The organism is Kitasatospora sp. NPDC058162, from assembly GCF_042884005.1.
Classification (GTDB): domain Bacteria; phylum Actinomycetota; class Actinomycetes; order Streptomycetales; family Streptomycetaceae; genus Kitasatospora.
Map to the genome: position 1 here is coordinate 318,809 of NZ_JBHVUS010000007.1, position 94,446 is coordinate 413,254.

Genomic DNA, 94,446 nt, shown 5'->3' on the forward strand with positions numbered 1-94,446 from the left:
GCCGGGACCTCTACGGGCAGCTGCTGGCCGCGCTGCTCGCCGACGAAGCCCGCCACCGCACCACCCTCGCCGCCCTCCGCGCGGCCGGCCTGCCGACCGCCCCGCCGACCGCCCCGCGCTCCCGCTGGGGCCGGCGCTGACCCACCGGCCGTCCCACCGGCCGTACGAAAGCGGGGAGCCCCCGCCCGCCTCCACGAGGGAGGACGGCCGGGGGCTCCCCGAGGTACCGCGACACCGAAGTACCGCGACACCGAAGTACCGAGCTACCGGAGTACCGGACTCAGCAGCCGATCAGACGCGCCGCCAGGTAGCCCTTCACCTGGTCCAGCGACACGCGCTCCTGCGACATGGTGTCGCGGTCGCGAACGGTCACCGCGTTGTCCTCGAGGGTGTCGAAGTCGACCGTCACGCAGAACGGCGTGCCGATCTCGTCCTGGCGGCGGTAGCGCTTGCCGATCGCGCCCGCGTCGTCGAACTCGACGTTCCACGCGGTGCGCAGGTCGGCGGCCAGGCCGCGGGCCTTCGGCGAGAGGTCGGCGTTGCGCGACAGCGGCAGGACGGCGACCTTGACGGGGGCCAGCCGCGGGTCGAGCCGCATGCCGACGCGCTTCTCCATGACGCCCTTGGCGTTCGGCGCCTCGTCCTCGAAGTAGGCGTCGATCAGGAAGGCCAGCATGGCGCGGTTGAGGCCGGCCGCCGGCTCGATGACGTACGGGAAGTACCGCTCGCCGCTCTCCTGGTCGAAGTACCGGAGGTCCTTGCCGGAGGCCTCGCTGTGCACCCGGAGGTCGTAGTCGGTGCGGTTGGCCACGCCCTCCAGCTCGGAGAACTCGGAGCCGCCGAAGTTGAAGCGGTACTCGATGTCCACGGTGCGCTTGGCGTAGTGGGACAGCTTCTCCTTCGGGTGCTCGAAGAAGCGCATGTTCTCGGTGCGCATGCCGAGGTCGACGTACCAGTCCCAGCGCTGCTGGAGCCAGTACTCGTGCCACTGCTCGTCGTCGCCCGGCTTGACGAAGAACTCCATCTCCATCTGCTCGAACTCACGGGTGCGGAAGATGAAGTTGCCGGGGGTGATCTCGTTGCGGAAGCTCTTGCCGGTCTGGGCGATGCCGAACGGCGGCTTCTTGCGCGAAGTGACCTGGACGGAACTGAAGTTGGTGAAGATGCCCTGAGCGGTCTCGGGGCGCAGGAAGGCCAGGCCGCTGGCCTCCTCGGTGACGCCGAGGTGGGTCTTCAGCATGCCCGAGAAGTCCTTGGGCTCGGTGAACTGGCCCTTGGTGCCGCAGTCGGGGCAGTTGACGTCCTTGAGGCCGTTCGGCGGCGGGAAGCCGTGCTTGGCCTCGTACTTCTCCTCCAGGTGGTCGGCCCGGTGGCGCTTGTGGCAGGAGAGGCACTCGGTCAGCGGGTCGTTGAAGGTGGCGACGTGGCCGGAGGCCTCCCAGACCTCACGGGCCAGGATGACCGACGAGTCCAGTCCGACGACGTCCTCACGGGCCTGGACCATCGTGCGCCACCACTGGCGCTTGATGTTCTCCTTGAGTTCGACGCCCAGCGGCCCGTAGTCCCAGGCGGCACGCGTGCCGCCGTAGATCTCGCTGCAGGGGTAGACGAAGCCACGGCGCTTGCTCAGGCTGACGATCGTGTCGATCTTGTCGGCGGCCACAGTGCTCTCTTCAGTACGTACGGCACGGTCAGGGCACGGCTGGTTGCTCGTACCCGAATACCCAAGGTTACCGGCCAGACGGGTACGGGGTTCAAATCGATATGGTCCGGCTCCCCCCATCCACGGCCACCTGCCGTTCACCCGTCCGAGTGAGTTGACAATCATTTCCAGTTCAGATGAGAATGATTGTCATGATGATCGGACTGTTCAGCCGCCGGACCCGCACCACCGCCGCCCTGGCCACCACCGCCCTCGCCGCCTCCCTGGCCCTCACGGCCTGCGGCGGCAGCAGCAGCGCCAAGGGCACGGACGGCAAGCTGAACGTCGTCGCCTCCTTCTACCCGATGGAGTTCCTGGCCCAGCAGATCGGCAAGGACCACGTCTCGGTCACCGACCTCACCGCGCCCGGCGTCGAGCCGCACGACCTGGAGCTCACCGCCAAGCAGGTCGCCGGTGTCCAGAAGGCCGACGCGATCATCTACCTCAAGGGCCTCCAGCCCACCGTCGACCAGGCCGTCGACCAGTCGAACAGCAAGCACCGGATCGACGCCACCACCGCCAGCCCGCTGGTCGACCACCACCTCGACGAGGGCACCTCCGGGGGCGACGGCCACCAGCACGCGGGCCCGGCCGGCGACCCGCACATCTGGCTCGACCCGACCCGCTACGCCGCGATCGCCAAGAGCGTCGGCGCCGAGTTCGCCAAGGCCGACCCCGCGCACGCCGCCGACTACCAGAAGAACACCGACGACCTGGTCACCCGGCTCGGCGCCCTGGACCAGGAGTTCCAGGCCGGACTGAAGGACGCCAGGACCAAGACCTTCGTCACCAGCCACGCCGCCTTCGGCTACCTCGCCGACCACTACGGCCTCACCCAGGTCGCCATCAACGGCGTCGACCCGGAGTCCGAGCCCACCCCGGCCCGCCTCGCCGAGGTGCAGAAGGCCGCCAAGGACAACGGCGTCACCACGATCTTCTTCGAGACCCTGGTCAGCCCCAAGCTCGCCGACACCGTCGCCAAGGACCTCGGCCTCAGGACCGCCGTCCTGGACCCGCTGGAGGGTGTCAAGGACCCCTCCAAGGACGACTACCTGACCGTCATGAAGCAGAACCTGGACAACCTCCGGGCCGCCCTCGGCGCCCCCGCCGCGGCCACCCCGGTCCCCACCCCCGCGAGCTGACGGGACGCCCCACCATGACCCACCCGATACCCCCGGCCGTCCGCCTCCGTGACGCCGTCGCCTCGCGCGGCGGCCGGCCGGTGCTGCGCGGCGTCGACCTCACCGTCCGACCCGGCAAGGTCGTCGCCCTGCTCGGCGCCAACGGCTCCGGCAAGTCGACCACCGTCAAGGCCGTGATCGGCTCCGTGCCGCTGGAGCAGGGCACCCTGGAACTGTTCGGCACCCCGTACGGCTCCTTCCGCGCCTGGCACCGCATCGGGTACGTCCCGCAGCGCACCACCGCCGCCTCCGGCGTCCCCGCCACCGTGCGCGAGGTGGTCTCCACCGGACGGCTGGCGCAGCACCGGCTGCTGCCCTTCCGCCGCAAGGACCGCGCCGCGGTGGACGGCGCGCTGGCCGCCGTCGGCATGCTGGACCGGGCCGGCGACGGCGTCGCCGACCTGTCCGGCGGCCAGCAGCAGCGGGTGCTGATCGCCCGCGCCCTGGTCGGCACCCCCGACCTGCTGATCATGGACGAGCCGATGGCCGGGGTGGACGCCGCCAGCCAGCAGGTGCTCGCCGACACCCTGCGTGCCGAGGTCGACCGCGGCGCCTCCGTGCTCCTCGTCCTGCACGAACTCGGGCCGCTGGAGCCGCTGATCGACCGCGCCGTGGTGCTGCGGGACGGCTGCGTCGCGCACGACGGCCCGCCGGTGCCCAACACCGGCCTGCACGCGCTGCCCGGCCACGACCACGTCCACCCGCACGCCGACCTCACCCCGCCGAGGCTGCTCGCATGACCGAGATGCTCTCCTACGACTTCATGCAGCGCGCCCTGCTCGCCGCCGTGCTGGTCGGGATCACCGCCCCCGCCGTCGGGATCTACCTGGTGCAGCGCCGCCAGGCCCTGATGGGCGACGGCATGGGCCACGTCGCGATGACCGGCGTCGGCCTCGGCTTCATCTTCCAGACCAGCCCGGTCTGGATGGCCGTGCTGGTCTGCGTGCTCGGCGCCGTCACCATGGAGCTGGTCCGCTCGCGCGGCAACCAGCGCGGCGACATCGCCCTGGCGATGCTCTTCTACGGCGGCATGGCCTGCGGCAAGCTGCTCGTCTCGATGTCCGCCCAGGCCGGGGCCGGCTCGCTGGAGAGCTACCTGTGGGGCTCGATCCTCACCGTCGCCCCCGCCGACCTGGCCACCATCGGGGTGCTCGGCGCGGTGGTCATCGCGGTCACCGTCGGCCTGCGCCGCCAGCTGTTCGCGATCTGCCAGGACGAGGACTTCGCCCGGGTCACCGGCGTGCCGGTGCGCACCCTCAACCTGCTGCTCGCGGTGATGGCCGCGGTCACCGTCACGGTCGCCATGCGGGTGGTCGGGCTGCTGCTGGTCAGCGCCCTGATGGTGGTCCCGGTGGTCGCCGCCCAGCAGCTCACCCGCTCCTTCGCCGCCACCCAGGCCGCCTCGATCGCGCTCGGCGTGGTGGTCGCGCTGGCCGGCGTCACCGGCTCCTACCAGCTGAACGTGCCCTCCGGCCCGGCCATCGTGCTGCTCGCCATCGCGGTGTTCGCGGTGTTCAGCGCGATCGCCGCCCCGCTCGCCCGCCGCCGCCACCGGCGGCACTCCGACGCCGACCGGGGTCCCCAGGTCTGCGACGTCCAAATCCCCGGCCAAGCGCCGGGAAAGACTTCCTCCGACCTGACCACTCCGGAGCGGCGGGCGGGGCTGGCACAATGAGGTGCGTGACGCCCACGACCCCAGGAGGACCCACGGTGACCACCGCAGGCCCGTCGCCGCGCGCCCGATCGACCCGGCAGCGTGCCGCCGTCTCGTCGGCCCTGGACGAGATCGCGGACTTCCGCAGTGCCCAGGAGCTGCACGACTTGCTCAAGCACCGCGGGGACTCCGTCGGTCTGACCACGGTCTACCGCACCCTGCAGTCGCTCGCCGACGCCGGTGAGGTGGACGTGCTGCGCACCGCCGACGGCGAGGCCGTCTACCGCCGGTGCAGCAGCGGACACCACCACCACCTGGTCTGCCGGCACTGCGGCGCCACCGTCGAGGTCGAGGGCCCCGCGGTCGAACGCTGGGCCAACTCGGTCGCCGCCGAGCACGGGTTCAGCGACATCGCCCACACCCTGGAGATCTTCGGCACCTGCGCGGACTGCGCGAAGAAGGACTGAACGGCCGTCCGTACGGGGGCAGCCCGCACGGACGCGCGTCGAAGGGCCCGCGGGAACGGTTCGTTCCCGCGGGCCCTTCGGCATGCGTACCGGCGGTCGGCGTCAGCGCTGGGTGGGCAGCTCCAGCGGCGCGGCGACCTCGTTCGGGATCGCCCCGCCGAAGCGGCGGTCGCGCCTCGCGAACTGCTCGCAGGCGCGCCACAGGTCGCGGCGGTCGAAGTCCGGCCAGAGCACGTCCTGGAACACGAACTCGGCGTACGCGGACTGCCAGAGCAGGAAGTTGGAGGTGCGCTGCTCGCCGCTGGGGCGCAGGAACAGGTCCACGTCCGGCATGTCCGGGTGGTACATGTACTTGGCGATGGTCTTCTCGTTGACCTTCTTCGGGTCGAGCCGGCCGGCCGCCACGTCCAGCGCGATCGCCTGCGCCGCGTCGGCGAGTTCGGCCCGGCCGCCGTAGTTGACGCACATGTAGAGCGTCACGGCGTCGTTGCCCTTGGTCTGCTCCTCGGCGACCTGGAGCTCCTGGACGACGCTCTTCCACAGCTTGGGCATCCGGCCGGCCCAGCGGATCCGCACGCCCATCGCGTCCATCTCGTCGCGGCGGCGGGCGATGACGTCCCGGTTGAAGTTCATCAGGAACTTCACCTCGTCGGGCGAGCGCTTCCAGTTCTCGGTGGAGAACGCGTACAGCGAGATGTTCTTGACGCCGAGCTCGATCGCGCCCTTGAGGACGTCCAGCACGACGGACTCGCCGATCTTGTGGCCCTCGGTGCGGGGCAGCCCGCGCTCCTTGGCCCAGCGGCCGTTGCCGTCCATCACGATGGCGACGTGGTCGGGGACCAGCTCGCCGGGGATCTTCGGGGGCTTGGCGCCGCTGGGGTGCGGGGTCGGGGGTTCGTAGACCCGCTGCTTGCCGCCGCCGAAGAGCCGTCGCGCTGCCATGTGCTCACTTCTCCACGTATCTCATCGAGCGGATGCCCCGCTCCAGGTGCCACTGCAGATAGGCCGCGACCAGGCCGCTGCCCTCCCGCCAGTACCGCGGCTCGCAGGCGTCGGCCGTCCGCCAGTCCCCTGACAGCAGCGCCCCGAGCAGTACCAGTGTCTCAGGGGAGGGTACGGCACATCCGGGCACTCGGCAGTCCGCGCAGAGCACCCCCCCTGCGGGGAGCGAGAAGAAACGGTTCGGCCCGTCCAGGCCGCACTTGGCGCAGTCGGTGAAGCTCGCGCCGTACCCGTTCACCGCGAGCGAGCGCAGCAGGAAGGCGTCCAGCACCAGGTGCGATTCGTGCACCCCGGCCGCCAGCGTGCGCAGCCCGCCCACCAGCAGCAGGTACTGCTGGACGGCCGGCTCGCCCTCGTTCTCGGCGAAGCGCTCGGCCGTCTCCAGCATCGCGGTGCCGGCGGTGTAGCGGCCGTAGTCGGTGACGATCGAACCGCCGTACGGGGCGATGGTCTCCACCTGGGTGCAGAGCGGCAGCCCGCGCCCGATCAGCTCGCTCCCCCGGCTGAAGAACTGCACGTCCACGTGCGAGAACGGCTCCAGGCGGGCGCCGAACTTGGACTTGGTCTTGCGCACCCCGCGCGCCACCGCCCGGACCTTGCCGTGGTGGCGGGTCAGCAGGGTGATGATCCGATCGGCCTCGCCGAGCTTCTGCGCCCGCAACACGACGCCGTCGTCCCGGAAAAGACTCATGCCGTCCATTGTCCCCCAGGGCACGGACAGCCGAGGACGGCCGGGAAACGGCCGTGGCGGGCCGGGGACAGCCGTGTTGCCCGCACCGGGGGGCCGTGGGGGAGGACCACTGCGGTGCGGGTCACGGCGGGCCCGGAGGGGGGGCGGGCCCGTTTGTGGGGGATACGGAAGGCTCAGCGGGGCAGCAGCCCTACAGGTTCTCGTACGGTGCCCGGGTCGCCGCCTCCAGCAGCGCCGGCACCTGGCTCTGCGGCAGGTCCAGACAGCTCCCGACCACGGCCAGCGCCTCGCGCTCCTGCGGCAGGTAGCGCCCGTCGGCGAGGGCGATCGCGGCCCCCTGCAGCAGCAGCCGCTCCCGGCCCTGCTGGGCCAGGTGCGGGGCCAGCGGTTCGAGCACCGCGTGCAGTTCCACGGCCAGGCCGCCGGCCATCCCGCGGGCGTCGTGGAGTTCGCCGCCGAGCCCGGACAGCGCGGCGAGCGCGGCCAGCACCTGGGCCTCGCCGCAGTCCTCGAACCCGGCCTCGCGCACCACCGTGCAGGCCGCCTCGCGGGCCGCCCGGTGGGCGGTGCCGCCGGCCGCGAGCAGGGCCAGTGCGATGGTGTACTGGGCGTCCCGCAGCATCGCGCCGAGGCGCACGACGGTGGGCTGCTCCAGGGCTTCGACGCCGTAGCGCCCGTGGCAGCTGGTGCACTGCACGCTGCCGATCACCGGCCCGAGCGGGACGACGGGCGTCCCCAGCAGCCGCAGCCACCGCCGGCCGTGCTGCCGGCGGTAGTTGCGGTCCCCGCCGCAGCCCGGGCAGAAGAAATCACCGAGAACATCGGTCCGCCACCTCGGGCGAACACCCCACAACCTGGTCACGGCGCCACTCCCCAGACATGGCAGGCGGCCTGCACAACTATGGGCAGGTCACGCGACCGGACACCGAGGCCGTCCCACCGACCCGGCTTGCCGGTGGATCGATGTTGCCACGGTTACCGGCACGTGTCAGTACCTCGAACGGCTTCCGATCCGAAAAAATGTGGCGCAGGCCACAACGTGCGGCGCACGTGGCGAAGGGCCGCCCCGGAGGACGGCCCTTCGCGTACCACCCGCACGAATTAAGCGCGCTGCGAGCGGTTGACGGCACTGATCATCGCCTTCAGCGAGGCCAGCACGGTGTTGCCGTCGATGCCCACGCCCCACAGCACCTTGCCGTCCACCGCGCACTCCACGTACGCGGCCGCCTGGGCGTCGCCGCCCTCGCTCAGCGCGTGCTCCGCGTAGTCCAGCACCCGTACGTCCACGCCGATCCGGGCCAGCGCGTCCGCGAAGGCCGAGACCGGGCCGTTGCCGGTGCCGGACAGGGTCACCGGCTCGCCGTCCACCACGGCCTCGGCGGTCAGCGCGTCCCGGCCGTCCTCGGTGGTCAGGGTGCGCGAACCGGCCAGCGACAGCCGGCCCCACGGGTTGTCGGTGGTCGGCAGGTACTCGTCCTCGAAGACCCGCCAGATCTCCGCCGGGCTGACCTCGCCGCCCTCGGCGTCGGTCTTGGCCTGGATGATCCGGGAGAACTCGATCTGCATCCGGCGCGGCAGGTCCAGCTTGTGGTCGTTCTTCAGGACGTACGCCACCCCGCCCTTGCCGGACTGGCTGTTGACCCGGATGACCGCCTCGTAGGTGCGGCCGACGTCCTTCGGGTCGATCGGCAGGTACGGCACGCCCCAGGTGTGCTCCGTCACCGGCACCCCGGCCGCCTTCGCGTCCGCCTCCAGGACGTCGAAGCCCTTCTTGATGGCGTCCTGGTGCGAGCCGGAGAAGGAGGTGTACACCAGGTCCCCGGCGTACGGGTGGCGCGGGTGCACCTCCATCTGGTTGCAGTACTCGGCGGTGCGGCGCACCTCGTCGATGTCGGAGAAGTCGATCTGCGGGTCGATGCCCTGCGAGAACAGGTTCATCCCCAGCGTCACCAGGTCGACGTTGCCGGTCCGCTCGCCCTGCCCGAACAGGCAGCCCTCGATCCGGTCCGCGCCCGCCATGTAGGCCAGCTCGGCGGAGGCCACGGCGGTGCCGCGGTCGTTGTGGGGGTGCACCGACAGGCACACGTACTCCCGGCGGGACAGGTTCCGCGACATCCACTCGAACTGGTCGGCCTGGACGTTCGGGGTGGCCCGCTCGACGGTGGCCGGCAGGTTCAGGATGATCTCGCGGCCCTCACCCGGCTGCCAGACGTCCATCACCGCCTCGCAGACCTCCAGCGCGAAGTCCAGCTCGGTGTCCACGAAGATCTCCGGCGAGTACTGGTAGCCGAAGACCGTGTCGTCGCCCAGCAGCTTGTCCGCGTACTCCATCACCAGCCGGGTGCCGTCCACGGCGATCGCCTTGGTGGCCGCCTTGTCGTTGCGGAACACCACCCGGCGGAACAGCGGCGCGGTCGCGTTGTACAGGTGGACGGTCGCCCGCGGGGCGCCGACCAGCGCCTCGACGGTCTTCTCGATCAGCTCCTCGCGGGCCTGGGTCAGCACCGAGATGGTGACGTCCTCCGGGATCGCCCCCTCCTCGATCAGCGACCGCACGAAGGCGTGGTCGGTGGCGCCGGACGACGGGAAGCCGACCTCGATCTCCTTGTAGCCCATGGCCACCAGCAGGTCGAACATCTTCCGCTTGCGGGCCGGGGACATCGGGTCGATCAGCGCCTGGTTGCCGTCCCGCAGGTCGGTGGAGAGCCAGCGCGGCGCCTTGGTGATCACCTTCTCCGGCCAGGTGCGGTCCGGCAGGTCGACGGTGCCGAACGGCAGGTAGCGCCCGTACCGCATGCCCGAGGGCTGCTGGCGCACGGAGGCGGCGGTGATCGGGGTCGGCCGGTCGACGAAGGCGCGAGCGGCGGGGACGGACGCGGCGGAGGTCTGCTCGGTCATGGAGGTGACTCTCGGCTTCCTGTGGATGCGTGTGTGCGGGCGGTCGGGAGTGATCAACACCGACTGGCCGGCCTCTGCTGCGCCTCGCGATACGCCGTTGGATCGCCGAATCCGCGCACAGCTCGTTCCCCGCGGCGAGGGGAGCCGGCCCCAGTGGACTACAGGCCCTCGACGCGGCAGCTAAGAAGAAGCAGCCCGTTGCGCATGATGTGGCCCAGCGTAACCCAGGCCCGCGCGCCCCCGAAGTGATCCGGGCTTCCGTTCCACTCCTTGAGACGTGGACCCGTCGCACCCGAGGTGGTGACATCCGGTCATCGAGGCCTCACCCTGGGCCACATGACTGCAGCAGTACCGATCTGCGCGATCGTCCGGCGTCAGCCCGGGCTGAGCCGCAGTTGGGCGGCGCTCAGCCGCAGTTGAGCCGCGCTTACGTCACGGTCGGGAAAAAGCGCCGCAAAAGCCTTCCCTGCGTAGCACCATGGACACCATGCGCATCCAGGTGACCCGGACCGGCGGACTCGCCGGAATCCTCCGCCACGCGGAGCTCGACACCGTCGACCGCACGGACGGCCCGCACGTCCACGCGCTCGCCCGCGAGGCCGTCGCGGGTGGGCTGCGCGCGCCGTCCTACGGCGTGCCGGACGGCTTCCACTACGAGATCACCGTGGACGGGCGGACGGTGTACTGCGCCGACCCCAAGCTCACCGACTCGCAGCGGGAGCTGATCTCGCTGGTGCTGCGCGAAGGGGCGTAGCCCCCTCACGTAGCCCCTCACGGCGAGGGCCCGTCCGGACGCCGAAGCGTCCGGACGGGCCCCGGGGCCTGCCGCCCCCTGCCGAACTCCCCCGTCAGAAGCCGAGCTTGCGCAGCTGCTTGGGGTCGCGCTGCCAGTCCTTGGCCACCTTGACGTGCAGGTCCAGGTAGACCGGCGTGCCGAGCAGCGCCTCGATGTGCTTGCGGGCGGTGGTGCCGACGTGCTTGAGCCGCGCGCCCTTGGCGCCGATCACGATCGCCTTCTGGCTCTGCCGCTCGATGTAGACGTTGGCGTGGATGTCCAGCAGCGGGCGGTCCGCCGGGCGGCCCTCGCGCGGCAGCATCTCCTCGACCACGACGGCCAGCGAGTGCGGGAGTTCGTCCCGCACGCCCTCCAGGGCGGCCTCGCGGATCAGCTCGGCGACCATGATCTGCTCGGGCTCGTCGGTGAGGTCGCCCTCCGGGTAGAGCTGGTCACCCTCGGGCAGCAGCTTGGTGAGGAGGTCGGCGACCAGCTCGACCTGCTTGTCGCCGACCGCGGAGACCGGGATGATCTCGGCCCACTCGAAGCCCAGCTCGAGGCCGAGCTGGTGGATGGCGATCAGCTGCTCGGCCAGGCGCTTGGAGTCGACCAGGTCGGTCTTGGTGACGATGGCGACCTTGGGGGTCTTCTTGATCCCGGCGATCTCCTTGGCGATGAACTTGTCGCCGGGGCCGATCTTCTGGTCGGCGGGCAGGCAGAAGCCGATCACGTCGACCTCGGCCCAGGTGGTGCGGACCAGGTCGTTGAGGCGCTCGCCGAGCAGGGTGCGGGGCTTGTGCAGGCCGGGGGTGTCGACCAGCACGAGCTGGGCGTCCGGGCGGTGCACGATGCCGCGCACGGTGTGCCGGGTGGTCTGCGGGCGGTCGGAGGTGATCGCGACCTTCGTCCCCACCAGGGCGTTGGTCAGGGTCGACTTGCCCGCGTTGGGACGGCCGACGAAGCACGCGAACCCGGAGCGGTACGAGGAGGAAGGGGCATTCATGGGCTCCATTCTCCCTGATCACCGGAGCCCCGCCGTCCGGGGGCGGTCGCCCGGCCCGGTCAGCCCTTGCGGCCGCCCCGTCCGACCAGTGAGAACACCACCAGCAGCAGCAGGAAGGCGAGCGAACCCCAGAGCCAGTAGACCGTGCCGGTCTCCTGCCACTTGCCCATGCCCATCACGAACAGCACCAGCCCGGCGACGAACGCCAACGCCCCCATGCCCCAGCCCCTCACCGAGTCCACTCCCCAGGTGAGATTATCCGCTTAATGCATGGGGGCAAGGTCCGTCAGCCGGGCCCCGGCAGGCCGTCAGCGGCCGCTCAGCGGGCCTCGGCCGCCACCCGCAGCGTCCCGTCCGGCCCGGCCAGCAGCACCGGCGTCCCGGCCCCGCCCAGGTCCCGCACGGCCGCCAGGTCGGCCTCGGCCGGCTGCTCGGCCTCGCTCACCACGGCGGCCGCCTCCAGCGACTTCGCACCGCTGGCCACCGCCATCGCCACCGCCGTCTGCAGCGCGCTCAGCCGCAGCGACTCCAGCGCGACCGTCCCGGCCACGTAGGTGCGGCCGGTCTCGTCACGCACCGCGGCCCCCTCGGCCACGCCGTTGCGGGCGCGGGCCGAGCGGGCCAGCGTGATGATCTTCTTGTCTTCGGGGTCGAGTTCGACGATGTCACTCATGCCGCCGAGCATAGACAGAGCCGGTCACACCGCGGCGGGCGAGTCACCCGCCCCGAGCCGAAGGGGCGCGCCGGTGCCGAAAGGGTGGGCCCCTCCTGCCCGCTGGCGGGCAAGGAGGGCGAGCGACAAGCGAGGCACGAGCGCCGGAGCGACGACCGTCGGCACCGGGTCCGAGCGCCCCGGAGGCGAGCGGGCGAGGATTCAGTGGCCGACCGGGTGGGTGCGTCCCGGGTTCGGGTTGAGCACCTTGACGAAGGTCTTCGCCGCGCCGGTCGGCAGCGGCTCCTCGCGCGAGGCCCGCTCGCGCCAGAACGGGTTGTCGTGCGGCAGGTGGCTGCTCACCCGGCCGTACATCCCGAAGGTGGTCAGGACGACCCCGAAGACGAACGCGAACAGCACGTTCGACATCCGGAAGTTGAGGATGTTCGCGTCCGGCCGGCCGAGCACGGTCAGTCCGTAGAAGCCGGACAGGACGAACAGCACGCCGACCACCATGTTGAGGTTGGACGCGAAGTTCCCGCCGATCACCGCCCCGACCACCAGCACCGCACCCGCCACGATGGACAGGATGCTCAGCGCCCCGTTGGTCGACAGCCCGGCGATCCGGTCACCGTGGGTGGCCAGGAAGCCGGGGTGGTCGGACAGCCCCAGGATCCCGAACACGATCAGGAAGATCCCCCCGAGCCCCGCCCCGACCCGCCACACCAGGGCGAGTCGGCGGTCGACGGTCGGCAGTTCGTCGTGCAGCTTCATGGCGACCTCCAGAACCCGGCCACGGCCCCGCCGTGCCCGGCTGTTGTGCCCAGCCGTGGTGCCCGGCTGTCGTGCCTGGTGTGCTGTCGTGCCTAGCTGTAGGGATGGCTCCCCTGCAGGTGCGGCGTCTCGTGCATGTAGAGCGAGCCGCACTGCTGGCAGCAGCGGAGCCCGGTGCCCCACTCCTGCTCGGGCCGCGTCTCGGCGTCGTCGGGCATGGTCCGGCCGCAGAGCGCGGTCGACGGGTCCTCGTCCCGCACCACGTGCCAGGACTTGACTCCGCCGGCCGCCCCCTGCGGGCCGTACTCCGCGCGAAGTTTGTGCGTCATGCCCTCCATGGTCGCTCGGCGACCGCCCACCCGCTACTCGCCCGCGGCCGGCGCCGCCCCCTGCGACCCGCGCACCGGCGAGGCGACCATCGAGCCGATCCGGTTGCGCCGCCCGGCCGAGGACTCGGCGGTCAGCAGGATGCCGGTCAGGCCGTCCGGGGCCGGCTCGGGCAGCGGGATCTCGCAGGCCGAGCCGGGGATCGGCACCCGGCCCAGGTGCTTGGCCAGCAGGCCGCCGACGGTCTCGACGTCCTCGTCCTCCAGCTCGATGCCGAACAGCTCGCCCAGGTCCTCCACCAGCAGGCGGGCGGTGATCCGGTACGAACCGTCGCCGAGGTCCTCGATCGGCGCGATCTCCCGGTCGTACTCGTCGGTGATCTCGCCGACGATCTCCTCCAGGACGTCCTCGATGGTGACCAGGCCCGCCGTGCCGCCGTACTCGTCGATCACGATCGCGACGTGCGAGCGGCGCTGCTGCATCTCGCGCAGCAGGTCGTCGGCCGGCTTGGAGTCCGGGACGAACACGGCCGGGCGCATCACCGTACCGACCTCCTCGGACTCCGCCTCGTGGTTGATGTGGGTGCGGCGCACCAGGTCCTTGAGGTAGACGATGCCGACCACGTCGTCCTCGTTGTCGCCGACCACCGGGATCCGCGAGAAGCCCGAGCGCAGCGCCAGGGTGAGCGCCTGCCGGAGGGTCTTGTGCCGCTCGATCATCACCAGGTCGGTGCGCGGCACCATCACCTCGCGCACGATGGTGTCGCCCAACTCGAAGACCGAGTGCACCATCCGGCGCTCCTCGTCCTCGATCAGGTCGTCCTTCTCGGCGAGGTCCACCAGCGCCCGCAGCTCCGCCTCGGAGGCGAACGGCCCCTCCCGGTAGCCCTTGCCCGGGGTCAGCGCGTTGCCCAGCAGGATCAGCAGCCGCGGGATCGGGCCGAGCACCGCGGCCAGCGGCAGCAGCACGAAGGAGGCCGCGGTCGCTGTGGAGAGCGGGTGCTGGCGCCCGATCGTGCGCGGCGAGACGCCCACCGCCACGAAGGACACCAGCACCATCACGCCGAAGGCCAACAGCACGGCCTGCCAGGTCGGGTGGATGTTGCGCACGCACACCGCGGTGACCAGCACCGCGGCCGCCATCTCGCTGGCCACCCGGATCAGGGTGGCCAGGTTGAGGTAGCGGAACGGGTCGGAGGCGACGGCCAGCAGCCGCGCGGAGCCGCGCCGCCCGTTGCGCACGGCCTCCTCCGCCCGGAACCGGGAGACCCGGGAGACGCCCGCCTCGGCGCACGCGGCCAGCCAGCCGAGCACGACCAGGGCCACGGCACCGAGGATGAAGCTCGTACTCTCACCGCTCACAGGAGTTCGCGCCCCGCGCTCAGTGGGTGGTGGGGGCCGGGGAGATGCCGCCGAGGCCCCGGCCCGCCCGCCAGTCGTCCAGGATCCGCTTCTGGAGGGCGAACATCTCCTCCTCCTCCTCGGGCTCCTCGTGGTCGTAGCCGAGGACGTGCAGCACGCCGTGGACGGTGAGCAGTTGCAGCTCCTCGTCCATCGAGTGCTGGGAGGGGGCCGCCTTGCCCTGCTGCTCGGCGACCTCGGGGCAGAGCACGATGTCGCCGAGCAGGCCCTGCGGCAGCTCCTCGCCCTCCTTGCCGGGACGCAGCTCGTCCATCGGGAACGACATCACGTCGGTCGGTCCGGGCAGGTCCATCCACTGGATGTGCAGCTCCTCCATCGCCGCACCGTCCACCAGGATCACGGACAGTTCGGACTGCGGGTGGATCCGCATCTTGTCCAGGGCGAAGCGGGCGACGTCGAGGATGGCTTCCTCATCGGCGTCCCAACCGGACTCGTTGGCGATGTCGATCGACATGACGGGCTGTGTGCTCAGCTTTCGGTGCGATGGGACTGTCGGGGTGCGCGCGCCGCGGCGGTCTTGCCGGGGCGCCGCTGGGCGGGCTTGCGGGCGGCCGGGGAGTTCTCCTCGGCCTCCTGCAGCGCGTCCCAGCGCTCGTAGGCGTCCACGATCCGGCCGACCAGCTTGTGGCGGACCACGTCGGTGCTGGTGAGGACGGAGAAGTGGATGTCCGGGACGTCGGCCAGGATCTCCTGGACGACCTTCAGTCCGCTGCGGGTGCCGCCCGGGAGGTCGATCTGGCTGGTGTCGCCGGTGACCACCACCCGGGAGTTGAACCCGAGGCGGGTGAGGAACATCTTCATCTGCTCGGGCGAGGTGTTCTGGGCCTCGTCCAGAATGATGAAGGCGTCGTTGAGGGTGCGGCCGCGCATGTACGCGAGCGGCGCGACCTCGATGGTGCCGGCCGCCATCAGGCGCGGGATGGAGTCCGGGTCCATCATGTCGTGCAGCGCGTCGTACAGCGGGCGCAGGTACGGGTCGATCTTCTCGTAGAGGGTGCCGGGCAGGAAGCCCAGCCGCTCCCCCGCCTCGACCGCCGGGCGGGTCAGGATGATCCGGTTGACCTCCTTGGCCTGGAGGGCCTGGACGGCCTTGGCCATCGCCAGGTAGGTCTTGCCGGTGCCGGCCGGGCCCAGGCCGAAGACGATCGTGTGCTTGTCGATCGCGTCGACGTAGCGCTGCTGGTTCAGCGTCTTGGGGCGGATCGTGCGGCCGCGGTTGGACAGGATGTTCGCGGTGAACACCTGGGACGGCGCCGGGCTGTCCGGGCCCTCCTCGCGGAGCATGGCGATGGAGCGCTCCACGGAGTCCTCCGTCAGGGGCTGGCCGGTGCGCAGCACCAGCATCATCTCGTTGAAGAGCTTCTGCACGAGGGCGACCTCGGCGCGCTCCCCGGTGGCGGTCACCTCGTTGCCGCGGACGTGGATGTCGGCGGCGGGGAAGCCCTGCTCGATCACGCGCAGCAGCGAGTCCGCCGTGCCGAGCAGGGTGACCATCGGATGCTTCTCGGGGATGACGATCCGGGCGCTCACCCGGCCGTCGTCGGTCGGTTCGGGGCGCGACTGTCCGTCGGTACGGGTCTGCGATGTGTCACTCATGGGTCGGCGCTGGGGCCTGCCTCATCCCATCCGTGGTCTCGTGGGCCGCTCGGTCTCTCCGGGGCACCAGGGTACGCCGCGAGCGTGATCGCTGCGGCGGGCGGCGGGGCCGCACCCGACGATGCTGCGGCAGATCGCAGGACGGCGCGAGCCCTTTTCCCGGGGCCTCTTCCGCAGCCGTTTTCCGCAGCCCGTTTCCCGGTGCCCTCCGTTCCTCCGCGCGCTCCCCGGCGTTCACGGGTGGCGGCGGGCGGGGACGGGCACCCGGGCGAGGTCCTCGGCGAGCACCAGCTCCCCGTCGAAGTGCTTGCGGGCGTCGGCCAGGTGCTGGCCGAGGTCCGGGTAGCGCTGGGAGAAGTGGGTCAGCACCAGGGTGCGCGCCCCGGCCTCGGCGGCGACCTTCGCGGCCTGGCCGGCGGTGAGGTGGCCGTGGTCCTCGGCGAGGTGGGCGTCGGCGTCGGTGAAGGTCGCCTCCACCACCAACAGGTCGGTGCCCTCGGCGAGTTGGTACACGCCCTCGCAGAGCCGGGTGTCCATCACGAAGGCGAAGCGCTGGCCCCGCCGCGGCTCGCTGACCTCGTCCAGGGTGACGACCCGGCCGTCCACCTCGACCGCGCCCTCGTGCTGGAGCCGGCCCACGGCCGGGCCGCGCACCCCCGCCGCGGCGAGCCGCTCGGGCACCAGCCGGCGGCCGTCCGGCTCGGACAGCCGGTAGCCGAAGGACTCCACCGGGTGGTCCAGCCGGACGGCGTCCAGCGCGAAGCGGGCGCCGGGCGCGGGCAGCGGGCCGGGCTCGTCGATCGGCCGGGGCCGCAGCACGGCGGTCTCGTGGTAGGCGGTGGCGTGCCGCAGCCGCTCGAAGTAGACCTCGCCGGAGGCCGGGAAGTAGACGTCCACCGGGTGCGGGACCCGGTCAAGGTTGATCCGCTGGATCACCCCGGCGAGGCCCAGGCAGTGGTCGCCGTGGAAGTGGGTCACCGCGATCCGGGTGATCTGGGTGGCCGAGACCCCGGCGTGCAGCATCTGCCGCTGGGTGCCCTCGCCGGGGTCGAACAGCAGGCCCTCGCCGTCCCAGCGGAGCAGGTAGCCGTTGTGGTTGCGGTGCCGGGTGGGCACCTGGCTGGCGGTGCCGAGGACGACGAGTTCGCGCTGGGACACCTGGGATCAGACCATGCTCTCGTTCATGCGCGTCCCGCCGAGCACGTGCACGTGGGCGTGGAAGACGGTCTGCCCGGCGCCCGCACCGGTGTTGAAGATCAGCCGGTAGTCCTCGAGGCCCTCGTCCTTCGCCACCGCGCCCGCCTCGGCGAGCAGTTCACCGGCGATCTCCGGCGCGGCGGCGGCCAGGGCGGCCGCGTTCGGGTAGTGGACGTGCGGGATGACCAGGACGTGCACGGGGGCCTTGGGCGCGATGTCGCGGAAGGCCAGGACGCGCTCGGTCTTGCGCACCACGGTCGCCGGGATCTCGCCCGCCACGATCTTGCAGAACACACAGTCGGACTGCGGCTCGCCGGCCATCGGATTCTCCTCGGTTCGGTCGTCGATCACGGTTGCACGGGCCGTACGGGCGCAGCCTAGCCGAGCCGCCCGACCGCCTGCTGGTACTCCTGGAGGTGCTTCCAGCGCACCGAGCGCATGCCGACGACGTCCCCCTCGGACAGCTCGAAGTCATCGGAGATGATCACCACCGCGAGGAAGACGAAGCCCAGCAGCCAGCGCCGGGTGAGCCGCCAGGTGTTCGGGCGCATCACCCGCTTGCGGCGCACCACCCGCATCGCCAGGATCCCCTTGCCCACGCTGAAGCCGGTCAGCCGGGCGAACACCACCTGGTTGAGGAACGAGGCGAGCAGGCCGACGCCCAGGAACGCCAGCCAGAACGGCACCACCGGGCCACTGGCGTGGTGCTGGACGGCGTGACCGGCCGCGGCCGCGACGGGCTTGGTGCGGCCGGCGGCGACGTCGGAGGCGGCAGCCGCGGCGAAACCGAGGCCGAGGGAGAGGGCGAGGTCCAGCACAATCGCCAGGAAGCGCCGGAACCCGGACGCCTCCGGGGGGCACGGCGGCAGCGCGGGCTGCGCCGCCTGCGGGTACTGCCCCTGCCCCTGCGGCTGCGGCTGGGGCTGGGGCTGCGCGGCGGGCTGCCCGTGCGACGGGTACGGGTTCGGGCCGTACGGGCCGGGCTGGCCGTAGCCCTGCGGCGGCTGGGCGTAGGGCGGTTGCTGTTGCCCGTACGGCGGCTGCTGCTGGCCGTACGGGGGCTGTTGCTGTTGCCCGTACGGGGGCTGTTGCTGTTGCCCGTACGGGGGCTGTTGCTGTTGCCCGTACTGCTGCGGCGGCTGCTGGGCGTACGGCCCCTGGCCGTACGGCTGCGGCCCGGGGCCGTTCTGCGGGTACTGCGGCGGCGGATAGCCCTGCGCCATGGTGTGCTCCCCCGTGAGCTGTCGATCAGATCAAGATCGCGATCAAGAACAGCCCCGCATCCTACCCAGGCCCCGGGGCGGCACGGCTACGCCCAGGGCAGCGGCGGCCTGGTGCGGGCCGGGGTGGCGGCCAGGGTGTCGAGGGCGATCCGCACGCCCTCGGCCAGCTGCGGGTCCTCGCCGGCCGCCCAGTGGTGCGGGGCGAACGGCACCTCGACGTCCGGGTCGACGCCGTGGTTCTCCAGGCCCCAGCCGTAGTTCTCCAGCCACATCGCGTACTTGGGCTGGGTGACCAGGGTCCCGTCGACCAGCTGGTACCGGCTGTCGATGCCGATCACCCCGCCCCAGGTGCGGGTGCCGACCACCGGGCCGATGCCGAGCGCCTGGATGGCGGCGTTGACGATGTCGCCGTCCGAGCCGGACAGCTCGTTGGCGATCGCGACCACCGGCCCGCGCGGGGCGTCCATCGGGTAGGGCACCCCGTGGTCGGTGTCCCGGATCGCGTACCAGCCGATGATCCGCCGGGCCAGCTTCTCTATCACCAGCTGCGAGAGGTGCCCGCCGCGGTTCTCCCGGACGTCCACGATCAGGCCCTCCTTGGCCATCTCGGTGGACAGGTCGCGGTGCAGCTGCGCCCAGCCGGCCACCTGCATGTCGGGGATGTGCAGGTAGCCGAGCCGGCCGCCGGACAGCTCCCGCACCTCGGCCCGCCGGCCGGCCACCCAGTCGTGGTAGCGCAGCGCCTCCTCGTCGGCGAGCGGGACGACCACGGGGTGGCGCCGGTCGCTGCCGTCCTTGCCCGCCACGGTCAGCTCGACCGGCTGCCCGGCGGTGCCGGCCAGCAGCGGGGCCGGGCCGGTGACCGGGTCGACCGGGCGGCCGTTGACGGCGAGCACGGCGTCGCCCGGGCGGATCGCGGCGCCGGGCGCGGCCAGCGGCGAGCGGGCCCGGGGGTCGGAGGACTCGCCGGGCAGGATCCGGCCGATCCGCCACCGCTCGCCGTCCTTGACCAGGTCGGCGCCGAGCAGGCCCTGGCGCCGGGCGGGCTCGGTGTAGCGGCCGTACGGGATGACGTAGGCGTGCGAGGTGCCGAGCTCGCCGTGCACCTCCCAGAGCAGGTCGACCAGTTCGTCGTGCGAGCCGACCCGCTCGACCAGCGGCCGGTAGCGGTCCAGGATCCCGGCCCAGTCGAGGCCGCCGAGGTCGGGGCGCCAGAAGTTGTCGCGCATCAGGCGGCCGTTCTCGGCGTACATCTGCCGCCACTCGGCGGCCGGGTCGACGGTCACCCGCAGCCGGGCGAGGTCGACGGCGGTCTCGTCGTCCTCGCCGCCGGCCTTGTGGTCGGCCGGGACGATCCGCAGCTCGCCGCCGTCCAGCACGGTCACCCGGGTGCCGTCCCCGCTGACCGCGAACCCGTCGACGCCGTGCACCAGTTGCTCGGCGCGGCGCTTGCGGAGGTCGAAGCGCTCCAGCACCGGGCGGGGCCGCTCGTCGTCCAACGAGGCCGCCTCGTCGCCGAGTTCGCCGAGCAGCGGCACCCTGGTCCAGAGCACCCCGTCCTTGGCGGCGCGCAGCGCGTGGAACCGGCCGCCCTCGACCGGGAAGGGCAGGATCCGGTCGGCGATGCCGTCCAGGTCGACCCGGACGGCCGGCACGGCCCCGCCCGCGGCCTCCCCGCCCTCCGGCTTGCGGGACTCGGGCTCGTCCTCCGCCCCGCCCGGGGCCCGCCCGGCCCGCTGCGGACCGAACGGGGACGGCGTCTCGGCCGCGAGCGTGACCAGGTAGGGGCGGCAGCCGTTCGGGAAGGACAGCTCGAGGGCGTGGGCGTCGTAGACCGGGTCGAAGTCGCGCACCGACAGGAAGGCCAGGTAACGGCCGTCCGCGGTGAAGGCGGGCGAGGTGTCGAGGAAGCGCTCCGGGGTGACCTCGCCGACGGCACCGGTGGCCAGGTCGGCCAGCACGATCTGGCGCAGCGAGTACGGGCCCATCCGGTGCACCGGGCGGGACCAGGCCAGCCAGGCGGAGTCCGGGCTGAACGCCAGCCCGCTGACCTCGCCGTCGCTGCTGCGGTCCAGTTCGCGCACGGCGCCGTCGGCCAGCCCGACCACCAGCACCCGGCCGTCGTGCACGCCGAGCGCGGCCCGCTCGCCGTCCGGGGAGACCACCAGCGAGTTGACCCGGCCCAGCTGCCCGGCGGCCAGCCGGCGCCGCTCGGGGTCGTGCACGGCGGGGGCGTACTCCAGGGCGTCCTCGCCCTCGGCGTCGGTCACCCAGAGCACCCCCTGGGCGCCGTCCCGGCCCGGCACCACCCGGGCCAGCCGGGCGCGCACGCCCGGGGTCTCGTCCAGCACCCGGGCCGGGCCCTCGCGGTGGGTCAGCCAGTGCACGCCGCCGCGCACCACCACGGCGCCGGCCCGGCCGGTGCGGTCCGGGGCGACGGACTCCAGCCAGTGCGCGGCGTGCACCGGGCGGGGGCGGCGGCCGGCCCGCGAGCCGGCCGTCCGGACGTCCAGGCGGCGCGGCGCGGCGGTCTCCAGGTCGTCCAGCAGCCACAGGTCGCCGGCCCGGTGGAAGACCACCCGGGTGCCGTCGGTGGCGGCGCCGCGGGCGTAGAAGCCGTCCGGGTCGGTGCTGTGGCGGCGCAGGTCGGAGCCGTCCGGGCGGCTGGACCACAGCTCGCCGACGCCCTCGTGGTCGGACAGGAAGGCGATCCGGCCGCCCACCCAGAGCGGGGAGTCGAGGTTGCCGTCCAACTCCTCGTGGACGCGGGCGAACCGGTCCCGTCCGATCCACAACTTGCCCGCCCGGCCGCCCCGGTAGCGCTTCCACCAGGCCGGCTCGCGGTTGTTGACGGTCACCAGCAGCGCCCGGTCCCCGTCCGGCTCGAAGGCGAGCCCGCCGACCGGCCCGTACGGCAGCCGCGCCGGCTCGCCGCCGTCCAGCGGCACCGCGTGCGCCCAGCTGCGGCGCCCGCCGGCCTCGCCCACGCCGGTGGTGGCGATCGGGCGCCCGTCGGCGGTCCAACCCTGCACCCTGGTCTGGTCGTCGCCCCAGTACGTCAGCCGCCGGGACGGACCGCCGTCCACCGGCACCACGTGCACCTCCGGGGCGCCGTCCCGGGTGGAGGTGAAGGCGATGTGCCGCCCGTCCGGGGAGAACCGGGGGTGGCGCACCGGAAGGTGATCGGCCGTCAGCCGCCAGGCCCGGCCGCCGTCCAGCGGGGCGAGCCACAGGTCGTCCTCGGTGACGAAGGCGACCAGGTCACCGTGCAGGTGGGGGTGGCGCAGATAGGCGCCCGCGGAGGTGCTCAGGGAGTCCGTCACGCCGCCAGCGTAGGCAGCTGCGGGTACGATCCGCTCCGTTTTCCGCAGACTCCGGGCGGGCGCACGGGGTCCCGGAGGCGCTACGACCAGCGGCCGGTGCGCCCCAGCAGCAGTGCCCCCGCCGCCACCCCGGCGGTCGAGGTGCGCAGCACCGACGGGCCCAGCCGGTAAGGCTTCGCGCCCGCTTCGGCGAAGGCGGCCAGCTCCTCCGGGGAGACCCCGCCCTCCGGGCCGACCACCAGCACGATGTCCCCGCCGGCGGGGAGCGCGGCCTGCGCCAGCGGCTCGGCGCCCTCCTCGTGCAGCACGGCGGCGAGCGCGGCCCCCGCCAGCAGCGGTGCCAGCTGCCGGGTGGTCGCCAGCTCGCGCACCTCGGGGAAGCGCAGCCTGCGGGACTGCTTGCCCGCCTCCCGGGCGGTGGCCCGCCACTTGGCGAGCGCCTTGGCCCCGCGCTCGCCCTTCCACTGGGTGATGCACCGGGAGGCGGCCCAGGGGACCACCACGTCCACGCCGACCTCGGTCATGGTCTCCACGGCCAGCTCGCCGCGGTCGCCCTTGGGCAGCGCCTGGACGACCACGATCCGCGGCGCGGGCTCGGGCTCGCGCCGCACGGCGTCCACCGTGACCTCGATCGCCTCCTTGCCGAGCACCGCGGCGACCGTGCCGTCCACGCCGAGCCCCAGCCCGTCCGCCAGGGTGACCGCCTCGCCGGCCGCCAGCCGCTTCACCGCCGCCGCGTGCCGCCCCTCCGGCCCGTCGAGCCGCAGCACGGCCCCGGGCGCGGCGGTGGCGATCCGCTCGGTCTCGACGACGAAGACGGGCGCGGTCATGGCGGGGAACCTCCGGAGGAGTGGGACTCGGGGAAACGCGAAGGGGGTGCCGGGGAGGACCCGGCACCCCCTCCTTGACGGCTACCGGCCGTTGAAGGCGTCCTTCAGGCGCGAGAACAGGCCCTGCTGGCCCGGCGCGAACTGGCCGGACGGCCGCTCCTCGCCGCGCAGGACGGCGAGCCGGCGCAGCAGCTCCTCCTGCTCGGCGTCGAGCTTGGTCGGCGTCTGCACCTCGACGTGCACTATCAGGTCGCCCCGGCCGCCCCCGCGCAGGTGGGTGATGCCCCGGCCGTGCAGCGGGATCGACTGGCCGGACTGGGTGCCGGGCCGGATGTCGACCTCCTCCAGCCCGTCCAGGGTCTGCAACGGCACCTGGGTGCCGAGCGAGGCGGCCGTCATCGGGATGGTGACGGTGCAGTGCAGGTCGTCGCCGCGCCGCTGGAAGACGGTGTGGGTGGTCTCGGCGATCTCGACGTACAGGTCGCCGGCCGGGCCGCCGCCGGGGCCGACCTCGCCCTCGCCGGCCAGCTGGATCCGGGTGCCGTTGTCCACACCGGCCGGGATCTTGACGGTCAGGGTGCGGCGGGCCCGCACCCGGCCGTCGCCGGCGCACTCGGGGCACGGGGTCGGCACGACGGTGCCGAAGCCCTGGCACTGCGGGCACGGGCGGGAGGTCATGACCTGGCCCAGGAACGAGCGGGTGACCTGGGACACCTCGCCCTTGCCGCGACACATGTCGCAGGTCTGCGCGGAGGTGCCGGGGGCCGCGCCCTCGCCGCTGCAGGTGGTGCAGGTGACGGCGGTGTCGACCTGGAGTTCCTTGGTGGTGCCGAAGGCGGCCTCCTCCAGGGTGATCTCCAGCCGGATCATGGCGTCCTGGCCGCGGCGGGTGCGCGAGCGCGGGCCGCGCTGGCCGGCCGCGGCGCCGAAGAAGGCGTCCATGATGTCGGAGAAGCCGAAGCCCGCCGCGCCGGCGCCGAAGCCGCCCGCGCCACCGCCGCCGGGCGACAGCGGGTCCCCGCCGAGGTCGTAGACCTGGCGCTTCTGCGGGTCGGAGAGCACCTCGTAGGCGGCGTTGATCTCCTTGAACCGCTCCTGCGTCTTCGGGTCCGGGTTGACGTCCGGGTGCAGTTCGCGTGCCAGGCGCCGGAACGCCTTCTTGATCTCGTCCTGCCCCGCATCCCGTCGGACGCCGAGTACCGCGTAGTAGTCCGTGGCCACCAAATGCTCCGCTTGTTCCGCCTGTAGTAGTGCGACTGGACACCGCCGCCGGGTTTTTCCGACGGCGGTCTGCTTGCTACGACTCGGCCAGGATCTGACCCACGTACCGTGCCACCGCTCGCACCGCCCCCATTGTGCCCGGGTAGTCCATCCGGGTCGGACCGATCACACCCAGTTTGGCCACGCTCTCGTCGCCCGAACCGTAGCCGACCGAGACGACCGAGGTGGAATTCAGCCCTTCGTACGCGTTCTCCCGCCCGATCCGGACCGTCATCGCGGCGTCCGTGGTCTCACCCAGGAGGCGGAGCAGGACGACCTGCTCCTCCAGGGCCTCCAGCACCGGCTGGATGGTGAGCGGGAAGTCGTGCCCGAAGCGGGTCAGGTTGGCCGTGCCGGCCAGCATGATCCGCTCCTCGTTCTGCTCGGCGAGCGCCTCGAACAGCGTCGCCAGGACCGTACTGACGGTCGGCCGGTCGGCCTGCTCGAAGGCCCCCGGGAGTTCCTCCAGCAGCCCGGGGACGTCCGGGAGCCGCTGGCCGGCCGCCCGCGCGTTGATCCGCGAGCGCAGGTCCGCCAGGACCGTCTCGCCGACCGTGCCCGGGCAGTCGACCATCCGCTGCTCGACCCGGCCGGTGTTGGTGATCAGCACCAGCATCACCTTGGCCGGGGCCAGCGCCACCAGCTCGATGTGCCGGACGGTGGAGCGGGTCAGCGAGGGGTACTGCACCACGGCGACCTGGCGGGTCAGCTGGGCGAGCAGCCGCACCGTGCGGGTGACCACGTCGTCCAGGTCGACGGCGCCGTCCAGGAAGTGCCGGATCGCCCGGCGCTCCGGGGAGCTCATCGGCTTGATCTCGGCGAGCTTGTCGACGAACAGCCGGTAGCCCTTGTCGGTGGGGATCCGCCCGGCGCTGGTGTGCGGCTGGTGGATGTACCCCTCCTCCTCCAGCGCCGCCATGTCGTTGCGCACCGTCGCCGGGGACACCCCGAGGTTGTGCCGCTCCACCAGGGCCTTGGAGCCGACCGGCTCCTCGGTGCCCACGTAGTCCTGGACGATCGCGCGCAGCACGGCGAGCTTGCGGTCGTCCAGCTGGCGGACCTCTCCGGCCATGGGGCACGCACCTCCGTCTTCGCACGTTGTCCGTCTGTGATGCTGCGAGCCACTCCGGAAAGGGCCCCGACCCTGGCACTCTGCACACACGAGTGCCAAAACCGTACCTGCCAGTGTACGGCCCGGGTCCTACCGCAGGAACGGCCCGGCCGGGGTGATCCTGCCCGCAGTTCCGGACGGCCGCCACGACACTCCCCGTGCGCGGGTGGTGCCCCGGGGCCGTCCGGGTGGCAGCATCGAAAGCGACGGCGAACGGAGGAGCAAGCAATGTCGAGCTCGGGCCAGCACACCCGTTTCGCGCCCGACCGCGGCCTGACCGGCCGCATGATCGGGACGATGTTCGTGATCGGGCTGCTGTACGTCGGTTTCACGGGCCTGCTGATCGCGCTGCTGCGCGGGGCCTGGCCGCTGATCGTGCTGATCTCCGGCGGGCTGTTCGTGGCCCAGTTCTGGTTCAGCGACAAGATCACCGAGCGGGCCATGGGCGCCCACCAGGTGACCGAGGAGCAGTACCCCCAGCTGCACGGCACCATCGACCGGCTCTGCGCGCTGGCCGACATGCCCAAGCCCCGCGTGGCGGTCGCCGACAACGACATGCCCAACGCCTTCGCCACCGGCCGCAACCCGCAGAACGCCGTGGTGTGCGTCACCACCGGCCTGCTGCGCCGGCTCGAACCGGAGGAACTGGAGGGCGTCCTGGCGCACGAGCTGTCGCACGTCGCCCACCGGGACGTCGCGGTGATGACCATCGCCGGCTTCCTCGGCGTGCTCGCCGGGGCCATGACCCGGATCGCCATGTACGGCGGGTTCATGGGCGGCAACCGCAACAACAACGACCAGAACGCGGCCCTCGCGGCGCTGATCATCCCGCTGGTGTCGATCGTCGTCTACGCGATCAGCTTCCTGCTCACCCGGCTGCTGTCCCGCTACCGCGAGCTGGCCGCCGACCGGGCCGCCGCCCAGCTCACCGGCCGGCCCAGCGCCCTCGCCTCGGCGCTCACCAAGGTCACCGGGCAGATCGCGGCCATCCCCACCGAGGACCTGCGCAAGTCCCAGCCCTACAACGCCTTCTACTTCGCCCCCGCGCTGAGCGCCAAGGAGACCGCCTCCCAGCTGCTCTCCACCCACCCGAGCCTGGAGAAGCGGCTGGCCCAGCTGGCGAAGATCTCCGAGCAGCTCGGCCGCTGACCCCCCCTACCGACCTGCCGACCCGCCACTGACCCGCCCGAGAGGACCGCCGTGGGATTCCTGGACGCCCTGTTCGGCCGCACCAAGCCCGTCAAGCCCGACCTCGACCAGCTGTTCGGCGTGCCGTCCGCCGCGCTCACCCTGGAGGCCGCGGCCGGGTTCCTCCCCACCGGGCTCGGCTCGGTCTGCTTCGCGGCCGTCGAGGGCGCGGCCTTCGTCCAGGTCGAACAGCAGGTCCGGGCCCTGCTGGACGCCGACACCGAACGCGGCGGCGTCCCGGTGGAGGCCTCCAAGGACGGCTACGGCTACTCCTGGCTGCTCACCCGGCACACCCCCGAGGAACTCCCGGAACTGGTCAACGACCTGCACGCGGTCAACAGCGAGCTGGAGGCCAACGGCTTCGGCCCGCAGCTGCTCTGCTCCCTGGTCGGCTTCCGCAACGCGCAGGGCCAGTCGCTGGCCCTGGTCTACCTCTACAAGCGCGGCACCTTCTACCCCTTCGCCCCGATGCCCGGCGGCGGCGAACGGCGCAACAGCCCGCTGGAGCTCCAGGTCAACGCGACGCTGGGGAACGACCTACGGCTGGAGAAGGACCTCAGCCGCTGGTTCCCGGTCTGGGGGGCGCCGGGCCTCTGACGCCCCGTCCGTAAAATCGCCCCATGCGCAGCCACCAGTACGGACCCGACCTCACCCCGCCGTGGAAGAAGCAGCGGCCGGCACCCGAGGTGCCGGCCGAGCGGGACCTGGTAGTCGAGGAGGCCGCCACCGGCTACTGCGGGGCGGTGGTGCGGTGCGAGAAGACCGCGGAGGGGTTCACCGTCACCCTGGAGGACCGTTTCGGCAAGCAGCGGGTCTTCCCGCTGGTGCCGGGCGGCTTCCTGCTGGAGGGCAAGGCCGTCACCCTGGTGCGCCCGACCGCCCCCGCCGCGCCCCGCACCCCCGCCCGCACCGCCTCCGGCTCCCTCGCCGTCCCCGGCGCCCGCGCCCGGGTCGCCCGCGAGTCCCGCATCTACGTCGAGGGCCGGCACGACGCCGAGCTGGTCGAGCGGGTCTGGGGCGACGACCTGCGCATCGAGGGCGTCGTCGTCGAGTACCTCCAGGGCATCGACGACCTCCCCGCGATCGTCGCCGACTTCGCCCCCGGCCCCGGCCGCCGCCTCGGCGTCCTGGTCGACCACCTGCTCCCGGGGACGAAGGAACACCGCATCGCCGCCCAGGTCACCGGCTCATCGGTCCTGGTCGTCGGCCACCCCTACATCGACATCTGGCAGGCCGTGAAGCCCTCCTCCGTCGGCATCCCCGCCTGGCCCGCCGTCCCCCGGGGCGAGGACTGGAAGCAGGGCACCTGCCGCCGCCTCGGCTGGCCCGTGGACACCCCGGCGGCCTGGAAGCACATCCTCTCCAAGGTCGACAGCTACAAGGACCTGGAGCCCGAACTCCTCGCCAAGGTCGAGGAGTTGATCGACTTCACCGCCCTCCCGGAGTGAGGGCCCAAACGCGTATATCCTGTTTGCGTAACGTATATACGCCGCCCCGGGAGGTCCCCATGTCCCGCACCGTGATCGATCTCGACGACGAGGCGCTCGCCGACGCGGCCCGCTACCTCGGCACCAGCACCAAGAAGGACACCGTCAACGCCGCCCTCCGGGAGATAGCGGACCGGCGACGACGCGCGGCGGCCCTCGCCCGGATGCGCGAGATGGTGGCCACCGGCGAGATCGACTTCTCGGCCATCGGCTACCCCGACGACCCGAGCGGATCGGCGAGGCCCGCAGCGTGACCGAGGAATTCCTGATCGACACCAGCGCGCTGGTGCGGCTCATGCGCGGCCAGACCGGATCGGCCTGGGACGAAGCCGTGACCGCCGGCCTGGTCCTGCTCTGCGAGCCGGTCCGGCTGGAGTACCTGCGCGCCGTCGGCGGCCGGGCCGCCTACTTCGAGGCGGCCGGCCTCCTGCGGGAGCTCTTCCCGTACCAGCACCTGCGGGACAGCGCCTGGCAGGCGGCCGCCGAACTCCAGGAACGGCTGGCGCAGTCGAGCCGACACCAGTGCGCGAGCCCGGTCGACCTCCTGGTGGCCGTCACTGCCGCTCAGCACAAGCTGACCGTGCTGCACCAGGACGCCGACTTCGAGACCATCGCCGAACTCACCGGCCAGCCCGTCCGCCGGATCTGCTAGTCCACCAGGTCACGTACGACGGCGTCCGCCAGGAGGCGGCCCTGGAGGGTCAGGGTGGCGCGGCCCTGCTGGTACGGGGCCTCGGCGAGGAGGCCGTCGGCGAGGGCCTTGGCGGCGGCCTGGCGGCCCGCCTGGGCGAGGAGGTCGAGGGGGATGCCGTCGGCCAGGCGCAGTTCCAGCAGGATGCGCTCGACCCGGCGGTCCTCGTCCGACAGGACCTCGCGGCCCAGGGCCGGGGTGCGGCCCTCGGCGAGGGCCTGGGCGTAGGCGGCGGGGTGCTTTGCGTTCCACCAGCGGACGCCGCCGACGTGGCTGTGGGCGCCGGGGCCGGCGCCCCACCAGTCGGCGCCGGTCCAGTAGAGCTCGTTGTGGCGGCAGCGGCCCTCGGGGGTGGTGGCCCAGTTGGAGACCTCGTACCAGGAGTACCCGGCCGCGCTGAGCGCCCGTTCGGCGATGAGGTAGCGGTCGGCGTGCACGTCGTCGTCGATCATCGGCAGTTCGCCGCGCTTGACCCGGGCGGCCAGCTTGGTGCCGTCCTCGACGATCAGGGAGTACGCGGAGACGTGGTCGGGCCCGGCGCCGATCGCGGCGTCCAGGGAGGCCCGCCAGTCGTCGTCGGACTCGCCGGGGGTGCCGTAGATCAGGTCGAGGTTGACGTGGTCGAAGCCGGCCGCGCGGGCCTCGGCCACGCAGGCCTCGGGGCGGCCGGGGGTGTGGTGGCGGTCGAGCAGCTTCAGGACGTGCGGGCGGGCGCTCTGCATGCCGAAGGAGATCCGGTTGTAGCCGCCCTCGCGCAGTTCGGCGAGGTACGCCGGGTCGACGGACTCGGGGTTGGCCTCGGTGGTGACCTCGGCGTCCGGGGCGAGCCCGAACTCCTCGCGCAGCGCGGCGAGCATCTTCACCAGGTCGCGGGCGGGCAGCAGGGTGGGGGTGCCGCCGCCGAGGAACACGGTCCGCACCGGGAGGTCGGTCTCCCCGAGGACGCGCCGGGCCAGCCGGATCTCGGCGACCACGTTGTCCGCGTAGGTCTCCTGCGAGGCGACGGCCCCGGAGGAGCGCAGCTCGGTGGCCGTGTAGGTGTTGAAGTCGCAGTAGCCGCAGCGGCTGGCGCAGTACGGGACGTGCAGGTAGAAGCCGAACGGCCGGTCGCCCAGCCCGGTGAGGGCGTGCGCGGGCAGGGAACCGTCGGACGGCACCGGTTCGCCGTCGGGGAGTGCGGAGGGCATGACCCCATTGTCCCGTACGACTCACCCGAACCGGTGAGCCGTACGGGAGGGGGCGGCTCAGGCCTCGTTGGCGCCCGCGTACATGGCGGCCACCGCGTCGGCGTAGGTCCGCTCGACCACCGGGCGCTTGATCTTCAGGCTCGGGGTGAGCTCGCCGTGCTCGATGTCGAGGTCGCGCGGCAGCAGGTGGAACTTCTTGATCGTCTGCCAGCGCTGGAGGTCGGCGTTGACCCGCTTGACGAAGCCCTCGATCAGCTGGTGCACGGCCGGGTCGGCGGCCAGCTCGGCGTAGCTCTTGCCGGCCAGGCCGCGCTCGGCGGCCCACGGCATCAGCACCGCCTCGTCCAGGCCGATCAGCGCGGTGCAGAAGTTGCGGCCGTTGCCGATCACCAGGATGTTGCTGACGAACGGGCAGACCGCCTTGAACTTGCCCTCGACCTCGCTGGGCGCCACGTACTTGCCGCCGGAGGTCTTGAACAGGTCCTTCTTGCGGTCGGTGATCCGCAGGAAGCCGTCGGGGCTGAGCTCGCCGATGTCCTCGGTGTGGAACCAGCCGTCCGGCTCCAGCACCTCGGCGGTCTTCTCCGGCAGGTCGTGGTAGCCGCGCATGACGCCGGGCCCGCGCAGCAGGATCTCGCCGTCCTCGGCGATCCGCACCTCGGTGCCGGGCAGCGGGCGGCCGACCGTGCCGATCCGGACGTCCTCCTTGCGGTTGACGCAGGAGCCGGCGCTGGTCTCGCTCAGCCCGTAGCCCTCCAGGATCGGCACCCCGGCACCGAGGAAGAAGTAGCCGATCTCGGGGGCGAGGGCGGCGCTGCCGGAGACGGCGCCGCGCAGCCGGCCGCCGAAAGCGGCCCGGATCTTCGCGTACACCAGCTTGTCGGCGAGCGCGTGCTGCAGCCGCAGGCCCAGCGGGGCGCTCTCGGTGCCGGTGGCGATCCGGCTCTCCTGGACGACCCGGGCGTACTCGCGGGCGACCTGGGCGGCCCACAGGAAGATCTTGTACTTGGCGCCGCCCTCAGCCCGGGCCCGGCCGGCGATGCCGTTGTAGACCTTCTCGAAGATGCGCGGCGCCGAGGCCATGGTGGTCGGCCGGATGACCGGCAGGTTGTGGATGATCCGGTCGACCCGGCCGTCCACGGCCATCACGTGGCCGGTGGCGATCTGGCCGGAGATCAGCGTCTTGCCGAAGACGTGCGACAGCGGCAGCCACATGAACTGGACGTCGTCGGGGCCGAGCAGGCCGCTGGCCTCCTGGGCCTTGCCCTCGTACGCCCAGCAGTCGTGCACCAGGCGCACGCCCTTGGGGCGGCCGGTGGTGCCGGAGGTGTAGATGAGGGTGGCCAACTGCTCCTTGTCGAGGCCGGCCACGGCCTTCTCGACCGCGTCCGGGTGCTGCTCCAGGTACTCGGCGCCGCGGCGTTCGAGCTCGGCGAGGGTGATCAGGTCCAGTCCCGCCGTCTCGGGAGCCTCGGCGGGGGCGTCGAAGAGGATCACGGTGCGCAGCTCGGGCAGCTCGTCGATGTGCTCGACGGCCTTGGCCAGCTGGGCGGCGTTCTCGGCGAACATCGCCCGGGAGCCGGAGTTGGAGAGGATGAAGGCCGTCTCGTCGGCGTTGGTGCTCGGGTAGACGGTGGTGATGGCGGCGCCCGCGCACATGGCGCCGAGGTCGGTGAGGATCCACTCGACCCGGGTGGAGGAGGCCAGCGCGACCCGGTCCTCCGGCTGGATGCCGAGCGCCATCAGGCCGGCGGCCACCGCCTTGACCCGGACCGCGGTCTGCGCCCAGGTGAGCGAGCGCCACTGCTCGGCGCCCGGTCCGCCGTCGGCGGCGTGCTCGTCCACCGTGGCGGGGTAGCGGTAGGCCTCGGCGTTCGGCGTCGCGGCGACGCGCTCCAGGAACAGGTGGGCGACGGAGGCGGGACGCCCGGCGACGATGTCGGCACTGCCGGAGTCGATCAGGGACTGCGCGGAACTCAACGAGGACCTCCGGGGGCGGGTGGCCGTCTGAGGGATGGTCGCGGCGTCCGTGGGGGCGGCCGCCGGGCCCCGGTTAACACGGGCGGTACCGGTCAGTAACAAGGGCGTAGTCAGCAGCCTAGGGGGAAATCAGTCATTCCGTAAGGGGGCGACCCCAGCTGGCACGCCCTCGCGGCGCCGGTGCCGGTCCTGCCGGGGCTCCGACCGGGCCCCGATGGCAAAGGCCCGGCAAACCTCAGCCGGACAACCCCCTAATCGTCTGTCCGACGCCCCAGAACGACGAGAATTGGGGTGCGAACCCGACCGGCGAAGACAAGAGTGTGCCAGTGCTGATCAGACTGCTCCGGGCGTACCTGCGCCCATACTCCCGACCGATCACCTTGCTGGTGGCGCTCCAGCTGGTGTCCACCCTCGCGTCGCTCTACCTGCCCACGCTCAACGCCGACATCATCGACCAGGGCGTGGTCAAGGGCGACACGGGCTACATCCTGCGCCTGGGCGCCGTGATGATCGGCGTCACCCTCGTCCAGGCGCTGTGCTCGATCGGCGCCGTCTACTACGGCGCCCGCACCGCGATGGCCTTCGGCCGCGACCTGCGCGCCGCCGTCTTCGACCGGGTGCAGAGCTTCTCCTCCCGCGAGGTCGGCCAGATCGGCGCGCCCTCGCTGATCACCCGCACCACCAACGACGTCCAGCAGGTCCAGATGCTGGCCCTGATGAGCTTCACCCTGATGGTCGCCGCACCGATCATGTGCGTCGGCGGCATCATCATGGCGCTCAACCAGGACGTCCCGCTGTCCGGCCTGCTGCTCGCCGTCATCCCCGTACTCGGCGTGGTCGTCGTCCTGCTGGTCCGGGCCCTGCGGCCGAAGTTCCGCAGCATGCAGGTGAAGATCGACACCGTGAACCGGGTGCTGCGCGAGCAGATCACCGGCATCCGGGTCATCCGCGCCTTCGTCAAGGACGGCCACGAGCAGGAACGCTTCGCCGGGGCCAACGAGGACCTCACCCAGGTCGCCCGGCAGGTCGGCCGGCTGATGTCGGTGATGTTCCCCGCCGTCATGCTGGTCGTGAACGTCTCCAGCGTCGCGGTGCTCTGGTTCGGCGCCCACCGCATCGAGAGCGGCGGCATGGAGATCGGCGGGCTCACCGCCTTCCTCTCCTACCTGATGCAGATCCTGATGAGCGTCATGATGGCCACCTTCATGTTCATGATGGTGCCGCGCGCCGAGGTCTGCGCCGAACGCATCGAGGAGGTCCTCGGCACCTCCTCCAGCGTCGTCCCGCCCGCCGCCCCGATCACCGAGCTGCCGCGCCGCGGCAACCTGGAACTGCGCGAGGTCGACTTCCGCTACCCCGGCGCCGAGGCCTCCGTGCTGCGCGGCATCGACCTCACCGCCCGGCCCGGCGAGACCACCGCCATCATCGGCTCCACCGGCAGCGGCAAGTCCACCCTGCTCGGCCTCGTCCCCCGGCTCTTCGACGCCACCTCCGGCCAGGTCCTGCTCGACGGCGTGGACGTGCGCGAGCTCTCCCCCGACACGATCGCCGACAGCGTCGGCATCGTCCCGCAGAAGCCCTACCTGTTCACCGGGACCGTCGCCAGCAACCTCCGCTACGGCCGCCCCGACGCCACCGACGAGGAGCTCTGGCACGCCCTGGAGATCGCCCAGGCCAAGGACTTCGTCGAGAAGCTGACCGAGGGCCTGGACGCCCCCATCGCCCAGGGCGGCAGCAACGTCTCCGGCGGCCAGCGCCAGCGCCTGGCCATCGCCCGGGCACTCGTCCGGCGGCCCGACGTCTACCTCTTCGACGACTCCTTCTCCGCGCTCGACTACGCCACCGACGCCAGGCTGCGCAAGGCCCTCGCCCGCGAGACCTCGGACGCCACCGTCCTGATCGTCGCCCAGCGCGTGTCCACCATCCGCGACGCCGACCGGATCATCGTCCTCGACGAGGGCGCCGTCGTCGGCACCGGCACCCACCACGAACTGATGGCCGACAACCCGACGTACCGGGAGATCGTGCTCTCCCAGCTCACCGAGCAGGAGGCGGCGTGACCACCCCAGGAAAGCCCGCCGGGAAACCCTCCGGGCCGAACGCCGCGCCGAACGCCGGACCGAACACCGGGCCGAACGCCGGCCCCGGAGCCGGACAGCCCTCGGACGAGCTCCCCAGCGACTCCCAGGCCGCCGCCGCCCGCCGCGGACCGGCCGGACCGGGCCGCTTCATGGGCGGCCAGGGCACCGAGAAGTCCATGGACTTCAAGGGCTCCGGCAAGCGCGTGCTCGGCCTGCTCCGCCCCGAACGCAACGTCCTGATCGGCGTCCTGCTGCTCGGCGTGTTCAGCGTCGGCTGCGCCGTCACCGGCCCCAAGATCCTCGGCAACGCCACCGACCTGATCTTCGCCGGCGTCATCGGCGCCCGCTTCCAGCCCGGCACCTCCAAGGCCGAGGTCATCGCCGGACTGCGCGCCCACGGCGACGGCGGCATCGCCGACGTGCTCTCCGCCGTCGACTTCACCCCCGGCCAGGGCATGGACTTCGGCGCCATCGGCTCCGTCCTGCTCTGGGTGCTCGGCATCTACGTCGCCTCCGCCGTCTTCGGCATCGTCCAGGGCCGCCTGGCCACCAGGGCGATCCAGTCCGCCAGTTACCGGCTGCGCCAGGACGTCGAGGCCAAACTCGCCCGGCTGCCGCTCAGCTACTTCGACAAGCAGCCGCGCGGCGAGGTGCTCAGCCGGGTCACCAACGACATCGACAACATCGGCCAGTCGATGCAGCAGACCATGGGACAGATCGTCAACTCGCTGCTCACCGTGGTCGGTGTGCTCGCGATGATGTTCTGGATCTCCCCGATCCTCGCCGCGATCGCCCTGGTCTCCGTACCGCTCTCGGTGGTCGTCGCCGCCAAGGTCGGCAAGCGGGCGCAGCCGCAGTTCGTCCAGCAGTGGAAGTCCACCGGCCAACTCAACGCCCACATCGAGGAGATGTACACCGGCCACACCCTGGTCAAGGTGTTCGGCCGGCAGCGCGAGTCCGCCGAGACCTTCCGCGAGCACAACGAGGCGCTGTTCCACTCCAGCTTCCGCGCCCAGTTCATCTCCGGGATCATCCAGCCCGCGATGATGCTGATCGGCAACCTCCAGTACGTGCTGGTCGCGGTGGTCGGCGGCCTGCGGGTGGCCAGCGGCTCGCTGTCCATCGGCGACGTCCAGGCCTTCATCCAGTACTCCCGGCAGTTCAGCCAGCCGCTCACCCAGGTCGCCAGCATGGCCAACCTGGTGCAGTCCGGGGTCGCCTCCGCCGAGCGCGTCTTCGAACTGCTCGACGCCCCCGAGCAGAGCGCCGAACCGGCCGTGCCCGAGAAGCCCGACACCGTCCACGGCCGGGTCGCCTTCCAGGACGTGGCCTTCCGCTACGACCCCGACAAGCCGCTCATCGACGACCTCTCGCTCAAGGTCGAACCCGGCCAGACCGTCGCCATCGTCGGCCCCACCGGCGCCGGCAAGACCACCCTGGTCAACCTGCTGATGCGGTTCTACGAGGTCAGCTCCGGACGGATCACCCTCGACGGCGTCGACATCGCCGCGATGTCCCGCGAGGACCTGCGCTCCGGCATCGGCATGGTCCTCCAGGACACCTGGCTGTTCGGCGGCACCATCGCCGACAACATCGCCTACGGCGCCCAGGGAGCCACCCGCGAGCAGGTCATCGAGGCCGCGAAGGCCGCCCACGTCGACCGCTTCGTCCGCACCCTCCCCGAGGGCTACGACACCGTCATCGACGACGAGGGCACCGGCGTCAGCGCCGGCGAGAAGCAGCTCATCACCATCGCCCGGGCCTTCCTCGCCCAGCCCTCGATCCTCGTCCTGGACGAGGCCACCAGCTCGGTCGACACCCGCACCGAGGTGCTCATCCAGCGGGCCATGGCCCGGCTGCGCACCGGCCGCACCAGCTTCGTCATCGCCCACCGCCTCTCCACCATCCGGGACGCCGACGTCATCCTGGTGATGGAGAACGGCTCCATCGTGGAGCAGGGCTCGCACGACGAGCTGATCGCCGCCGACGGCGCCTACGCCCGGCTCTACCAGGCGCAGTTCGCGGAGGCCGTGGCCGAGGTGGACTGACGCGGACCCCTGTGCAGGGCCGGGACGGGAGCACCCCGCCCCGGCCCTTCGCGTTCCGGGCCCTTCGCGTTCCCGGCCATCGCGTTCCCGGCCTCCTGTTCCGCTCCCCCGCCCCGCGACCCCGGCCCTCGCGGAGTTCGACCGCCTTCGCTACGGTGACCCTCGTGACCGCCCAGCCCACCGCCCCCGGACCGGCCCCCGACGCCTTCGAGGCGAACCGCCGCTACCTGGGCTCGGTCGCCTACCGGCTGCTCGGCTCCTTCACCGACGCCGAGGACGTCCTCCAGGACGCCTGGCTGCGCTGGCAGGCCGCCGACCGCACCGCCGTCGCCGATCCGCGCGCCTTCCTGACCACCGTGGTCACCCGGCTCTGCTACGACCAGCTGGGCTCCGCCCGCAGCCGCCGCGAGGCCTACTACGGCGAGTGGCTGCCCGAGCCGTCCGTCTCCTACGCGGACGGCCCCGACTCCCCCGCCGAACTGGCCGAGCTCGGCGAGTCCGTCTCGCTCGCCCTGCTCACCGTGCTGGAGCAGCTCACCCCGGCCGAGCGGGCCGCCTTCGTCCTGCACGACGTCTTCGCGGTCGGCTTCGACGACATCGCCGCCTCCCTGGAGCGCACCCCGGACGCCACCCGCCAGCTCGCCTCCCGGGCCCGCCGCCGGGTCAAGGACGGCGGCCGGCCCGCCGGTGGCGCCGACCCGGCCGAACACCGGCGGGCCGTCCAGGCGTTCGCCTCCGCCAGCACCCGGGGCGACATCCTCGGCCTGATGGAGGTCCTCGACCCGGACGTGATCTGGCACGCCGACGGCGGCGGCATCGTCCGCGCCGCCGCCCGCCCGGTGCGCGGCGCCGACAAGGTGGCCCGGCTGGTGGCCGGCCTGGTCGCCAAGTGGTTCACCCCCGACGCGGCGATGGACCTCGCAGCCGTCAACGGCGAACCCGGCCTGGTCTGGTACGAGCGGAGCACCGGCAGCGTCGCCGGGGTGCTGGCCTTCGCCGTGGCCGACGGCCGGATCACCGAGGCCTTCGTCGTGGTCAACCCCGAGAAGCTCACCCGGATCGGCCCGGTCACGGCCCCGTGACGCCCGACTCCGCGGCTGTGACGCGGATCACCGTCACACCCTGACCGGCCGCGTCGTCCCCTTCCCGAACAGCGCTCCACCGGAGCGCTCCCGCAGGGAGGCGGACGAGATGAACAGCACCACCAGCACCGGCCGGCGGATCGTCGTCCTGGGCGCCGGGTACGCCGGACTCACCGCGGCCAAGGGCGCCGGACGGCACCGCGCCGTCACCCTGGTCGCCCCCGAGGAGCGGCTGCTGCACCGCATCCGCCAGCACGAGACGGCGGCCGGCCGCGGCCGCGACTGGCCCGCCCTTACCGACCTCGCCCGCGGCCGCCGGGTCGAGCACCGCCGGGCCCGGGCCGTCGAACTCGACCTGGCCGGGCACAAGGTCCTCCTCGACGACGGCAGCGCCCTCGGCTACGACACCCTCGTCTACGCCCTCGGCAGCCGCACCGCCTGGCACGGCGTCCCCGGCGCCGCCGAGCACGCCCACCCCGTGGAGCGCGCCGCCGAGGTGCGCCGGCTGATCGCCGCGGCCGACCGCCCCGGCACCCTGGCCGTCGTCGGCGGCGGCGCCACCGGCATCGAACTGGCCACCGAACTCGCCGAGGCCCACCCCGACTGGCGGGTGCGGATCGTGGCGGCCGGCCCGGTCGGCGGCTCCTACTCGCCCAAGGGTCGGGCCCACATCCGGCGCGTCCTCGACCGGCTCGGCGTCGACGTCCACGAGGACGTCGCCGTCACCGAGGTCACCCCCGACGGCCTGCGCACCACCGCCGGACCGATCGACGCCGACCTCACCCTGTGGGCCGCCTCGCTGGAGCCCCACCCGCTGGCCGCCGAGGCCGGGCTCGCCGTGGACGAGCGCGGCCGGGCCCTGGTGGACGACCACCTGCGGTCGGTCTCGCACCCGGACGTCCACGTGGTCGGCGACGCCGCCGCGGTCACCGTCCCCGGCGTCGGCACCCTGCGGATGGGCTGCGCCACCGCGCTGCCGCAGGGCCAGTACGTGGGCCGACTGCTCGACGGGCGCACCTCGGAGCCGTTCGCGTTCAAGTACGTCGTGCAGTGCCTCAGCCTCGGCCGACGGGACGGGCTGCTCCAGCTGGTCCACCCGGACGACGCGATGAAGCCCACCGTCCTGACCGGCACCGCGGGGCGGCTGGCCAAGGCCGGGATCGTCTCCGTCGTCCTCGGTGCGCTCAAGTAGCCGCCGCCCCCCGGAGGAACGCGGAAGGGCCCGGGCGGCTGCCCGGGCCCTCCTCGTAGCGCTCGCGGCTACGCCTACTTCTTGTCCTTCGGCGTCTCGGCGTCGGTGGACAGCGCGGCGATGAAGGCCTCCTGCGGGACCTCCACGCTGCCGACCATCTTCATCCGCTTCTTGCCTTCCTTCTGCTTCTCCAGCAGCTTCCGCTTGCGGGAGATGTCACCGCCGTAGCACTTGGCGAGGACGTCCTTGCGGATCGCGCGGACCGTCTCACGGGCGATCACCCGGGAGCCGATCGCGGCCTGGATCGGCACCTCGAACTGCTGGCGGGGGATGAGCTTCTGCAGCTTGCCGGCCATCATCACGCCGTAGCCGTAGGCCTTGTCCTTGTGCACGATCGCGGAGAACGCGTCCACCGCGTCGCCGTGCAGCAGGATGTCGACCTTCACCAGCTGGGCGCTCTGCTCGCCGATGGGCTCGTAGTCGAGCGAGGCGTAGCCGCGGGTCTTGGACTTCAGCTGGTCGAAGAAGTCGAAGACGATCTCCGCGAGCGGCAGGGTGTAGCGCAGCTCGACCCGGTCCTCGGAGAGGTAGTCCATGCCCTGGAGGCTGCCGCGGCGGGACTGGCAGAGCTCCATGATCGCGCCGACGAACTCGTTCGGCGCCAGGATGGTGCCGCGCACCACCGGCTCGTAGACGTCGGAGATCTTGCCGGTCGGGAACTCGCTCGGGTTGGTGACGGTGTGCTCGCTGCCGTCCTCCATCACCACCCGGTAGACCACGTTGGGGGCGGTGGAGATCAGGTCGAGGTTGAACTCGCGCTCCAGGCGCTCCCGGATGATCTCCAGGTGCAGCAGGCCGAGGAAGCCGCAGCGGTAGCCGAAGCCGAGCGCGACCGAGGTCTCCGGCTCGTACACCAGGGCGGCGTCGTTGAGGCGCAGCTTGTCCAGCGCGTCGCGCAGCAGCGGGTAGTCCGAGCCGTCCAGCGGGTACAGGCCGGAGAACACCATCGGGCGCGGGTCCTTGTAGCCGCCGAGCGGCTCGGTGGCGCCCTTGTGCATCGAGGTGATCGTGTCACCGACCTTGGACTGCCGGACGTCCTTCACACCGGTGATGATGTAGCCCACCTCGCCGACGCCGAGGCCGTCGGCGACCTTCGGCTCGGGCGAGATGACGCCGATCTCCAGCAGCTCGTGGGTGGCGCCGGTGGACATCATCGCGATGCGCTCGCGCTTGGTGAGCTGGCCGTCCACGACACGGACGTAGGTGACCACGCCGCGGTAGGAGTCGTACACCGAGTCGAAGATCATCGCGCGGGCCGGGGCGTCCTTGACGCCGACCGGGGCCGGGACGGTGTTGACGATGTGGTCCAGCAGGTCCTCGACGCCGAGACCGGTCTTGGCGCTGACCTGGAGCACGTCGGAGGGGTCGCAGCCGATGATGTGGGCGATCTCGGCGGCGTACTTCTCCGGCTGAGCGGCCGGCAGGTCGATCTTGTTGAGGACCGGGACGATCGTGAGGTCGTTCTCCAGCGCCAGGTACAGGTTGGCGAGGGTCTGCGCCTCGATGCCCTGGGCGGCATCGACCACCAGGATGGTTCCCTCGCAGGCCGCGAGGGAGCGGGACACCTCGTACGTGAAGTCCACGTGGCCGGGGGTGTCGATCATGTTGAGGATGTGCGTCGTCCCGGCGTCCGGCCCGGTCTTCGGGGCCCACGGGAGGCGGACCGCCTGCGACTTGATGGTGATGCCGCGCTCGCGCTCGATGTCCATCCGGTCGAGGTACTGGGCGCGCATCTGCCGCGGGTCGACGACGCCGGTGATCTGCAGCATCCGGTCTGCGAGCGTCGACTTGCCGTGGTCGATGTGGGCGATGATGCAGAAGTTGCGGATCAGCGCCGGGTCGGTACGGCTGGGCTGTGGCACATTGCTGGGGGTCGCGGGCACCTTGGTCCGATTCTCCGTTGGTCCGGGGCCGGGGGTGTCCGGATCATCGCTGACCGGCTATCCCGGGGACCGGACAGTCTCGTCCGATCGAAATAGTTCCTCCCATCTTCCCACGACCGCGGGCCGGAACGCCGTTCGGGCACCTCGCAGCCTTCCGCAGGGCGCCCCGAGGGGCTTCGCCCGGCCCTTCCCCGTCCGGGCGGACGGCGGCAGGATGGGCTGCCATGATCCTGGAAAGCGCCCTGCTCGACGTCCTGCCCGGCCGGGAGGACGAGTTCCTCGCCGCCTTCGCCGAAGCCCGTCCGCTGATCACCGTCCAGCGCGGCTTCCGCTCCCTGGAACTGCGCCGCTGCCTGGACGAGGGGCGCGGCTCGCGCTTCCTGCTGCAGGTGGAGTGGGAGACCCTCGCCGACCACACCGAGGGCTTCCGCGGCTCGGCCGAGTACGTCCGGTGGCGGGAGCTGCTGCACCGCTTCTACCGGCCGTTCCCGGAGGTCGAGCACTACGGGGAGCCGGTGCTGAGCGCCTGAATCCGCGCGCGGACCTGCGTGGGCCCGCTCGGGCCCCGCGCCCGGGGTGGGCCGCCGGTTTGGGGCGGGCGGCGGGCCCCTGGTAGCGTGGGCTGCTGCACCTGGCCTCGGCATGCCCTCTCAGCTGGTCCGACGGCCGCACGGTGCAGCCCTCCCCCAGCCTCCGGCCGGGGGGACCCCCAGTAACCATTCACAAGACTGAGGCTCCTTCGTGGCGAACATCAAGTCCCAGATCAAGCGCAACAAGACCAACGAGAAGGCGCGCCTGCGCAACAAGGCCGTCAAGTCCTCGCTGAAGACCGCTCTGCGCAAGGCCCGTGAGGCCGCTGCCGCCGGTGAGACCGAGAAGGCCGTCGTGCTGGCCCGCGCCGCCTCCAAGGCGCTGGACAAGGCCGTGAGCAAGGGCGTCATCCACGCCAACCAGGCCGCCAACAAGAAGTCGGCCATCACCAAGCGCGTCAACGCCGTCCAGGCCTGACGCCCCCGGGGGCTCCGCCCCCACTGCCTCAGGGCGACCCGGCCCTCTACCCGGAACCCCGAGGCGTGCGAGATTCGCACCGCACGCGGCCTGCGTTCGCCACGCGGGTGCGGTGCACACGAGCTATACGGCAGGCGCCGTGCTCGACCTCTTCAGGAGGCCGAGCACGGCGCCTGTCGCGTTCCCGGCCCGGGCCGCTATGGTCGGTCAGTCGCGGCCGGAGGTGCGGGGAGCACCTCCGGTGCCGGTCCCGAGGGGGGAACTTCCATGACGACGCCGCCTGCGCCACCGCCGCCACCGTCCCCGGGCCCGAACGGGCCGGGCTACGGGTACCCGCAGCACACGCCCCCGCCGGGCGCCGGCGGCTTCGGGCCGCCGCCCGGACTGCCGCCCACACCGGGGCTGCCCGCCGCACCGGGCGGCGGGACGGCACCGCCCACGGGCGGAGGCCTGCGCCGCAACGCCGTCTGGGCCTTCGTCGGCGCGGCCCTCGCCTCGGCCGGCTGGGCCGCCGCGGTGCTGGCCATCCCGGGCATGGTCTCCGGCAGCAGCGGCAGCTCGGCCCCGCGCAGCCTCGGCAGCTACCACGCCTCGGACGACTTCTGCGCCACCGGGAAGCCGAACAACCTGTTCAAGACCTACACCCCCGACCCCGCCTACCCGCCGACCCACCACACCGACCGCAACCCGGCGCTGGACAGCATGACCTGCTCGACGTCCCTCAAACGGATCGGCGACACCACCGCCACCGGCGAGTTCGCCAGCGTCTACCTGCACGCCGACCTGCACCGGGCGATCAACCCCGCACCGGAGTTCACCGCCGCCAAGGAGGCCTACCGGTCCCGGGGCTACCAGATCACCGACATCCCGGGCCTCGGCGAGGAGGCGTACTTCAACTACAAGGACGACCCGGGCAGTTCGGACAAGAGCTGGCACAGCGTCAGCGCCGAGGTGGAGGTGCGCGACGGCGGGATGACCTACTACATCTCCTGGTCCGGCAGTTACACCGAGGGCAAGGGCAAGCCGATGTCCAAGGAGGACCTGCGGACGGCCCTGCAGGCCGACGCGTCGGACGCCGTCCGCGCGATGCGCAAGTAGCGGTCGGGGCGCGGGGGAGCTCCGCGCGGGGGAGCTCCGCGCAGGGGAGCTCCGCGCAGGGGAGCTCCGCGCAGGGGAGCTCCGCGCGGGGGGCGGTGCTCGGAGGGCTCAGTACGCGGGTCGGGACCCGGCCCGGGCGGCCTTGGCGACGGCCACCACCGCCCGCTCCAGGGCGAAGGCCGGGTCGGCCGAACCGCCCTTGACGGCGGCGTCGGCCTGGGCGATCGCGGTCAGCGCCGTGGCCACCGCGTCGCCCGTCCAGCCGCGCATCTGCTGGCGGACCCGGTCCACCTTCCACGGCGGCATGCCCAACTCGCGGGCCAGATCGGCCGGACGCATGTTCCGCCCGGTCGTCGCCAGCCGCCCGATGCTGCGCACGCCGGAGGCCAGCGCGTAGGTGATGCCGGTCGGCGGCTGGCCGACGGCCAGCGCCCAGCGCAGCCGCTCCAGCGCCTCGGCCGCCCGACCGGTGACCGCCAGGTCGGCCACCTCGAAGCCCGTCGCCTCGGCCCGGCCGCTGTAGTAGCGGGCCACCACCGTCTCGTCGATCGTGCCCTCGACGTCCGAGGTCAGCTGGCTGCACGCGGCGGCCAGCTCGCGCAGGTCGCTGCCGAGCGAGTCCAGCAGCGCCTGGCAGGCCTCCGGGGTCGCGGCGCGGCCCAGCGTGCGGAACTCGCCCTTGACGAAGGCCAGCCGCTCGCCCGCCTTAGCCAGCTTGGGGCAGGCCACCTCGCGCCCGCCCGCCTTGCGCCCGGCGTCCAGCAGGCCCTTGCCCTTGGCCCCGCCGGCATGCACCAGGACGATGATCACTTCTTCGGCCGGCGCCTCGATGTACGCCTTGACCTCCTTCACCGACTCGGCGGAGAGGTCCTGCGCGGCCCGGACCACGATCACCTTGCGCTCGGCGAACAGCGAGGGCGTGGTCAGCTCGGCCAGACTGCCGGGCTGCAGCCCGCCGGGCGGGATGTCCCGCACGTCGGTGTCCGGATCCGCCGCCTTCGCCGCGGCCACCACCTGGGCGACCGCGCGGTCCAGCAGCAGCTCCTCCTGGCCGACCGCGAGGGTCAGCGGGGCGAGCAGGTCGTCGGGTGCACTCTTCCTGGCCATCGCCTACCAGCATCCCACGCGCCGCGGACACTCCCGCCCGTACGGCCGGGGCCCCGGCGCTCGATGAAGGCCGACCGCCCTGCGGGGGTGCCCGGCCCGACCTGGAGAATGGTTCGGTGACCGAGAACCACACCCACCACCTCCCGGACGTCGACGACCCGCACGTCCGCCAGCTGCTCGTCCTGCCCGACCGCGACACCGCCGACGAGGCCGCCGAGGAGCTCTCCGCCGCCCACCCCGACCTCGGCGAACTGGAGGTCGTCCGCGACGCGCTGGCCGGCGAGGACGACGCCGAGGACGCCCAGTGGCTCGTCGTCCTCGACCCCCCGTCCGACGGCTGGACCCCCGCCCTGCTCCAGGCCCTCGACACCCTCGCGGCCTCCTACGAGGGCTGGCGCGAGGAGGCCTGACCCGGCCGTCGCCCGTCCCCGTCGCCCCCGGCGTTCCCGAGGTGGTCAGTCCGGGAGCACCCAGTCCGGCCGCCAGGTCCCGGGGGCGTCGTGGGCGGGCGTGGTGGCGGCGAGGTGGGCCCGGAGGGTGGCCAGCGCGGGGTGGGGGTTGTCCCGGTGCCACAGCAGCGAGTGCGGGTAGACGAGCGTCGGGTCGGTCACCGGGATCCGGCGCAGGCCGTGCCCGGCGGGCCAGACCAGGCGGGTGCGCTCGCTCATGAAGGTGGCCAGGGCCGGGGTGTCGGCGACGGTGTCCAGGAGCGCGTCGGAGCCGAAGTTGGGGCCGGTCGCCTCGATGGTGAGGCCGAACTCGGCGACCAGGTCGTCGTAGTAGGCGGCCCATTCGGTGCCGGGGGCGATGCCGGGCATCCAGATCCGGTGGCCGACCAGCTGGGCGACGGTCACCGAACGGGCGCCCGCCAGCGCGTGGGCGGGGCCGGTGAGGAGCTGCAGCGGCTCGTCCAGCACCCGGACGGACTCGATGTCCTCGGGGAAGGGCCGGCCGGGCGCGGCGACGGCGCGGAAGGACGCGTCGATCGCCCCCGAGCGGATCGCGGTGACGGCCGCCTCGACGTCGAACAGCATCACCACGTCGAGCTCGATCCCCGGGTGCGCGCGGTGGAAGTCGCGCATCAGGCCCGACCCGGCGCCGCGCGAGGCGATGATGTCGACCCGCAGCGGGCGGCGGCCCGTCCGCACCGAGGCGACCGCGCGCTCGGCGGCGCGCAGCAGTTCGCGCGCGTGGGGCAGGAACGCCTGTCCGTCGATGGTCAGTTCGGCGCCGCGCGGGGTGCGGGTGAACAGTCGCACCCCCAGGTCGCGCTCCAGGGCGGCGATGCGTTTGGAGACCGCCTGCTGGGTGACCGACAGGTCGACGGCGGCCTTCTGGAACTGGCCGGCTTCGGCGGCGGCGGCGAAGGTTCGTACGGCTTCGAGGTCCACGTCGGCCCACCTTAGAGAACAACGGACGGTTGTACCCGGCGGGCGGGTCGGTTGTTTGACCTGCGATTGTGCCGCTCGGTTAGCTCTCCCCGGTCAACGTCGGTTTGTTCGAACGGGATGCCGAGGGAGTGCGCCGGACATGGTGGGCACGCGGGACGCAGCAGGTGCGGCAGACGGGGCAGGCACGGCCGGCGATGCGGGCAGGTTCGGCAGGAGACGGCTGGGGCGGCGGTTCGGCTGGCTGTGGGCGGCGTACGCGGTCAGCGCGTACGGGTCCGGGCTGGGGTTCGGGGCGCTGCCGCTGCTCGCCGTGCTGGTGCTGCACGCCGGACCCGCCGAGGTGTCCGCGCTGTCCGCCGTGGGCCCCGCGATGGGCGCGCTGATCGCGCTGCCGCTCGCCCCCTGGGTGGAGTTCCGGCGCAAGCGCCCGGTGATGATCACCATGGACCTGGCCCGGTTCGCGGCCATGGCGACGATCCCCCTCACCTACGCCTTCGGGCGGCTCGGCTTCGTCCAACTGCTGGCGGTCTCGGCCGTCGTCGCCGCGGCCAAGATCGCGTTCAACGCGGCCGCCGGCGCCCACCTCAAGGCCCTCGTCCGGCCCGAGGACCTGCTGGTCGCCAACTCCCGCTTCGAGTCCACGAACTGGAGCTCCATCGCGATCGGACCGCCACTCGGCGGGACGGCCATCGGCCTGTTCGGACCGGTCACCACCGTGGTCGCCGACGCGCTCAGCTACCTGCTCTCCGCACTCGGCATCGGCGCCATCCACGGCCGGGAGGAGGCACCGCCGCCGCCCGGCCGGAACCCGGTGCGGGCCGGCGCGGTCCTCGACGGCTGGCGGCACATCCTCGGCGACCCCGACCTGCGGGCGCTCTACCTCAACAACCTGCTCGTCTCCGGACTGATCATGGCCACCGAGCCGCTGCTGGCCGTCCTCATGCTGCGCCAACTCCACTTCCCGCCCTGGCAGTACGGCCTCGCCTTCGCCGCCCCCTGCCTCGGCGGACTCATCGGCTCCCGGCTCGCCCAGCGCGTCGTGACCCGCTACGGCCGGCGCCGGGTCTTCCGGACCGTCGGCACCCTGCGCGCCGTGTGGCTGATCGGCCTGGTCCTCGTCCGCCCCGGCGTCATCGGCCTGATCACCGTGATGGCCGTCGAGCTGGCCATCATCGTCAACATGAGCCTCTACACCCCGGTGCTCGCCACCCACCGGCTCGAACGCACGCCCAAACACCTCCTCGCCCGCACCCTGTCCGCCTGGTCCATCGGCCAGCAGGCCGCCATCGCCGTCTGCACCGCGCTCGGCGGCCTCCTCGCCGACACCACCGGCCCGCGCCCCGCACTCGCCGTCGCGGGCCTGCTCATCCTGGCCACCCCGCTGCTCCTCCCGCGAGGCGACCAGGAACCCTCGCCACGCGCACCGGAACCGTCCCCCAGCCGCTCCTGACGCCGCCGGTGCCGCCCTCGGCAACCCCTGCTCCCCGCCCACGCCCCACCCGCTCCCCGCCCGCACGGAGGACACCCCCATGAGCACCGCGCTACTCGTCCTGGACTGCCAACCCGCGGTCCTGGCCGCCCTGCCCGACACCGGGGCCCGCGAGGCCCTGCTCACCCGCCTGGAACGGGCCGTCGCCGACGTCCGGGCGGCGGGCGGCACCATCGCCTCGGTACGCCTCGGCTTCACCGAGGCCGACTGGGCGGCCGTCCCGGCCGCCCACCCGACCTTCGCCGCACTGGCCCGGCACCGCGCCCTGCACCACCAGGACCAGGCCGCCGCCGTCCACGAACGCCTGGCCCCCCAGGGCGGCGACATCGTCGTACGCAAGACCCGCCACGGCGCCCTGTCCACCACCGGCCTCGACCGGCAGCTGCGCGAGCGCGGCATCACCGCCCTGGTCGTCGCCGGCCTCAGCACCGGCGGCGCGGTCCTGTCCACCGTCCTCGACGCGGCCGACCGCGACTACCGCCTGCACGTCCTGTCCGACGGCGTCGCCGACCCGGACCCCGACCTCCACGACACCCTGCTCCGCCGGGTCCTCCCCTCCCGGGCCCACCTCGTCGACACCGCCGGACTGCCCGCCCTGCTCCGGGCCGGCTGAACCGGTACGTCGAGGGCGGGCCCCGCGCTGGGTTCCCCGCATGGAACGAGCCGAGATACTCAACAAGTTGGCCGTCGGCAGCGCCGCCACCGTCCCTCAGGAGCCCGCCGCGCCGGCCGCGCTCGCCGCACTCGCCACACTCGCCGCCGAACTCGACCTGCCGCTCGCCGACCTGTACGTCATCACCGGCCGCCCCGTCCCGGCGGACCTGCTCCCGCCGGAGCGCGACGTCAAGGCCATGGAGCACTTCGCCTACCTGGCGAGCCACTGCGACCACGCGCAGCTGGCCGCGCTGGAGGCCTTCGTCCGCGCACTGCCGCGGACCGACGCCCCCGGTCCCTTCGTACAGCCCGCCTCGCCCCACCGCCGGCCCGCCGAGACGGGCTGGGCCGCCGTGCTCAACGGACTGCTCCGCAACCGCGGATTCGGCGTCCGTGAACTCCCGTTCACCGGCCTGTCCCGCCCGACGCTGCACCAGATGGTGTCCCGCTGGGAGGCGGACCGGCACCGGCAGTTCCGACTCCGCTGCCTGGCAGGCCCGTTGGGCTGGACACTGCCCGACCTGTTCGCCCTGGTCGGCGAGCCGTACTCCGAGGAGCTCCGCCCGGTGGTGCACTGCCGCCACCTCGGACGGGTGTTCACGGCCGCCGTCCCCCTGACCACCGCCCAGCTGCTCCAGGCCTCCGAACAGGTGCACCGGCTGAGGGGAGGCCGGAACACCGGCGCGTGGCAGCCGGTCTCGGAGGGCTTCGTCGGACAGTGCCCGGACTACCCCGAACCACCGGCCCCCGCGGGCCCTACCCAATTCGGGTGAAGGTCGCTCCACCCACCGATCGGACGGCTACGGGTCGCCATACCCTCGGTGGCGCCCCGTCGCCGCCCCGGGTGCGCGATCCGGGCGAAGCCGCGGGATCCGGCTGTCGATTCGGAAGGCCACCGACACCATGACACCCTCCTCGGGCGGACACGACGAGACGACCGGCGGGCCCTCCCGCCGCCAACTCCTCAAGATCGGCATCGGCGTCGCCGTCGGGGCGGGGGCCATCGGCTCCGGCGCTCCCGCCGCGCTCGCCAACGGCCCGTACGACCCGACCGGTCCGACGATCGCCACCAAGCTGAAGAACCTCAGCGGCCCGGCCGAGACCGGGCCGCTCGGCGCTCCGTGGACCGACCTCGGCATCCCCGTCCTGTGCCCGGACGGCACCATGCTCTTCGTCTGCGGCGACACCTTCGACGGCGACCAGCTCTTCGACGGCCAGTGGAACGCCCCGGTCGGCCTGCGCTCCAGCAGCGCGGACCTGAACAACCTGCGCATCGACGGCATCGTCCGGGGCGCCTACGGCATCAGCCTCGTCGACGAACCGCACACCCCGGTCGGCGACACCGCGCACACGACCGCGATCCCCTCCGACGCCTTCGTCGTCGACGGCGTGATGTACATGCACCTCATGCGCGGGGTCATCTACGACACCCACCACACCGACTTCTGGCGCTCCACCGACAACGGCCAGACCTGGGAGTACCTGTGCCAGTGGCCGGGCGACCTGCACGGCGGCCAGTTCCAGCAGAAGACCTACGCCGTGGCCGACGACGGCTACTGCTACGTGCTGTCCACGGTCTTCAACCGCAAGGTGGAATCGGGGATGCTGCTGCACCGGGTGCGGAAAGAGAGCCTCGGCAACCCGGACGCCTACGAGCCCTGGGGCTACGCCGACGGCACCTGGCAGTGGAACGCCCCCGCCCCGACGACCGTCTTCGGCACCCGCAAGTGGGGGGAGCTGTGCTTCCGCGCCATGGACGGCAAGTACGTCCTCACCTGGCTGAACACGGACCCGCTGTCGATCAGGGCGATGGTCTTCGCCCTCCCGACCTCGGACCTGACCAGGACCCTGGAACAGGCCATGATCCTCCCCGGCACCCCGGGCCAGGAGACCGCCAACTTCGTCGCCAGCCCCTACGGCGGGTTCGTCATCCCCGGCTCGACCTTCGGCAACTTCCACATCGTCGTCAGCCAGTGGTACGACCTGACGAACTACCGGATCATGCAGTACCGGATCAACATGCTGTCCTGATCCCCGAAGCCTTGCCGCTTGCCGCTTGCCCCTTGCCCCGACTTCCCTGACCGGCCGGCGCATTGGCCCTGCGGCGCGCTCCGGGCCTGCCCGGAGCGCGCCGCAATCCCTTTCCCCGGGGCCCCCGCCCCCGCCCCCCTCCCACCCTCCCTCCACCTCCCCCCACCCCCTGCCCACCCCACACCGTGGAGGGAAAGAGGAGAGCAGGGGTCACCCGGGCGGGGCGCGGGGACCTCGGGTGGGGTGCCCCGAGGAGGAGTGCCCGGCGCGGGTGCCGTGGGCGGGCTGGGGGTGGACGGCGACGGCAAGGGTGGACGGGGAGTCGCCGGTCACGGCAATGTCCCCCACCCGGTCGGTACGCAGCACCGTGGCGCCCAGCGCACGCAGGTGATCGACCGTACGGGGCGACGGATGCCCGTACGGGTTGCCCTCGCCGCAGGAGATCAGGGCGAGCCGGGGCCGCAGGGCACCGGTCAGGTCCCAGTCCTGGTGGGCCGAGCCGTGGTGCGCGACCTTCAGGACGTCCACTCTTCCGAGGCGCCCCAACAGGGCGGACTGGGCGGGTGGTTCGAGGTCTCCGAGCAGCGCCATCCGCAGACCGCCGGCCGAGGACACCAGCACTGCCACGCTCGCGTTGTTCGCACCCGGCGCGTCGACGGCCGACCCGGGAACGGGTGACACCACATCCCAGGACAACTCAGCACCGGCCGAGCGCCGTTCACCCCGGCCCGCGCGCAGCAGCGGCACGCCGGCCCCCGCCGCCCAGGCCGTCACCCGGGCCGCTTCTCCCGGCGGGTCGTCCAGGACCGTACCCTCGACCGCACCCACCCGGCGCCCCCGCAACACCCCTGGCACACCCTCGACATGGTCCGCGTGGAAGTGCGTCAGGAGCAGGAGCGGCACCGTCGTGACGCCCAGCTCGCGCAGGCACCGGTCGGCGGCCTCCGGGTCCGGCCCGGTGTCGATCACCACGGCGCTGTCCGCCACACCGGTCGCGAGGGCCAACATGTCTCCCTGCCCGACGTCGCACATCGCCAGTCGCCACCCAGGCGGCGGCCAGCCCGTGGCGATCCGGGCGAGCTGCGGCGGGCGCAGCAGCACCCCCAACAGCACCACCAGCAGGACCCCCGTCACCAACGCCCGCGCCCAGCGGCGCCGGACGCCCGCCCGACGGCCGGGCTCCGCCCGCCGGGGCAGCAACAGCGGCGCCGCGCAGCAGGCCGCGATGGTCGCCAGGGCGACCGTCACCACCCCGAACCAGCCTCCGGGCCAGGACAGTTGACCGCCGGGCAGCTCGGCCCCACGCCGCCCGACGAAGGCGAGCCAACTGGCCGGAACCCCGGCAGGCTCGGCCAGCAGCCGGGCCAGGGACGGGAAGAACGGCTGCAGCACGAGCACCCCGAAGCCGAGCAGCGTCGCCGGGGCCACCGCCAGCTCGGCCAGCAGGTTGCACGGGACGGCGACCAGGCTGATGTGCCCGGACAGCACCACCGTCACCGGCGCGCACAGCGCCTGCGCCGCCGCCGTGGCCGCCAACGCGCCCGCCAGGTGGTGCGGCCAGCGCCGGGCCCGCAGGGACTCGGCCCAGTGCGGCCCGAGCACGAGCAGTCCGGCGGTGGCGAGCACCGAGAGCAGGAAGCCGAAGGAGCGGGCCAGGAACGGGTCCAGCAGGACCAGGACCAGGACGGCCCCGGCGAGCGCCGGTACGGACTGGCGGGGGCGGCCGGTCGCCAGCGCCAGCATGCCGATCAGCCCCGTCCCCGCCGCCCGCAGCACACTGGGTTCGGGGCGGCAGACGGTCACGAAGGCCAGTGTCAGCGCGGTGCCGGCCAGGGCGCTGGTCCGCAGCGACAGCCCCAACAGCGCGGCCAGTCCGCGCCGTTCCGGGGTGCCGGCCTGGCCCGGTGCGCCCAGCAGCACGCCGAGCACGATCGCCAGGTTGGCCCCGCTGACCGCGACCAGGTGCACCAGGTCGGTGGCGCGGAAGGCGTCCACCAGGTCGTCGGGCAGCCGCGAGGTGTCGCCGACGACCAGCCCGGGGAGCAGCCCCCGCGCGTCCGGCGGGAGCCCGTCGCTAGCCGTGCGCAGGCCCTCGCGCAGCCGCCCGGCGATCCGCTGCGGCAGGCTCGGCGGTGCGAGCTGCCGGGGCGGGCCGTGGACGACCAGCAGGGCCGCCGACTCGGTGCCGTACCCCTCCCCCACCGGTCGCACCTCGGCCTCGACGGCCAGCCGCTCGGAGGGCAGCAGCCGCAGCCACGGCTCGCTCTCCGCCCCGCGGGCCATGACCGTCACCGGAGTGTGCGTCCGGGTGGCCCGCCCGTCCGGGAGGACGGTCGCGCGATCGGCCACGGCGTCGATGGTGAGGAGTGGCTGTCCGCCGGTGGCGGCGCCCCGGGAGGTGTGGACCTTCGGGTCCCCCGCGACGGTCAGCTCCACCTCGACCGCCGGGGCGGGCGTGCCCGGGGAGCGCGGCGGCGCGTGCTCGGCCGCACGGGCGAGCTCCGGCAGCGGGCCCCGGTGCAGGTCGGCCGTGTGCAGCGGGGTCGCGACCGCGGCCGCCGCCCCGGTGAGCAGGACTGCCGCCAGCGTCACCGCCGCCCCGCGCCGACGCAGCAGGCCCGGCCGGGCGAGCAGCGGGACGGCCGCGAGCACCGCGGCGCCTGCCAGCGAGAGGAACAGCGGCTCGGACCCCGGTTCGACGGGCAGCAGCACCGCCGTGACCAGCCAGGCCGAGACGGCGGGCAGCAGCAGCCGGAAGTCGGCACCCGAGGAGCGGGTGCGCGGGAGCGGCACGGTGGTGGTAACGGTGGTGGCGGCGGACACGGTGGTACCTCCCTTCGGAACCGGCTGGGCAGCCCGGATGGGGCGTCAGAGGACGAGGAGCGGACGGAGTTCGGCGAAGGTCCGGGCGCCGATCCCGCTGACTTGCCGGAGCTGGTCGATCGAGCGGAACGACCCGTGCGAGGCGCGGTAGGCCAGGATGCGCTGGGCGAGGGTCGGGCCGACGCCCGGGAGCGCGTCGAGTTGTTCGAGGGTGGCGCGGTTGAGACTGACGGGTGGTCGGGGCGCACCGGCTCCGGGCAGTCCGCCCGCACCGCCCCCGGAGGCGGGGACGGGCACGGGTACGGGCGCCTGCTCGCCGACCGTGATCTGCTCGCCGTCCATCAGGACGCGGGCCAGGTTGAGGCCCCGGGTGTCCGTCTCCGGCAGCGGACCGCCCGCCGCCCGCAGCGCGTCGGCCACCCGCGAGCCGCCGGGCAGGGTGTGCAGGCCGGGCAGGTGGACCCGGCCGCCGACGTCGATGACGACGGCGGCCTCGGCGCCCGGGCCCGCGGAGGCCGCCGGTGGACCGGCCCCGCTGCCGGGCGGGCCGTCGGTGGCGGGCGGGCCCGACTCCGGCGGCGCCGAGGCGGCCGCCAGCACCGGAACGGCCACCGCCTCCGGCCGGGCCAGCCAGAAGTGCTGTACGGCGTAGCCCACCGCGAAGAGCAGCAGGACGGCCAGCCCGGCCACCGCCCGCCGGTCGAGCGCCAGCACCGAGGCGAACCGCAGGCGCGCCCCGCCGCCGGGCGGGTCGGAGAGGTGTACCGGCTCCGGCGGGACCGCCCCCGGCGGCACCGCACCGCGCGGCACGACAGCAGGCGGCACGACCGCCACCGGCACGTCCTCCGCCGGCTCGCCGCCCCTCAGCGCGCCGTCCCTCAGCTCTCCGTCCGCCAGTGCGCCGTCCACCAGCTCGTCGTCCGTCGGCAACAGCGCCGCCATCCGCAGCCGCACCGTCTCGTTGATCGCTTGGCGCTTCGCCGCGCCCAGGCCCAAGGTCGTCATGGCGAGGACGCTAGGAGCACGTCGGAGAACGCGCGGAAATTTCCGAAAGCCTGTGGATAACCCGGGGGTTGTGGATAAAAAGTGTCACTCACACGAGTGGTCACACCACGCGGTGGTTGACCAACCCCGCATCAGCGCGGCGCGACCACCACCGCGAGCAGCCCCGGCCCGACGTGCGCGCCGATCACCGCCCCGACCTCGCCCACGTACAGCTCCCGCAGCCCCGGCACCCGCGCCCGCAGCCGCTCCGCGAGCTGCTCGGCCCGCTCCTCGGCCGCCAGGTGGTGGACGGTGATGTCCACCTCGCCCTCCCCCGAGCGCTCGACCGCGATCTCCTCCAGCCGCGCGATCGCGCGCGACGCCGTCCGCACCTTCTCCAGCGGCTCGATCCGCCCCGCGTCCAGGTGCAGCAGCGGCTTGACCGCCAGCGCCGACCCGAGCAGCGCCCGCGCCGCCCCGATCCGCCCGCCCCGGCGCAGGTGCTCCAGGGTGTCGACGTAGAAGAAGCCGCTGGTCCCGGCCGCCCGCCGGGTCGCCGCCTCGGCCGCCGCCTCGAGACCCCGGCCGGCCTCGATCGCCTCGGCCGCCGCCAGCACTCCGTACCCGAGGGCCATCCCGACCAGCCGGCTGTCCACCACCCGCACGGGTACGGGCGCCTCGGCGGCCGCCAGCCGGGCGGCCTCGACCGTGCCGGACAGCTCGCCGGAGATGTGCACCGACACGATCCCCCGCGCCCCGGCCTCGGCGGCCGCCCGGTAGGCGGCGGCGAAGGTCTCCGGGTTGGGGCGGGAGGTGGTCACCCGCTGTTTGGCGCGCAGCGCCTCGGCGACGTCCTTCGGGGAGATCTCGACGCCCTCGCAGAGGACCGCGTCACCGACCGCGACGCTCAGCGGTACCACCGTGATCCCGTGCCGGTCGAGGGCCGCCTGCGGCAGATAGGCCGTGGAATCGGTGACAACTGCGAGGTCGGAGGGCATGAGGCGGAGGTTACTCCCCGTTCGTCCGGGAGGACAGCGACCGTCCTCGAGCTCCGCGGGGGCCCGGGGCGCGAGCGGGACTCAGCCCGCGGAGGGCCCCGTGGAGGGCCCGGCCGACGGCTTCCGCAGCCGCTGCGCCAGCTTCGCCAGCGGGTCGGCGAGCCCGAGGAGGTCCTCGGCGCTGGGCCGCCCCTTCCCGTCCGTCAGCCCGGCCCGAGCCGCACCGACACCCGCACCGGCTCCCGCGCCCGCAGCACCCGCACCGGAAGCGCCCGCAGCACCCGCGCCCGCAGCACCCGCACCGCCCCCCGCCGTGTCCCAGTGCCGCAGCGCCCCCGCCTCGCTCTCGCACTCCTGGCTCAGCCGGCTCAGCTCGTCGTCCGCGAACCGGTGCATCCGGTCCTGCGCCGCCCACCGCATGGTCTCCGCGGCGTGGGTGATCCGCTCCGCCCGCTCGCGCAGCTCCGGCAGCTTGGCCGCGATCCGCGCGGTGTCCGGTTCGCGCTCCAGCACCCGCAGCTCGCCGTCCAGTTCGGCCGCGTGCGCGTCGAGCCGGGTGAGCAGCGCGAGCGACTCGCCGAGCTGGCCGTCCTGCGCCAGCCCACCCTCCAGCACCTGCCGGGTGCCGTCCAGCGAGGTCCGCAGCTTGAGGCGGACGGTGGCGATCTGCGCGGGCGGGCCGACCTTGGTGTACGTCTTCGCCTTGAGGGTGGCGGTCTCGACGGCGCGCCGGGCGTTGGCCTCGTGCCGCTCGACCTTCGCGGCGACGGCCTTGGCCGCCTTGACCGTGCCGACCACGGCCAGGACGAGCGTCGCGATCCCGAAGAGCAGGACCAAGCCGATCATCACGCCGAACACGTCCATCGCGCGTCACCTTCCGCCGCAGTATCGGCCCCACCGGGCCCAACGCGGGCCGCACTGCCGAGGGTTCCACCGTAGCCGCCGGGTCCGGGCCGGGGAGGCCCGAACGGGCTCGGTGGGCGGAGATCAGGGACAGATCCGGGATCTCCCCGAGGGCCGGACCGGCCCCGCCCGGCCCCCTGGACAAAGCACCGGGCGGGCGCCCCGAAGGACACCCGCCCGATCAAACCCCGAGCTCAGACCGAACCGAACCGAACCGAACCGAACCGGATCGATCCCGATCCCGAACCGACCTCAGCCGGTCACGATGTTCACCAGCTTCGGCGCCCGCGCGATCACCTTGCGCACCGCCGCGTCACCGATCGCCGCGACCACCGCCGGGTCCGCCAGCGCCAGCGCCTCCAGCTCCGCGTCCGTGATGCTCGGCGCGACCTCCAGCCGCGCCTTGACCTTGCCCTTGATCTGCACCACGCAGGTCACCGACTCGTCGACCACGTACGCCGGGTCCGCCACCGGGTAGTCGGTGTGCGCCAGCGACTCGCCGTGGCCCAGTCGGCGCCACAGCTCCTCGGCGATGTGCGGGGCCAGCGGCGCGACCATCAGCACCAGCTGCTCGGCCACGGCCCGCGGCGTGGAGCCGCGCTTGACCAGGTAGTTGTTCAGCTCGATCGCCTTGGCGACGGCCGTGTTGAAGCGCAGCCCGGCCATGTCGCCGCGGATGCCGTCGATCGCCTTGTGCAGGGCGCGCAGCGTGGCCTCGTCCGGCGCCTCCTCCGTGACGACCAGCTCGCCGGTGGTCTCGGAGACGACGTTGCGCCACAGCCGCTGCAGGAAGCGGTACGAGCCGACGACGGCCCGGGTGTCCCACGGGCGGGAGACGTCCAGCGGGCCCATCGACATCTCGTACAGGCGCAGGGTGTCCGCGCCGTACTCGTCGGCGATCTCGTCCGGGGCGACGGCGTTCTTCAGGGACTTGCCCATCTTGCCGGCCTCGCGCTTGACCGGCTCGCCCTGCCAGAAGTACTTGCCGTCGCGCTCCTCGATCTCGGCGGCGGGCACCGGGAAGCCGCGCTCGTCGCGGTAGACGTCCGCGGTGATCATGCCCTGGTTGAACAGCTTGTGGAACGGCTCGACGGAGGAGACGTGCCCCAGGTCGTGCAGCACCTTGTGCCAGAAGCGGGCGTACAGCAGGTGCAGCACGGCGTGCTCGGCACCGCCGACGTACAGGTCGGCGCCGCCGGCCGGCTTGGCCTCGGTGGGGCCCAGCCAGTAGCGCTCGTTGGCCGGGTCGACCACCACGTCGGCGTTCGTCGGGTCGACGTAGCGCAGGTCGTACCAGCAGGAACCGGCCCAGTTGGGCATGGTGTTGGTCTCGCGGCGGTACGTCCGGACGCCGTCGCCCAGGTCCAGCTCGACGTTGACCCAGTCCTCGTTGCGGGACAGCGGGGTCTCCGGCGAGGAGGCGGAGTCGTACGCGTCGTAGGTGCGCGGCGAGTAGTCGTCGACCTCGGGGACCTCGACCGGCAGCATCGACTCGGGCAGCGCGTGCATCACGCCGTCCTCGTCGTAGACGATCGGGAACGGCTCGCCCCAGTACCGCTGGCGGCTGAACAGCCAGTCGCGCAGGCGGTAGTTGACGGTGCCCTCGCCGATGCCGTGCCCGGCCAGCCAGGCGGTGGCGGCGGCCTTGGCCTCGACCACGCTCAGTCCGTCCAGGGACAGGGACTGCGCCGAATCGCCCTCCGAGCGCACCGAGTTGACGATGACCGAGTCGTAGGTGTCGAAGGCGTCGTCCCACTCCGCCGGGTCCGAGCCGCGCCCGTCGGTCGGCTCGACGACGCAGCGCATCGGCAGCGCGAAGGCGCGGGCGAAGGCGAAGTCGCGGTGGTCGTGGGCGGGGACGGCCATGATGGCGCCGGTGCCGTAGCCCATCAGCACGTAGTCGGCGATGAACACCGGCACGGACTCGCCGCTGACCGGGTTGACGGCGTAGGCGCCGGTGAAGACGCCGGTCTTGACCTTGGCCTCGACCTGGCGCTCGACGTCCGACTTGGCGGCGGCCGCGGCCCGGTAGGCGGCGACGGCCTCGGCGGGGGTGGCGGCGCCGCCGGTCCACTCGGCGGGCACGCCCTCCGGCCAGGCGGCGGGGACGATCGCGTCGACCAGCCCGTGCTCGGGCGCCAGCACCATGTAGGTGGCGCCGAACAGGGTGTCGGGCCGGGTGGTGAAGACGGTGATCTTCCCGCCGTCGACCGCGAAGTCGACCCGGGCGCCCTCGGAGCGCCCGATCCAGTTGCGCTGCTGCAGCTTGATGGCCTCGGGCCAGTCCAGCAGGTCCAGGTCGGCGATCAGGCGGTCGGAGTACGCGGTGATGCGCATCATCCACTGGCGCAGGTTGGACTTGAACACCGGGAAGTTGCCGCGCTCGGAGCGGCCGTCCGCGGTGACCTCCTCGTTGGCCAGCACGGTGCCCAGGCCCGGGCACCAGTTGACCGGCACCTCCTTGGCGTACGCCAGGCGGTACTCGCCCAGCACCTCGTCGCGCTCACCGGCGGTCAGTTCGGCCCAGGCGCGGCCGCCCGGCACCTCGCGCGCGCCGGACTCGAACGCGGCGACCAGCTCGGCGATCGGACGGGCCTTGCCGGCTGCCTCGTCGTACCAGGAGTTGAAGATCTGCAGGAAGATCCACTGCGTCCAGCGGTAGTAGTCCGGGTCGATCGTGGAGATCGAGCGGCGCGGGTCGTGGCCCAGGCCCAGCCGGCGCAGCTGGTGGCGCATGTTGGCGATGTTGGCCTCGGTGGAGACCCGCGGGTGGGTGCCGGTCTGCACCGCGTACTGCTCGGCGGGCAGGCCGAAGGCGTCGTAGCCCAGCGTGTGCAGCACGTTGTGGCCGGTCATCCGCTGGTAGCGGGCGAAGACGTCGGTGGCGATGTAGCCCAGCGGGTGGCCGACGTGCAGGCCCGCGCCCGAGGGGTACGGGAACATGTCCATGATGAAGCTGTGCGGCTTCGCGGCGACGTCGCCGGCGGCCGGGTCGGCCAGCTCACCGGTGGGGTTGGGGGCGTGGAAGGTGCCCTCCTTCTCCCAGATGTCCTGCCAGCGGGACTCGATCTCCGCCGCCAGCGCGGCGCTGTACCGGAACGGCTCGGTCGCGGTCGCGGTCTCGGCCGCGCCGGACGCAGGGGTCGTCTCGCTCATGGTCCTTCAAGCTCCATCGGTGTCAGTTGGCGAACCGCGCGACGCGGCCGACCGTGGACCCGTCCCACGATGCGGGCGGGGGCGGAAAACAAAAAATCCCCTCGCAGGAGGGGACGCCACGCCGACTCCGGCACCGCCCGAGGGCGCGGCCGGTCCTGGTCAGCGCGGCCGGCTAAGGAGCAGGCGCACGGTTCGCATGGGCTCAGGGTACCGCAAGCAGGTCAGGGCGCTCCTGGCCGTCCCACCGGGGCACCACGCCCCCCGCCGCGGCACGCCGGCCCACCGACCCGCCTCCGCCCCAGACCTCACCGCGCCTCACCACCACACCCCACCTCACCGCGCCACCACACCCCACCCCACCTCACCGCGCGGCGCCACCGCCCCGCCCAGCCGCGCCCTCGCGCAGTCCCGCCGCCTCGAAGTCCCGCAGCGCCCTGGCCAGCCGCTCCGACTGCATCCCCGCCGCGAGCGAGCGCGCCAGCCCCGCCGTCCGGGCGGCCTCCCGCTGGTCGCCGAGCCGCCGGTGGGTCTCGGCCAGGCGGACCATCAGCAGTGCCTTGGAGCGGGCCCGCCCCGCCCCGAGCCCGGCGACGGCCTCGGCGAGCAGCGCCTTGGCCATCCGGTGCTGACCGAGCGCCAGCCGCCCCTCCCCCACCATCCCGGCCAGGTCGGCCCGGGCCTCCTCGGTGCCGGGCACGCCGTCGAGTTCGGCGAAGGCCCGGGCGGCGGCCTCCTCGGCCCGGGCGGCCTCGCCGCGGCGGCCGTGGGCGCGGGCGATCCGGCCGAACTGGCGGGCCCGCCCGGTGGGGCTGAGCGCGGGGCCGTGGGTGTCCAGGGCGGTGCACAGCGCGGTGACGGCGTCCAGGCCGCGCCCGCCGCTGCCCTGGGTGGCGAGCGCCACCAGCGCGCCGAGCCCGGCGACCCCGAGCCGGACGTCGCCGCTCACGTGGGCGGCGCGCAGCGCGGCGACGAAGGCCCGCTGGGCGGCCGCGTCGTGGCCGAGGTCGTACGCGGCCCAGCCGGCCAGGCGGGCGAGCCTGCTGGCGGTGCCGTACAGCTCGCGGCCGAGCCGTTCGTCGTACGCGCCGAGTTCCAACAGCTTGGCCAGCATGGCGAGTTCGGCCCGGGTGGGGCCGAGGACGAGGCCGCCTCCGCAGGAGCGTTCGAGGCGCTGCTTGCTGCGGTAGGACAGGCCGAGTTCGCCCGCCAGCGTGGGGTCGACCCGCAGCGCGCCCTCGCCGCCGCCGACCGGGGGCGGCGGCGAGGCGAGCCGTTCGGCGGCGTGGTCCAGGTCGGCGCTGCGGAACAGGTCGGTGAGGCGGACCGGGCCGGCGTCGGTGGCGGCCTCGCGCAGCGCGGTCTGGGCGGTGTCGGCGGTCCACGGGTCGGTGAGCAGCCGGGGCGAGAGGATCTTGGCGCCGCGGTGGCCGCCCATCCGGCCCCAGAGCTGCTCGTAGGTGACGGCTATGCCGAGGGTGCGGCTGAGCACCTCGCAGACCGTCTGGTCGTGCGGGCTGCGCGGCACCATGCCGCGGTCGCGCCACTTGTACGGGGCGGTGGAGCTGATCGCCAGGCCCGGCGGCAGGGCGAGGCTCACCTCGCGGGCGAGCCGTTCCGGACTCCAACCGAGCTGGTGCAGTATCCGGGCCAGCTCCTCGTTCCGCCTTCGCTGCAGATCGGCCATGGCACGACGGTAGCGGTCCTTCCCACCTGCCCGCCGGTGGCATGCACACAACGGCGAAGAGCCGCCCCCCGTAACGGGAGGCGGCTCTTCGACCACTGTGGAGCTATGGGGAATTGAACCCCAGACCTCTTGCATGCCATGCAAGCGCTCTACCAACTGAGCTATAGCCCCTTGACCTGCAATGTCACCGGGTTTCCCGTCGTTTCCGTCCGGTTTCCCTCGGCGACATCGACTACTTTACACGGTCCGGGGCGTGCTCCTGAAATCCGTTTCCCGAGGCCACCACCACAGCCCGCCCGGACGTCCGCACGGCACCCGCCCGCACGGACCGCCCGCACCGACGGACACCCGCACGGACGGGCACCCGCCCAGACGGACGCCCGCCCAGCCAGACGCCCGTCAGCGCACCGCCCGCCGGCTGCGCGCGGCGAAGCACGCCCCGACGAGCACCACCGCAGCGTTGACCGCCAGCGTCACCAGCACCGCGTGCCCCGAGTCGGCGGCCGGCGCCGGCAGGTCCACCTGCCCGAGGAACACCGAGCCGATCACCGCGACCCCGATCATCTGCCCGAGCTGCAGGACGGTCACCGTCACCCCGCTGGCGTCGGCCGCGTCCTCCGGGGCCACCCCCGCCAGCGCCCGGGCGAACAGCGGCGCGTACGCACAGCCCGCGGCCAGGCCGAGCGCGGCCGTCTCCACCAGCACCGCCGCCCCGATCCCTCCGCCGTCGCCGAGCAGCACCCCCAGCAGCAGGTAGCCGCCGCCGAGCAGCACCCCGGCGATCACCGGCAGCGGCCCGTGCAGCCGCCGTGGCAGCCGGTGCCAGCGCAGGCTGCCCAGGCCGAAGCCGACCGCGACGGGCGCCGAGCAGAGCCCGGCCCGCAGCGCGCTGTGGCCGAGGGCGGCCTGCTGGTGGAGGGCGAAGGTGAACATGAAGCCCGCGTAGGCCGCCATGATCGTGAACAGTCCGACCGCCGCGGGGCGCAGTCCGGGGGCGCTCAGCACCCGGCCGGGGATGAGCGGTTGCCCGCCGCGCCGGGCGACCCCGCGCTCGACGACCACGAACAGGCCGAACAGCAGCACGCTGCCGGCGATCATCCCCCAGCCCCAGGCCGGCCAGCCGAGCTCGCTGCCGAGCACCAGCGGCACCACCAGCAGGCCGAGCGCCGAGCCCACCACCACCAGGCCGGGGACGTCGAAGCCGCGCGAGGCGTCGCCGGGCAGCCGCGGCAGCAGTCGGGCGCCGGCCACCAGCAGCACCAGCCCGATCGGCACGTTGACCAGGAACACCGGCCGCCACCCGGTGCCGAACAGGTCGGCGCTGACCAGCACCCCGCCGAGCACCTGCCCGAGCGCGACGCCGACGGCCAGCACCGCCGAGTAGAGGCCGATCGCCCGGGTGCGGGCGGCACCGGTGAAGGTGCGCTGCAGCAGGCTCGTCACCTGCGGCACCATCAGGGCCGCGCCCGCGCCCTGGAGCAGCCGGAAGGCGATCAGCGTGCCGGTGGTCGGGGCGAGGCCGCAGGCCAGCGAGGTGAAGGTGAAGGCGGCCAGGCCCAGTTGGAACAGTCGGCTGAAGCCGTAGCGGGCGCCGAGGCGGGCGCCGGTGATCAGCAGGACCGCGTAGGCGACGGTGTAGCCGGCGATCACGAATTGCAGGGCGGCGCCGGAGGCGCCCAGGTCGTTCCGAATGGTCGGCGCCGCGACGTTGACGATGGAGCCGTCGAGCACGGCCATGCACTGCCCGCTCAGGACGATCGCGAGGAGCAGCCCCGGCCGCCCGGCCGGGGTTGCTGCTGTGGTGCCGCCGGCCGCGTCGGGCCGGGTCTGGAGGTCCGTCATGGCCACCAGCCTGGGGCGGCGCCGGTACTGGTGGTTAGAGCCTGCTGATCCTGGTACCGGCAGCACCTGTATCGCCCGCGCGCCCTGCGGCACGATGGACGGCATGACCGTGCTGGAGGAACTCCCCGTCGCGTCGGACGACCGCGACCGCGACCGCGAGCGCGACCGCGAACGCCGGCGCACCGAGCTGGCCCGCTTCCTGAAGGCCTGCCGAGCGCGGGTCACCCCGGAGGACGTCGGCCTGCCGCCGGGGCTGCGCCGTCGCACGCCGGGGCTGCGGCGCGAGGAGGTGGCGCAGCTCGCCGGGGTCGGGGTCACCTGGTACACGTGGCTGGAGCAGGGGCGGCCGATCAACGCGAGCGAGCAGGTGCTGCTGGCGGTGGCCCGGGCGCTGCGGCTGGACGGCACCGAGCGCGAGCACCTGTTCCGGCTGGCCGGGACGGCGCCCTCGCCGCTGGCCCAGCCGGCCCCGCCGGAGCTGAGCCCGGCGATCCAGGTGATCCTGGACTCGCTGGCGCCGCTGCCGGCGGCGGTCTCCAACACCCGGTTCGACGTGCTGAGCTTCAACCGGCCGTACCGCTCGCTGTTCGGCATCGAGCGGATGCGCCCGGCCCACGGGGTGTTCTTCAACAGCCTCTGGTGCATGCTGACCGCGCCGAAGTGCTGCAACCCGTGCGAGAACCCGGAGGAGACGCTGCCGCGGATGGTGGCGGTGCTGCGCTCCGCGTACGGCAAGCACGTCGGCGAGCCGGCCTGGGAGGCCCACGTGCAGCAGCTGTCGGCCCGCAGCGAGGTGTTCCGGGAGCTGTGGGCCCGGCAGGAGGTGGCGCCGCCGAAGACCCTGCACCGGATCTTCCGTCACCCGGACCTCGGCGTGATGCGGCTGAACGCCACCTACCTGACGATGCCGGGCGTGCCGGAGTGCTACATCGTCGTGTACGTCCCGGAGAGCCCGTACGACCGCGAGCTGGTGGAGCGGCTCAACTCCCTGCCGCCGGGCGGCTGGCGGCACACCTGCAAACCGTAGGAGCCGCTGGGCCGCTGGGGCCGCGAGGGACCGACCCTCCGGCCCCGCCCCGGCGGTCCCCAACGCCCGCAACGCCCTCAACGCCCCGAAACGCCGAGAGGCCGCCACCCCTTGGGTGACGGCCTCTCGAACTACTGTGGAGCTATGGGGAATTGAACCCCAGACCTCTTGCATGCCATGCAAGCGCTCTACCAACTGAGCTATAGCCCCGCGACGCGGGCGACCCTGGCTCCGGAACTCCGATTTCCACGACCGCCGATGCGGAGTGGAGCTATGGGGAATTGAACCCCAGACCTCTTGCATGCCATGCAAGCGCTCTACCAACTGAGCTATAGCCCCGCACTCACCGGATCTCCCGCTTCCCTTCCGGGCCGCGTTCCTTCCCTGCGAACGAGGAAGACTCTAGCTGGTCAGGCCCGGAACTGCGAAATCCGCTCCTTCCGGGCCCCCGCGAAGCCCCGTCACCGAGTGCCGTCAGGTGTCGTCGCCGATCACCGGCTGCGGGAGCGTGCCCGCGTTGTGCTCCAGCAGCCGCCAGCCGCGCGCCCCCTTGCCGAGCACCGACCAGCAGCAGTTGGACAGCCCGCCGAAGCACTCCCACAGGGGAGGCTCCAGGCCCAGCAGCCGCCCGAGCATGGTCCGGATGGTGCCGCCGTGGCTGACCACGACCAGGGTGCCGTTCTCCGGCAGCTTGCCGACGGCCTCCAGCACCACCGGCACCGAGCGGTCGGCGACCTCGCTGGACAGCTCCCCGCCACCGCGGCGCACCGGCTCCCCGGCCGCCCAGGCCGCGTACTCCTCCGGGTGGCGCTCACGGATCTCGGCGTTGGTCAGCCCCTGCCAGGTGCCCGCGTACGTCTCCCGCAGGCCCTCGTGGTGCTGCACGTCCAGCCCGGTGACCTTGGCCAGCTCCTCGGCGGTGCGCCGGGCGCGCGTGAGGTCCGAGGAGATCAGCAGGTCGGGGCGCAGCCCGGAGAGCAGCCGGGCCGCCCGCTGGGCCTGCAGCACGCCCTGGCCGGTCAGGTCGATGTCCGTGGTGCCCTGGAAGCGCGATTCGAGGTTCCAGGACGTCTGGCCGTGCCGCCAGAAGACGATGCGCGGGCCGCGCGCATCCCTGCTCAGTGCAGGTCCTCGGGCTTGCCGAAGTCGTCGGCCGGGGCGACGGCGTTGCCGGCGTCGTCGGTGATCGCGTCGGGACGGTTGCGCGACTCCAGGGCGTCCGCGGGCAGCGGCAGCTCGGGGCAGTCCTTCCAGAGGCGGTCCAGCGAGTAGAAGGAGCGCTCCTCGGAGTGCTGGACGTGCACGACGATGTCCAGGTAGTCGAGCAGGATCCAGCGGCCCTCGCGCTCGCCCTCGCGGCGCACCGGCTTGATGTCCAGCTGCTCGCGCAGCTGGTCCTCGATCTCCTCGGCGATCGAGCGGACCTGGCGGTCGTTGTTCGCGGAGGCGATCAGGAAGGCGTCGGTGATCGACAGCACCTCGCTGACGTCGAAGGCGATGATGTTGTGCGCGAGCTTGTCGGCTGCCGCCTGCGCGGCGACGTTGATGAGCTGCTGGCTGTGGTCGGTGACGGTCACGGTGTTCTTCCGGCTCGGCGGCTTGGGGCGGCCCCGGCACGGTGGCCGGGGTCGCCTTCCAGGATCTCACGCCGTCCCCGCGGCCTCGGACTGCATTTTCCGGGGCCGCGGGGGCGGGCAGGGGCCGTAGCCGGGCGCCTACTGGGACTTCGGCGGCTGGTAGTCCTTGCCGAGCACGACCACCAGGTCCGCGTTCTGGGCGTCCCCGACCTTCTTCACCGCCGTGTCCGGCAGCCCCAGGGTGGTCGCCAGGGACTTCGCCGCGGCCTGCCGGGCGTCGTCGGTGTAGCGGATCTCACTGTTGGCCTGCGGCGCGGTCTTGGCGCCGCCCGGGATGAACGTCAGGCCCGAGTTGACGATCTGGACCTGCGCGGCGGCGCCCGCCGCGTCGTTGCCGGAGGCGTCCTGCAGCGAGACCCGGGCGGGGGCGTCGCCGACCGCCGCGGACTTCACGGTGCCGCCGAGCACGTCCTTGACCTGCTTGCCCGCCGTCGCCTCGTCCAGGCTGCCGTCCGGCTTGACGGTCAGCGCGGTGGTGCCGAAGTGGCCGTCCTTCGCCTGCTGGGCGAGCTGGGCGAGCACGCCGGCCAGGGCGTCCTCGGGCAGCGAGGGGTCGAGCACCGCGTTCATCCGGTGCACGTCGTCCTTGGCGTCCTTGAAGTCGGTCGGCATGGTGCGCACCACGGCGTCCATGACCTGCCCGAACCGGGCCAGCTGGGCGTCCCGGTTCTCGCCGGGCGCCTGGAGGGTGGCGTACGCGACCGCGGCCTTCCCGCTGAGCATGGTGTTCTTGCCGGCCGCGGAGAGCAGCTTGCCGTCCGGCTTGCCGCCCTCGTGGGTCTCGGCGTTGGTGTCCACCCGGACGCCGCCGAGCTGGGAGACCAGCAGTTCCAGGTACGGGGTGTCCAGCCGCCAGGTGCCGGCCACCGGGGCGCCGAGCACGGTGGACAGGCCGTCCCGGGTCGCCGAGGCGCCGATCGCGTCCATGGCCTGGCCGACCGTGGTCACCGGCGGGTCGCCCGGTCCGGGCAGCCGCAGCACGTCGGGCAGCAGCAGCACCGTGCCCTTGTGTCCGGAGGCGTCGTCGACCAGCAGCGCGCTGGACACCTTGCCCTGGAGGTCGCGCAGGTGGACGACGGTGACCTGCCGCCCGCCCGCCGCGGCGGCCGCGGTCGGCTTGTCCCCGGTGAACCACAGGTAGCCGCCGACGCCGCCGGCCGCGAGGGCCAGCACCACACCGAGGCCGACCAGCCGGTTCTTCAGCTTGCGGCGCCGCTCGGCGCGCACCTCGCTGCGGGACTCGGCGAACTTCAGCCAGTCGATGACGTCCTCGGACTCCTCCGCCTCCTCGTCGACGAAGGTGAACTCGCCCGTGGCGTAGGAGTCCTTGGGGGCCCGGCCGCCGACCTTGCCGGCCCTGGCCCCGGCGACCTGCTCGGAGGGCGCCGCCGGCCCGGCCGGAGCCGCGGCCGCGGCGGGCTTGGGGGTGCGGCGGCGCGGCGGCGGCACGACGGCCGGCGCCGCGGGCGGCTCCGGCTGCGGCTCGACCTGCGGCTGCGGCTCGGCGACCACCGGCGCGGCCTGGTACGCCTGCTGGGCCCCCTGCTGGTAGCCCTGGGCCTGCTGCTGGTAGCCGCCGTACGGGTCCTGCCCGTAGACCGGCTGCCCGTACTGGTCGTAGGCCTGCTGCTCGTACGTCTGCGGCTCGTACCCCTGCTGCGGCTCGTACCCCTGCTGCTGCCCGTACCCCTGCTGCTGCGGGAACTGCCCGGTCGGCCGGCCCCCCTGCTGGTAGCCCTGGGCCTGCTGCTGGTAGCCCCCGTACGAGCCCTGCCCGTACACCGGCTGCCCGTACTGGTCGTAGGCCTGCTGCTCGTACTGCTGGTCGTACCCCTGCTGCTGCCCGTACGCCGACGGCTGCTGCAGCGGCTGCTGCCCCGACTGGTACTCCTGGCCCTGGTACGGCTGCTGGTACTGGCCGGTGGACCACTCCTCCGGCCGCTGCCCGCCGTTGCCGCTGCCGTTACCGCTGCGATCGGTCACGCCCGCTCCTGGCTCAGGTCCCGTGCGGCGCGTACAGCGCCCGCTTGTCGATGTAGCGGACCACCCCGTCCGGGACGAGGTACCAGACCGGCTCGCCCTTGGCGACCCGGTTGCGGCAGTCCGTGGAGGAGATGGCCAGCGCCGGGACCTCCACCAGGGAGACCCCGCCCACCGGCAGCCCGGCGTCCGACAGGACGTGCCCCGGACGGGTGCAGCCGATGAAGTGGGCCAGCGAGAAGAGCTCGTCCGAGTCGTGCCAGGACAGGATCTGGGCGAGCGCGTCGGCGCCGGTGATGAAGAAGAGGTCCGCGTCCGGGTGCATGGCGTGCAGGTCGCGCAGGGTGTCGACGGTGTACGTCGGGCCCTGGCGGTCGATGTCGATCCGGCTCACCGAGAACTGCGGGTTCTCGGCGGTGGCGATGACCGTCATCAGGTAGCGGTCCTCGGCCGGGGTGACGTGCCGGTCGCTCTTCTGCCAGGGCTCACCGGTCGGGACGAAGATCACCTCGTCCAGGTGGAACGCGCTCGCCACCTCGCTCGCGGCGACCAGGTGGCCGTGGTGGATCGGGTCGAAGGTGCCGCCCATCACGCCCAGGCGCTTCTTCACCGGTTCCGGTCCGCCGGGATTCCCGGCCTGCTCTCCCATGCCGCCACACCTTACGCGACGCCTGTTGCGGTCCGGGAACGGCCGTGTGGGGGTTGTCCGCAGATGCGTGAGGGAGCGGCCGGCCCCCTGGCCGGACGCTCCCCGAGCGGTCCCGGGACCAGGCTCAGCGGTCCCGGTTGAAGCGGGTGGTGATGAAGAGCAGGAGAACCAGGATGAACAGCGCGGCGCCACCCGTCAGCAGCGGGTTGAGGCTGTCGTGGTTGCCCCCCTCGGCGAGGAGGTTCAGGGCGGGGAGTGCGGCAGCAGTGCTCATGGTCGGCGGGACCTTCTCGGCTCGGTGACGGACCTGGGGGTGGTTCCGGGCCGGTGAGGGCCCACCCGTCATCGTACGGGGGGTTACGCGGCAACCGCTCGGCGGCCCACCGCCGCTGACCGGGCGTGAGCGAACCGAGTGGGACGCGGCTTCTACTGGCCCCGGAAGGCGCGGGCCATGATCCAGACCAGCAGGCCGATCCCGACGAAGGAGGAGATCACGATGATCCGCAGGAACAGGCCCGGGCCGGCCTCGTCGGAGATGGGTGCGGCCAGGCTGACCAGCGCTTCGGTGGACATCTGAGGGGCTCCTCGAACTGCTCGGTACCGCGGCCGGGTCCGGTCTCGGTTCTCCAGGGCATTCAGGGTAAACCCGCCTCACACCGGCACCCCCCACCGGCCCCCGCGCCGCGCCCGACCCGCCCGCGGACCGCCCGCTCCCCCACCCGTGACCCACCCGTCAGCCCGCCCGTACGCCCGTCCACACGGCCGTCCGCACCCGCTCCGGGGACGAGTACGCAACCGCGGACGTTGCACAGGCAGTCGTTGCAGACGAGTCACTGCCGGCGAAGACCAGCGGGGGCCGGGCGCCGCGCCCGGGGCCGCCGTCGACCAGGAGGTACGCAGACCATGACCGACACGACCGCGAACGCCCCGAGCCGCCGTCGCCAACGCTTCCCCGAGATCTCCACCCGGGCCTGGGAGCACCCCGCCGACCGCTCGGCGCTGGTCGCCCTGCGCAAGCTGTCCGGCTTCGACGACATCCTGCGCAAGCTCGCCGGGCTGGTCTCCGAGCGCTCGATCCGGCTGATGTTCCTGGCCACCGCCGTGAAGACCTCCGAGCGCCAGTTCCCCGAGCTGTACGACATGGTCCGCGACGCCGCCTACGTGCTCGACCTGGAGCAGGTCCCGGACCTGTACGTCACCCAGGACCCGACGGTCAACGCGTTCACCATCGGCATCGACACCCCGATCATCGTGATCACCAGCGGCCTGGTCGAGCTGCTGGACGAGGAGGAGCTGCGCTCCGTCATCGGCCACGAGGTCGGCCACGCGATGTCCGGCCACGCCGTCTACCGGACGATGCTGATGATCCTCACCAACATCGCCACCCGGATCGCCTGGGTGCCGCTCGGCAACCTGGCGATCACGGCCGTCATCACCGCGCTCAAGGAGTGGTTCCGCAAGGCCGAGCTGTCCAGCGACCGGGCCGGCCTGCTCGCCGGGCAGGACGTCCAGGCGTCCATGCGGGCCCTGATGAAGCTGGCCGGCGGGCACAACCTGGCCGAGATGAACGTCGACGCCTTCCTGGAGCAGGCCGAGGAGTACGACAAGGCCGGGGACCTGCGCGACGGCGTGCTCAAGCTGCTCCAGCTGCTGCCGCAGACCCACCCGTTCGCGGTGGTCCGGGTCGCCCAGCTGAAGAAGTGGGCGGAGAGCGACGAGTACCGCTCGATCCTGGCCGGCGCCTACCCGCGCCGCACCGACGACCGGGACACCTCGGTCGGCGAGCAGTGGAAGGCCGCCGCCGAGCACTACACGACCTCGGTGAAGGAGAGCAAGGACCCCCTGATGGGTCTGCTGCGGGACGTGGCCGGCGGCGCCGCGACCGTCGGCGGCAAGCTCCGTGACACCTTCACCGGCGGCAACCACAAGGACTCCGGGGACCGCACCGAGAGCTGACCCCCGCCCCACCGCAGCACCGACAGCACCGCCACCGCTCCGGCGCCCACGGCCGGTGACCCGCCCGGGTCACCGGCCGTCCCGCCGCCGGGGCCGCTCAGCTCCCCGCCAGCACCCCGCACACCTGCCAGGCCGGCCGCGCGTGGTTGCCCGGGTCGACCGGCGTCGGCTGCGCCACCGCGGTGCCCTGGGCGGTGGCCAGCACCGGCTGCAGGAAGGCCGCCATCGAGGAGGTGCACGGCGCCGGACCGGCCTGCAGCACCGCGTCCACCAGCCGCAGCTGCGCCTGGCCCAGGTCGACCCGGTCGAACTGGAAGGTCAGCTCGCGCCGCACGGTCTCCAGGGTGACCGGCGCGCCGGCCGGGGCACCGGCGGGCTTCAGCGCGTAGACGAAGGTGTGGTCGGTGGTGATCTGCAGGGTGCTGCCGTCCGCCTCGTCGACCCGCATCGCGCCGACCACCTTCACGGTGTCGGAGGCGAGCGCGACCTGCGCCGGGTCGAAGCGGACGATCCAGCCGGTCACCGCGTGGTGCCGGTCGTCCACCGGCTGGGTGACACCGGCGTCGAACTGGGCCTGCTGACCGGGCGTGACGTAGGCCCGCACGTCCGTGGTGACGCCCTGGACCAGTGCCGCCGGCGTCAGCGAGGAGGCGATCAGGTAGCGCTGCACGGTGTCGAGGGCCTTGGTCACCTCGACCTTGCTGAAGTGCTCGGTGGCCGCCCCGGTCGGGGTGTTCAGCCCCGCCGTCCCGTCGCCGTAACCGGTCGGCAGCGCGGCGAACGGACGCGCCGGGTCGACGACCGGACGGACGGCCGAGGCCGGGCTCAACGCGACCAGGCTGACGGTCAGTTGAGTGCCCTCCGGCCGCGCCGCGATCCCCTTGGGCGAGTTCACCCCGAAGTACACCGCGGCCCCGAAGGCCAGCAGGATGAGCAGCAGCAGGGCGAGCGCCTGGCGCGGCACGCTGCCCAGCGGCCCGAGCCGCACCCGGGCCCGGGTGGCCTTGCCGAAGGAGCCCGCCAGCCGTTCCCGGGCGGACAGCTCCTGGATCCGGGCAGCCCGGACGAACGACTCGTCGAAGACGACGGACCGGAACTCGTCCTCATTGCCGGAACCGCCCTCGGGCGTACCCTCAGGAGGCTCGCGCGGGTCACCCATAGCACCAGGGTAGGCGCACACCGGGCCCGCCACGAGGGCCCCCGCGCAGATTCCCGGGAACGCTCCGTGACCACCGCTCCGGGCGCACGCCCCCCTCAGCCGACGCTACGGCGTCGACGCCACCAGCGACGGCTCGGCCGGCGCGGACCGCGGGTCGGCGCCCGGGCTGCTGCTGCCCGACTCCGGGCGGCGGGGTGCCCCCGAGGAGCCGCCCACGCCCTGGTAGACCGCCGCGACCGCCACGGCCACCAGGCTCACGCCCATGAGCACGGCGAGCACCCAGGCCACCGGCCGGTGCCAGCGCTGCTGGGCGACGTACCGCCCGCGGGCCCGCACCGGGTCGTAGCGCCTGCCCCAGCGCCGGCCCCGGCGGCCGGTCGCCCGGCCCGGGCCCGACCAGGGGTCGGGGTAGAGGTGGTCCTCGTCGAGTCCGCTCGGGTACGGGCGCAGCTCCAGCGGCAGCCCGTCCCCGACCGGAACGTCATAGCTCCAACCCGGCCCCGCGGAGTCCGTCTCGAACCGCGCCTCGGCGGCGGCGAGCTGCCGCTCCTTGGCCGTCGGCTCGTGCACGGCGGCGGACCGGACGAAGGCCTCATCGAAGACCACGGTGGCGAACTCGTCGTCCGCACCACCGTGGTCGGCGCCGTCGGGGTACGGCAAGCCCCCCACATCCTCAGCCACGGATTCAGCGTATTACCGGCCGGGCGATTTGTCTGTGGCTCCCGGCAGTTGGTCCGTCACACGTGTGACGGCCGCCCCGTGCGCCGCGGTCAGCGGCCCTCCGCGCCCCCGCCCACGGTCTGCGTCGCCTCGCCGCGGACATGCCCGTCACCAGTGACGATGTACTTGGTGCTGGTCAGCTCCGGCAGGCCCATCGGGCCGCGGGCGTGCAGCTTCTGGGTGGAGATGCCGATCTCCGCGCCGAAGCCGAACTCACCGCCGTCGGTGAACCGGGTGGAGGCGTTGACGGCCACCGTGGTCGAGTCCACCAGCTGGGTGAAGCGGCGGGCGGCGGCCTGCGAGGTGGTGACGATCGCCTCGGTGTGGCCGGAGGACCAGCGGCGGATGTGCGCGACGGCGGCGTCCAGCGAGGGCACCACGGCCGCGGCCAGGTCGTACGAGAGGTACTCGGCGCCCCAGTCCTCGTCGGTGGCGGGCACCGCGGTGACGCCGGTGCCCTCGGCGGCCTTGAGCACCGCGTCGTCGCCGTGCACGGTCACCCCGGCCCCGGCCAGGGCGGCCAGCGCGAGCGGCAGGAAGGCGTCCGCGACGTCCTGGTGCACCAGCAGCGTCTCGGCCGAGTTGCAGACGCTGACCCGCTGGGCCTTGGAGTTCAGCAGGATGCCGACGGCCATCGCCAGGTCGGTCCGCGCGTCCACGTACACGTGGCAGTTGCCGGTGCCGGTCTCGATCACCGGGACGGTCGAACCCTCGACCACGGTGCGGATCAGCGAGGCCCCGCCGCGCGGGATCAGCACGTCGACCAGGCCGCGGGCGCGCATCAGCTCCTGCACCGACTCCCGGCTCTCCCCCGGGACGAGCTGGATCACGTCGGCCGGCAGCCCGGCCGCGACGACGGCGTCCCGCAGGACGGCGACCAGCGCCGTGTTGGAACGGTAGGCGGAGGCGGAGCCGCGCAGCAGCACCGCGTTGCCGGACTTCAGGCAGAGCGCGGCGGCGTCCGCGGTGACGTTCGGCCGGGCCTCGTAGATGATGCCGACCACGCCCAGCGGCACCCGCACCTGACGCACGTCCAGGCCGTTCGGCAGGGTGTAGCCGCGCACCACCTCGCCGACCGGGTCGGCCAGGCCGGCCACGTCCCGCACGTCGGAGGCGATCGCGGCGATCCGCTCGTCGGTCAGGCTCAGCCGGTCGATCACCGACTCGGCCGTCCCCGCCTCGCGGGCCCGGGCCACGTCCTCGGCGTTGGCCGCGAGGATCTCGGCACTGCGGGCCACCAGCGCGTCCGCGATCGCCAGCAGGGCGGCGTCCTTGGCCCGGCGCGGCAGCGGGGCGAGCGCGGCGGCGGCCTCCCGGGCTCGGCGCGCTACGGCGAGGACGGGGCTGTCGGCGGTGGCGAGGTCGCTGGTCATGCCGCCAAGGTTAGCGACTGCCCCCGCGCCGCCGAACCGTCATTTCGCCCGGTGAGACACCGGACGGACGGCCCCCGCCCAGTGCCCGGCGCGCCCTCAGTACGGGTGCACCCCGCCCAGGTGCGGCGGCGGATCGCCGAAGCCCTCGGCGACCCGCTTGTGGTACGTCGCCCGGTCGACCACCTCCAGGCCGACGATCTCCCACGGCGGCAGGCTCGCGGTCACCTTGTGCTCGCCCCACAGCCGCAGCGCTATCGCCGCCGCGTCGTGCAGGTCCCGGGCCTGCTCCCAGTAGCGGATCTCGGCGTGATCGGCCGCGTAGCGGGCGGTCAGGAAGAACGAGTGGTCGTGCGCCAGCCGCTCCAGCGAGGCCCGTAGCGAGGACAGCGGCGTGGTCTGCCCGGCCACGCTCAGCACCACGTGCCACAGCCGTGCCTGCTCCGGCACGCTGGGCGGATCCGCCGCCTGCGCGCGCTGCGGCCGCAGCCTGCGCACCCCGCCGGGCCCCTGCGGCGTCGGACCGGTCGGCTCCGCGGGGCCGTCCCCGCGTCCGCCGTCGATACTGGTCAGCCGCCGGCCCGCCGTCCCTCCGGTCAGCGCTCCCTCGCGCCTGCGTTCCACCGGCGGCCTCCTGTTCGGCGATCTCGTGTCGTCCCCCCGACCCGGCCGACCCTCGGCCGACCGGTACGGCTGCGCCCCTCCTCGCCCGCGGCCGGACCGCTCCCGGTACGGAGCGGCCCGCCGACCGCGCTGCGCCGTCCGGCCGTGCCGGCCGAACGGCCGGTCAGCCGCGCAGAACGACCAGGTCGTCCCGGTGGACGACCTCGCGCTCGTACCCGGCGCCGAACTCCTGGGCCAGGTCACGGGTGGACCGGCCGAGCAGACGGGGCAACTCCCTCGCATCAAAGTTGACCAGTCCGCGGGCCACGATGTGGCCGTTTTCGCCAAGAAGGTCCACCGGATCACCCGCGGCGAACTCCCCGTCGACCTTGGTCACCCCGGCGGGCAGCAGCGAGGCGCCGCCGGAGACGACCGCCTCGACCGCGCCCGCGTCCAGGTGCAGGGCGCCGCGCGGGCTGCTGGCGTGGGCCAGCCAGAGCATCCGGTCGGAGGTGCGGCTGCCGGTGCGCCGGAAGAGCGTGCCGGTGGGCCGCCCGGCCAGCGCGTCGGCGGCGTGGCTGGCCGCGGTGAGCACCACCGGGATGCCCGCGCCGGTGGCGATCCGGGCCGCCTCGACCTTGGTGACCATGCCGCCGGTGCCGACGCCCGCCTTCCCGGCGCTGCCGATCTGGATGCCGTCGAGGTCGTGCGGGCCGCCGACCTCGGCGATCCGGCTGGTGCCGGGCCGGGACGGGTCGCCGTCGTAGAGGCCGTCCACGTCGGAGAGCAGCACCAGCAGGTCGGCCCGGACCAGGTGGGCGACCAGCGCGGCCAGCCGGTCGTTGTCCCCGAACTTGATTTCGGCGGTGGCGACGGTGTCGTTCTCGTTGACGACCGGCATCGCGCCCATCGCCAGCAGCTGGTCCAGCGTCCGGTAGGCGTTGCGGTAGTGGGCGCGGCGGCTGGCGTCCTCGGCGGTGAGCAGCACCTGGCCGACCCGGATGCCGTACCGGGCGAAGGAGGCGGTGTACCGCGCGACCAGCAGGCCCTGGCCGACGCTGGCGGCGGCCTGCTGCCGGGCCAGGTCCTTGGGCCGCTTGTCCAGGCCGAGCGGGGCGAGCCCGGCGGCGATGGCGCCGGAGGAGACGAGCACGACCTCGGGCGCGTCCGGGCGGCTGCGCACCTTGGCGAGCGCGTCCACCAGGGCGTCCACCCGGTCGGCGTCCAGGCCGCCGGCCGCCGTGGTGAGTGAGGAGGAGCCGACCTTGACCACGATCCGCCGTGCGGTCAGCACCTCCTCCCGCAGTGAGTCCTCGCTCATCTCGCTGTACGCCCTTCCGGTGTGGTGCGGGTGCGGCGGGACCGGGCCCGGCCGTCATGCCCGAAATCTACGCGATCCGCGCAGGTCGTCCCCAGGGTGTTTCACCGGCTGGACCCGCCCTGCGCACGGGCCCGCCACAGCCCGGCCGCCAATCCGGACGGCTGGTATGGTCCCTGACCGAAAGCCAGATCGGGGGACGGCTTCTTGCCCGCTGTACCCACTCGTCTTCGACCTTCCTGCAGAACGGGGCGGCGCCGCACTGGGCAGGCCGGCAACGGTTCGCGACCGCGCGCCCAGGAGAAATGCGCACCATGCGTTCGTACACCACGAAGCTCACCGTCGCCGCGCTCGCGGCGGCCACCGCCCTCTCGCTCGCGGCCTGCGGCCCCGACAACTCGGACCCGGCCGGCACGGGCGGCGCCACCGGAGCGGCCCCGGCACAGACCGGCGCGGCCACCGGCGGCGCGGCGACCGGCGGTTCGACCGCCGCCCCGTCCGGCGCCGCCACGGGAGGTGCCGCCACCGGTGGTGCCGCCTCGGGCGGTGCCGCCACGGGTGGCGCGGCGGCCGGCGGAGCGGCCACCGGCGGCGCCGGTACGGCCGGCGCGTCGGGCGGCGGCGCCGCCGGCGGCAAGCTCCCGCAGGCCGGCACCTCGGTCAAGTTCGGCCAGCCGGCCAGCATCGACTTCAGCGACAAGACGTCCAACGCCACCGCCAAGCTGCAGTGGACCGTCACCGGGATCGCGCCGGGCTCGCTCAAGGACTTCCAGGACGCCAAGGCCAGCACCACCGGCCTGGACGGCCGCGCGCTGTACTACGTCAGCTGGACCATGACGAACCTCAGCGACACCAAGCTGACCTTCAGCGACCCCGCCGCCAAGCTCAAGGTCTACGACGCCTCGGGCAACATCGCCATGGGCGCCGACCCGGTCGGGTCGACCCCGGTCGCCAAGTGCAACACCCCGAGCTGGTCCGGCGCCACCAAGGGCGTCGCGTTCAAGGGCTGCTCCATCGTCAGCTTCCAGGCCGGGATCACCCCGGTGATGGTCGGCTTCGGCGACGCGAGCGACATCACCAAGGTCCAGGCCGCCTGGACGAAGTGACGATCCGCCAGTTCGGCGCGAGCCGAACGAACGGACGGCCCCGCCACCTCGAAAGGTGGCGGGGCCGTTCACGTCAGCAGGCTCAGTTGTCCTCGTCGTCGTCCTCGATGGCGGCCTGCCGGCCGCCGGAGAGCGCCTCGAAGGCGAGGAACTCGGCCTCGGCCGCGTCCCGGCCCTTCTGCTTCTCGCGACGGCGGTCGACCGCCGGACGCGGGGAGTCCATGCGGTGGTCCTCACCGCGGCGGCCGAGCATCTCGGCGCCGGCGGCCATGGTCGGCTCCCAGTCGAAGACGACGGCGTTCTCCTCGGGGCCGATGATGACGGTGTCGCCCTCGTGCGCCCCGATCTTCCACAGCCGGTCCTCGATGCCGAGGCGGGCCAGCCGGTCGGCCAGGTAGCCGACGGCCTCGTCGTTGGTGAAGTCGGTCTGGCGGACCCAGCGCTCCGGCTTGACGCCGCGGATGCGGTAGGCGCCGTCCTCCTCCTCGATGGTGAAGCCCTCGTCGTCGACGGCCGTGGGCCGCAGCACGATCCGGGTCGACTCCTCGACCGGCTTGGCGGCACGCGCCTCGGCGACGATCTTCGCCAGCGCGAAGCTCAGCTCGCGCAGGCCCTTGCGGGAGGCGGCGGAGACCTCGAACACCTCGAAGCCGCGCTCCTCCAGCGAGGCGCGGGTCAGGTCCGCGATGTCCTGGCCGTCCGGGACGTCCACCTTGTTGAGCGCGACCAGGCGCGGACGGTCCTCCAGACCGCCGTACTCGGCGAGCTCGGACTCGATGGTCTCCAGGTCGGTCAGGGGGTCGCGGCCGGGCTCCAGGGTGGCGCAGTCCAGCACGTGCACCAGCACCGAGCAGCGCTCGACGTGCCGCAGGAACTCCAGGCCCAGGCCCCGGCCCTGGCTGGCGCCCGGGATCAGGCCGGGCACGTCGGCGATGGTGTAGACGGTGTCGCCCGCGGTGACCACGCCGAGGTTGGGGATCAGGGTGGTGAACGGGTAGTCCGCGATCTTCGGCTTGGCGGCGGAGAGCACCGAGATCAGCGAGGACTTGCCGGCGCTCGGGTAGCCGACCAGGGCCACGTCGGCGACGGACTTGAGCTCCATCACGATGTCGCGGGCGTCGCCGGGCTCGCCGAGCAGCGCGAAGCCCGGCGCCTTGCGGCGGGACGAGGCGAGCGCGGCGTTGCCGAGGCCGCCGCGGCCGCCCTGGGCGGCGATGAAGCTGGTGCCGTGGCCGACCAGGTCGGCGAGCACGTTGCCCTTGCGGTCCAGCACCACGGTGCCGTCCGGCACGAACAGGACGAGGTCCCCGCCGTCGGCGCCGGTGCGGTGGCCGCCCGCGCCGGGCTTGCCGTTGGTGGCCTTGCGCTTGGGCGAGTGGTGGTACTCGAGCAGGGTGGTGACCTGCGCGTCCACGGTGAGGATCACACTGCCGCCCTCCCCGCCGTTACCGCCGTCCGGGCCGCCGAGCGGCTTGAACTTCTCACGGTGAACGGAGGCGCAGCCGTGGCCTCCGTTACCCGCGGCGACGTGAAGTTCGACGCGGTCCACGAAGGTGGTCATGGGTGTGCCTCCAGTACGGGAAAGGGTTCTGTCTGCGTAAAGCGCGAAGGGTGGACCGGAGAATTCCGGCCCACCCTTCAGTGTGAGTCCTGTCAGACTCGGGAGTCCGCTGGGACTCAGGCCTCGACGGCCACGATGTTGACGACCTTGCGGCCGCGACGGTTGCCGAACTGGACCGCACCGGCGGTCAGCGCGAACAGGGTGTCGTCGCCACCGCGGCCGACACCGGCACCCGGGTGGAAGTGGGTGCCACGCTGGCGGACGAGGATCTCGCCGGCCGAGACGACCTGGCCACCGAAGCGCTTCACGCCGAGGCGCTGGGCGTTCGAGTCACGGCCGTTACGAGTAGAGCTTGCGCCCTTCTTGTGTGCCATTTTTCGCTATCCCCTTACTTGCTGACCGAGTCGATGCTGGTGATGCGCACCGCGGTGTGCTTCTGACGGTGACCCTGACGACGGCGGTAGCCGGTCTTGTTCTTGTAGCGCAGGATGACGATCTTGTCACCCTTGGTCTGGTCGACCACCTCGGCGTGAGCCTTCACGCCGGCCAGGACCCACGGGTCGGAGGTGACGGCGTCACCGTCGACGACCAGGATGGTCGAGAGCTCCACCGAGTCACCCGGCTTGGCCTCGATACGGTCGATCTCCAGCACGTCGCCGACGGCGACCTTGTGCTGGCGGCCGCCTGCGCGAACGATCGCGTACATGCGGTACCTACTTTCCCAACTCGGTCGGAACTCCCGACGCCAGCCACCTGGGTACGGACACAGGAGCCTCTCCCCGTTCACTCCACGCTGGGCGCGGGACTCTCGGGAAGGTGATGTGCTCGGGAGCGCGGCGTAGACACGCCGAAGGTCAAGAATACGGACCGGCGGCCCAGGGGGCAAACCGGCCCGTACGGCCGGGGGCGGGAAGGACTCCCGCCCCCGGCGTGGGCACTACTCGGCCGCCGTATCACCCTCGGCGGCCGCGGCCTTCTTGGCCGCCGCGCTCGTCCGCTTGGTCGCGGTCTTGCGGGCGGTGGTCTTCTTGGCCGCCGTCGTCGTCTTCTTGGCGGCGGTCTTCTTCGCGGTGGTGGTCTTGCGGGCGGCCCGCTTCTTCGGCGCCGGGGCCTCCTCGGCGGGCGCCTCCTCCGCGGCGGGGGCCTCGTCGGCGGGAGCCTCGGCGGCCTCCGCGGCCGGGGTCTCGACGACCACGGCCTCCGCGACGGCCTCGGGGGCCACCTCGGCGACGGTCTCGACCACCACCGGAGCGGCGGTCTCGGCGGCCGGGGCGGCGGCCGCCAGGGCCGCCTCCAGGGCCGCGTCGGCCTTCGCCTGCAGCACCACGATCTCGGCGGCCTGCGGGGCGCCGGCCGGAGCCGTCGCCTTGCGCACCGCGCGGCGGCGCGGACGGCCGGCCGGAGCGGCGGCGGGGGCCTCGGCCACCGGCGCCTCCACGGCCTTCGGCGCCTCGACCACCACGGCCTCGACGACGGCCTCGACGGTCAGCGGCTCGACGCCCGGGACCTCCAGGGCCAGCTGGCCCTCGATCTCCTCGCGCACCGGCTCGGCCGGCTCCAGGAGCGCCTCGGCGACGGCCTCGGCCACCGACCCGGCCTCGACGGCCTGCGGCTCCTCATGGCCCGCGCCGCCCTTGCCCCGGCGACGGCGCTTGCCGCTGCCCGCCTCGACGGCGGCGGCCGCCGGGGCGTGGACGTGGGCGCTCGGCTGCTCCATGTGGACGATCACGCCGCGGCCGTTGCAGTGCACGCAGGCCTCGGAGAAGGACTCCAGCAGGCCCTGGCCGACCCGCTTACGGGTCATCTGGACCAGGCCCAGCGAGGTGACCTCGGCCACCTGGTGCTTGGTCCGGTCCCGGCCCAGGCACTCCAGCAGGCGGCGCAGCACCAGGTCGCGGTTGGACTCCAGGACCATGTCGATGAAGTCGATCACGATGATGCCGCCGAGGTCGCGCAGCCGCAGCTGGCGCACGATCTCCTCGGCCGCCTCGATGTTGTTCCGGGTGACCGTCTCCTCCAGGTTGCCGCCCTGGCCGACGAACTTCCCGGTGTTGACGTCGATGACGACCATCGCCTCGGTGCGGTCGATCACCAGCGAACCGCCGCTGGGCAGCCAGACCTTGCGGTCCAGCGCCTTCATCAGCTGCTCGTCGATCCGGTAGGTGGCGAACACGTCCACCTCGGAGGTCCACCGCTGGAGCCGCTCGGCGAGGTCCGGGGCCACGTTGGAGACGTAGTCGTGGATGGTGCTCCACGCCTCGTCGCCGGAGACGATGACCTTGGTGAAGTCCTCGTTGAAGATGTCGCGGACGACCCGGACGGTCATGTCCGGCTCGCCGTACAGCAGCGCCGGGGCGTTGCCGGTCGCGGCCTTCTTCTGGATGTCCTCCCACTGCTGCTGGAGGCGCTGGACGTCGCGGGTCAGCTCCTCCTCGGAGGCGCCCTCGGCGGCGGTGCGCACGATCACGCCCGCGTCGTCCGGGACGATCTTCTTGAGGATCTGCTTGAGGCGGGCGCGCTCGTTCTCGGGCAGCTTGCGCGAGATGCCGGTCATCGAGCCCTCGGGCACGTAGACCAGGTAGCGGCCGGGCAGCGAGATCTGGCTGGTCAGGCGGGCGCCCTTGTGGCCGATCGGGTCCTTGGAGACCTGCACCAGCACGGACTGGCCGGACTTGAGCACCGACTCGATCCGGCGCGGGCCGCCGTGGCCCAGCGCGCCGAAGTTGACCTCACCGGCGTACAGCACCGCGTTGCGGCCCTTGCCGATGTCGACGAAGGCGGCCTCCATGGACGGCAGCACGTTCTGGACCTTGCCCAGGTAGACGTTGCCGACGTACGAGGTGGCCTGCTCCTTGTTGACGTAGTGCTCGACGAGCACGCCGTCCTCCAGCACGCCGATCTGGGTGCGCTGGCCGTTCTGGCGCACCACCATGACGCGCTCGACCGACTCCCGGCGGGCCAGGAACTCGGCCTCGGTGATGATCGGCACCCGGCGGCGGCCCAGCTCGCGGCCCTCGCGGCGGCGCTGCTTCTTCGCCTCCAGACGGGTCGAGCCCTTGATGGACTGCACCTCGTCCGGGTCGAAGGACGGCTCGGTGGAGCGGCGGCGCGGCTCGCGCACCTTCACCACCGTGCGGACGCCGTCCTCGGTGGTCTCGGCGGCCTCGACGGCGCCGGCCTCACCGCTGCGACGGCGGCGACGGCGACGGCGGCGCGACGAGGACAGGCCGGCGGCCAGGTCGTCGTCCTCGTCCTCGTCCTCCTCGTCGACGACCGCGGCGGCCCGGACCGGCTCCTCGGCGGCGGGCTGCTCGGTCTCGACGGCCTCGAAGTCCTCGGCCTCACCGCGGCGGCGGCGACGGCCACCCCGACGGCGGCGGCGGGACGGACGGCCGTCCTCCCACTCGTCCTCGGCCTCCGGGCCGGCGACGGGGGCCTCCACGACGGGCTCCTCGACGACCGGAACCGCGACGGGGGTGACGGGGGCGACGGGGGCGGCCTTCACCGGGGCCTTGGCGGGCGCCTTCGCGGACGCCTTGGCCGGCGCCTCGGCGGCCGGCTTGCGGCGGCCCGGCTCGACCCGGGCGCGGACCCGGCGACGGCGGCCGACGCCGCTGTACTCGAACTCGTCCTCCTCCGTGCGCTCGGCCGCGGCCGGGGCCGGGGCCGGGGCCTCGACCTGCGCCGGGGCGGCGGCGGGCTGCTGCGGCGCGGCCGGCGTGGTCGGCGCGACGTAGGGGGCGGGCTCCTGGAACACCGGGGCCTGGAAGACCGCGGTGGCCGGGCGGACGGCGCGGCGGCGCACCCGGTGGTGCGGCTCGGCCTCGGCGACCGGGGCGGGGGCGGCGACGGCCGGAGCCTCGGCGACCGGGGCGGGGGCGGCGACGGCCGGAGCCTCGGCGGCGGCCTCGACGGCCTCCTCCTCGGCGGGCTCCTCGGCCACCGGCTCCTCGACCGGGGCCTCGACCACCGGCGCGGCCTCGACCACGCGACGGCGGCGCGGGCGGCGGGCCGGAGCGGCCGGGGCCTCCTCGGCCACCGGCTCGGCGACCGGGGCGGGGGTCTCGGCGGGGGCGGCGGCCTCGGCCACCGGCTCCTCGACCGGGGCCTCGGCCTTCTTGCGGGTCCGACGGGCCCGAACGGGCTTCTCCGCCTTCTCCTCGGCCTTCGGCTCCGTGGCCTTCTTCTCGGCCTTGGCCTCCTCGGCCTCCGGAGCGGTGACCACGATGGCGGTCTCCTCCGGAGCACCGGCCGGAGCCTCGGCACGCTTGCGGGTCCGGCGGGCCCGGACCGGCTTCTCGGCCGCCGGGGCCGCCTCGGCGGGCACCTCGGCCGGAACGGCCGGGACGACCGTCGCCTCGACCGGGACGACCGTCTCGGCCGTCTCGGCGGCCGCACCCTGCGGGGTGCCCGCCGGGCGGGACACCGCCCGGCGACGACGGCGCGGCGGCGCGGCGGACGCGCCCTCGCCACCGGTCGCGGCGGATTCGTTCTGTTCCGTGGCCGCAGACTGCTGCGGATCGGTGTTATCGAGCATGCGGGTGGATCTCCCGTCAGGCCCCCGGGCTCCGCATCCGGGCACGGCACGGCACCAGCGGGCGGCCGGCATCTCGACGATGCTCGGGCCGGACCCTTTGACGGTGCCGCCGCGCGGACGCGAGGCCGCACAGGGGCTCGTAGTCTCGCTCGGCGCCCCACGTTGCGCGGGGTGTCGAAAGTCTTCTGGTCTGACCAGTCTTCTGAGTTTTTCCCAAGCTGAGCCGTCCCCCAACCCCGGGTGGCTCCCGGACGGGGTCCCGGGCCCACCGACCGTCCTGGTCGGCGGGCCCCGGGTAACAGGCCTGTGCTGCGACGACGCTCGCTCCCCTGGGGAGCCGCGGGAACCCTGGAGGACCGTCGGGTCCAGTGAGGCACTGGACCCGGCCTCCGCCCACTAGGCGGACGCGGTAGCGCGCGGCCCGCCGGCCGTTTCTCAGCCGGCGGGGGCCGCGGCGCGGTCGAGCGCCAGCGGGTCGGTCACCGTGCCGGACTCCTCGTCGAGCGGCCCCTGCGCCAGCCTGGTCACCTCTGCGGGGACCGGCGGCGCCAGGTCGGCCGTCACACGGAGACCGGACAATACGTCGTCGGGTCGTACGGCGGGTGTGGCGTGTCGTACTACCAGGCGCAGTATCGCACAGGCACGGCCGGTCCGAACATCGCGGTCGGTTCCGACCGCCGTGTCCGCACCGCCGTCGACCTGCGGCTCGACGACCTCGAGCGCCGCCACCGCACCGCGCGCGTCGAAGACCCGCACGCCGTTCTTGGTCCGGCGCTCGACCTCGACCTTCTCCTCGGCGAGGAACCTGCGGACCGCCTCGGCGGCCTCGGCCGGCACGACGCCGTCCAGGCGCACCAGCCACTCGGAGGCCTCCAGGCGCTCCACGAAGTTCGACGTCCGCACCTCGACGGCGTCGATCACGTCCAGTCCGTCCGGCAGCGACTCGTCCAACTGCGCCCGCAACTGCTCCGGGTCGCGGACGGCGGCCAGGCCGATCTCCAGGTACTCCGCCTCGCTCGCCACCCCGGTCGGGGCCGCGTTCGCGTAGGACACCTTGGGGTGCGGGGTGAAGCCTGCCGAGTAGGCCATCGGAACGGCGGACCGGCGCAGGGCGCGCTCGAAGGCGCGCTGGAAGTCACGGTGGCTGGTGAAGCGGAGCCGGCCGCGCTTGGTGTAGCGGAGACGAATCCGCTGCACCGTCGGCGCGGGCGGCGGACCGTCGGGCGTACGGCGTGCCAGGGTCGCTCAGTCCTTTGGTCAATTGTCCCCGTCCGGCGCGGCGCAAACCCGCCACTGTCCGGACTCTGTCACCCCAAAGGGTACGCGCCCCGCCGCCCCCTTCGCTCCGCCCCTGGTCAGCCACCCACGACCGACCCCGCCCGGAACACTCCGGACGGGGGTCGAACGGCCTGCGCCGCCTACTTGTTGACGACCGTCAGCGGCAGCATCTTCTTGCCCGTCGGGCCGATCTGGATCTGGGTGTCCATCTGCGGCTAAATGGAGGCAGCTCCAAAACTGTCGAAAGGGGTCACCGACATGGCGAAGCGCACCCGTACGGCACGCGCCGCGCAGCAGAAGGCGTACACGGTCGAGGCCGAGTGGACCGCCGCGGATCTGGCACTGCTGGAGGACCTAATGAGAGCCGAGGCAGCCCTTCCGGCGGACGCGCCCCGGGCCCTGCTCTCGGTCCGGCTGTCCGTGCTGACGGAGGACACCACCTCCCCCGTCCGCCAGGAGCTCGACCTCCGCCGCGAGGCCCTGAACCGGGGGTGCCGTGTGATCGGCGTCGCCAGCGACCTGAACGTGTCCGCCACCAAGGTGCCCCCGTGGAAGCGGAAGCAGCTGGGCGACTGGCTGAACAACCGGGCGCCGGAGTTCGACGTGCTGCTGTTCTGGAAGCTCGACCGGTTCATCCGCCGGCTGTCCGACCTGCACACGATGATCGACTGGGCGTTGAAGTACGGGAAGAACCTGGTCTCCAAGCACGACTCGATCGACCTGACCACGGTCGTCGGCAAGATCCTGGTGACGCTGATCGGCGGCATCGCGGAGATCGAGGCCACCAACACGAGCACCCGGGTCGCGAGCCTCTGGGACTACGCCAAGACCCAGTCCGCCTGGCTGGTCGGCAAGCCCGCCTTCGGATACACGACCGCCGAGGACGAGAACGGCAACGTCGTCCTCGTCATCGAGACCGACGCGCACAAGGCCCTGCACTGGTGCCGACGCATGGCCCGTCGAGGCGTCTCCGCTACCCGCATGGTCAAGCTGCTCAAGCGCGCGGGTCTCGCCAGCGACGGCCTCACGGCCACGACCCTCCTCCGGCAGCTCCGCAACCCCGCCTTGATGGGCTACCGGGTAGAAGAGGAGAAGAAGGGCGGCGCCCGTCGGTCCAAGCTCGTCCTGGACAAGGCCGGAAAGCCCATCAGGGTCGCGGAGGCCGTCTTCGCCGACGATGAGTTCCACGAGCTCCAAGCGGATCTCGACAAGCGCAGCAAGAACCAGCCCCAGCGCCAGCCCGGCGGAGCCACGAAGTTTCTCGGAGTCTTCGTCTGCGTCGACTGCGGGACGAACATGCTGGAGCAACGGAACCGCGTCAAGGACCGGGTGTACGAGTACCTGCGGTGCCAGGGCTGCAAGGGCGGAGGCCTGGGCGCCACCAACCCCGACGCGATCAACGCCAAACTCGTCCTCGACGTGCTGTCGGTCCTCGGCGATGAACCCGTGCAGGTGCGCGAGTACGCACGAGGTGCAGAGGCGCGCGCCCACGTGGCGCAACTTGAGGAGTCCATCGCCTACTACATGAAGGAACTGGAGCCCGGCGGCCGGTACGCCAAAACCCGGTTCACGCGCGAGCAGGCGGAGGAGACGCTGGACAAGCTGATCACCGAACTCGGGGAGATCGACCCCGAGACCACCGAAGACCGGTGGGTGAACGTGGCCAACGGGAAGACGTTCCGCCAGCAGTGGGAGGCCGGCGGTACCGAGGCCATGGCGGCGGATCTCCTGAGGGTGGGCGTCCGCTGTGAAGTCACCCGGACCAAGGTCAAGGGTCAGCGGGCTCCCGCGGTCAAGCTGCGACTCATGATCCCCAAGGACTACCGCGACCGGCTGATCGTCAAGGAGGACGACTTCGCGAGCAAGCTCTGACGCCAGCAGCCCCCGTCATCGCGGCGGGGGCTGCCGGTCATCAGTGCTTGGCCGAGTCGTACGGCTCCTCGTGCCCGTCGTCGTCCACAATGACGATCTCGCTCTCGATGACCAGGGCCCGGAGCACCGTCGGTCGTAACGGTGCCGGTGCCGCCTCGCACGGACCCGCCGCTGTTCCGGCCCCCGCTTGCTCGGCCGTCACGGTCTCTCCCCTGCCTGCTCCGCGCGGACGATCTCCCGATTGGTGGCGAGATCCTCGGCGATGCCGGCAGCGACGAGCGCTTCGGCCGGGGTGTGACCGGTTCCGACGAACCGCCAGGCACCTTCGACCACGGTCTCGTCGTCCCAGCCGACGTCCAGGCCGCGGGCGTGTTCGGCGCGGGCGGCTCTGAGCTGCCCGTATGTAGTGGAGTAGTCCCGCGTCTTGGTCAGGCAGTGCCCCCGGTACCCGAGCATGTGGGCCCAGGCTCGAAGGCGCAGGTGTTGAAGTTCGGGTAAGCCGCCGAGGCGCCAGGCGGTGGTGATGAGTGTGCGGACATGCGGGGTGACGCGCAGAGCCTGGATCTCCGCGAGGGACTCGATGCGGCGGTCGACGGCCCCGGCGGCCTCCACGCTCTTACTCGTGTACTTGGCGACATAGGCGGCGACCGCGTCGTCCGAGATGCGCCCGCCGCCCCCATTAATAAGGGCGTGCACGTCCAGCTGCCTACCGAAGCTGAGTCGTCCGCCGCTGTAAGCCACCGAGTCAGGTCCCGGGAGCGCCACGGCGGCGGCCGCTGTACGGACGGCCTCCAAGAGGAGGTCCCCCGTCACCCCGGGCGGGGGCGGACCATCCGGTCCGTCGAGTCTGACGACGGCGTGGAAGTGGACGGCGCCGCGCTTCTGGTACTCGGCGACCTTGGCCGCGGAGACCCGAACCAGCTTGCGCACCTCCGACCGTCGGACAGCCAGCCGACCCGCGAGGTGGTGGTACAGGTTGTCGCGGAAGGCCTTCCACAGGGTCGGGGCCATGGCGTTCCAGAGGATGTGGCCGGGGTAGTCGTAGCAGTCCGCGCAGAACGGCTGCCCGACGAGCGGGTCAGCGTCCAGGTGGGTGCGGCCACAGCCTTGCCGGCCGCCGTGCTCGCACCGACGACGCCGAGCCGGGTGGCAGTCGCCCGCACGGTGGACCGACCCGAACGAGGGCGCGGTCAGGGTGACGAACAGCCGCGGGTGCGTCCGTACCGTCTCCGGTACGCCCTTGCCGCCGACCAGGCCGGAGCGGACCAGGTGGAAGGTGTCGCCGCTGTGCTCCCGGGAGCAGGGCGCGCAGCGGGAGGCCCGGCGGTTGCGGCAGCGGACGGCGAGCCGGCCACCGGGTTCGGTAGCGGTCGAGTAGCGGCGCAGGACCTCACCGGTATCGGGGTCGACCGTGACGGTGTGCCCGGCGAGGTAGACCGGTTCGGCACAACCACCGGTGGCGCGGATCTGCTCCAGCCAGCGACTCAGGTCCGGCATCTCGCCGAGACGGACGAAATCACGCTCTGTCGGCGGCAGTTGGCGCAGCCGCGCCTCCCGGTCGAGGAAGGCGCGGCGTGCGGTGGGGTCGGTGTACGGGTTGGTGCTGGCGGTCATGGCGGGTGCCTCCAGGGCCAGGGTTCGCCGGGCCCCGGCCGGACCAGGCATGCGCTGGCGCGGCCGGGGGTGGCGGTGGGGTGGGCGGGCTGGGTGGCTGGTCGGGTTGGCACGGTGATCACGCTTCTCAGGTGGTGTGGGTGAGGCCTTGGACGAGCCAGGTCACGGCGTAGACGACGGGGTCAGCCCAGCCGATGCGGTCGAGGTAGATCCCGAGGACGCCGACGAGGAGGACGTGCCAGATCTTGAGTTCGCCGGAGCGGACCAGCAGGTAGGTGACGAGGGCCAAGACGGCGGCCAGGATGAGAGCGGCGCCCATCAGACGTAGACCCCTTCGTTCGGCTCGTCCGCCGCGTGGAGGCCGGGCCAGGACGGAGCCAGCCGGGCGTACTTCCGCGCGGCACGGCGGGCCTGCTCGGGGGTGACGTGGACGGACCGGGCGCGGATCCACCGGCCATCGGCACCAACTGTGATGGCGACGCCCTGCTCAGCCGCGGTGATCTGCTGTGCGGCAGCCAGGGCGTCCTTGTCGAGATCGCCGAGCGCCATCTCCGCCGTCCCGGCATCGTTCACCCGGTGGCAGACCCGGCCGGCCAACTGCGCCCGCAAGGCAGTCACCCCGGGCCCGAGGTCCGAGCCGACCCGTTGGCCCGCGACCACCAGGTGGACGCCCAGAGCGGCGCCGAGCTGGGCGAGGCGGAGCAGGTTGGTGGAGATCTCCCCCACCTCGGCCTTGTCGTCCCTGGTCGCCACCAGGTACAGCTCCGCGACCTCGTCCACGATGACGACGACGGGCATCTTGCGGAGCTTCGGCGGCAGATCCCAGACGGAACGGGCCCCGACCGAACGGCACAGCTGCATCCGCGCCTCGGTCTCCGCGACCAACTCGGCGAGCAGATGGGCGGCTTCCGCCCGGGTGGCCGCCAGGGCCGACAGCCGGTCCTCGAAGAGGGACAGTTCCATGCCGCCCTTGAGGTCGATGCCGAACAGGGCGACGCGTTGCGGGGCGAGTTCCTTCACCAGCGCGGCGATGAGGGTGGACTTCCCGGAGCGGGTCGCACCGACGATCAGCCAGTGCGGCGCCCGCCACAGGTCGATCGTCCAGGCCCGGCCGTCCTCCAGCAGCCCGACCACCGCCCGCAACAGCCGTTCCTTCAAGCGGTACGGCGCCACGGGCGCGATCAGGGGATCCCAGGCGAGTGCCGAGAGGGTGACGAACCCTCGCTCGTTCAGGGCCAGCCGCACCGAGTGAACCCGCCAGGCATGGGTGAACGCGTCCAGGGCTTCGGCAAAGTGCTCGGGCACCTGCCCGGGGTGAAGCCGCACCCTCACGTCGACGCCGCCACGCCGGTACTTCGCCACGCCCAGACGGGGCGGAGTCGGCCGCAGCGGATCCCCGCGGACCATCAAGTCCCCGACTCGGGCCCGCCCAGGACGCTTGGCTACGGCGAGGCCGAGGTTCGTGGTCAGACGCCGCCACGTCATGCGGACTCGGATCACCGCAGCCGGGTAGCCGAGCAGGTACCACCAGAGATAGGGGTAGCTGCGCCGCAGCACCGGGGCCATGCTGAGCCCGATCAGCACCGCCGCCAGCATCACGACCCACAGCAGCTGGAGGACGATCACGGCCGTCCCCCGTTCTCCATCGCCGTGTTGTGGGCTTCGGTCTCCAGGTCGCGGGCCTGGCCGGCGGCCTTGCTGGCGACGACGGCGATGTGGTCGAACAGCTGGGCACCGTCGTCGTCCCGGCCAAACGGGTCGACCTCTTCGGCCAGCTCCCCGAGTTCGCGCAGCAGACCGCGCAGGCGCACGCGGGTCGCGCCGCTCATCAGGCGTCGCCGCCCTTGCGCGAGGCCGCCGGGGCGCCGACCGGAACCGGGGTGATGGCGTCAGCCCGGAAGGACAGGCCGTGCCGGTCCCCCATCGCCCAGGAGAAAGCGGTCAGGCCGGTGACGTGCACCCGCACGCCCTCCACCACGCCGACCGGTTCGCCCGACACGCTGATCTCAATGATCGAGGCCCGCCGGCCGTCCTGCCGGACCGCGACGCCGACCGTGTAGACCGTCTGCCCCTCCCGGTCCTTCCGCACCTCCCCGGTTTCGCGGTTCGCGATCCGAACTTCGGGGGCAACGATGCAGGTCATCGTGCCGAGCCGGGTTCCGTCCACGGGAATGGACTGCATGAGTGCACACTCCTCCGACGCCAGAGGCCGCATGACGTAAGTCGTCAAACGTACTTACCTTTGGCGCCTCGATGATGCTCCTCCTTGACGCCCCGACGCAAGCGATTCATGCTTACGTTTAACGGCTAGCGACTGATGACAGACCTAGAGATGCCGCCCGACCAGGGCAAACGGCCACACACGAACCCTCGAAGACGACACGACACACGCGAAGCGGGCCCGTCCCCCGGCGTCCGCACCAAGGGGTCAACACCATGGCGATCATTCGGAACGAGGCACTGCACAAGCAGGTGGCGGCGGCGATGCGACAGTCCATCGCCACCGGCGAGTGGCCCCCCGGCACACAGCTGCCCACCGAAACCGATCTCGCCGAGACCTACGGCGTCTCCCGACCCACCGTCAGGCTCGCCGTCGCAGCCCTGCGCAGCGAGGGCCAGTTGGACGTGAAGCAAGGCCGCGGCACCTTCGTCCGCGCCACCGTCCACGGCCCGAGCGCCAGCCTGGACCGAACCATCGCCACCCAGGGCAACACCTTCTCAACGCCCATCGACGCCTGGTTCGACCACGCCGAGGAGCCCGCGGTCTACCGGACCCGTACCGACGCCATCACCGCGCCGCTGCTGGAGATGGACCAGGACGAGCTGATGCTCGGCTGTGACCGCCTCCTCGCCGACCCCGCCGGCGACGGCCGCGCCCTTCACCGCCTCCTGCTCCCCATGGAACGCATCGAGGCCACCCCGCTCGCCCAGCAGCCCACCGCCACCCCGGCCGAGGCCTACGCGATGCTGGCCGCCGGCCACAGCCTCACCTGGTACGAGCGGGTCAGCGCCCGAATCCCCCAGCCTGACGAGCGCGAGGCTCTCCAACTCTCCGAAGCTGCGGTCCTCCTGATCGCCCACCGCATCACCTGCGACCAGGCCACCGGCCTCCCCCTCATCCTGGAGGAGACCCGCCTCGGCGCCGAAAGCACCGCCCTCACCTACGCCATCGACGCCCACAAACCCAAGCGCGCACCCCGCCCCGCCAAGGCCTCCCGCTAACCACCCCGAACACGCCCCAGCCCCCACGTCCACACCGGGCGCGGGGGCTGTCGCAACTCTTCTTCACTTACTCAAGGGCGCGCACAGCGCGCCAGCGCGCGGCCCTGCCGCTCGCCGCCGCTCCTGTCTCCGCCCCGCGCCGGCGGCGGCCGGCCGCGCCCACCGAAACGTGCGCCCCAGAGAGCACCGAGGTCAGTACCCGTCGTGGCTGAGGCCGGGCGGCTCCGCGGTTTTACCCACCTCCCCGGACCGGGACCCGCGTCGAGCAAGACCGGGGGGCCACTCGGCCAAACCGCGGTCAGGCCCAAAAGCCCTGACCGAGTCGCAGCAGCTTACGGCCCCCCGATCATGCCCGACCCCAATCCAGGCAGGACACCGGCCAAAACCGCTCCACCGCCCTCATATTCATTACCTGGCACAGTGAGTCGGCTTCAGCGCCTGCCAGACACCTGGCCAGTCAGCCACTGGAACCACGCCACCTACCCGTTCCTGAGGAAAAGAACCCAGGGGCGCCAGTTAGAAAAATCTCCACCCTTGACTAGGAATTGCCACCTTTAGCGGCCAACCTATTACGCTTCTCGTGTTCACCGAGAGCATCATAAATGCTCATAAGCAATTCGGCAACATCCTCCCCCTGGTCAAGGGCGGACTCAAGAGCGGGCACCGCGCGGTTCAAATTCCTCCTACGGACATGGAGTTTACCGATATGGAAATAGGCGTGCGAGCTTCCACCTTCTGCCGCCCGCTCGTACAGGCGAATGGCCTCTTTATGTTTACCCGAGCGCTCCATAAGGTAGCCCAAGCAGACTGCAGCGGCCATATCACCAAGTTCCACGCCGCGCCTGTACCAGAACCTAGCAGCTTTTGCATTCCCCATCGACTCCTGGATGAGCCCCATCTCAGAGTATGAGTCGACGCTGCCAGCCTCGATTGCTTTATTGCACCAAGAAAGCGCCTCTCGGGTATTCCGGGCCCTTCGGAACCTTCCTGCCAGGGCATACATCGCATGGGAGTCTCCAGCGGATGCAGCCTCGCGCAGGAGAATCATCGCTTCCGATTCCCTGCCTTGCCGGGAAATCAGGACGGCGAGGTTTGTCTTGGCGGAAATTGAGCCCGACTCGATGCAACTTCTATAGAAATCCTCTGCTTCACTCTCCCGCCCAGTCTCCCCGAGAATAATGGCGAGATTAAATGCAGCCCGACTATCCTTCTGAGAAACCGCGCGAAGAATGCGCTCTGCATCCTCAAGGCGCCTCGCTCGGTAAAGCAGCGTTGCTAGATTATTTCGAGCCCGGGAAAATCCATGCAGGGTTGCGATTTCATAAGACTCTTCCGCAGAATCGACGTCACCTCGCTCTTCGTGAAGCCGGCCGAGGTAGAAGTAAGCCTCGTTGTTGCCATCGAGGACGGCTGCGTTGAGCCAATCCCAGGCCATGTCATAGCTACCCTGGTCTAGCTTAAGCCGCCCAAGTATCATCTTGGCCATGGAGGGCCGAGTCTCCAACAATCCTTCAAAGAAGTCCTCGGCTGCAATCCAATTCTTTTCCTCTACGTAGAGGCTGGCTAGGTGGTGTGCTGAGGCATGATCGCCCTTCGATGCCCCGGTGCGAAGAATCTCTAGCGCCTCAGTGGGCCGACCGTTTTGCTGAAGTGTGATTGCAAGGTTGGCGTGAGCAAGAAGATTCCCCTGAGATATTGCCCTACGGAACCAATACTCTGCTTCTTCTGGCTCGCCTCGCTGTGTCGCAAAGTACCCGAGATGGAACGACCCTTCACCCATCCCCGCATCTGCACTCAGAGCGTAAGCTCTTTCGGCAATTTCAACCCGCCCAAACTCCTCGGCTTTATGGCCGATAAAGTGAAGAGCTTTTGGAGGGAGCGTCTCTATGGCATACTCCCAGATAAAATCTGGCGGACGAGGAGAATTATGTTCACGTGAAATTGCATCTGGAAGATAATCAAACGCCACGTACGCATCATCGCCGTCTGGGATCAGGAGGCTGCTGGTAGCGTGCAGCGGTTGGGTCGCCCAGTGAAATGCGTCTTGAGTCGACTCGGGCCTAAGTCTGGCACCTCCGCGCTGCTTGAGATATTCGTCGTGAATTCCCAGCAGAACTTGACGAGGAATTGGCCATCCAATTCCAATCCTCCTGAAATCCACTGCTGCCGCAACGAGGGAAGCGCCACGGGGGTTCAGGCCCGGGGCCCAAGCAGATCTCCAGTCAAGCATCAGCTGAGGGCCTGCGGCTAGATATTCAGCGATGCCGACTTCGCTGCTATGCCGCACCGCGTCCTTGAGTCGAGGGTCATCGACCCCTCTCACTCTCGAAATCTCCTGCTCGCTCCACCTTCGATCCAAATAAATGACGTGCGATCTGGAGATTACGCCACGGGAGTTCCTGAGAGACGCTTGGAGCTGGCTATTTTGACCTGGCATCATCCGAGGCGAAACCAGAGAGAGCTGTTCGGCGCGTATAGTGCCAATTACTACAGCGCCCGCTTGAAGTGCCGCATCGATCATTTCGCCAGTAACAGCAGGGGGTGAGAGGAATCTTTCTAGATCATCAAGCCAGATGGTCAGATTCCCTTTTTCGAGATGTGCCATACCGCGTGCGAGATCGCCGCCATCCTGTGGGCGATATAGAAAGCGATCCCCAAACCTTGATACTAGCGCCTCGTAGGCACAGCGCGACTTACCGGCCGTTGAATCGCCGGTAAGCAAAACAAATGATCCGGGGCGCAGGAGTGATGCCAGATCGAAATCTATATCTCGCTCGACATACGGGGGAACCCGGTCTCCATTTAGGCTAGGTGCGGGGTGCACACCCCAGGCGATGGGGTCGCTGCAATCTCTTACTCTTGGGAGACTTGAGAGCGCCGTGCCCCTGGCAGCATCAACTATGCCAGTATTCGGTTCTTGATCACGGCTCGCAAAATAGATCTGAACGCCATGGCTCTGTTGAAATGCGGCGCCGTGATCGTGAGCGGAAGCATGCTGTGCCGGGCGCTCCTCCCGGTAATCGTCGCTCACTTTGATCCGTAGATCTGGGTTCCCGACCCTTGCTGGAATATCACCCCATGGTCACGCGCAACTGCATTCTGTTCTACTGAAGCCGAGCTGAAAATTGGGCGCATGGGATCTGCCAACAAGCTCGCGATTTCTGCCCTCAGGGTTTCATCCTCACGGAGCGCTCGCTTGATCTGATGGCGAAGAGCAGCAACAGCATCAGACTCCTCGCTATCGTTCGCTGCATCCTCAAGAGCAACCTCGAATGCAGCCTGGCTGGTGGCGCTACTCCGCCGCCAAATAGACTGCAAGATCCGACGTCCAAAGTTGGCTGTAGCGTCTACTGCCGCGCCTTCGGCCCGTGTGAGCACCGATCCGCCGTACGCACTCAGGGCTGCAGTGACGTATGGACCCGCCTGCGTCACCAACTCCGCGATCTCGGTACTCACCGCACGCTCCCTCCCTGGTCGTGTAACGAGTTACAGCCTAGAGGCAAGAACGCCCAGGAGTGGTGCGCTTGGACATGTCCAAGCCGGGACGTCCATGCGACGAGATGTCTGCGCCACCGTCAGGCCAAGCGATCTCGAATGCTGGATGCTAGGCAGAGGAGTCCCGTGAGACTCGTCCACCCTTCTGGAACGCCCTCAAGGCGGACCAGCGCCCCGCCCTGAGCATCGGTGTCGGCGATCGCCCGAAGTTGCGAGCGGTCCACACCGCACGCCGCCAGGAGGGAGTTCACCTCGTCCGCCGTCCGTCTCGCGACTCGCCAGCCGGCGACGTAGTCGACGCCTGGCAGCCACACCCACGAGTCCGGGTCGAGGCTCGCCGCCAACTCCGCACCGAAGTCGTCGTCCTCGTCCAACTGTCCTTCAACTCCCCTGGTCAAGAACCGAGCCGGCCATCCGTGCACAGACATGCCGAGGAGCCCGATACCATCGGCACCGGGTTCCGACCCACCGGACCACCCCTGTTCCCGCCAAGGTCTCGGGGTGGTCCGGCACGTCTTCTGTTGTCCCTGATCAGGTCACGCGCGGTCGCGCGTCGGCTCCTCCCTGCCGAAGATCCGGCTGAACAGTTCCGCCTCGCTCAGACCGGCCAGCGGGTCCTCAACTCCGCTCTCCTCGCGCCAGATACGGCGCATCAGCTGCGCTCGCTGCCTCGCGGCGTAACCCGGTTCGTCGCACCACGCCATCACGTCACGGTGTGCGGTTCGACGCCCCGGCGAGACGGCGCGCACCGGCCAGGAGAACTGGCCGTCCAGCAGCCACCAGGTCGAGACGTGGTCCCGCCAGGCCCTCAGCCGCCGGATCACTGCGGCGCCCCGGGGCCCGCGGGATAGAGGCGGACCACGGTCGGCGTCAGGTCGAGGAAGGCCAGGGCCCGCACCTCCCCGTGCGTCGCGAGCCGGTGCCCCACCGACGGCACCGCCGACGGTCCGAACAACTCGGCGAAGTAGCCGTGCTGGTCGGGGCTGAGCGGCAAGGCGCCCAACGTGGCCAGCAGCGCGGCCATCGCGTCCGGCAGCCTGTTGAAGCGCGCGGGCGCCGTCACGCCTCGGACTTCCACGATCACCGGGAACGGGTACGGCGTGCCCGCCGAGGTCGTGTGCACGGTATCGGTCATGCCTTCTCCCTCCTCCGTGCGTTGCGCTTGGTCGCCGATCCGTTCGGCGCCCCTTCCACGACTTCCAGTTCCACGCGCACCCGGACCGAGGGCCAGCCGCCGACCCGCTTCACCTCTCCGACGTACTCCGCCGAGCCCGCGTACGGCCTGTGCGCGTCCAACGTCCACTTCAAGTACTCGCGAATCGGGGTGATCACCCGGTCGAGGGTCTTCGGCCAATCAATGGGGATCGCGAGCTCCACCGCCTCCAGCAGCAAGACCAGCGACTCCGCGTGCTTCAACGCGCTCTCGGCCGTGGACAGCAACTCGGCGTGGTCCATCTCCGCCAGGGGCACCCCGGTGCGCACCCGCTCCACGGCCCAGTAGGCCTCATCGACCCGCCATTGCCCCAAGCTGAGGGCGATGTGCGGAAACCGGTCGGCGGGGCGCGCAGGAGCGCCCGTGCCCGCATCCACGGGAAGCCCCATCACCCGGACACCTCCCCCGCACGGCGCGGGTGCCACGCGTGGACACGAACCGTCCGGCCGTTCACCACGATGACCCGGGTCACCGCCCTCAGCAGCCCCGCACCGCAGTAGAAACACCGGGTCTCCGTCGACCCGGGCGCCCGCTTGCTCACGACGCACCGCCTCCCGGGCCCACAAGCGCCCAAACGATCTTCCCGAAACCTTCCGGGCGAGGCACGAAGCCCCACTCCACGGACAGGGCTTCCACCAGGCACAGCCCCCGCCCCGACTCGGCGTCCAGGCCAGCGGACCGCCGGATCACCGGCTTCTCGCTGCTCGCGTCGTGCACCTCCAACCGAAGGTGATCGACCACCATCTCGAAGCGGACGTAGATCCGCCGTCCCTTGGGCACCCTGGCGTGCTTCACCGCGTTGCTCACCAACTCGTCGAGCACCACCGCGGCGTCGTGCGCGAGGACACCCCCGCCCGGCACACTGGCCAGGAAGGTGCGAAGGTGCAGCCGGGCCACGCCGGCGGACCTTCGGTGACGGGTGAGCCTCACCTCGAACGCGGCTATCCCGCCGTCCGCCTCAGGCGACTCAGCAGTGCCCTGGGGTTCTCCCAAGC

General features: G+C 72.3%; 89 protein-coding genes and 3 tRNA genes (1 of these 92 running past the window's edge). 28 read left to right on the forward strand and 64 right to left on the reverse strand.

From position 1 onward, the window contains the following. Nucleotides 1–140, forward strand: the end of a protein-coding gene (locus ACFVXG_RS17090; protein WP_387928294.1) for a hypothetical protein. The gene continues 1,039 nt to the left of window position 1, outside the view; 140 of the gene's 1,179 nt are visible here — the last part of the coding sequence; the start codon falls outside the window, past its left edge; it ends in the stop codon at nucleotides 138–140. A 140-nt stretch (nucleotides 141–280) separates the two neighbouring features. Here the strand turns inward: ACFVXG_RS17090 and ACFVXG_RS17095 are convergent, their stop codons facing one another. After that, nucleotides 281–1,663: a glycine--tRNA ligase gene (locus ACFVXG_RS17095; protein ID WP_387928296.1), complete on the reverse strand. Its 1,383-nt coding sequence runs from the start codon at nucleotides 1,661–1,663 to the stop codon at nucleotides 281–283. Nucleotides 1,664–1,854: 191 nt separating this feature from the next. On the opposite strand from ACFVXG_RS17095, the gene ACFVXG_RS17100 reads away from it, so the two are divergent. Genes ACFVXG_RS17100 through ACFVXG_RS17115 form a run of 4 tightly spaced genes read left to right on the forward strand, consistent with a single transcriptional unit; the run spans nucleotide 1,855 to nucleotide 5,004 of the window. Beyond that, nucleotides 1,855–2,844, forward strand: coding sequence for a metal ABC transporter substrate-binding protein (locus ACFVXG_RS17100; RefSeq protein WP_387928297.1), 990 nt, complete (start codon nucleotides 1,855–1,857; stop codon nucleotides 2,842–2,844). A 14-nt stretch (nucleotides 2,845–2,858) separates the two neighbouring features. Further along, nucleotides 2,859–3,623, forward strand: a complete 765-nt coding sequence (locus tag ACFVXG_RS17105; RefSeq protein ID WP_387928299.1) for a metal ABC transporter ATP-binding protein — start codon at nucleotides 2,859–2,861, stop codon at nucleotides 3,621–3,623. After that, complete coding sequence (locus ACFVXG_RS17110) at nucleotides 3,620–4,558, forward strand: metal ABC transporter permease (protein WP_387928301.1); 939 nt, start codon at nucleotides 3,620–3,622, stop codon at nucleotides 4,556–4,558. The genes ACFVXG_RS17105 and ACFVXG_RS17110 overlap by 4 nt, the downstream gene beginning before the upstream one ends. Nucleotides 4,559–4,593: 35 nt before the next feature. Next, nucleotides 4,594–5,004, forward strand: a complete 411-nt coding sequence (locus ACFVXG_RS17115) for a Fur family transcriptional regulator (RefSeq protein ID WP_350505368.1) — start codon at nucleotides 4,594–4,596, stop codon at nucleotides 5,002–5,004. A 102-nt stretch (nucleotides 5,005–5,106) separates the two neighbouring features. On the opposite strand, the gene ACFVXG_RS17120 is transcribed toward ACFVXG_RS17115, so the two are convergent. The 4 genes from ACFVXG_RS17120 to leuA all read right to left on the reverse strand — a co-directional run bounded on the left by ACFVXG_RS17120 (nucleotide 5,107) and on the right by leuA (nucleotide 9,595). Then, entirely contained in the window at nucleotides 5,107–5,946 is an 840-nt protein-coding gene (locus ACFVXG_RS17120; protein ID WP_387928303.1) for an isoprenyl transferase, read from the reverse strand. A gap of 4 nt (nucleotides 5,947–5,950) precedes the next feature. Continuing rightward, complete coding sequence (recO, locus tag ACFVXG_RS17125) at nucleotides 5,951–6,697, reverse strand: DNA repair protein RecO (RefSeq protein WP_350505370.1); 747 nt, start codon at nucleotides 6,695–6,697, stop codon at nucleotides 5,951–5,953. A 190-nt stretch (nucleotides 6,698–6,887) separates the two neighbouring features. Further along, entirely contained in the window at nucleotides 6,888–7,559 is a 672-nt protein-coding gene (locus tag ACFVXG_RS17130; protein ID WP_387928305.1) for a TerB family tellurite resistance protein, read from the reverse strand. A 239-nt stretch (nucleotides 7,560–7,798) separates the two neighbouring features. Further along, on the reverse strand, nucleotides 7,799–9,595 hold the full coding sequence (gene leuA, locus ACFVXG_RS17135; RefSeq protein ID WP_387928307.1) for a 2-isopropylmalate synthase: 1,797 nt from the start codon (nucleotides 9,593–9,595) through the stop codon (nucleotides 7,799–7,801). Between the two features lie 487 nt (nucleotides 9,596–10,082). Here leuA and ACFVXG_RS17140 point away from each other — a divergent pair, with 487 nt between their 5' ends. Then, on the forward strand, nucleotides 10,083–10,349 hold the full coding sequence (locus tag ACFVXG_RS17140) for a protealysin inhibitor emfourin (RefSeq protein ID WP_350505374.1): 267 nt from the start codon (nucleotides 10,083–10,085) through the stop codon (nucleotides 10,347–10,349). 94 nt (nucleotides 10,350–10,443) lie between these two features. Here ACFVXG_RS17140 and era read toward each other — a convergent pair whose 3' ends face one another. The 15 genes from era to hrcA all read right to left on the reverse strand — a co-directional run bounded on the left by era (nucleotide 10,444) and on the right by hrcA (nucleotide 25,048). Next, nucleotides 10,444–11,373 carry a GTPase Era gene (gene era / locus ACFVXG_RS17145; protein ID WP_363439893.1) on the reverse strand — a complete coding sequence of 310 codons (930 nt, stop codon included), beginning with the start codon at nucleotides 11,371–11,373 and terminating at the stop codon, nucleotides 10,444–10,446. A gap of 59 nt (nucleotides 11,374–11,432) precedes the next feature. Further along, entirely contained in the window at nucleotides 11,433–11,591 is a 159-nt protein-coding gene (locus ACFVXG_RS17150; protein ID WP_387928309.1) for a hypothetical protein, read from the reverse strand. Nucleotides 11,592–11,692: 101 nt separating this feature from the next. Further along, the gene (locus ACFVXG_RS17155; protein ID WP_360228748.1) at nucleotides 11,693–12,046 is read right to left on the reverse strand and encodes a cytidine deaminase; all 354 of its coding nucleotides are present in this window, start codon (nucleotides 12,044–12,046) and stop codon (nucleotides 11,693–11,695) included. 201 nt (nucleotides 12,047–12,247) lie between these two features. Continuing rightward, complete coding sequence (locus tag ACFVXG_RS17160; RefSeq protein WP_387928311.1) at nucleotides 12,248–12,799, reverse strand: DUF4383 domain-containing protein; 552 nt, start codon at nucleotides 12,797–12,799, stop codon at nucleotides 12,248–12,250. Between the two features lie 92 nt (nucleotides 12,800–12,891). After that, the gene (locus tag ACFVXG_RS17165; RefSeq protein ID WP_387928312.1) at nucleotides 12,892–13,128 is read right to left on the reverse strand and encodes a hypothetical protein; all 237 of its coding nucleotides are present in this window, start codon (nucleotides 13,126–13,128) and stop codon (nucleotides 12,892–12,894) included. A gap of 33 nt (nucleotides 13,129–13,161) precedes the next feature. Continuing rightward, on the reverse strand, nucleotides 13,162–14,487 hold the full coding sequence (locus ACFVXG_RS17170; RefSeq protein WP_387928314.1) for a hemolysin family protein: 1,326 nt from the start codon (nucleotides 14,485–14,487) through the stop codon (nucleotides 13,162–13,164). Between the two features lie 19 nt (nucleotides 14,488–14,506). Continuing rightward, on the reverse strand, nucleotides 14,507–15,001 hold the full coding sequence (gene ybeY, locus ACFVXG_RS17175; protein ID WP_153460603.1) for an rRNA maturation RNase YbeY: 495 nt from the start codon (nucleotides 14,999–15,001) through the stop codon (nucleotides 14,507–14,509). 14 nt (nucleotides 15,002–15,015) lie between these two features. After that, nucleotides 15,016–16,041, reverse strand: a complete 1,026-nt coding sequence (locus ACFVXG_RS17180) for a PhoH family protein (protein WP_350505506.1) — start codon at nucleotides 16,039–16,041, stop codon at nucleotides 15,016–15,018. Between the two features lie 336 nt (nucleotides 16,042–16,377). Further along, the gene (locus tag ACFVXG_RS17185) at nucleotides 16,378–17,301 is read right to left on the reverse strand and encodes a ribonuclease Z (protein ID WP_387928316.1); all 924 of its coding nucleotides are present in this window, start codon (nucleotides 17,299–17,301) and stop codon (nucleotides 16,378–16,380) included. A gap of 6 nt (nucleotides 17,302–17,307) precedes the next feature. Then, nucleotides 17,308–17,661, reverse strand: coding sequence for a histidine triad nucleotide-binding protein (locus ACFVXG_RS17190; protein ID WP_387928317.1), 354 nt, complete (start codon nucleotides 17,659–17,661; stop codon nucleotides 17,308–17,310). Nucleotides 17,662–17,717: 56 nt separating this feature from the next. Continuing rightward, the gene (locus ACFVXG_RS17195) at nucleotides 17,718–18,563 is read right to left on the reverse strand and encodes an RDD family protein (protein WP_387928319.1); all 846 of its coding nucleotides are present in this window, start codon (nucleotides 18,561–18,563) and stop codon (nucleotides 17,718–17,720) included. Between the two features lie 86 nt (nucleotides 18,564–18,649). Next, nucleotides 18,650–21,886 (reverse strand): S41 family peptidase, encoded by a 3,237-nt coding sequence (locus ACFVXG_RS17200; protein WP_387928320.1) that lies wholly within the window; start codon nucleotides 21,884–21,886, stop codon nucleotides 18,650–18,652. A gap of 80 nt (nucleotides 21,887–21,966) precedes the next feature. Continuing rightward, nucleotides 21,967–22,716, reverse strand: coding sequence for a 16S rRNA (uracil(1498)-N(3))-methyltransferase (locus ACFVXG_RS17205; RefSeq protein ID WP_387928322.1), 750 nt, complete (start codon nucleotides 22,714–22,716; stop codon nucleotides 21,967–21,969). Between the two features lie 81 nt (nucleotides 22,717–22,797). Beyond that, nucleotides 22,798–23,937 carry a molecular chaperone DnaJ gene (dnaJ, locus tag ACFVXG_RS17210; RefSeq protein WP_350505384.1) on the reverse strand — a complete coding sequence of 380 codons (1,140 nt, stop codon included), beginning with the start codon at nucleotides 23,935–23,937 and terminating at the stop codon, nucleotides 22,798–22,800. A gap of 76 nt (nucleotides 23,938–24,013) precedes the next feature. Then, nucleotides 24,014–25,048 carry a heat-inducible transcriptional repressor HrcA gene (gene hrcA / locus ACFVXG_RS17215; RefSeq protein ID WP_387928324.1) on the reverse strand — a complete coding sequence of 345 codons (1,035 nt, stop codon included), beginning with the start codon at nucleotides 25,046–25,048 and terminating at the stop codon, nucleotides 24,014–24,016. Between the two features lie 267 nt (nucleotides 25,049–25,315). Here hrcA and htpX point away from each other — a divergent pair, with 267 nt between their 5' ends. The 5 genes from htpX to ACFVXG_RS17240 are packed head-to-tail and all read left to right on the forward strand — an operon-like array spanning nucleotide 25,316 to nucleotide 28,414. Beyond that, the gene (gene htpX, locus ACFVXG_RS17220; protein ID WP_387928325.1) at nucleotides 25,316–26,236 is read left to right on the forward strand and encodes a zinc metalloprotease HtpX; all 921 of its coding nucleotides are present in this window, start codon (nucleotides 25,316–25,318) and stop codon (nucleotides 26,234–26,236) included. Nucleotides 26,237–26,287: 51 nt separating this feature from the next. After that, nucleotides 26,288–26,872, forward strand: coding sequence for a hypothetical protein (locus ACFVXG_RS17225; RefSeq protein WP_188304454.1), 585 nt, complete (start codon nucleotides 26,288–26,290; stop codon nucleotides 26,870–26,872). Nucleotides 26,873–26,895: 23 nt separating this feature from the next. Then, a complete protein-coding gene (locus ACFVXG_RS17230; RefSeq protein ID WP_387928328.1) occupies nucleotides 26,896–27,723 on the forward strand; it encodes a DUF3097 domain-containing protein in 828 nt (275 codons plus the stop codon). Nucleotides 27,724–27,782: 59 nt separating this feature from the next. Beyond that, a complete protein-coding gene (locus tag ACFVXG_RS17235) occupies nucleotides 27,783–28,016 on the forward strand; it encodes a type II toxin-antitoxin system VapB family antitoxin (RefSeq protein ID WP_387928330.1) in 234 nt (77 codons plus the stop codon). Continuing rightward, nucleotides 28,013–28,414 carry a PIN domain nuclease gene (locus ACFVXG_RS17240; RefSeq protein WP_387928332.1) on the forward strand — a complete coding sequence of 134 codons (402 nt, stop codon included), beginning with the start codon at nucleotides 28,013–28,015 and terminating at the stop codon, nucleotides 28,412–28,414. The genes ACFVXG_RS17235 and ACFVXG_RS17240 overlap by 4 nt, the downstream gene beginning before the upstream one ends. Here the strand turns inward: ACFVXG_RS17240 and hemW are convergent. Together hemW and ACFVXG_RS17250 are read right to left on the reverse strand one after the other, a co-directional pair. After that, the gene (gene hemW, locus ACFVXG_RS17245) at nucleotides 28,411–29,640 is read right to left on the reverse strand and encodes a radical SAM family heme chaperone HemW (protein ID WP_387928333.1); all 1,230 of its coding nucleotides are present in this window, start codon (nucleotides 29,638–29,640) and stop codon (nucleotides 28,411–28,413) included. The two genes, ACFVXG_RS17240 and hemW, sit on opposite strands and share 4 nt — an antisense overlap. Before the next feature lie 57 nt (nucleotides 29,641–29,697). Further along, the gene (locus ACFVXG_RS17250) at nucleotides 29,698–31,620 is read right to left on the reverse strand and encodes an AMP-dependent synthetase/ligase (protein WP_387928335.1); all 1,923 of its coding nucleotides are present in this window, start codon (nucleotides 31,618–31,620) and stop codon (nucleotides 29,698–29,700) included. A gap of 326 nt (nucleotides 31,621–31,946) precedes the next feature. Between ACFVXG_RS17250 and ACFVXG_RS17255 the strand changes: the two genes are divergently transcribed. The 4 genes from ACFVXG_RS17255 (at nucleotide 31,947) to ACFVXG_RS17270 (ending at nucleotide 38,023) form a co-directional block, all read left to right on the forward strand. Next, nucleotides 31,947–33,680 carry an ABC transporter ATP-binding protein gene (locus ACFVXG_RS17255; protein ID WP_387928336.1) on the forward strand — a complete coding sequence of 578 codons (1,734 nt, stop codon included), beginning with the start codon at nucleotides 31,947–31,949 and terminating at the stop codon, nucleotides 33,678–33,680. Nucleotides 33,681–33,850: 170 nt separating this feature from the next. Continuing rightward, entirely contained in the window at nucleotides 33,851–35,749 is a 1,899-nt protein-coding gene (locus ACFVXG_RS17260) for an ABC transporter ATP-binding protein (RefSeq protein WP_387928429.1), read from the forward strand. Between the two features lie 164 nt (nucleotides 35,750–35,913). After that, nucleotides 35,914–36,831, forward strand: a complete 918-nt coding sequence (gene sigJ / locus ACFVXG_RS17265; protein WP_387928338.1) for an RNA polymerase sigma factor SigJ — start codon at nucleotides 35,914–35,916, stop codon at nucleotides 36,829–36,831. Between the two features lie 109 nt (nucleotides 36,832–36,940). Beyond that, nucleotides 36,941–38,023: an NAD(P)/FAD-dependent oxidoreductase gene (locus ACFVXG_RS17270; protein WP_387928339.1), complete on the forward strand. Its 1,083-nt coding sequence runs from the start codon at nucleotides 36,941–36,943 to the stop codon at nucleotides 38,021–38,023. A gap of 74 nt (nucleotides 38,024–38,097) precedes the next feature. On the opposite strand, the gene lepA is transcribed toward ACFVXG_RS17270, so the two are convergent. Then, the gene (gene lepA, locus ACFVXG_RS17275; RefSeq protein ID WP_387928341.1) at nucleotides 38,098–39,966 is read right to left on the reverse strand and encodes a translation elongation factor 4; all 1,869 of its coding nucleotides are present in this window, start codon (nucleotides 39,964–39,966) and stop codon (nucleotides 38,098–38,100) included. Nucleotides 39,967–40,190: 224 nt separating this feature from the next. Here lepA and ACFVXG_RS17280 point away from each other — a divergent pair, with 224 nt between their 5' ends. The 3 genes from ACFVXG_RS17280 (at nucleotide 40,191) to ACFVXG_RS17290 (ending at nucleotide 42,072) form a co-directional block, all read left to right on the forward strand. After that, nucleotides 40,191–40,496, forward strand: coding sequence for an antibiotic biosynthesis monooxygenase family protein (locus ACFVXG_RS17280; protein WP_387928343.1), 306 nt, complete (start codon nucleotides 40,191–40,193; stop codon nucleotides 40,494–40,496). A 211-nt stretch (nucleotides 40,497–40,707) separates the two neighbouring features. Continuing rightward, nucleotides 40,708–40,974 carry a 30S ribosomal protein S20 gene (gene rpsT, locus ACFVXG_RS17285; RefSeq protein WP_238741111.1) on the forward strand — a complete coding sequence of 89 codons (267 nt, stop codon included), beginning with the start codon at nucleotides 40,708–40,710 and terminating at the stop codon, nucleotides 40,972–40,974. 267 nt (nucleotides 40,975–41,241) lie between these two features. Then, on the forward strand, nucleotides 41,242–42,072 hold the full coding sequence (locus ACFVXG_RS17290) for a hypothetical protein (RefSeq protein ID WP_387928345.1): 831 nt from the start codon (nucleotides 41,242–41,244) through the stop codon (nucleotides 42,070–42,072). A 108-nt stretch (nucleotides 42,073–42,180) separates the two neighbouring features. On the opposite strand, the gene holA is transcribed toward ACFVXG_RS17290, so the two are convergent. Continuing rightward, on the reverse strand, nucleotides 42,181–43,179 hold the full coding sequence (holA, locus tag ACFVXG_RS17295; protein ID WP_387928347.1) for a DNA polymerase III subunit delta: 999 nt from the start codon (nucleotides 43,177–43,179) through the stop codon (nucleotides 42,181–42,183). A 116-nt stretch (nucleotides 43,180–43,295) separates the two neighbouring features. Here holA and ACFVXG_RS17300 point away from each other — a divergent pair, with 116 nt between their 5' ends. After that, on the forward strand, nucleotides 43,296–43,589 hold the full coding sequence (locus ACFVXG_RS17300) for a hypothetical protein (protein ID WP_387928348.1): 294 nt from the start codon (nucleotides 43,296–43,298) through the stop codon (nucleotides 43,587–43,589). A 45-nt stretch (nucleotides 43,590–43,634) separates the two neighbouring features. Here ACFVXG_RS17300 and ACFVXG_RS17305 read toward each other — a convergent pair whose 3' ends face one another. Continuing rightward, complete coding sequence (locus ACFVXG_RS17305; RefSeq protein WP_387928350.1) at nucleotides 43,635–44,570, reverse strand: LysR family transcriptional regulator; 936 nt, start codon at nucleotides 44,568–44,570, stop codon at nucleotides 43,635–43,637. A gap of 241 nt (nucleotides 44,571–44,811) precedes the next feature. On the opposite strand from ACFVXG_RS17305, the gene ACFVXG_RS17310 reads away from it, so the two are divergent. The 4 genes from ACFVXG_RS17310 (at nucleotide 44,812) to ACFVXG_RS17325 (ending at nucleotide 48,744) form a co-directional block, all read left to right on the forward strand. Next, the gene (locus tag ACFVXG_RS17310) at nucleotides 44,812–46,020 is read left to right on the forward strand and encodes an MFS transporter (protein WP_387928430.1); all 1,209 of its coding nucleotides are present in this window, start codon (nucleotides 44,812–44,814) and stop codon (nucleotides 46,018–46,020) included. 79 nt (nucleotides 46,021–46,099) lie between these two features. After that, nucleotides 46,100–46,672 (forward strand): cysteine hydrolase, encoded by a 573-nt coding sequence (locus ACFVXG_RS17315; protein ID WP_387928352.1) that lies wholly within the window; start codon nucleotides 46,100–46,102, stop codon nucleotides 46,670–46,672. Nucleotides 46,673–46,712: 40 nt separating this feature from the next. Beyond that, complete coding sequence (locus tag ACFVXG_RS17320) at nucleotides 46,713–47,486, forward strand: hypothetical protein (protein ID WP_387928354.1); 774 nt, start codon at nucleotides 46,713–46,715, stop codon at nucleotides 47,484–47,486. Between the two features lie 130 nt (nucleotides 47,487–47,616). Next, complete coding sequence (locus ACFVXG_RS17325; protein WP_387928356.1) at nucleotides 47,617–48,744, forward strand: DUF4185 domain-containing protein; 1,128 nt, start codon at nucleotides 47,617–47,619, stop codon at nucleotides 48,742–48,744. A 210-nt stretch (nucleotides 48,745–48,954) separates the two neighbouring features. On the opposite strand, the gene ACFVXG_RS17330 is transcribed toward ACFVXG_RS17325, so the two are convergent. The 8 genes from ACFVXG_RS17330 to ACFVXG_RS17365 form a co-directional block, all read right to left on the reverse strand. Then, complete coding sequence (locus ACFVXG_RS17330; protein ID WP_387928358.1) at nucleotides 48,955–51,567, reverse strand: ComEC/Rec2 family competence protein; 2,613 nt, start codon at nucleotides 51,565–51,567, stop codon at nucleotides 48,955–48,957. 45 nt (nucleotides 51,568–51,612) lie between these two features. Continuing rightward, nucleotides 51,613–52,572 (reverse strand): helix-hairpin-helix domain-containing protein, encoded by a 960-nt coding sequence (locus ACFVXG_RS17335; RefSeq protein WP_387928359.1) that lies wholly within the window; start codon nucleotides 52,570–52,572, stop codon nucleotides 51,613–51,615. 131 nt (nucleotides 52,573–52,703) lie between these two features. Continuing rightward, nucleotides 52,704–53,549, reverse strand: coding sequence for a DegV family protein (locus tag ACFVXG_RS17340; protein WP_387928361.1), 846 nt, complete (start codon nucleotides 53,547–53,549; stop codon nucleotides 52,704–52,706). A gap of 81 nt (nucleotides 53,550–53,630) precedes the next feature. Continuing rightward, on the reverse strand, nucleotides 53,631–54,413 hold the full coding sequence (locus tag ACFVXG_RS17345) for a hypothetical protein (protein WP_387928362.1): 783 nt from the start codon (nucleotides 54,411–54,413) through the stop codon (nucleotides 53,631–53,633). A gap of 291 nt (nucleotides 54,414–54,704) precedes the next feature. Further along, entirely contained in the window at nucleotides 54,705–57,608 is a 2,904-nt protein-coding gene (gene leuS / locus ACFVXG_RS17350; protein WP_387928363.1) for a leucine--tRNA ligase, read from the reverse strand. 361 nt (nucleotides 57,609–57,969) lie between these two features. Further along, nucleotides 57,970–59,292 carry a hypothetical protein gene (locus ACFVXG_RS17355; protein WP_387928365.1) on the reverse strand — a complete coding sequence of 441 codons (1,323 nt, stop codon included), beginning with the start codon at nucleotides 59,290–59,292 and terminating at the stop codon, nucleotides 57,970–57,972. A gap of 98 nt (nucleotides 59,293–59,390) precedes the next feature. Beyond that, nucleotides 59,391–59,463: transfer RNA gene (locus ACFVXG_RS17360), tRNA-Ala, on the reverse strand. Between the two features lie 228 nt (nucleotides 59,464–59,691). Then, nucleotides 59,692–61,134: an MFS transporter gene (locus tag ACFVXG_RS17365; protein WP_387928367.1), complete on the reverse strand. Its 1,443-nt coding sequence runs from the start codon at nucleotides 61,132–61,134 to the stop codon at nucleotides 59,692–59,694. A 103-nt stretch (nucleotides 61,135–61,237) separates the two neighbouring features. Between ACFVXG_RS17365 and ACFVXG_RS17370 the strand changes: the two genes are divergently transcribed. Further along, nucleotides 61,238–62,161, forward strand: a complete 924-nt coding sequence (locus tag ACFVXG_RS17370; protein WP_387928369.1) for a helix-turn-helix transcriptional regulator — start codon at nucleotides 61,238–61,240, stop codon at nucleotides 62,159–62,161. A gap of 137 nt (nucleotides 62,162–62,298) precedes the next feature. Here ACFVXG_RS17370 and ACFVXG_RS17375 read toward each other — a convergent pair. The 8 genes from ACFVXG_RS17375 to ACFVXG_RS17410 all read right to left on the reverse strand — a co-directional run bounded on the left by ACFVXG_RS17375 (nucleotide 62,299) and on the right by ACFVXG_RS17410 (nucleotide 67,000). After that, a tRNA-Ala gene (locus tag ACFVXG_RS17375) sits at nucleotides 62,299–62,371 on the reverse strand. A gap of 56 nt (nucleotides 62,372–62,427) precedes the next feature. Next, a tRNA-Ala gene (locus tag ACFVXG_RS17380) sits at nucleotides 62,428–62,500 on the reverse strand. 135 nt (nucleotides 62,501–62,635) lie between these two features. Next, a complete protein-coding gene (locus tag ACFVXG_RS17385) occupies nucleotides 62,636–63,283 on the reverse strand; it encodes a histidine phosphatase family protein (protein WP_387928432.1) in 648 nt (215 codons plus the stop codon). Further along, the gene (rsfS, locus tag ACFVXG_RS17390) at nucleotides 63,280–63,738 is read right to left on the reverse strand and encodes a ribosome silencing factor (RefSeq protein WP_350505427.1); all 459 of its coding nucleotides are present in this window, start codon (nucleotides 63,736–63,738) and stop codon (nucleotides 63,280–63,282) included. The genes ACFVXG_RS17385 and rsfS overlap by 4 nt, the downstream gene beginning before the upstream one ends. Before the next feature lie 138 nt (nucleotides 63,739–63,876). Next, on the reverse strand, nucleotides 63,877–65,781 hold the full coding sequence (locus tag ACFVXG_RS17395; protein WP_387928371.1) for a LytR C-terminal domain-containing protein: 1,905 nt from the start codon (nucleotides 65,779–65,781) through the stop codon (nucleotides 63,877–63,879). Between the two features lie 13 nt (nucleotides 65,782–65,794). Further along, nucleotides 65,795–66,427, reverse strand: a complete 633-nt coding sequence (gene nadD / locus ACFVXG_RS17400; protein ID WP_350505429.1) for a nicotinate-nucleotide adenylyltransferase — start codon at nucleotides 66,425–66,427, stop codon at nucleotides 65,795–65,797. Nucleotides 66,428–66,551: 124 nt separating this feature from the next. Then, complete coding sequence (locus ACFVXG_RS17405) at nucleotides 66,552–66,701, reverse strand: hypothetical protein (RefSeq protein WP_350505430.1); 150 nt, start codon at nucleotides 66,699–66,701, stop codon at nucleotides 66,552–66,554. A 152-nt stretch (nucleotides 66,702–66,853) separates the two neighbouring features. Continuing rightward, the gene (locus ACFVXG_RS17410; RefSeq protein ID WP_387928373.1) at nucleotides 66,854–67,000 is read right to left on the reverse strand and encodes a hypothetical protein; all 147 of its coding nucleotides are present in this window, start codon (nucleotides 66,998–67,000) and stop codon (nucleotides 66,854–66,856) included. Nucleotides 67,001–67,330: 330 nt separating this feature from the next. On the opposite strand from ACFVXG_RS17410, the gene ACFVXG_RS17415 reads away from it, so the two are divergent. Beyond that, the gene (locus ACFVXG_RS17415) at nucleotides 67,331–68,383 is read left to right on the forward strand and encodes a M48 family metallopeptidase (protein WP_387928375.1); all 1,053 of its coding nucleotides are present in this window, start codon (nucleotides 67,331–67,333) and stop codon (nucleotides 68,381–68,383) included. A 97-nt stretch (nucleotides 68,384–68,480) separates the two neighbouring features. Here the strand turns inward: ACFVXG_RS17415 and ACFVXG_RS17420 are convergent, their stop codons facing one another. The 5 genes from ACFVXG_RS17420 to proB form a co-directional block, all read right to left on the reverse strand. Further along, entirely contained in the window at nucleotides 68,481–69,542 is a 1,062-nt protein-coding gene (locus ACFVXG_RS17420) for a hypothetical protein (protein WP_387928377.1), read from the reverse strand. 105 nt (nucleotides 69,543–69,647) lie between these two features. Then, complete coding sequence (locus tag ACFVXG_RS17425) at nucleotides 69,648–70,211, reverse strand: hypothetical protein (protein ID WP_387928433.1); 564 nt, start codon at nucleotides 70,209–70,211, stop codon at nucleotides 69,648–69,650. A gap of 101 nt (nucleotides 70,212–70,312) precedes the next feature. Beyond that, nucleotides 70,313–71,635: a glutamate-5-semialdehyde dehydrogenase gene (locus tag ACFVXG_RS17430; protein ID WP_387928379.1), complete on the reverse strand. Its 1,323-nt coding sequence runs from the start codon at nucleotides 71,633–71,635 to the stop codon at nucleotides 70,313–70,315. A gap of 96 nt (nucleotides 71,636–71,731) precedes the next feature. Further along, entirely contained in the window at nucleotides 71,732–72,256 is a 525-nt protein-coding gene (locus ACFVXG_RS17435) for a hypothetical protein (protein ID WP_387928381.1), read from the reverse strand. Between the two features lie 163 nt (nucleotides 72,257–72,419). Further along, entirely contained in the window at nucleotides 72,420–73,556 is a 1,137-nt protein-coding gene (gene proB / locus ACFVXG_RS17440; RefSeq protein WP_387928382.1) for a glutamate 5-kinase, read from the reverse strand. A gap of 302 nt (nucleotides 73,557–73,858) precedes the next feature. Between proB and ACFVXG_RS17445 the strand changes: the two genes are divergently transcribed. Beyond that, the gene (locus ACFVXG_RS17445) at nucleotides 73,859–74,659 is read left to right on the forward strand and encodes a hypothetical protein (RefSeq protein ID WP_387928384.1); all 801 of its coding nucleotides are present in this window, start codon (nucleotides 73,859–73,861) and stop codon (nucleotides 74,657–74,659) included. Between the two features lie 82 nt (nucleotides 74,660–74,741). Here ACFVXG_RS17445 and obgE read toward each other — a convergent pair whose 3' ends face one another. The 5 genes from obgE to ACFVXG_RS17470 all read right to left on the reverse strand — a co-directional run bounded on the left by obgE (nucleotide 74,742) and on the right by ACFVXG_RS17470 (nucleotide 81,954). Then, the gene (gene obgE, locus ACFVXG_RS17450) at nucleotides 74,742–76,220 is read right to left on the reverse strand and encodes a GTPase ObgE (protein ID WP_387928385.1); all 1,479 of its coding nucleotides are present in this window, start codon (nucleotides 76,218–76,220) and stop codon (nucleotides 74,742–74,744) included. A 116-nt stretch (nucleotides 76,221–76,336) separates the two neighbouring features. Then, nucleotides 76,337–76,594 (reverse strand): 50S ribosomal protein L27, encoded by a 258-nt coding sequence (rpmA, locus tag ACFVXG_RS17455; RefSeq protein WP_030058248.1) that lies wholly within the window; start codon nucleotides 76,592–76,594, stop codon nucleotides 76,337–76,339. Between the two features lie 14 nt (nucleotides 76,595–76,608). Beyond that, complete coding sequence (gene rplU / locus ACFVXG_RS17460) at nucleotides 76,609–76,926, reverse strand: 50S ribosomal protein L21 (RefSeq protein WP_030233759.1); 318 nt, start codon at nucleotides 76,924–76,926, stop codon at nucleotides 76,609–76,611. A gap of 231 nt (nucleotides 76,927–77,157) precedes the next feature. Further along, nucleotides 77,158–80,757 carry a ribonuclease E/G gene (locus tag ACFVXG_RS17465; RefSeq protein ID WP_387928387.1) on the reverse strand — a complete coding sequence of 1,200 codons (3,600 nt, stop codon included), beginning with the start codon at nucleotides 80,755–80,757 and terminating at the stop codon, nucleotides 77,158–77,160. A gap of 435 nt (nucleotides 80,758–81,192) precedes the next feature. Continuing rightward, nucleotides 81,193–81,954, reverse strand: a complete 762-nt coding sequence (locus ACFVXG_RS17470; protein ID WP_387928389.1) for a TIGR03936 family radical SAM-associated protein — start codon at nucleotides 81,952–81,954, stop codon at nucleotides 81,193–81,195. Nucleotides 81,955–82,293: 339 nt separating this feature from the next. On the opposite strand from ACFVXG_RS17470, the gene ACFVXG_RS17475 reads away from it, so the two are divergent. Continuing rightward, the gene (locus ACFVXG_RS17475; RefSeq protein ID WP_387928391.1) at nucleotides 82,294–83,907 is read left to right on the forward strand and encodes a recombinase family protein; all 1,614 of its coding nucleotides are present in this window, start codon (nucleotides 82,294–82,296) and stop codon (nucleotides 83,905–83,907) included. Between the two features lie 40 nt (nucleotides 83,908–83,947). Here ACFVXG_RS17475 and ACFVXG_RS17480 read toward each other — a convergent pair whose 3' ends face one another. The 6 genes from ACFVXG_RS17480 to ACFVXG_RS17505 form a co-directional block, all read right to left on the reverse strand. Beyond that, nucleotides 83,948–84,109 (reverse strand): hypothetical protein, encoded by a 162-nt coding sequence (locus ACFVXG_RS17480; RefSeq protein ID WP_387928392.1) that lies wholly within the window; start codon nucleotides 84,107–84,109, stop codon nucleotides 83,948–83,950. Then, nucleotides 84,106–85,521: a replication initiator gene (locus tag ACFVXG_RS17485; RefSeq protein WP_387928393.1), complete on the reverse strand. Its 1,416-nt coding sequence runs from the start codon at nucleotides 85,519–85,521 to the stop codon at nucleotides 84,106–84,108. Before ACFVXG_RS17485 ends, ACFVXG_RS17480 begins: the two co-directional genes overlap by 4 nt. A 127-nt stretch (nucleotides 85,522–85,648) precedes the next feature. Continuing rightward, nucleotides 85,649–85,840, reverse strand: a complete 192-nt coding sequence (locus tag ACFVXG_RS17490) for a hypothetical protein (RefSeq protein WP_387928395.1) — start codon at nucleotides 85,838–85,840, stop codon at nucleotides 85,649–85,651. Next, nucleotides 85,840–87,147, reverse strand: a complete 1,308-nt coding sequence (locus tag ACFVXG_RS17495; protein WP_387928397.1) for an FtsK/SpoIIIE domain-containing protein — start codon at nucleotides 87,145–87,147, stop codon at nucleotides 85,840–85,842. Before ACFVXG_RS17495 ends, ACFVXG_RS17490 begins: the two co-directional genes overlap by 1 nt. Then, on the reverse strand, nucleotides 87,144–87,350 hold the full coding sequence (locus tag ACFVXG_RS17500) for a hypothetical protein (RefSeq protein WP_359819935.1): 207 nt from the start codon (nucleotides 87,348–87,350) through the stop codon (nucleotides 87,144–87,146). Before ACFVXG_RS17500 ends, ACFVXG_RS17495 begins: the two co-directional genes overlap by 4 nt. Next, nucleotides 87,350–87,703 (reverse strand): hypothetical protein, encoded by a 354-nt coding sequence (locus tag ACFVXG_RS17505; RefSeq protein ID WP_387928399.1) that lies wholly within the window; start codon nucleotides 87,701–87,703, stop codon nucleotides 87,350–87,352. Before ACFVXG_RS17505 ends, ACFVXG_RS17500 begins: the two co-directional genes overlap by 1 nt. 254 nt (nucleotides 87,704–87,957) lie before the next feature. Between ACFVXG_RS17505 and ACFVXG_RS17510 the strand changes: the two genes are divergently transcribed. After that, nucleotides 87,958–88,743, forward strand: coding sequence for a GntR family transcriptional regulator (locus ACFVXG_RS17510; protein WP_387928401.1), 786 nt, complete (start codon nucleotides 87,958–87,960; stop codon nucleotides 88,741–88,743). A gap of 538 nt (nucleotides 88,744–89,281) precedes the next feature. Here ACFVXG_RS17510 and ACFVXG_RS17515 read toward each other — a convergent pair. The 7 genes from ACFVXG_RS17515 to ACFVXG_RS17545 all read right to left on the reverse strand — a co-directional run. Next, nucleotides 89,282–91,348: a tetratricopeptide repeat protein gene (locus ACFVXG_RS17515; RefSeq protein WP_387928403.1), complete on the reverse strand. Its 2,067-nt coding sequence runs from the start codon at nucleotides 91,346–91,348 to the stop codon at nucleotides 89,282–89,284. 422 nt (nucleotides 91,349–91,770) lie between these two features. Beyond that, a complete protein-coding gene (locus ACFVXG_RS17520) occupies nucleotides 91,771–92,199 on the reverse strand; it encodes a hypothetical protein (RefSeq protein WP_387928405.1) in 429 nt (142 codons plus the stop codon). 119 nt (nucleotides 92,200–92,318) lie between these two features. Further along, nucleotides 92,319–92,612 (reverse strand): hypothetical protein, encoded by a 294-nt coding sequence (locus ACFVXG_RS17525; protein WP_387928407.1) that lies wholly within the window; start codon nucleotides 92,610–92,612, stop codon nucleotides 92,319–92,321. Between the two features lie 162 nt (nucleotides 92,613–92,774). Beyond that, on the reverse strand, nucleotides 92,775–93,062 hold the full coding sequence (locus ACFVXG_RS17530) for a hypothetical protein (protein WP_387928408.1): 288 nt from the start codon (nucleotides 93,060–93,062) through the stop codon (nucleotides 92,775–92,777). After that, nucleotides 93,059–93,373 carry a hypothetical protein gene (locus ACFVXG_RS17535; RefSeq protein ID WP_387928410.1) on the reverse strand — a complete coding sequence of 105 codons (315 nt, stop codon included), beginning with the start codon at nucleotides 93,371–93,373 and terminating at the stop codon, nucleotides 93,059–93,061. The genes ACFVXG_RS17530 and ACFVXG_RS17535 overlap by 4 nt, the downstream gene beginning before the upstream one ends. Beyond that, nucleotides 93,370–93,840 carry a hypothetical protein gene (locus ACFVXG_RS17540; RefSeq protein WP_387928411.1) on the reverse strand — a complete coding sequence of 157 codons (471 nt, stop codon included), beginning with the start codon at nucleotides 93,838–93,840 and terminating at the stop codon, nucleotides 93,370–93,372. The genes ACFVXG_RS17535 and ACFVXG_RS17540 overlap by 4 nt, the downstream gene beginning before the upstream one ends. 148 nt (nucleotides 93,841–93,988) lie before the next feature. Continuing rightward, a partial coding sequence (locus ACFVXG_RS17545; RefSeq protein ID WP_387928413.1) for an ATP-binding protein occupies nucleotides 93,989–94,446 on the reverse strand: 458 nt, incomplete at its 5' end.

What these genes read in the sequence shown, in the direction of transcription:
- ACFVXG_RS17370 (WP_387928369.1), top strand. Translation starts at nt 61,238, where the DNA reads ATGACCGTGCTGGAGGAACTCCCCGTCGCGTCGGACGACCGCGACCGC.
- ACFVXG_RS17420 (WP_387928377.1), bottom strand. Translation starts at nt 69,542, where the DNA reads ATGGGTGACCCGCGCGAGCCTCCTGAGGGTACGCCCGAGGGCGGTTCC.
- ACFVXG_RS17230 (WP_387928328.1), top strand. Translation starts at nt 26,896, where the DNA reads ATGCGCAGCCACCAGTACGGACCCGACCTCACCCCGCCGTGGAAGAAG.
- ACFVXG_RS17155 (WP_360228748.1), bottom strand. Translation starts at nt 12,046, where the DNA reads ATGAGTGACATCGTCGAACTCGACCCCGAAGACAAGAAGATCATCACG.
- ACFVXG_RS17410 (WP_387928373.1), bottom strand. Translation starts at nt 67,000, where the DNA reads ATGTCCACCGAAGCGCTGGTCAGCCTGGCCGCACCCATCTCCGACGAG.
- ACFVXG_RS17535 (WP_387928410.1), bottom strand. Translation starts at nt 93,373, where the DNA reads ATGACCGATACCGTGCACACGACCTCGGCGGGCACGCCGTACCCGTTC.
- ACFVXG_RS17445 (WP_387928384.1), top strand. Translation starts at nt 73,859, where the DNA reads ATGCGCACCATGCGTTCGTACACCACGAAGCTCACCGTCGCCGCGCTC.
- ACFVXG_RS17190 (WP_387928317.1), bottom strand. Translation starts at nt 17,661, where the DNA reads ATGGCCGGCGAGCCGCAGTCCGACTGTGTGTTCTGCAAGATCGTGGCG.
- ACFVXG_RS17505 (WP_387928399.1), bottom strand. Translation starts at nt 87,703, where the DNA reads ATGCAGTCCATTCCCGTGGACGGAACCCGGCTCGGCACGATGACCTGC.
- rpmA (WP_030058248.1), bottom strand. Translation starts at nt 76,594, where the DNA reads ATGGCACACAAGAAGGGCGCAAGCTCTACTCGTAACGGCCGTGACTCG.
- hrcA (WP_387928324.1), bottom strand. Translation starts at nt 25,048, where the DNA reads ATGGCCGGAGAGGTCCGCCAGCTGGACGACCGCAAGCTCGCCGTGCTG.
- ACFVXG_RS17110 (WP_387928301.1), top strand. Translation starts at nt 3,620, where the DNA reads ATGACCGAGATGCTCTCCTACGACTTCATGCAGCGCGCCCTGCTCGCC.
- holA (WP_387928347.1), bottom strand. Translation starts at nt 43,179, where the DNA reads ATGGCCAGGAAGAGTGCACCCGACGACCTGCTCGCCCCGCTGACCCTC.
- nadD (WP_350505429.1), bottom strand. Translation starts at nt 66,427, where the DNA reads ATGGGAGAGCAGGCCGGGAATCCCGGCGGACCGGAACCGGTGAAGAAG.
- ACFVXG_RS17105 (WP_387928299.1), top strand. Translation starts at nt 2,859, where the DNA reads ATGACCCACCCGATACCCCCGGCCGTCCGCCTCCGTGACGCCGTCGCC.
- era (WP_363439893.1), bottom strand. Translation starts at nt 11,373, where the DNA reads ATGAATGCCCCTTCCTCCTCGTACCGCTCCGGGTTCGCGTGCTTCGTC.
- ACFVXG_RS17150 (WP_387928309.1), bottom strand. Translation starts at nt 11,591, where the DNA reads ATGGGGGCGTTGGCGTTCGTCGCCGGGCTGGTGCTGTTCGTGATGGGC.
- ACFVXG_RS17490 (WP_387928395.1), bottom strand. Translation starts at nt 85,840, where the DNA reads ATGGGCGCCGCTCTCATCCTGGCCGCCGTCTTGGCCCTCGTCACCTAC.
- leuA (WP_387928307.1), bottom strand. Translation starts at nt 9,595, where the DNA reads ATGACCGAGCAGACCTCCGCCGCGTCCGTCCCCGCCGCTCGCGCCTTC.
- ACFVXG_RS17195 (WP_387928319.1), bottom strand. Translation starts at nt 18,563, where the DNA reads ATGGCGCAGGGCTATCCGCCGCCGCAGTACCCGCAGAACGGCCCCGGG.
- ACFVXG_RS17280 (WP_387928343.1), top strand. Translation starts at nt 40,191, where the DNA reads ATGATCCTGGAAAGCGCCCTGCTCGACGTCCTGCCCGGCCGGGAGGAC.
- ybeY (WP_153460603.1), bottom strand. Translation starts at nt 15,001, where the DNA reads ATGTCGATCGACATCGCCAACGAGTCCGGTTGGGACGCCGATGAGGAA.
- ACFVXG_RS17260 (WP_387928429.1), top strand. Translation starts at nt 33,851, where the DNA reads ATGGGCGGCCAGGGCACCGAGAAGTCCATGGACTTCAAGGGCTCCGGC.
- rplU (WP_030233759.1), bottom strand. Translation starts at nt 76,926, where the DNA reads ATGTACGCGATCGTTCGCGCAGGCGGCCGCCAGCACAAGGTCGCCGTC.
- ACFVXG_RS17515 (WP_387928403.1), bottom strand. Translation starts at nt 91,348, where the DNA reads ATGGCACATCTCGAAAAAGGGAATCTGACCATCTGGCTTGATGATCTA.
- proB (WP_387928382.1), bottom strand. Translation starts at nt 73,556, where the DNA reads ATGAGCGAGGACTCACTGCGGGAGGAGGTGCTGACCGCACGGCGGATC.
- ACFVXG_RS17475 (WP_387928391.1), top strand. Translation starts at nt 82,294, where the DNA reads ATGGCGAAGCGCACCCGTACGGCACGCGCCGCGCAGCAGAAGGCGTAC.
- ACFVXG_RS17365 (WP_387928367.1), bottom strand. Translation starts at nt 61,134, where the DNA reads ATGACGGACCTCCAGACCCGGCCCGACGCGGCCGGCGGCACCACAGCA.
- ACFVXG_RS17165 (WP_387928312.1), bottom strand. Translation starts at nt 13,128, where the DNA reads ATGACGCACAAACTTCGCGCGGAGTACGGCCCGCAGGGGGCGGCCGGC.
- ACFVXG_RS17465 (WP_387928387.1), bottom strand. Translation starts at nt 80,757, where the DNA reads ATGCTCGATAACACCGATCCGCAGCAGTCTGCGGCCACGGAACAGAAC.
- leuS (WP_387928363.1), bottom strand. Translation starts at nt 57,608, where the DNA reads ATGAGCGAGACGACCCCTGCGTCCGGCGCGGCCGAGACCGCGACCGCG.
- ACFVXG_RS17500 (WP_359819935.1), bottom strand. Translation starts at nt 87,350, where the DNA reads ATGAGCGGCGCGACCCGCGTGCGCCTGCGCGGTCTGCTGCGCGAACTC.
- recO (WP_350505370.1), bottom strand. Translation starts at nt 6,697, where the DNA reads ATGAGTCTTTTCCGGGACGACGGCGTCGTGTTGCGGGCGCAGAAGCTC.
- ACFVXG_RS17290 (WP_387928345.1), top strand. Translation starts at nt 41,242, where the DNA reads ATGACGACGCCGCCTGCGCCACCGCCGCCACCGTCCCCGGGCCCGAAC.
- obgE (WP_387928385.1), bottom strand. Translation starts at nt 76,220, where the DNA reads ATGACCACCTTCGTGGACCGCGTCGAACTTCACGTCGCCGCGGGTAAC.
- ACFVXG_RS17315 (WP_387928352.1), top strand. Translation starts at nt 46,100, where the DNA reads ATGAGCACCGCGCTACTCGTCCTGGACTGCCAACCCGCGGTCCTGGCC.
- hemW (WP_387928333.1), bottom strand. Translation starts at nt 29,640, where the DNA reads ATGCCCTCCGCACTCCCCGACGGCGAACCGGTGCCGTCCGACGGTTCC.
- ACFVXG_RS17405 (WP_350505430.1), bottom strand. Translation starts at nt 66,701, where the DNA reads ATGAGCACTGCTGCCGCACTCCCCGCCCTGAACCTCCTCGCCGAGGGG.
- ACFVXG_RS17430 (WP_387928379.1), bottom strand. Translation starts at nt 71,635, where the DNA reads ATGACCAGCGACCTCGCCACCGCCGACAGCCCCGTCCTCGCCGTAGCG.
- ACFVXG_RS17335 (WP_387928359.1), bottom strand. Translation starts at nt 52,572, where the DNA reads ATGACGACCTTGGGCCTGGGCGCGGCGAAGCGCCAAGCGATCAACGAG.
- ACFVXG_RS17415 (WP_387928375.1), top strand. Translation starts at nt 67,331, where the DNA reads ATGACCGACACGACCGCGAACGCCCCGAGCCGCCGTCGCCAACGCTTC.
- ACFVXG_RS17355 (WP_387928365.1), bottom strand. Translation starts at nt 59,292, where the DNA reads ATGGCCGATCTGCAGCGAAGGCGGAACGAGGAGCTGGCCCGGATACTG.
- ACFVXG_RS17100 (WP_387928297.1), top strand. Translation starts at nt 1,855, where the DNA reads ATGATGATCGGACTGTTCAGCCGCCGGACCCGCACCACCGCCGCCCTG.
- ACFVXG_RS17235 (WP_387928330.1), top strand. Translation starts at nt 27,783, where the DNA reads ATGTCCCGCACCGTGATCGATCTCGACGACGAGGCGCTCGCCGACGCG.
- ACFVXG_RS17120 (WP_387928303.1), bottom strand. Translation starts at nt 5,946, where the DNA reads ATGGCAGCGCGACGGCTCTTCGGCGGCGGCAAGCAGCGGGTCTACGAA.
- ACFVXG_RS17340 (WP_387928361.1), bottom strand. Translation starts at nt 53,549, where the DNA reads ATGCCCTCCGACCTCGCAGTTGTCACCGATTCCACGGCCTATCTGCCG.
- ACFVXG_RS17205 (WP_387928322.1), bottom strand. Translation starts at nt 22,716, where the DNA reads ATGACCGCGCCCGTCTTCGTCGTCGAGACCGAGCGGATCGCCACCGCC.
- ACFVXG_RS17180 (WP_350505506.1), bottom strand. Translation starts at nt 16,041, where the DNA reads ATGGTCACCCTGCTCGGCACGGCGGACTCGCTGCTGCGCGTGATCGAG.
- ACFVXG_RS17140 (WP_350505374.1), top strand. Translation starts at nt 10,083, where the DNA reads ATGCGCATCCAGGTGACCCGGACCGGCGGACTCGCCGGAATCCTCCGC.
- ACFVXG_RS17540 (WP_387928411.1), bottom strand. Translation starts at nt 93,840, where the DNA reads ATGGGGCTTCCCGTGGATGCGGGCACGGGCGCTCCTGCGCGCCCCGCC.
- htpX (WP_387928325.1), top strand. Translation starts at nt 25,316, where the DNA reads ATGTCGAGCTCGGGCCAGCACACCCGTTTCGCGCCCGACCGCGGCCTG.
- ACFVXG_RS17345 (WP_387928362.1), bottom strand. Translation starts at nt 54,413, where the DNA reads ATGGACGTGTTCGGCGTGATGATCGGCTTGGTCCTGCTCTTCGGGATC.
- ACFVXG_RS17325 (WP_387928356.1), top strand. Translation starts at nt 47,617, where the DNA reads ATGACACCCTCCTCGGGCGGACACGACGAGACGACCGGCGGGCCCTCC.
- ACFVXG_RS17510 (WP_387928401.1), top strand. Translation starts at nt 87,958, where the DNA reads ATGGCGATCATTCGGAACGAGGCACTGCACAAGCAGGTGGCGGCGGCG.
- ACFVXG_RS17320 (WP_387928354.1), top strand. Translation starts at nt 46,713, where the DNA reads ATGGAACGAGCCGAGATACTCAACAAGTTGGCCGTCGGCAGCGCCGCC.
- ACFVXG_RS17485 (WP_387928393.1), bottom strand. Translation starts at nt 85,521, where the DNA reads ATGACCGCCAGCACCAACCCGTACACCGACCCCACCGCACGCCGCGCC.
- ACFVXG_RS17270 (WP_387928339.1), top strand. Translation starts at nt 36,941, where the DNA reads ATGAACAGCACCACCAGCACCGGCCGGCGGATCGTCGTCCTGGGCGCC.
- ACFVXG_RS17160 (WP_387928311.1), bottom strand. Translation starts at nt 12,799, where the DNA reads ATGAAGCTGCACGACGAACTGCCGACCGTCGACCGCCGACTCGCCCTG.